This is a genomic window from Providencia sp. PROV255 (assembly GCF_028478065.1).
GTDB classification, from domain to species: Bacteria; Pseudomonadota; Gammaproteobacteria; order Enterobacterales; family Enterobacteriaceae; genus Providencia; species Providencia rettgeri.
Genome location: NZ_JAMPMI010000019.1, coordinates 57,672 through 173,014 on the forward strand (window position 1 = coordinate 57,672; position 115,343 = coordinate 173,014).

General features: G+C 39.8%; 107 protein-coding genes, 1 riboswitch and 1 other annotated feature (2 of these 109 cut by a window edge). Of the genes, 49 read left to right on the top strand and 58 right to left on the bottom strand.

Annotated features, from left to right (window positions below; translation table 11 throughout):
* Together macA and PR725_RS17325 are read right to left on the bottom strand one after the other, a co-directional pair.
* Nucleotides 1-471, bottom strand: partial view of a macrolide transporter subunit MacA gene (macA, locus tag PR725_RS17320; RefSeq protein WP_109911019.1) — the 5' end (the start) only. Its footprint begins 636 nt before the window's first position; 471 of the gene's 1,107 nt are visible here — the first part of the coding sequence; the start codon lies at nucleotides 469-471; the stop codon falls past the left edge of the window.
* 210 nt (nucleotides 472-681) lie between these two features.
* Nucleotides 682-2,346, bottom strand: coding sequence for an ATP-dependent nuclease (locus tag PR725_RS17325; RefSeq protein ID WP_109911018.1), 1,665 nt, complete (start codon nucleotides 2,344-2,346; stop codon nucleotides 682-684).
* Nucleotides 2,347-2,748: 402 nt separating this feature from the next.
* On the opposite strand from PR725_RS17325, the gene PR725_RS17330 reads away from it, so the two are divergent.
* The 7 genes from PR725_RS17330 to PR725_RS17360 all read left to right on the top strand — a co-directional run bounded on the left by PR725_RS17330 (nucleotide 2,749) and on the right by PR725_RS17360 (nucleotide 9,511).
* Nucleotides 2,749-3,648 (top strand): lysine exporter LysO family protein, encoded by a 900-nt coding sequence (locus PR725_RS17330; RefSeq protein WP_117162158.1) that lies wholly within the window; start codon nucleotides 2,749-2,751, stop codon nucleotides 3,646-3,648.
* Between the two features lie 51 nt (nucleotides 3,649-3,699).
* Nucleotides 3,700-5,181: a DUF2867 domain-containing protein gene (locus PR725_RS17335; RefSeq protein ID WP_004909389.1), complete on the top strand. Its 1,482-nt coding sequence runs from the start codon at nucleotides 3,700-3,702 to the stop codon at nucleotides 5,179-5,181.
* Between the two features lie 98 nt (nucleotides 5,182-5,279).
* Nucleotides 5,280-6,008 (top strand): arginine ABC transporter ATP-binding protein ArtP, encoded by a 729-nt coding sequence (gene artP, locus PR725_RS17340; protein WP_004256404.1) that lies wholly within the window; start codon nucleotides 5,280-5,282, stop codon nucleotides 6,006-6,008.
* Nucleotides 6,009-6,026: 18 nt separating this feature from the next.
* Nucleotides 6,027-6,770 carry an arginine ABC transporter substrate-binding protein gene (gene artJ / locus PR725_RS17345; protein ID WP_004256405.1) on the top strand — a complete coding sequence of 248 codons (744 nt, stop codon included), beginning with the start codon at nucleotides 6,027-6,029 and terminating at the stop codon, nucleotides 6,768-6,770.
* Nucleotides 6,771-6,782: 12 nt separating this feature from the next.
* Complete coding sequence (gene artQ / locus PR725_RS17350; RefSeq protein WP_004909379.1) at nucleotides 6,783-7,523, top strand: arginine ABC transporter permease ArtQ; 741 nt, start codon at nucleotides 6,783-6,785, stop codon at nucleotides 7,521-7,523.
* Entirely contained in the window at nucleotides 7,520-8,188 is a 669-nt protein-coding gene (artM, locus tag PR725_RS17355) for an arginine ABC transporter permease ArtM (RefSeq protein ID WP_004909376.1), read from the top strand. Before artQ ends, artM begins: the two co-directional genes overlap by 4 nt.
* A gap of 147 nt (nucleotides 8,189-8,335) precedes the next feature.
* Nucleotides 8,336-9,511 (top strand): hypothetical protein, encoded by a 1,176-nt coding sequence (locus PR725_RS17360; protein ID WP_117162160.1) that lies wholly within the window; start codon nucleotides 8,336-8,338, stop codon nucleotides 9,509-9,511.
* Between the two features lie 66 nt (nucleotides 9,512-9,577).
* Here PR725_RS17360 and rlmC read toward each other — a convergent pair whose 3' ends face one another.
* The 3 genes from rlmC to PR725_RS17375 form a co-directional block, all read right to left on the bottom strand.
* A complete protein-coding gene (gene rlmC / locus PR725_RS17365) occupies nucleotides 9,578-10,711 on the bottom strand; it encodes a 23S rRNA (uracil(747)-C(5))-methyltransferase RlmC (RefSeq protein WP_117162161.1) in 1,134 nt (377 codons plus the stop codon).
* Nucleotides 10,712-10,720: 9 nt separating this feature from the next.
* Nucleotides 10,721-11,236, bottom strand: a complete 516-nt coding sequence (locus PR725_RS17370; protein ID WP_109911013.1) for a YbjN domain-containing protein — start codon at nucleotides 11,234-11,236, stop codon at nucleotides 10,721-10,723.
* 139 nt (nucleotides 11,237-11,375) lie between these two features.
* Entirely contained in the window at nucleotides 11,376-11,702 is a 327-nt protein-coding gene (locus tag PR725_RS17375; RefSeq protein ID WP_109911012.1) for a YbjC family protein, read from the bottom strand.
* A gap of 160 nt (nucleotides 11,703-11,862) precedes the next feature.
* Here PR725_RS17375 and PR725_RS17380 point away from each other — a divergent pair, with 160 nt between their 5' ends.
* Nucleotides 11,863-12,126: a GrxA family glutaredoxin gene (locus PR725_RS17380; RefSeq protein WP_004909359.1), complete on the top strand. Its 264-nt coding sequence runs from the start codon at nucleotides 11,863-11,865 to the stop codon at nucleotides 12,124-12,126.
* Between the two features lie 247 nt (nucleotides 12,127-12,373).
* On the opposite strand, the gene PR725_RS17385 is transcribed toward PR725_RS17380, so the two are convergent.
* The gene (locus PR725_RS17385; protein WP_004909357.1) at nucleotides 12,374-12,802 is read right to left on the bottom strand and encodes a secondary thiamine-phosphate synthase enzyme YjbQ; all 429 of its coding nucleotides are present in this window, start codon (nucleotides 12,800-12,802) and stop codon (nucleotides 12,374-12,376) included.
* Between the two features lie 200 nt (nucleotides 12,803-13,002).
* Between PR725_RS17385 and ybjG the strand changes: the two genes are divergently transcribed.
* The 3 genes from ybjG (at nucleotide 13,003) to PR725_RS17400 (ending at nucleotide 17,223) form a co-directional block, all read left to right on the top strand.
* The gene (ybjG, locus tag PR725_RS17390; RefSeq protein WP_109911010.1) at nucleotides 13,003-13,611 is read left to right on the top strand and encodes an undecaprenyl-diphosphate phosphatase; all 609 of its coding nucleotides are present in this window, start codon (nucleotides 13,003-13,005) and stop codon (nucleotides 13,609-13,611) included.
* 852 nt (nucleotides 13,612-14,463) lie between these two features.
* Entirely contained in the window at nucleotides 14,464-15,780 is a 1,317-nt protein-coding gene (locus tag PR725_RS17395; protein ID WP_004909352.1) for a serine/threonine transporter, read from the top strand.
* A 75-nt stretch (nucleotides 15,781-15,855) separates the two neighbouring features.
* Entirely contained in the window at nucleotides 15,856-17,223 is a 1,368-nt protein-coding gene (locus PR725_RS17400; protein ID WP_109911009.1) for an L-serine ammonia-lyase, read from the top strand.
* A gap of 80 nt (nucleotides 17,224-17,303) precedes the next feature.
* Here PR725_RS17400 and PR725_RS17405 read toward each other — a convergent pair whose 3' ends face one another.
* Nucleotides 17,304-18,509 carry a serine hydrolase gene (locus PR725_RS17405; protein ID WP_109911008.1) on the bottom strand — a complete coding sequence of 402 codons (1,206 nt, stop codon included), beginning with the start codon at nucleotides 18,507-18,509 and terminating at the stop codon, nucleotides 17,304-17,306.
* 217 nt (nucleotides 18,510-18,726) lie between these two features.
* Between PR725_RS17405 and PR725_RS17410 the strand changes: the two genes are divergently transcribed.
* Nucleotides 18,727-19,350, top strand: coding sequence for a glutathione S-transferase family protein (locus PR725_RS17410; RefSeq protein ID WP_109911007.1), 624 nt, complete (start codon nucleotides 18,727-18,729; stop codon nucleotides 19,348-19,350).
* Here the strand turns inward: PR725_RS17410 and PR725_RS17415 are convergent, their stop codons facing one another.
* Entirely contained in the window at nucleotides 19,351-20,178 is an 828-nt protein-coding gene (locus tag PR725_RS17415) for an SDR family oxidoreductase (RefSeq protein ID WP_109911006.1), read from the bottom strand.
* Nucleotides 20,179-20,446: 268 nt separating this feature from the next.
* Nucleotides 20,447-20,574 (top strand) — a sequence feature (His leader region).
* A 53-nt stretch (nucleotides 20,575-20,627) separates the two neighbouring features.
* Between PR725_RS17415 and hisG the strand changes: the two genes are divergently transcribed.
* The 9 genes from hisG to PR725_RS17460 all read left to right on the top strand — a co-directional run bounded on the left by hisG (nucleotide 20,628) and on the right by PR725_RS17460 (nucleotide 28,441).
* Nucleotides 20,628-21,527 (top strand): ATP phosphoribosyltransferase, encoded by a 900-nt coding sequence (gene hisG, locus PR725_RS17420; protein ID WP_109911005.1) that lies wholly within the window; start codon nucleotides 20,628-20,630, stop codon nucleotides 21,525-21,527.
* A gap of 6 nt (nucleotides 21,528-21,533) precedes the next feature.
* Nucleotides 21,534-22,850 (top strand): histidinol dehydrogenase, encoded by a 1,317-nt coding sequence (hisD, locus tag PR725_RS17425; RefSeq protein ID WP_272569910.1) that lies wholly within the window; start codon nucleotides 21,534-21,536, stop codon nucleotides 22,848-22,850.
* 3 nt (nucleotides 22,851-22,853) lie between these two features.
* Nucleotides 22,854-23,924: a histidinol-phosphate transaminase gene (gene hisC, locus PR725_RS17430; RefSeq protein WP_272517288.1), complete on the top strand. Its 1,071-nt coding sequence runs from the start codon at nucleotides 22,854-22,856 to the stop codon at nucleotides 23,922-23,924.
* A gap of 13 nt (nucleotides 23,925-23,937) precedes the next feature.
* On the top strand, nucleotides 23,938-25,005 hold the full coding sequence (hisB, locus tag PR725_RS17435; RefSeq protein WP_004909334.1) for a bifunctional histidinol-phosphatase/imidazoleglycerol-phosphate dehydratase HisB: 1,068 nt from the start codon (nucleotides 23,938-23,940) through the stop codon (nucleotides 25,003-25,005).
* Nucleotides 25,005-25,598, top strand: coding sequence for an imidazole glycerol phosphate synthase subunit HisH (hisH, locus tag PR725_RS17440; protein WP_004909333.1), 594 nt, complete (start codon nucleotides 25,005-25,007; stop codon nucleotides 25,596-25,598). Before hisB ends, hisH begins: the two co-directional genes overlap by 1 nt.
* Before the next feature lie 5 nt (nucleotides 25,599-25,603).
* Nucleotides 25,604-26,341 (top strand): 1-(5-phosphoribosyl)-5-[(5-phosphoribosylamino)methylideneamino]imidazole-4-carboxamide isomerase, encoded by a 738-nt coding sequence (gene hisA / locus PR725_RS17445; protein WP_109911003.1) that lies wholly within the window; start codon nucleotides 25,604-25,606, stop codon nucleotides 26,339-26,341.
* A complete protein-coding gene (gene hisF / locus PR725_RS17450; RefSeq protein ID WP_117162165.1) occupies nucleotides 26,323-27,099 on the top strand; it encodes an imidazole glycerol phosphate synthase subunit HisF in 777 nt (258 codons plus the stop codon). The genes hisA and hisF overlap by 19 nt, the downstream gene beginning before the upstream one ends.
* Entirely contained in the window at nucleotides 27,093-27,704 is a 612-nt protein-coding gene (gene hisIE / locus PR725_RS17455) for a bifunctional phosphoribosyl-AMP cyclohydrolase/phosphoribosyl-ATP diphosphatase HisIE (protein WP_272569911.1), read from the top strand. The genes hisF and hisIE overlap by 7 nt, the downstream gene beginning before the upstream one ends.
* A 260-nt stretch (nucleotides 27,705-27,964) precedes the next feature.
* Nucleotides 27,965-28,441 carry a YbaK/prolyl-tRNA synthetase associated domain-containing protein gene (locus PR725_RS17460; protein ID WP_109911324.1) on the top strand — a complete coding sequence of 159 codons (477 nt, stop codon included), beginning with the start codon at nucleotides 27,965-27,967 and terminating at the stop codon, nucleotides 28,439-28,441.
* A 54-nt stretch (nucleotides 28,442-28,495) separates the two neighbouring features.
* Here PR725_RS17460 and PR725_RS17465 read toward each other — a convergent pair whose 3' ends face one another.
* The gene (locus PR725_RS17465) at nucleotides 28,496-29,137 is read right to left on the bottom strand and encodes a CatB-related O-acetyltransferase (RefSeq protein WP_109911002.1); all 642 of its coding nucleotides are present in this window, start codon (nucleotides 29,135-29,137) and stop codon (nucleotides 28,496-28,498) included.
* Nucleotides 29,138-29,470: 333 nt separating this feature from the next.
* Here PR725_RS17465 and PR725_RS17470 point away from each other — a divergent pair, with 333 nt between their 5' ends.
* A complete protein-coding gene (locus PR725_RS17470) occupies nucleotides 29,471-32,704 on the top strand; it encodes a M66 family metalloprotease (RefSeq protein ID WP_272569912.1) in 3,234 nt (1,077 codons plus the stop codon).
* Between the two features lie 69 nt (nucleotides 32,705-32,773).
* Here PR725_RS17470 and PR725_RS17475 read toward each other — a convergent pair whose 3' ends face one another.
* Together PR725_RS17475 and gndA are read right to left on the bottom strand one after the other, a co-directional pair.
* Nucleotides 32,774-33,970, bottom strand: a complete 1,197-nt coding sequence (locus PR725_RS17475; RefSeq protein ID WP_272569913.1) for a multidrug effflux MFS transporter — start codon at nucleotides 33,968-33,970, stop codon at nucleotides 32,774-32,776.
* Nucleotides 33,971-34,106: 136 nt separating this feature from the next.
* Nucleotides 34,107-35,513: an NADP-dependent phosphogluconate dehydrogenase gene (gndA, locus tag PR725_RS17480; RefSeq protein WP_004909277.1), complete on the bottom strand. Its 1,407-nt coding sequence runs from the start codon at nucleotides 35,511-35,513 to the stop codon at nucleotides 34,107-34,109.
* 242 nt (nucleotides 35,514-35,755) lie between these two features.
* Here gndA and PR725_RS17485 point away from each other — a divergent pair, with 242 nt between their 5' ends.
* Complete coding sequence (locus PR725_RS17485; protein ID WP_004909274.1) at nucleotides 35,756-37,339, top strand: TerC family protein; 1,584 nt, start codon at nucleotides 35,756-35,758, stop codon at nucleotides 37,337-37,339.
* Nucleotides 37,340-37,521: 182 nt separating this feature from the next.
* The gene (locus tag PR725_RS17490; RefSeq protein ID WP_117162167.1) at nucleotides 37,522-37,902 is read left to right on the top strand and encodes a hypothetical protein; all 381 of its coding nucleotides are present in this window, start codon (nucleotides 37,522-37,524) and stop codon (nucleotides 37,900-37,902) included.
* Nucleotides 37,903-38,101: 199 nt separating this feature from the next.
* Here the strand turns inward: PR725_RS17490 and asmA are convergent, their stop codons facing one another.
* The 6 genes from asmA to apbC form a co-directional block, all read right to left on the bottom strand.
* Nucleotides 38,102-39,940, bottom strand: coding sequence for an outer membrane assembly protein AsmA (gene asmA, locus PR725_RS17495; RefSeq protein ID WP_123382134.1), 1,839 nt, complete (start codon nucleotides 39,938-39,940; stop codon nucleotides 38,102-38,104).
* Nucleotides 39,941-40,067: 127 nt separating this feature from the next.
* A complete protein-coding gene (gene dcd, locus PR725_RS17500; RefSeq protein ID WP_004909269.1) occupies nucleotides 40,068-40,649 on the bottom strand; it encodes a dCTP deaminase in 582 nt (193 codons plus the stop codon).
* Between the two features lie 38 nt (nucleotides 40,650-40,687).
* Nucleotides 40,688-41,332: a uridine kinase gene (udk, locus tag PR725_RS17505; protein ID WP_004256495.1), complete on the bottom strand. Its 645-nt coding sequence runs from the start codon at nucleotides 41,330-41,332 to the stop codon at nucleotides 40,688-40,690.
* A gap of 178 nt (nucleotides 41,333-41,510) precedes the next feature.
* Nucleotides 41,511-42,467: a zinc metalloprotease HtpX gene (gene htpX, locus PR725_RS17510; RefSeq protein ID WP_117162169.1), complete on the bottom strand. Its 957-nt coding sequence runs from the start codon at nucleotides 42,465-42,467 to the stop codon at nucleotides 41,511-41,513.
* 86 nt (nucleotides 42,468-42,553) lie between these two features.
* Nucleotides 42,554-43,114, bottom strand: a complete 561-nt coding sequence (locus tag PR725_RS17515; protein WP_004909264.1) for a LemA family protein — start codon at nucleotides 43,112-43,114, stop codon at nucleotides 42,554-42,556.
* A gap of 207 nt (nucleotides 43,115-43,321) precedes the next feature.
* A complete protein-coding gene (apbC, locus tag PR725_RS17520; protein WP_004256506.1) occupies nucleotides 43,322-44,434 on the bottom strand; it encodes an iron-sulfur cluster carrier protein ApbC in 1,113 nt (370 codons plus the stop codon).
* 262 nt (nucleotides 44,435-44,696) lie between these two features.
* On the opposite strand from apbC, the gene metG reads away from it, so the two are divergent.
* The 4 genes from metG to cdd all read left to right on the top strand — a co-directional run bounded on the left by metG (nucleotide 44,697) and on the right by cdd (nucleotide 49,122).
* Complete coding sequence (gene metG, locus PR725_RS17525; protein WP_004909260.1) at nucleotides 44,697-46,724, top strand: methionine--tRNA ligase; 2,028 nt, start codon at nucleotides 44,697-44,699, stop codon at nucleotides 46,722-46,724.
* A gap of 143 nt (nucleotides 46,725-46,867) precedes the next feature.
* On the top strand, nucleotides 46,868-47,335 hold the full coding sequence (locus PR725_RS17530; protein WP_164529067.1) for a CidA/LrgA family protein: 468 nt from the start codon (nucleotides 46,868-46,870) through the stop codon (nucleotides 47,333-47,335).
* Entirely contained in the window at nucleotides 47,335-48,030 is a 696-nt protein-coding gene (locus PR725_RS17535; RefSeq protein ID WP_164529068.1) for a CidB/LrgB family autolysis modulator, read from the top strand. Before PR725_RS17530 ends, PR725_RS17535 begins: the two co-directional genes overlap by 1 nt.
* 204 nt (nucleotides 48,031-48,234) lie before the next feature.
* Nucleotides 48,235-49,122 (top strand): cytidine deaminase, encoded by an 888-nt coding sequence (cdd, locus tag PR725_RS17540; RefSeq protein ID WP_110731803.1) that lies wholly within the window; start codon nucleotides 48,235-48,237, stop codon nucleotides 49,120-49,122.
* 157 nt (nucleotides 49,123-49,279) lie between these two features.
* Here cdd and PR725_RS17545 read toward each other — a convergent pair whose 3' ends face one another.
* The 5 genes from PR725_RS17545 to PR725_RS17565 all read right to left on the bottom strand — a co-directional run bounded on the left by PR725_RS17545 (nucleotide 49,280) and on the right by PR725_RS17565 (nucleotide 53,513).
* A complete protein-coding gene (locus PR725_RS17545; protein WP_109910993.1) occupies nucleotides 49,280-49,927 on the bottom strand; it encodes a hypothetical protein in 648 nt (215 codons plus the stop codon).
* Nucleotides 49,914-50,582: a hypothetical protein gene (locus tag PR725_RS17550; protein WP_109910992.1), complete on the bottom strand. Its 669-nt coding sequence runs from the start codon at nucleotides 50,580-50,582 to the stop codon at nucleotides 49,914-49,916. The genes PR725_RS17545 and PR725_RS17550 overlap by 14 nt, the downstream gene beginning before the upstream one ends.
* A 155-nt stretch (nucleotides 50,583-50,737) precedes the next feature.
* On the bottom strand, nucleotides 50,738-52,123 hold the full coding sequence (locus PR725_RS17555) for a serine protease (protein ID WP_109910991.1): 1,386 nt from the start codon (nucleotides 52,121-52,123) through the stop codon (nucleotides 50,738-50,740).
* An 8-nt stretch (nucleotides 52,124-52,131) separates the two neighbouring features.
* Nucleotides 52,132-52,830 (bottom strand): hypothetical protein, encoded by a 699-nt coding sequence (locus PR725_RS17560; protein WP_109910990.1) that lies wholly within the window; start codon nucleotides 52,828-52,830, stop codon nucleotides 52,132-52,134.
* A gap of 59 nt (nucleotides 52,831-52,889) precedes the next feature.
* On the bottom strand, nucleotides 52,890-53,513 hold the full coding sequence (locus PR725_RS17565; RefSeq protein ID WP_004909242.1) for a hypothetical protein: 624 nt from the start codon (nucleotides 53,511-53,513) through the stop codon (nucleotides 52,890-52,892).
* 425 nt (nucleotides 53,514-53,938) lie between these two features.
* Here PR725_RS17565 and PR725_RS17570 point away from each other — a divergent pair, with 425 nt between their 5' ends.
* Together PR725_RS17570 and PR725_RS17575 are read left to right on the top strand one after the other, a co-directional pair.
* The gene (locus tag PR725_RS17570) at nucleotides 53,939-55,636 is read left to right on the top strand and encodes an NAD-dependent malic enzyme (RefSeq protein ID WP_109910989.1); all 1,698 of its coding nucleotides are present in this window, start codon (nucleotides 53,939-53,941) and stop codon (nucleotides 55,634-55,636) included.
* Nucleotides 55,637-55,918: 282 nt separating this feature from the next.
* Nucleotides 55,919-56,800: a rhomboid family intramembrane serine protease gene (locus tag PR725_RS17575; RefSeq protein ID WP_110731802.1), complete on the top strand. Its 882-nt coding sequence runs from the start codon at nucleotides 55,919-55,921 to the stop codon at nucleotides 56,798-56,800.
* 64 nt (nucleotides 56,801-56,864) lie between these two features.
* Here PR725_RS17575 and PR725_RS17580 read toward each other — a convergent pair whose 3' ends face one another.
* From PR725_RS17580 to PR725_RS17600, 5 genes are all read right to left on the bottom strand, one after another.
* Nucleotides 56,865-57,647: a sulfite exporter TauE/SafE family protein gene (locus tag PR725_RS17580; RefSeq protein WP_004909234.1), complete on the bottom strand. Its 783-nt coding sequence runs from the start codon at nucleotides 57,645-57,647 to the stop codon at nucleotides 56,865-56,867.
* Nucleotides 57,647-58,492, bottom strand: a complete 846-nt coding sequence (locus PR725_RS17585) for a MurR/RpiR family transcriptional regulator (protein ID WP_004909230.1) — start codon at nucleotides 58,490-58,492, stop codon at nucleotides 57,647-57,649. The genes PR725_RS17580 and PR725_RS17585 overlap by 1 nt, the downstream gene beginning before the upstream one ends.
* A gap of 15 nt (nucleotides 58,493-58,507) precedes the next feature.
* Complete coding sequence (locus PR725_RS17590) at nucleotides 58,508-59,869, bottom strand: PTS transporter subunit EIIC (protein ID WP_210850517.1); 1,362 nt, start codon at nucleotides 59,867-59,869, stop codon at nucleotides 58,508-58,510.
* 56 nt (nucleotides 59,870-59,925) lie between these two features.
* A complete protein-coding gene (gene murQ / locus PR725_RS17595) occupies nucleotides 59,926-60,846 on the bottom strand; it encodes an N-acetylmuramic acid 6-phosphate etherase (protein WP_109910987.1) in 921 nt (306 codons plus the stop codon).
* Nucleotides 60,847-61,014: 168 nt separating this feature from the next.
* Complete coding sequence (locus PR725_RS17600) at nucleotides 61,015-61,710, bottom strand: sugar-binding protein (RefSeq protein WP_210850518.1); 696 nt, start codon at nucleotides 61,708-61,710, stop codon at nucleotides 61,015-61,017.
* 368 nt (nucleotides 61,711-62,078) lie between these two features.
* Between PR725_RS17600 and sanA the strand changes: the two genes are divergently transcribed.
* Nucleotides 62,079-62,783 carry an outer membrane permeability protein SanA gene (gene sanA / locus PR725_RS17605; RefSeq protein ID WP_109910985.1) on the top strand — a complete coding sequence of 235 codons (705 nt, stop codon included), beginning with the start codon at nucleotides 62,079-62,081 and terminating at the stop codon, nucleotides 62,781-62,783.
* A gap of 20 nt (nucleotides 62,784-62,803) precedes the next feature.
* Here sanA and yeiB read toward each other — a convergent pair whose 3' ends face one another.
* Both yeiB and folE read right to left on the bottom strand, forming a co-directional pair.
* Nucleotides 62,804-63,949, bottom strand: a complete 1,146-nt coding sequence (yeiB, locus tag PR725_RS17610) for a DUF418 domain-containing protein YeiB (RefSeq protein WP_210850519.1) — start codon at nucleotides 63,947-63,949, stop codon at nucleotides 62,804-62,806.
* Between the two features lie 3 nt (nucleotides 63,950-63,952).
* Nucleotides 63,953-64,612, bottom strand: coding sequence for a GTP cyclohydrolase I FolE (gene folE / locus PR725_RS17615; RefSeq protein ID WP_004256561.1), 660 nt, complete (start codon nucleotides 64,610-64,612; stop codon nucleotides 63,953-63,955).
* Between the two features lie 447 nt (nucleotides 64,613-65,059).
* On the opposite strand from folE, the gene moeA reads away from it, so the two are divergent.
* The 3 genes from moeA (at nucleotide 65,060) to PR725_RS17630 (ending at nucleotide 67,604) form a co-directional block, all read left to right on the top strand.
* A complete protein-coding gene (gene moeA, locus PR725_RS17620) occupies nucleotides 65,060-66,301 on the top strand; it encodes a molybdopterin molybdotransferase MoeA (RefSeq protein ID WP_110731801.1) in 1,242 nt (413 codons plus the stop codon).
* A gap of 5 nt (nucleotides 66,302-66,306) precedes the next feature.
* Nucleotides 66,307-67,059: a molybdopterin-synthase adenylyltransferase MoeB gene (gene moeB, locus PR725_RS17625; protein ID WP_181937022.1), complete on the top strand. Its 753-nt coding sequence runs from the start codon at nucleotides 66,307-66,309 to the stop codon at nucleotides 67,057-67,059.
* Nucleotides 67,060-67,268: 209 nt separating this feature from the next.
* Nucleotides 67,269-67,604 carry a zinc ribbon domain-containing protein YjdM gene (locus tag PR725_RS17630; RefSeq protein WP_004909208.1) on the top strand — a complete coding sequence of 112 codons (336 nt, stop codon included), beginning with the start codon at nucleotides 67,269-67,271 and terminating at the stop codon, nucleotides 67,602-67,604.
* Nucleotides 67,605-67,673: 69 nt separating this feature from the next.
* Here PR725_RS17630 and PR725_RS17635 read toward each other — a convergent pair whose 3' ends face one another.
* From PR725_RS17635 to PR725_RS17645, 3 genes are all read right to left on the bottom strand, one after another.
* Nucleotides 67,674-69,272, bottom strand: a complete 1,599-nt coding sequence (locus PR725_RS17635) for an ABC-F family ATPase (RefSeq protein ID WP_115167701.1) — start codon at nucleotides 69,270-69,272, stop codon at nucleotides 67,674-67,676.
* A 235-nt stretch (nucleotides 69,273-69,507) separates the two neighbouring features.
* Nucleotides 69,508-69,966 carry a GNAT family N-acetyltransferase gene (locus PR725_RS17640; RefSeq protein WP_004909204.1) on the bottom strand — a complete coding sequence of 153 codons (459 nt, stop codon included), beginning with the start codon at nucleotides 69,964-69,966 and terminating at the stop codon, nucleotides 69,508-69,510.
* Between the two features lie 30 nt (nucleotides 69,967-69,996).
* Nucleotides 69,997-70,572 (bottom strand): TIGR00730 family Rossman fold protein, encoded by a 576-nt coding sequence (locus tag PR725_RS17645; protein WP_109910982.1) that lies wholly within the window; start codon nucleotides 70,570-70,572, stop codon nucleotides 69,997-69,999.
* A 319-nt stretch (nucleotides 70,573-70,891) separates the two neighbouring features.
* On the opposite strand from PR725_RS17645, the gene rhtA reads away from it, so the two are divergent.
* Nucleotides 70,892-71,779: a threonine/homoserine exporter RhtA gene (gene rhtA / locus PR725_RS17650; protein ID WP_109910981.1), complete on the top strand. Its 888-nt coding sequence runs from the start codon at nucleotides 70,892-70,894 to the stop codon at nucleotides 71,777-71,779.
* Nucleotides 71,780-72,104: 325 nt separating this feature from the next.
* Complete coding sequence (gene dps / locus PR725_RS17655) at nucleotides 72,105-72,608, top strand: DNA starvation/stationary phase protection protein Dps (protein ID WP_004909197.1); 504 nt, start codon at nucleotides 72,105-72,107, stop codon at nucleotides 72,606-72,608.
* 136 nt (nucleotides 72,609-72,744) lie between these two features.
* Here the strand turns inward: dps and dinG are convergent, their stop codons facing one another.
* Nucleotides 72,745-74,856, bottom strand: a complete 2,112-nt coding sequence (dinG, locus tag PR725_RS17660) for an ATP-dependent DNA helicase DinG (protein WP_004909193.1) — start codon at nucleotides 74,854-74,856, stop codon at nucleotides 72,745-72,747.
* 257 nt (nucleotides 74,857-75,113) lie between these two features.
* Here dinG and PR725_RS17665 point away from each other — a divergent pair, with 257 nt between their 5' ends.
* Nucleotides 75,114-75,275 carry a hypothetical protein gene (locus tag PR725_RS17665; RefSeq protein WP_004256593.1) on the top strand — a complete coding sequence of 54 codons (162 nt, stop codon included), beginning with the start codon at nucleotides 75,114-75,116 and terminating at the stop codon, nucleotides 75,273-75,275.
* 38 nt (nucleotides 75,276-75,313) lie between these two features.
* On the top strand, nucleotides 75,314-76,153 hold the full coding sequence (sseA, locus tag PR725_RS17670; protein ID WP_004909190.1) for a 3-mercaptopyruvate sulfurtransferase: 840 nt from the start codon (nucleotides 75,314-75,316) through the stop codon (nucleotides 76,151-76,153).
* Nucleotides 76,154-76,233: 80 nt separating this feature from the next.
* On the opposite strand, the gene PR725_RS17675 is transcribed toward sseA, so the two are convergent.
* From PR725_RS17675 to rhlE, 3 genes are all read right to left on the bottom strand, one after another.
* On the bottom strand, nucleotides 76,234-76,482 hold the full coding sequence (locus PR725_RS17675) for a GlsB/YeaQ/YmgE family stress response membrane protein (RefSeq protein ID WP_004256598.1): 249 nt from the start codon (nucleotides 76,480-76,482) through the stop codon (nucleotides 76,234-76,236).
* Nucleotides 76,483-76,641: 159 nt separating this feature from the next.
* Nucleotides 76,642-77,583: a tRNA dihydrouridine(16) synthase DusC gene (dusC, locus tag PR725_RS17680; RefSeq protein WP_109910980.1), complete on the bottom strand. Its 942-nt coding sequence runs from the start codon at nucleotides 77,581-77,583 to the stop codon at nucleotides 76,642-76,644.
* Nucleotides 77,584-77,751: 168 nt separating this feature from the next.
* Nucleotides 77,752-79,089 carry an ATP-dependent RNA helicase RhlE gene (rhlE, locus tag PR725_RS17685; protein WP_109910979.1) on the bottom strand — a complete coding sequence of 446 codons (1,338 nt, stop codon included), beginning with the start codon at nucleotides 79,087-79,089 and terminating at the stop codon, nucleotides 77,752-77,754.
* Nucleotides 79,090-79,374: 285 nt separating this feature from the next.
* Between rhlE and cecR the strand changes: the two genes are divergently transcribed.
* The 5 genes from cecR to PR725_RS17710 all read left to right on the top strand — a co-directional run bounded on the left by cecR (nucleotide 79,375) and on the right by PR725_RS17710 (nucleotide 85,223).
* Nucleotides 79,375-80,073, top strand: coding sequence for a transcriptional regulator CecR (gene cecR, locus PR725_RS17690; RefSeq protein WP_109910978.1), 699 nt, complete (start codon nucleotides 79,375-79,377; stop codon nucleotides 80,071-80,073).
* Between the two features lie 153 nt (nucleotides 80,074-80,226).
* Nucleotides 80,227-81,222 carry a secretion protein HlyD gene (hlyD, locus tag PR725_RS17695; RefSeq protein WP_004909179.1) on the top strand — a complete coding sequence of 332 codons (996 nt, stop codon included), beginning with the start codon at nucleotides 80,227-80,229 and terminating at the stop codon, nucleotides 81,220-81,222.
* A 9-nt stretch (nucleotides 81,223-81,231) separates the two neighbouring features.
* A complete protein-coding gene (locus tag PR725_RS17700) occupies nucleotides 81,232-82,971 on the top strand; it encodes an ATP-binding cassette domain-containing protein (RefSeq protein WP_272569916.1) in 1,740 nt (579 codons plus the stop codon).
* Entirely contained in the window at nucleotides 82,968-84,107 is a 1,140-nt protein-coding gene (locus PR725_RS17705) for an ABC transporter permease (RefSeq protein WP_110731799.1), read from the top strand. The genes PR725_RS17700 and PR725_RS17705 overlap by 4 nt, the downstream gene beginning before the upstream one ends.
* 9 nt (nucleotides 84,108-84,116) lie before the next feature.
* Entirely contained in the window at nucleotides 84,117-85,223 is a 1,107-nt protein-coding gene (locus PR725_RS17710) for an ABC transporter permease (RefSeq protein ID WP_109910976.1), read from the top strand.
* 212 nt (nucleotides 85,224-85,435) lie between these two features.
* On the opposite strand, the gene PR725_RS17715 is transcribed toward PR725_RS17710, so the two are convergent.
* The 8 genes from PR725_RS17715 to PR725_RS17750 all read right to left on the bottom strand — a co-directional run bounded on the left by PR725_RS17715 (nucleotide 85,436) and on the right by PR725_RS17750 (nucleotide 93,261).
* A complete protein-coding gene (locus tag PR725_RS17715; RefSeq protein WP_109910975.1) occupies nucleotides 85,436-86,143 on the bottom strand; it encodes a Bax inhibitor-1/YccA family protein in 708 nt (235 codons plus the stop codon).
* Nucleotides 86,144-86,276: 133 nt separating this feature from the next.
* Nucleotides 86,277-86,729, bottom strand: a complete 453-nt coding sequence (gene moaE, locus PR725_RS17720; RefSeq protein ID WP_004909169.1) for a molybdopterin synthase catalytic subunit MoaE — start codon at nucleotides 86,727-86,729, stop codon at nucleotides 86,277-86,279.
* Nucleotide 86,730: 1 nt separating this feature from the next.
* The gene (moaD, locus tag PR725_RS17725; RefSeq protein ID WP_004909166.1) at nucleotides 86,731-86,976 is read right to left on the bottom strand and encodes a molybdopterin synthase sulfur carrier subunit; all 246 of its coding nucleotides are present in this window, start codon (nucleotides 86,974-86,976) and stop codon (nucleotides 86,731-86,733) included.
* On the bottom strand, nucleotides 86,976-87,452 hold the full coding sequence (gene moaC / locus PR725_RS17730; RefSeq protein ID WP_109910974.1) for a cyclic pyranopterin monophosphate synthase MoaC: 477 nt from the start codon (nucleotides 87,450-87,452) through the stop codon (nucleotides 86,976-86,978). Before moaC ends, moaD begins: the two co-directional genes overlap by 1 nt.
* 24 nt (nucleotides 87,453-87,476) lie before the next feature.
* Nucleotides 87,477-88,457, bottom strand: a complete 981-nt coding sequence (gene moaA / locus PR725_RS17735; RefSeq protein WP_109910973.1) for a GTP 3',8-cyclase MoaA — start codon at nucleotides 88,455-88,457, stop codon at nucleotides 87,477-87,479.
* Nucleotides 88,447-88,586: riboswitch (molybdenum cofactor riboswitch) on the bottom strand. It overlaps the preceding gene by 11 nt.
* Before the next feature lie 432 nt (nucleotides 88,587-89,018).
* Nucleotides 89,019-91,685, bottom strand: a complete 2,667-nt coding sequence (locus PR725_RS17740; RefSeq protein WP_272569917.1) for a TonB-dependent hemoglobin/transferrin/lactoferrin family receptor — start codon at nucleotides 91,683-91,685, stop codon at nucleotides 89,019-89,021.
* Nucleotides 91,686-91,819: 134 nt separating this feature from the next.
* Nucleotides 91,820-92,761: a FecR family protein gene (locus PR725_RS17745; protein ID WP_272569918.1), complete on the bottom strand. Its 942-nt coding sequence runs from the start codon at nucleotides 92,759-92,761 to the stop codon at nucleotides 91,820-91,822.
* A gap of 2 nt (nucleotides 92,762-92,763) precedes the next feature.
* A complete protein-coding gene (locus tag PR725_RS17750; protein ID WP_272569919.1) occupies nucleotides 92,764-93,261 on the bottom strand; it encodes an RNA polymerase sigma factor in 498 nt (165 codons plus the stop codon).
* 291 nt (nucleotides 93,262-93,552) lie between these two features.
* Here PR725_RS17750 and PR725_RS17755 point away from each other — a divergent pair, with 291 nt between their 5' ends.
* On the top strand, nucleotides 93,553-94,461 hold the full coding sequence (locus PR725_RS17755) for a gluconeogenesis factor YvcK family protein (RefSeq protein WP_004909155.1): 909 nt from the start codon (nucleotides 93,553-93,555) through the stop codon (nucleotides 94,459-94,461).
* A 213-nt stretch (nucleotides 94,462-94,674) separates the two neighbouring features.
* Here PR725_RS17755 and uvrB read toward each other — a convergent pair whose 3' ends face one another.
* The 5 genes from uvrB to bioB form a co-directional block, all read right to left on the bottom strand.
* Nucleotides 94,675-96,693, bottom strand: a complete 2,019-nt coding sequence (uvrB, locus tag PR725_RS17760; RefSeq protein ID WP_211888872.1) for an excinuclease ABC subunit UvrB — start codon at nucleotides 96,691-96,693, stop codon at nucleotides 94,675-94,677.
* A 627-nt stretch (nucleotides 96,694-97,320) separates the two neighbouring features.
* Nucleotides 97,321-97,998, bottom strand: coding sequence for a dethiobiotin synthase (bioD, locus tag PR725_RS17765; RefSeq protein WP_109910969.1), 678 nt, complete (start codon nucleotides 97,996-97,998; stop codon nucleotides 97,321-97,323).
* On the bottom strand, nucleotides 97,991-98,776 hold the full coding sequence (gene bioC, locus PR725_RS17770) for a malonyl-ACP O-methyltransferase BioC (protein WP_109910968.1): 786 nt from the start codon (nucleotides 98,774-98,776) through the stop codon (nucleotides 97,991-97,993). The genes bioD and bioC overlap by 8 nt, the downstream gene beginning before the upstream one ends.
* Nucleotides 98,754-99,911, bottom strand: a complete 1,158-nt coding sequence (bioF, locus tag PR725_RS17775; protein ID WP_117162176.1) for an 8-amino-7-oxononanoate synthase — start codon at nucleotides 99,909-99,911, stop codon at nucleotides 98,754-98,756. The genes bioC and bioF overlap by 23 nt, the downstream gene beginning before the upstream one ends.
* Nucleotides 99,911-100,948, bottom strand: a complete 1,038-nt coding sequence (bioB, locus tag PR725_RS17780; protein WP_117162177.1) for a biotin synthase BioB — start codon at nucleotides 100,946-100,948, stop codon at nucleotides 99,911-99,913. Before bioB ends, bioF begins: the two co-directional genes overlap by 1 nt.
* Before the next feature lie 93 nt (nucleotides 100,949-101,041).
* On the opposite strand from bioB, the gene bioA reads away from it, so the two are divergent.
* Nucleotides 101,042-102,310: an adenosylmethionine--8-amino-7-oxononanoate transaminase gene (gene bioA, locus PR725_RS17785; RefSeq protein ID WP_196719762.1), complete on the top strand. Its 1,269-nt coding sequence runs from the start codon at nucleotides 101,042-101,044 to the stop codon at nucleotides 102,308-102,310.
* Nucleotides 102,311-102,515: 205 nt separating this feature from the next.
* Here the strand turns inward: bioA and pgl are convergent, their stop codons facing one another.
* From pgl to PR725_RS17810, 5 genes are all read right to left on the bottom strand, one after another.
* Nucleotides 102,516-103,496 carry a 6-phosphogluconolactonase gene (gene pgl, locus PR725_RS17790; RefSeq protein WP_123382144.1) on the bottom strand — a complete coding sequence of 327 codons (981 nt, stop codon included), beginning with the start codon at nucleotides 103,494-103,496 and terminating at the stop codon, nucleotides 102,516-102,518.
* A gap of 116 nt (nucleotides 103,497-103,612) precedes the next feature.
* Nucleotides 103,613-104,407, bottom strand: a complete 795-nt coding sequence (locus tag PR725_RS17795) for an inositol monophosphatase family protein (RefSeq protein ID WP_109910963.1) — start codon at nucleotides 104,405-104,407, stop codon at nucleotides 103,613-103,615.
* A 31-nt stretch (nucleotides 104,408-104,438) separates the two neighbouring features.
* On the bottom strand, nucleotides 104,439-104,867 hold the full coding sequence (locus PR725_RS17800; RefSeq protein WP_004909135.1) for an NUDIX hydrolase: 429 nt from the start codon (nucleotides 104,865-104,867) through the stop codon (nucleotides 104,439-104,441).
* Entirely contained in the window at nucleotides 104,864-106,066 is a 1,203-nt protein-coding gene (locus tag PR725_RS17805; RefSeq protein ID WP_109910962.1) for a DegT/DnrJ/EryC1/StrS family aminotransferase, read from the bottom strand. Before PR725_RS17805 ends, PR725_RS17800 begins: the two co-directional genes overlap by 4 nt.
* A gap of 14 nt (nucleotides 106,067-106,080) precedes the next feature.
* Nucleotides 106,081-107,049, bottom strand: coding sequence for a Gfo/Idh/MocA family protein (locus PR725_RS17810; RefSeq protein ID WP_272569921.1), 969 nt, complete (start codon nucleotides 107,047-107,049; stop codon nucleotides 106,081-106,083).
* A gap of 754 nt (nucleotides 107,050-107,803) precedes the next feature.
* Between PR725_RS17810 and PR725_RS17815 the strand changes: the two genes are divergently transcribed.
* A complete protein-coding gene (locus PR725_RS17815) occupies nucleotides 107,804-108,622 on the top strand; it encodes a pyridoxal phosphatase (protein ID WP_109910960.1) in 819 nt (272 codons plus the stop codon).
* An 84-nt stretch (nucleotides 108,623-108,706) separates the two neighbouring features.
* Here PR725_RS17815 and modC read toward each other — a convergent pair whose 3' ends face one another.
* Genes modC through modA form a run of 3 tightly spaced genes read right to left on the bottom strand, consistent with a single transcriptional unit; the run spans nucleotide 108,707 to nucleotide 111,267 of the window.
* A complete protein-coding gene (gene modC, locus PR725_RS17820) occupies nucleotides 108,707-109,774 on the bottom strand; it encodes a molybdenum ABC transporter ATP-binding protein ModC (RefSeq protein WP_117162182.1) in 1,068 nt (355 codons plus the stop codon).
* Between the two features lies 1 nt (nucleotide 109,775).
* A complete protein-coding gene (gene modB / locus PR725_RS17825; protein WP_117162183.1) occupies nucleotides 109,776-110,465 on the bottom strand; it encodes a molybdate ABC transporter permease subunit in 690 nt (229 codons plus the stop codon).
* Nucleotides 110,466-110,490: 25 nt separating this feature from the next.
* Complete coding sequence (gene modA, locus PR725_RS17830; protein ID WP_109910958.1) at nucleotides 110,491-111,267, bottom strand: molybdate ABC transporter substrate-binding protein; 777 nt, start codon at nucleotides 111,265-111,267, stop codon at nucleotides 110,491-110,493.
* A gap of 277 nt (nucleotides 111,268-111,544) precedes the next feature.
* Here modA and PR725_RS17835 point away from each other — a divergent pair, with 277 nt between their 5' ends.
* Nucleotides 111,545-112,594, top strand: a complete 1,050-nt coding sequence (locus tag PR725_RS17835) for an ElaD/SseL family deubiquitinase (RefSeq protein ID WP_117162184.1) — start codon at nucleotides 111,545-111,547, stop codon at nucleotides 112,592-112,594.
* An 85-nt stretch (nucleotides 112,595-112,679) separates the two neighbouring features.
* On the opposite strand, the gene PR725_RS17840 is transcribed toward PR725_RS17835, so the two are convergent.
* Complete coding sequence (locus PR725_RS17840; protein WP_004909125.1) at nucleotides 112,680-112,832, bottom strand: AcrZ family multidrug efflux pump-associated protein; 153 nt, start codon at nucleotides 112,830-112,832, stop codon at nucleotides 112,680-112,682.
* A gap of 218 nt (nucleotides 112,833-113,050) precedes the next feature.
* Between PR725_RS17840 and modE the strand changes: the two genes are divergently transcribed.
* Together modE and modF are read left to right on the top strand one after the other, a co-directional pair.
* Nucleotides 113,051-113,839, top strand: a complete 789-nt coding sequence (modE, locus tag PR725_RS17845; RefSeq protein ID WP_004909124.1) for a molybdenum-dependent transcriptional regulator — start codon at nucleotides 113,051-113,053, stop codon at nucleotides 113,837-113,839.
* Between the two features lie 139 nt (nucleotides 113,840-113,978).
* Nucleotides 113,979-115,343 carry the 5' portion of a molybdate ABC transporter ATP-binding protein ModF gene (modF, locus tag PR725_RS17850; protein ID WP_109910956.1) on the top strand. 105 nt of this gene lie beyond the right edge of the window, so 1,365 of the gene's 1,470 nt are visible here — the first part of the coding sequence; the start codon lies at nucleotides 113,979-113,981; its stop codon lies beyond the right edge, outside the window.

A 115,343-nucleotide genomic window follows, 5' to 3' on the forward strand; every position in this document is an offset into this window, starting at 1 on the left:
CGCTTTTTTTACTTCCACATCGGTTTTAGCTTTATCAAGTTCTTGTTGAGAAACTGCTTGCTGTTTTGCTAGGCTTAAATGACGCTGATAAGTCACTTGGGCAAGACGCAGCTCGGCTTGAGCTAATGATAAATTGGCTTCGAGCTCACGTGTTGTTGCCTCAGACTCAATAACATCATTTTGAGCTTTTTTCGGGTCAATAACCGCTAATAAGTCACCTTTTTTAACATAATCACCCTCTTTGACATACAGCGTTTGCAGCTGCCCACTCACCTGAGCGCCCACATCGACTTTACGTACGGCATCAAGTTTCCCCGTTGCCAGTACTTGTTTATCTAAATTGCCTCGAGTGACATCTACGGTTTGAAAAACCTCGGCTTCCTCACGATTAAAAAGAAACCCAGCGGTGATTAGGGCAACAATAATGATTGCCAAATAAATCGGCCACTTTTTCTTAGGCTTTGCCTTCATGTTTACTTGCTTCCTATGAACAAAAAGAGGGCTTTGCCCTCTAAGATCGCTGACAACGTGTAAAAAGGAGGTTCCAATTAGTTGTCAGCTAAAAACTAATGATCAAATTATATATCACTTAAGTTATCAATTGATTCAACATGTGATAAACCTGAAAGAACCATTTCTTAATAATCAATCAACAACAAGTAATATTTCTCGATATCACGATTAATTTGCTTTCCCCCTTGCCAACCATGCCACGCGAGAAAACATACTTTTCAATTGCAGCGGAATGCTGTCTGGCCCTAATTCTGCGGCTCTATTTACAGTAGCTAGCGCTAAATCTGGTTTCGATGTACGAGAAATCGCCTTAATAATTACACGTCTGGTTGAAACCTTCGCATTATCTGGAATATCCGCAATTTCATGATAAAGGCTTCTAAACCCTTCACGATATAGGAAATGTTCCATATCTGGTGCGGGGAGCATCGTTAACCTATCTCTATCTGAAGAGTTAATTTTGTTGGCATAATGAGTCGCTGTTGCTGCATACTTGCGCCCCGCCTCATCACCATCGGTTAAAACATGCCATTCAATACCCATTTTATTGGCAAACTTCAGCAATGGTTTCAAACCACTTTGTGCAAATGCAATAACTTTTATTCCTTCAGTTTCAAAGTAATAGTTACACTGGCGCGAAAATTCATTCATCAACCAAATTTCCGTTTCCCCTTCCACTAATAACCAGCAGCGAGCAAACAGCGCTGATGGACGATTAAAGCGAATATGGAAAGAAATTTTACGTAATTCTTCAGCACTTAAATCATTTTCACTCAATCGATAAGCTGAAACTTTATTGGTATTGCGCACCAAACGACACAAATCTTCCAGAGGTGCTAATGAAAGCAACTCCCCTGAGTTCGTCGTGGTAATCCGCTGTAGAGAAAATAGGCTAAATAACCCCCATGCGATGGAGAGCATAATCGGGTGTAAGCGCGTTTCTGGATCTTCAACGATAATCAATGGCCGTGCATGTTTATCTAACTGAATATTACCTTTTGATTGTAATAACGAAGAAAACATTCCTAAGATAATTAATCGAATATTGCGTTGGTTTGGTTTTGCGATTAAACGGCTAATATTATCAAGTGCTTTCCACCCGCGCTTGCGCGGTTCTATATTGACAATTGAGTTATCCAGTTTTATAAGATGTGCGCTCTGCCCTGAAAAATAATGACTGAGCAGCTGTTGCATTGCATCAATACCATCACCAAGGTCCTCATCACTTAAACATTCAGGATTATTAACCAATGCATGAGTTAATTCTTTAATGCGGACGTTGAACAAATCACGTAAATCTTTTTGGCCTGTAACAATAGTTTCAGTGTTAAGTGTATGCAAAAAGCGGGCATCTCGCAGGCGAATAACCGGATACAATCTAATAATTTCTTTAATGTATTTACCTACATTATCCAAAGAAAGTTTATTACCACCTGAGTTCAAAAAGTTTTTATCTACAACAATCGTGTCATCATCTCTCAGCTCTGCACTAACACGATAGAAAATATGTTTAAGGCCATCTCCGTTATCGACCCAAACAGAGTTAAGATTATGAAAACGATATGATTGATGACGTCCTTTTCGGCGTTCACAAAATTTTAGAACAATCTGTAATGAGCGGTAACGCGATTCATCGTTCCCTGCTGGGTGATGAAAGTCATGAAGGCTGAATTGGTAATCTGTATGCTCAGGGGAAAGAAGAAGGTCAAGTGCGTCCAGTAAACTTGATTTTCCCCAAGAATTCTCACCGACTAAAACCGTACTATTATTCAGTTCTAAAGAAAGCCGGTTAATTCCTCTAAATCCGTATATTTCCACACGTTCCAGGTACATATTACTCTCCTTGGAAGATTTTTAATTCACCCTCAATATTATTAGTTTTCATTACATACCGGGTGATTCCGTCAATGAAACAGACTAAAAGACACTATTTAGAGCTTACCGATTAAGCGCCTTTATTACTATAAATATGTAAGCAAAATAAAAATACTTATAACAAAACAGCGAACTGTGTTGAGCATCTAATTACAGTGTTATAAAATAGTAAAACTTTCATTTTTAGTGTTTTTGACCTATTTTTCTTTCTTTAGCCAATAAAAAAATTTTATAACAATAAGTTCTTTTAGCACAGGGCGCTAAATCAGGTTTATGCTTCGATAACCTAAATAAAAAAGATAAGCATAACCCTTTGTTTACATTAACCTAGTCGATGGGATAACCTCTAAGGAAACGGCCATGTATTCAGGACTCTTAATTATTCTTCTACCGTTAACACTCGGTTATCTTATTCCAATTAAAAATAAACGTATTCTCCATCGAGTTCATCAATCCCTGAATTCAATGGTATATGTTATTTTATTTTTAATGGGAATTACCCTCGCACTGCTTGAAAACTTAAGCGTTCACTTATTTTCTATTTTAATTTATGCAGTTACCTTTTTTGGTTGCATATTTTCATTGAATGTAATCTCATTGTTATTGCTCGATAGATTTGATCCATGGAGAATTCCGCAACATAAACAAGAAAAGCCACCTTCACGAATCAAAATGGTTCTCGAATCCTTACAGTTATGCGGCGTGCTACTGCTCGGATTTGCCGTTGGCTTGACGCATTTTGACTTTCTACACTATGCCGATAGAGGTAGCCAAGTGGCGTTAATGCTATTGCTATTACTTGTCGGTATCCAGCTACGCAATAGTGGCATGAGCATCAAGCAAATTTTAATCAACCGCCGTGGTACCACCATCGCGTTTGTCATGGCAATCAGTGCGTTAGCTGGTGGCGCGTTAGCTGCATTTTTACTCGATCTTCCGGTGAAAATGGGGCTAGCGCTGGCTTCTGGCTTTGGCTGGTACTCATTAACAGGCATCGTACTTACCGATGCATATGGCCCAGTCATGGGAAGTGCGGCTTTTTTCAATGACTTAGCAAGGGAACTTGCTGCCATCATGCTCATTCCTATTATTATCAACCGTTACCGCTCAACGGCTCTTGGCATTTGCGGTTCAACATCAATGGATTTTACATTACCTGTTTTACAACGCAGCGGTGGAGTTTCAATTGTCCCTGCCGCCATAGTTCACGGCTTCGTACTTAGTCTAATTACGCCAATTCTTATGGCCTTCTTTACATAGGTAAAATTTCAGTCACAATAGCCGTTAATTTGCGTGAAACAGGAAATTAACATGACAGATAAACAACGTGTTTTAGTGTTGGGCGCTAGTGGCTATATTGGTCAGAATTTGATCCCTAAACTCATTGAGCAAGGATATGACGTAACAGCAGGTGCTCGCCGTGTTGATTGGATGCTATCTCAAGGCTGGCAAGATACCCAATGCATTTATGTGGATCTTCACGACCCCGAAACATTAAAAGGTGTCATGGAAGGCATCGATATTGTTTATTTCCTCGTTCATAGCATGGCTGACCAAGCCAATTTAGTCGAACGTGAGCGCGCAGCCGCTCGCAATGTGCAACAAGCCCTTGAAGGCTCAAGCGTTAAACATGTTATCTATCTCAGCGCATTACAACACGGGCATACCTATTCACCACACCTAATAGCACGGCGTTTAACCGGTGATATTTTACGTGAAAGCCAAGTCCCGGTTACTGAAATTCGTTCATCAATTATCGTTGGCTCTGGTTCTGCCGCATTCGAAATTATGCGCGATATGGTCTACAACTTAGCGATTTTAACGCCACCACGCTGGGTTCGCTCTAAGTCGTCACCTATCGCTCTGTCGAATATTTTGTATTATTTAACGCAACTGGCAAAAATACCAACAACCGAAAACCGAATTTTCGATGCGGGTGGCCCTGAGTTTATTAGCTACCAAGAACTATTTAAACGCTTTATTAAAGTCAGTGGTAAACGGCGTTTACTTATTCCCATTCCGATCCCCATCAGTATGATCTCTGTGCATTTCATCAGTTTGATCACCTCTGTGCCACCGTCAATTGCTAAGGAGCTAATCCAAGGCTTGCAGCACGACCTCCCGGCAGATGATAAAGCGTTACGAGAACTGATCCCACAAACCTTAATTTCTTTTGATGATGCTGTTAGAACCACTTTAGCTGAAGAAGCCGATGCCGTTGATAACGCAGATTGGGGTTATGACCCAGAAGTCAGAAAACGTTGGCGTCCTGGTTATGGCTATTACCCAAAACAAGCGGGAGCAACCCTTGGAACAACGGCCAGTTCAGAATCGCTCTGGTATACAGTGCAACAGATTGGCGGAAAAAACGGCTACTTCTATGCCAATGGTCTGTGGAAAACCCGCGCCATCATGGATGATATGATGTTGAATAAAGTGAAATATGGCCGCCCCGATCGTGAACAGCTCCAACTCGGTGATGAGATTGACGGCTGGCGCGTGATTAATCTTGAGCCTAATAAACAACTTAGCTTGTTATTTGGTATGAAAGCGCCAGGACTTGGCCGCCTAACTTTTACTATTCATGATAGCGGAAACCGCCGTTCAATCGATGTTCGGGCATGGTGGCACCCTGCTGGCTTTTGCGGTCTACTCTATTGGTTTGCCATGATGCCTGCACATTTATTTATTTTTAAAGGCATGGCAAAACGCATCAGTGAGCTAGCTTATGAGCGGGATAAACAACTCGCTAAACAACAGCAAGCAGAGCAACTGACCGTTAAATCAGAATAAATTTAGCGTAAAAACCAAATTTTTATGCAGAAATTATTGCATAAATATGCTCGCAGGATTAATATCGCAGGTAGTGAAATAAGATATTATTGGTACACATGAGCATTCAATTAAAAAACATCAACTGTTTCTATGGTTCCCATCAGGCACTCTTTGATATCAATCTAGAGTGTTCTGCTGGTGAGACTATGGTATTACTCGGGCCAAGCGGAGCAGGTAAAAGCTCGTTGTTGCGTGTCCTCAATTTATTAGAAATGCCACGTTCAGGCCACTTAAATATTGTGGGTCAGCAATTTGACTTTTCTTCTGCTCCAGATGCGAAAGCGATTCGTGAGCTGCGTCAAAATGTGGGAATGGTATTTCAACAATATAACCTATGGCCTCATTTGAGCGTTATGGACAACTTAATTGAAGCACCGTGTCGCGTGTTAAAATTGTCCAAGCAAGAAGCGCAAGCAAAAGCCTCTAAGTTATTAGAGCGCTTACGGTTGTCTCAATTTGCTGATCGCTACCCCTTACATTTATCGGGTGGCCAGCAACAGCGTGTTGCGATTGCTAGAGCATTGATGATGGAACCAAAAGTTTTATTATTTGATGAACCAACCGCTGCACTTGACCCAGAAATTACTGCGCAAGTTGTTGATATTATTCGAGAACTATCTGCAACTGGAATTACGCAAGTCATAGTTACTCACGAAGTGGAAATTGCTCGCAAAACCGCTAGCCGTGTAGTGTATATGGAAAATGGCCATATAGTAGAACAAGGGGATGCAAGCCATTTCACTGCACCTCAAACAGAAGCATTTGCAAATTATCTGTCACATTAATAGATATAGGATTAAGCAATGAAAAAAATTATATTAGCTGCACTACTGGGCGCTGTAACCCTATCTGCAACTGCTGCGGAAAAAGAAACCATCCGTTTTGCAACAGAAGCGACTTACGCACCTTTTGAAATGTTCGATAAGAATAACCAAATCGTTGGCTTTGACGTTGATTTAGCCAATGCCATGTGTGAAAAAATGAATGCAACTTGCACATTTACTCACCAATCTTTCGACAGCTTAATCCCTAGCTTAAAATTCCGTCGCTTTGAAGCATTAATGGCAGGTATCGATATTACCCCTGAGCGCCAACAGCAAGTGGATTTCACTGAGACTTACTACCCTAACTCAGCAGAGTTTATTGCTGTGAAAGAAAAAATCAGCTCAGTAGACCAATTAAAAGATAAAAAAATTGGTGTTCAAAACGGAACCACTCACCAAAAATATATCATGGAACAACATAAAGGTATGACAACCGTTCCTTATGATAACTACCAATCTGCTATTTTAGACCTGCAAAATGGCCGTATCGATGCCGTCTTCGGTGATACCGCAGTTGCTGACGAGTGGTTAAAAGCTAAAGGTAACGAAAACTTAGCCGCTGTAGGTGAAAAAGTGACTGATCCACAATATTTCGGTATTGGTTTAGGCATTGCAGTGCGTAAAGGAAATAAAGAGCTGTTGGATAAAATGAATAAAGCCTTAGCTGAAGTTAAAGCAGACGGCACTTATGATGCTATCCACAAAAAATGGTTTCAACAGTAATTGATATAATTAATGAGCAACTTTCTATTTTTAACAAGTGCCGCCGGTATCACCGTCGGCCTTGCTGTTTCTGCACTGGTTTTGGGGCTGATCCTCGCCATGTTATTTACTGCGTGGGAGTCCGTCCGTTTTAAACCTATTGCCTTTTTAGGGACTTGCTGGGTTACTTTGATCCGCGGTCTGCCTGAATTATTGGTCGTGTTGTTTGTTTATTTCGGTACATTACAACTGATCAATTTGTTTGGTGATGGGTTCGATATAAACCTCGGTTTTTGGCAAACCACTATCCAAATTGACCCCAGCATTTTCTTTGCTGATAGCGGTGAATTTGATTACACCCCATTTGTCTGTGGTGTCATTGCCCTCGCCTTGTTGTATGCATCTTATGCATCACAAACATTAAGAGGGGCTTTAAAAGCAGTACCTTATGGTCAGTGGGAAGCTGGTTTTGCATTAGGTTTAAACAAACGCACTATTTTCTTTCGGTTCATTATGCCGCAAATGTGGCGCCATGCGCTTCCTGGCTTAGGTAACCAATGGCTTGTATTATTAAAAGATACTGCGTTAGTTTCACTCATCAGTGTTAATGATTTAATGCTACAAACAAAAACAATCGTCAATAGAACTCACGAACCTTTCACATGGTACGCCATTGTAGGGTTGATTTACCTTGCCATTACGTTAGTCAGCCAAGTTATTTTAAAACGTATTGAATTGCGTACGACTCGCTTTGAGCGAGGTGAATCAAAATGATGGATTTAATTTTAGATATTCTTCCCGGGCTACCAACCAGCTTATCACTGACATTTAGTGCTCTTATTGTAGCTTTTATCTTAGCGATATTATTTACTTTAATTCTTTCACTTAAAACCCCCGTGGTTTCTCAAGCAGTTAAAGTCTATATCACGCTTTTCACTGGTACGCCTTTATTGGTGCAGTTCTTCTTAATTTATAATGGTCCAAGCCAGTTTAAATCACTGCAGAATTACCCAATGCTATGGGAGTTTATCTCAACCCCTTGGGTATGCGCCATGATAGCATTGGCACTAAATAGTGCAGCGTATTCTACTTTGTTATTCCACGGTGCAGTTAAAGCTATTCCGTCAGGCCAATGGCAATCGTGCCAAGCCCTCGGGATGAGCAAAATGCAAACCATGCGTATTATTTTGCCTTATGCCTTTAAGCGTTCGTTATCGTCTTATTCCAATGAAGTTGTCCTGATTTTCAAAAGTACTTCACTTGCCAGTACGATTACAATGCTAGATGTTATGGGTTACAGCCAACTGATCTTTGGTCAAAGCTGGAATGTGATGGCGTTTGTTGCTGCGGGAATTATTTATTTAGTGGTCAATGCAATTTTGACCGTTCTAATGCGTTTAATTGAACGCAAAGCGCTGGAATTTGAGCACAGAGGCTAGTCCTTCTTTCTCGCCGACAAGTAAAAAAAGCTTGGTATTATGCCAAGCTTTTTTTTAATAAGATTCATTGATTTTTGAAAGAGTATTAAAGTTACAAATGCCATAATTCAGGTTATTACATAAATAAAATCAATAATTGAGGTAACTATGCCTGATATTAAATTTGACATTCCTTTTAATCAAAATAAGTTAATTACCTATTTTAAAAATGACAAAAAAAACATAATAAGTAACAAACTATCTCTTGTAAAGAATACATCACATATAACTAATGGCCTTTGTTATGGATTGTCCTCTGCTTATCTTTGTAATGAAAACAAGAATCAAGGTGATAAATTAATAAAAACCATAGCTTCACAATTAAAAAAATGCAATCAAGATAAAGCATCAAACAAATTTAAGTTACTTAGTACAAAAACAGAGGAATACAATTATAATACATCGACATTGAACACTCATTTAGCTAATATTTTAAACATTCAAATAAATTGCTCACGCGCATATAATTTCAATTACATCTCATACAATTTAGATTCAATTATTGGTGATACAGTATCCCCAAAGCTCTCTCTAGATAAAAAGATAAGCTACCTAAATACTAAGGAAGAAACTAAACCCTTAATAATTGGCAACGGAAAAAACAACAACTTATATAACATACTGTTTTTTCTTAATGAAAGAAAAGATGTAATTAATGATAAAATATTATTTTCAAAAGAGAGTCATGAAGTTTTAAAACTAGTGAATTTATACTACAATCTGTTAAAAACAGAAAATATTGAATTCTATCCTAAATCAGATTTAAATATAGATATCCTTCATAAAATAAAAAATGACATAGAATTAAGTGAAACTGAAATAATAGATTTTTTAAAAAGCTCATTTAAATTTTTAGCTAAAAATGAAATGTATAAAAACACGTCTAAAAAATTAAACTTTGGTTTAGTAAACTGTAAAGAACGAAAAATCAATGACGATGAAAATTTAATTTTCGATAATGACCTTTCATCCATTCAGGAACTTAAGGACAGAATAAAAAGCATAATAAACAATGAACATGTTTTTTATTCATTAATTATTTATGATAATCACTGCATGGCTATTTCGATTAAACGCAACTCAAAAAACTCCGATTATATCTATAAATTCTTTGATTCTAATAAAGGGATAAAAAAATATAAAACTCAAGAATCTTTTTTTGATGATATTGAAGAGTTACTCTCCAATCATAGTTCAGATAAAACTCTAATCAAAACACTGGATTTTCCAGTTGAAATAATCTCAATGGAATCACTTAATAATTCAAGTTATAATATTTTATAAAATAACTAGAATAAATTTTGAAAATAGAGCATAAAAATATCGAACTATAAGCTGTTCAAATAGGCTTTACTGTTCGATTCGCTTTAACAACGTCAGCACTTCAAAGTGTGCTGTATGAGGAAATAAGTCGAATAACTGGACTTTACAGACTTGATAGCCAGCCAACAGTTGTAAATCTTGCGCCATGGTTTGTGCGTTGCAGCTAGAGTATAGAATATATTCAGGCTGCATATGCGTAAGGTAATCGCATAATTCCTTACCGATCCCTCGACGTGGCGGATTAACTAAAATAAGCTGAGGGATATCCTGATTCGCCGTGGCAAAACGCGTTGAATCAAGGGCTTTAAACTCAACATGCTTTAATCCAAGTTCATCCGCGGATTGCTGTGCGCTGGCAATCGCTGGCGCACTAATTTCTATCCCTGTTAAGCGAGTGTCTTTTTCAGCACAGTGCAACCCAAAGCCGCCCACCCCACAAAACAGATCCCACAAGCTATCGATATCTAACGCTTTAACCCATTCCCTCGCGGTTTGGTATAATTTTGCAGCCACTATAGGATTCGTTTGGAAAAAACCTTGTGGCCGAATAAATAAAGGGACTTGATTAAACTCTTCACGAAGTGTGCGCTGCTCCGTTAAGAAAATCTCATCCTCACCTTCAAGTATTGCCATATGCACGGGTTGAATATTGGCGGTGATCACCGCAAGCAGTGGCAACTGTTCTTGTAGCCATGGCAGTGCCTTTTTTAACTGCTCAATTTTTTTCTCTGAGCGCAACACAAACCGCAGCATAAATTTCCCAGTATGATGACTTTGAGTCAATAATAGGTATTTTAACTCACCACGTTTGCGTTCAATGTTATAAGGCGTCAGCCCTGCCCTTGCAATAAAAGGAATAATGGCACTAAACACATCAGAAAAGGCATCTGGATACAACGGGCAGTCCGTTAAATCTACACCTTGCCCATCTCGCCCAACAATACCTAAAATTGGCTTCTCAACACTACCACTAACGACCATTTTAGCTTTATTGCGAAAAGCCGTTTGCGGCCCTGTAACTGGAGGCTGAAATAGGGAGGTATCAATAGCAGGTAAAAGAGCCTGTAGTTGGCTCTGCTTTTCAATAATTTGCTGTTCAGGAGTTAGTGTCAGCCATTGGCATGAATGGCATTGCCCAGTGGCATACTTTTCACAATGCATAACAAAGACTTAGTGGAGTATTATCGAGGGTTTGTCGTCAAGAGAATGCTCTGAGTCTTCATCAGAATTGTCATCGTCTTCACCGAAATCATCTTGATTCGCATAGAGCAAGTTATTGCTAAAGATTTCAAATACAATGGCAGAAATTTGTTCCTCTGCTTGCTGTAAAAAATGGCCGAATTGACGATACGTCATCCCTGCTGCTAATGAAAATGATTGGCTAACAATCAATTTAGGCAAGTTTTCATTATTTATTTCCAGGAAAACTTTTGCCGTTAATGAGCTGGCATTAATTTGGCTGATATTCGCCACTAACGTCACAATCGCTGTCGGTTTGAGCTCAGCTAATGCAGACAACACCAAAACATTATTTAAAATATCGAGCTTCGCATCAAAAATACCATCAATATTTTGCATATGGGGTAAATGTAATGCAGAGCAGGAATCACACTCGAAATAAGAGGTTTTGAGTTGGTCTAGCCATTCACGTAACTTAGTGATGTCAGGGTAACAAATAGAATCCATGGGCAGTAACCTTCTTCAACTCAAAATAGTCGTGCAATATCGATTTGTTAGGGTTTCGGCACATCTTCCCCCTAACGAAAAAACGAATAATTCTCACATATTGTAGGCCGAAACACCAGTAAAACCGCGTTTAATCTATTTATTCATCAGGTTTATTATCTGTAGAGTCCGACTTTTTAGAGGCTTTCTTTTCTGGTTGTTTATTATCTATCCCCAAAAAACTCAGGCCATGAATTGCCCGCCAGACAATATTGATCATTGCAGGCACCAAACAACCAATACCGACCATAATAATGCTGACGATCGCTCCTGACTGCATTAAAGGCTCCGGCAGAGTGATATAGTCATTTAATGCCAACAACACAATTATAAGCAGAATGATCCCGACACCTTCTAACACGATAATGGGCTTTGGCATATCCGCCAATGAACGCATCGTCCCTTTAGACTGAGGTTTATTACTCATTCTTCTTCTCCTCTCATTATTGTGTCTCTTCCTCAAACTGAGGATTATATGCCATACCTATAGGTATAACAGGAAAATTCGACTTTTATTTCATAATTTATGTAGGCATAGTATTGAGCATTGTAATTAGAATCTGAGTTCAAGATAAAAAGGAGATACTATGTATACTGTTATTTTTGGTCGTCCTGGCTGCCCATACTGCGTTCGTGCAAAAGAACTCGCTGAAAAACTGAAAAATGAACGTGAAGATTTTGACTACCGCTATGTTGATATTCAAGCAGAAGGTATTTCTAAAGAAGATTTATCTAAAACTGTCGGCAAACCTGTTGAAACCGTTCCACAAATTTTCATTGATGAGCAACACATTGGTGGGTACACAGATTTTGAAGCTTACGCAAAAGAAAATTTAAATCTTTACAAATAGTTAGCCATACCTGTTTTTCATCTCAACAAGCAAAGTTGTTCACTTATTTATCGGTGCTGACACTTTGCTTGTTCTTTTTGTGCTACTTAAGCCAAATTTAATAAAAATATTGCACTTTTTTTCATCTAAGTGAGAACTTTCTTTTTTAGACGGAGTCTTAATTAATGCCACTGCTTTTCTTTGATGTCCCCATATTGAGGAGCCCGATAGCCAAGTTTTTGTTTTCCTGCTATCGGGTTTTTTGTTTTTAACGGCTGAGTTCACCCTGTAATGTAATGATTAACCTACGTTTTCCACCATAATTTCGGTGCTCACATAAATAAATCCCCTGCCACGTCCCCAAGTTTAAACGCCCTTTAGTAATCGGAATAGTCAAACTTGCACCCAATAAACTGCTTTTTAGGTGAGCTGGCATATCATCACTTCCTTCATAATCATGTTTATAATAAGGCTCATTTTCAGGAACGGCCTGATTAAAAAAACTTTCGAAGTCTTCTCTGACAGTGTAATCCGCATTTTCATTTATCGTTAAAGATGCCGATGTATGTTGAATAAAAATATTGGCTAAACCAACATTGATTAAGCTAAGTTCGGGAAGTTGCTTGAAAATTTCTTCTGTCACTAAATGAAATCCTCTTGCTTTTGCGCTAAGTTGTATCTCTTTTTGCCACCACATCACTTTTTCTTCCTTTTACTTTTCTATGTCTGTTACTGCACTAAATAATTATTGAGTAATAGTTAAACCGCAAGTAAATTTGTCGCACAAAGCTTTCAATAATAAGACAAAGGGACTTTACCTGCGAGGTAAGACACTTTAACCTCCTCTCTTTATGTATCTACCCTGTCTTACTCACTATTTGCCCGAGGTACTGAACTGTGCTGGAACAACTGAATCTTGATCTTTTCAATTTGATCAATGCCACACCCGAGACCGCAAGTGGAACCATTGCTGTAGCTAACGTGATTGCTAAGCGCTTAATCCTCTTATTTCCACTTTTTACGGTTGCCTGTTGGTTTTGGGGCGCCCAGCCAAATATGACTCGCCAACGTGCCTTTGCCTGTAAAGCCGCTATTGCTATCGTCATTGGTTTAACTATCTCATGGTTAATTGGTTATTTTGCTCCACATGACCGCCCATTTGTCATGGGGATTGGCACCAATTTTTCTGAGCATAAAGCCACACCTTCCTTCCCGAGTAATCATGGCACAATTGTGTTTACATTCGCTTTCGCATTTCTTTTCTGGCTAAGAACTTGGGTAGGGCTTGTAATGATGATCCCTGCCATTGTTATTGCCTGGTCACGAATTTACCTCGGTGTTCATTGGCCTTTAGATATGGCTGGTGCTTTCATACTTGCAATGGTGGCATGCGGCTTAGCTCAAATTCTCTGGTCTCTTGGTGCGAATAAAATTCAATTACCTATCACGCAACTATATAGCTTTATTTTTGCTCCTCTTATTCGTAAAGGCTGGTTTCAGCCATAACAACGTATATTCAAATACTGGCATTAATTAATGCCAGTATTCTTCGCATTATAAAAATTGCGCTAAATCAAAGTTTCTGTTTATTTTCACTTTCATCATTAAAACTTTTTTTGAAGTTATCAATAAAATTATTAAAACAATTAATTAACAAATATTTCGTTACCTTTTTCAATTATTTTTTTCGTTGCGAAAAAAGTGACAAATATAGGTCTGAGAAAAACGTAAAATAATTAATGTATAGTTCTATTCTCTCCAGTTTTTAAACTAATTAATCACGCAATAAACCAATCAGCAAATAAAAAATATCCCGTTGTTTTTCATATAAATACAAAAATACACAGCCTAAAAAATCGTACTACCATTACAGTACAGTTCAATATTCACATTGATATAGATGATATTTTAGCCAGCTATATTTCGATCATTAATATAATAATATTTTTCTAACAGAATATTATTCTGCTCATATTTCAGCAAAGCAAAACTTATTTACTCAGTATTTAATTGCTAACAAAAATAAACTTAACACAAATTTATTTAACAATTTTATAAAATATGATTATTTTGCGCAATTTTGGGGGATATTTCTCTTTTGAGATAATGATCACGGCATTTTATTCTGGTAAAATATAAATTCACACACTCAAAATCCACTATTAAAATTAAATGATAAAAATACAAAACTGATTGAAAATCAATTTACCGTAAATTTTAGTTTTATTTCCAATCAGATTGTTACGCAAAAGAAAACAATTGTTATTGAGTAATTGTTCGTACCTAAAGATTAAAAGTTCGTAACGCAATTGCCGTTACGCTAAATGATTTTTTTGACTTATATTTTCGGAGACTATTATGGATGCAACAAAAGTTGGTTCCATCGACAAAACAGCCTCGCAAACAGTAACGAGTAATGCTTGGCGCAAAACTGACACAGTATGGATGCTGGGTTTATATGGTACAGCTATCGGTGCTGGGGTGCTGTTTTTGCCAATCAACGCAGGTATGAGTGGTTTATTACCTGTTTTACTGATGCTGGTATTAGCCTTCCCAATGACATTTTTTGCTCACCGTGGGTTAACACGCTTCGTTCTCTCTGGTTCAAAACCTGACGGTGATATTACTGAAGTCGTCGAGGAACACTTTGGTCGCACAGCAGGTAACTGGATCACCCTACTCTACTTCTTTGCTATTTACCCTATTCTTCTTGTTTATGGTGTTTCCATCACCAATAACGTCAATAAATTCTTAACCGAATTATTGGGCGTTGGGGCACCACCACGCTGGTTACTTGCCTTAATTCTTGTCGGCGGAGTCATGGCGATTGTGGCATTTGGTGAAAAATACATCGTCAAAGTCATGAGTATGTTAGTGTTTCCATTTATCGCCGTACTGGTTGCATTCTCACTGTATATGATCCCACATTGGTCTGGTGATGTACTAAATACCTTAACTTGGGAAGGTATCACTGAGGCAACAAAAAATACGGGTGGGCAAAGTATTTGGGTCACCATTTGGCTGACAATCCCTGTGATGGTATTCGCATTTAACCACTCACCAATTATTTCTGCTTTCTCTGTGGCAAAACGTGAAGAATACGGTGATGCCGCTGAACAAAAATGCTCACGGATCCTTGCCTCCGCGCACATTTTGATGGTGCTGACCGTTATGTTCTTCGTGATCAGCTGTGTATTTACCTTATCTTCAGCGGATCTCGCACAAGCTAAAGCACAAAATATTAGTATCCTTGACTACTTGTCTGGCTATTTTGACCAGCCATTCATCAAATATGCTGCTGCAATCATTGCATTTATCGCAATTATTAAATCTTTCCTCGGCCACTATTTAGGTGCTCGTGAAGGTTTCAATGGCTTAGTTGAACGTGCTTACCGTGCAAAAGGTAAAACCATTGATGTTCGCAAGTTAAACCGCGGTACTGCAATTTTCATGTTAGTCACCACTTGGCTAGTGGCAACATTAAACCCGGGTGTATTGGATATTATTGAAAGCCTCGGTGGCCCAGTTATCGCTATCTTACTGTTCTTAATGCCAATGTATGCAATTAGCAAAGTACCTGCGATGCGTAAATACTCAGGTAAAATCAGTAATGTATTTATCGTAATTATGGGTCTGGTCGCTATCTCTGCGGCAACATATAAGTTATTCTTCTAATTGAAGCCACTAGGTAGCGACCAGTAATGGAAGCTACCTAATTTCAATGACTTTCTACAAAAGGAAGCACTGAATATGATTAGTGTATTTGATATCTTCAAAATTGGTATCGGCCCTTCAAGCTCCCATACTGTCGGCCCAATGAAAGCAGGCAAACAGTTTGTTGACGACCTTATCCAGCAAGAATTACTCACTCGCACGACACGAATTTCAGTAGACGTCTATGGCTCACTCTCTTTGACGGGTAAAGGCCATGCAACGGATATGGCGATTATTATGGGCCTTGCAGGTAACTTACCAGACACCATTGATATTGACGCTATTCCTGCTTTTATGCGTAATGTAGAGCAAACTGAAAGGCTCTCCCTTGCACACGGGCAACATGAAGTTGATTTCCCTACTGAAGGTGGCATGAATTTTCATACTACCAACCTACCACTCCATGAAAATGGAATGAGTATTACGGCATTCAGTGGTGATGATGTTATTTACAGCAAAAATTACTATTCTATCGGTGGCGGTTTTATCGTCGATGAAGAGCACTTTGGCCAGTCTGATGAAAATGCAGTGCAAGTCCCTTACCCATTTAAATATGCGGCCGACCTGCAAAAACATTGTAAAGACACAGGTTTATCACTTTCCGCACTCGTGATGCAGAATGAATTAGCATTACGTAGTAAAGAAGAAATCCAACAATATCTCTCGTCCGTATGGGATGTCATGAAATCCGGTATTGAACGGGGAGTGACAACCGAAGGTTTACTACCCGGACCATTACGTGTACCACGCCGAGCAGCCGCATTACGCCGTCAACTCGTGACAACGGATAACACCAATATGGACCCAATGGCCGTCATAGATTGGATCAATATGTATGCGCTTGCCGTTAACGAAGAAAATGCAGCGGGTGGTCGTGTTGTCACGGCACCAACTAATGGTGCATGTGGCATCATTCCTGCGGTATTAGCTTATTATGATAAATTTATTCGCCCTGTGAATGAAAATTCCTATACCCGTTACTTTTTAGTTTCTGGCGTGATTGGCGCATTATATAAAATGAATGCGTCAATTTCCGGTGCCGAAGTGGGTTGCCAAGGAGAAGTGGGTGTTGCTTGTTCGATGGCCGCCGCGGGACTCGCCGAATTAATGGGCGGTAGCCCTGAGCAAGTGTGTATCGCAGCAGAAATTGCCATGGAGCATAACTTAGGTCTCACCTGTGACCCTGTTGGAGGGCAAGTTCAAGTACCTTGTATTGAACGTAACGCCATCGCTTCCGTTAAAGCCGTGAATGCGGCACGCATGGCACTACGTCGCGTCAGTGACCCACGTGTTTGCCTCGATAAAGTCATTGAAACCATGTATGAAACTGGTAAAGATATTAACGCTAAGTATCGTGAAACGTCTCAAGGCGGCTTAGCGATTAAATTGGCTCACTGCGAATAGTATTGTTTATCTATCATCTCTATAAAAATGCCTGTATTAACAGGCATTTTTTTGTTCACATCATTTTCACTCAATCATTATTAACCGAAAATGGCACTCCACCAGCCACTAATGGTTTTCATGATATAATCCCAAATACGCCCAAAGAACCCCGCTTCTTCAACCGCATTTTTTGCGACTAAAGGGTGCTGTTCGACAACTTCATCATTAAGAATAAAGTTAATCGTTCCCACTGTTTGGTTCTTAGCAAGAGGCGCTTCAAGTGAATCGTTGGTGAGTTGAATATCCACTTTTAAGTTTTGCAATTGCCCTTTAGGAATAGTAATAGAAACATCATCGGCAACACCTAAATCAACTTCTGAAGTATCACCAAACCAGACACGCTGCTTTTTCAGTGTGGCATCAGCTTTAATTGGCGTGACAGTTTCAAAGAAACGGAAACCCCATGTCAGTAATTTTTCGCTTTCAGAAAAACGCACTCGGTCACTTGGTGCCCCCAACACAACTGAAATTAAACGCATATCACCTTCTGTTGCAGAGGCGACTAGATTATGACCTGCACCACTCGTGTGCCCAGTTTTTACACCATCCACCTTTAAATTTTGGTTCCATAACAAACGATTACGGTTTGGTTGACGAATTTTATTAAAGGTAAATTCCTTTTCCTTGTGCAGTGCGTATTCATCCGGTACATCACGGATCATCGCTTGGGTTAACAATGCCATATCCCGTGCCGTGCTGTATTGCCCTTCAGAATCGAGACCATGAACCGTTTTAAAGTGAGTATTTTTCAAACCAATCTTTTGCACGTATTGATTCATTAAGCTCACAAATGAGTCTTGGCTACCAGCAACATAATCAGCAAGCGCGATACTGGCATCGTTTCCTGACTGGATCACAATCCCTTTATTTAAATCTAATACAGAAACGCGGTCTTTTGGCTTCAAAAACATCAAAGAAGAGCCTTTCAAAACAGGATTACCCGTCGCCCATGCATCTTCCCCTACCGTGACCATGTCTTGTGGGGTAATTTTCCCTGCATTTACTGCCTGACCAATTACATAGCTGGTCATAATTTTGGTTAAACTTGCGGGGTCTAAGCGTTCATCTGGATTCCCAGAAGCTAAAATTTTACCGCTATTATAATCCATCAGAACAAATGCTTTTGCATCGACTTGAGGAGCAACCGGTGTCTGCGCCGCATAAGCACTGGTACTTACGACAACCAAAAGACTCAACCCAATACCTGCTCGGCGGGTTTTTAAAGACAATATTTTCTTACTCATCGGTTATTCCTTCACTTAATTCTACACATTTAAAATACGGTCATTGACTCAGCGTCACTAAACGAGAACCCATCGCCGTGACAAAATTCGATAACTGGACCTAATATAAGACTTTAATTTCACAGAGGCCACCGCTAACAAATAAACATTTGCCTAAGAGTGAATTTAATCTATCTTAACCATGGCCGATACCAAAAAATCAATTTAGGAGACTGCAATGTTAACTGTTTGGGGACGCGTCAACTCTTCCAATGTCAAAAAAGTACTTTGGTGCTTAGAAGAATTAAATATCGCTTACAATCAAAAAGATGTGGGTGGCCCATTTGGTGGACTAGATACACCTGAATATATAAAAATGAATCCAAACAGCACTATTCCAACTCTACAGGATGATGACTTTGCGCTGTGGGAATCAAATACGATTTTACGTTACCTTACGGAAAAATTTGATCATTCTCACTTATTACTCGCACAAGACTTACAAGAGAGAGCTGCCGCCGATAAATGGATGGATTGGAGTGGTGCTAATTTATTCGGCCACATTAAGCAAATGATGAACAAAATTGTTCGTGTTCCTGAAGCGGATAGAGACCCGGAACAAGCTAAAATTATATATGGCAATATTAATCGATTACTCACAATTGCTGATAATACATTAGCCAACCAAGCCTATTTCAGTGGTGATAAATTTGGTATCGCAGACATTGCTATCGCGCCACTATTTTACCCTTGGCATGAAATTGTGACTGAACGCCCTGAATTTAACAATTTGGAACGCTGGTATCAGCAGCTGACCACGCGTCCTGCGTTCCAAAAAATTGTCATGATCCCAATTAAGTAATCACAAGGTCATACTCATCAAACTTGGGTTTGGGTACTGGTATTCAAACTCAAGTTCTTGGCAAATTTTATTACCGTTAATGACTTTCCCCTCTAATGCATTCTCCTCTTCAATAAATTGTGGTGGAACTAAACCAATAGATTGAGCGGCATGAGTATAAAATTCAGCTCGTGTCGGGTGAATTGGCGCACAAAGGTTATAAATATGCCCTCCCTGTGGCTGCTGGAGCAATAATAAAATGGCGTCAATTACATCGTCTTGATGCACCATATTGACAGGCTGATTTGCCCCCTTCACTCCGGTTTTACCTGCTAAAAAACGCCCTGCATGTCGTTTTTCCCCGACTAATCCAGCTAATCGCAGAATATCTACCGATATGTTCGGTAATTGATGCAACCACTGTTCTGTCGCCACTAAAGCTTTAGCTGAATCCGTCACTCCATCCAATGGGCTATCTTCGGTCATTTCACCATTTTGCTCCCCATAAACCGCAGTAGATGACGTGAAAATAACTTTGGGTACCTGAAATGCTATTGCGCTATTCACCAGTGTTTCAATCGCTGCCATATAGTATTCGGTATTAATTTTAGAAGGGGGAAGCAAGATGACGATAGCATCGCTTTGCATCATCAATTGCGCTAAATCATCGTTATCACATTCAAGTTCAGGGGTTAATTTCAATGCATAACACTCAATTCCTACCGCTTGAGCGGCTTCAATACCATCTGGTGTTGTTTTAGTTCCAACCACATGAATGCCTTGGGACAATAAAGCTTGGGCAAGGGGCAACCCTACCCACCCTAATCCAATAATGGTGATTTTCTTCATTCGATAACTCCTCAATCGACCAACTGACTGAAATTAATCACAGAGTAGCTGAAAACCATAAAACTTCCGAACACAATTTCTGAGAGATTAATCACTATAAAAGCGCATCAACTAATTATTATTGGTTATTTTTTAAAAAAAGGTTGCATTCATAGGGGGAAATCGGATAGGTTGAATACCAATGAGTATTTAGTTAACACAATGAATGTTTAGTCATTCACATAAATAACAGAACGGAAGACATTATGAATCGTATTTCACGCAACCATCATCATCACCATCATCCTGACTAGTCTTTCGGGCGATGTGTGCTGGAAGACGTTCAACGAATCTTCCGGTGGCTGAAATGCAAATTGAGAGAACCCTCGGAAGATAATCTTCCGAGGGTTTTTTTATTCTTGAACAAAGAGTTACTAAACAAAAAATTTTAAAGGGATAAGGGTAAAGTCATGTTGGATAAATCACGTTTACGTATTGCAATTCAAAAATCAGGTCGTCTGAGTGAAGAATCAAGAGAACTACTGGCTCGCTGCGGCATCAAAATCAACTTACAACAACAACGTTTGATTGCTTATGCAGAAAATATGCCTATTGATTTACTTCGTGTTCGTGATGACGATATTCCAGGACTGGTCATGGATGGCGTTGTTGATTTAGGGATCATTGGTGAAAACGTTCTTGAAGAAGAGTTATTAAACCGCCGCGCACAAGGCGAAAACCCACAATACAAAACACTGCGCCGCCTCGATTTTGGTGGCTGTCGCTTGTCATTAGCGGCACCATTGGACTTTAACTACACGGGTGCAGAATGCCTGAATGGTTCACGTGTTGCGACTTCTTATCCACACTTGTTAAAACGCTATTTCGACCAAAAAGGCATTCAGTTTAAATCTTGTCTGTTAAATGGTTCGGTTGAAGTTGCCCCACGTGCTGGGCTTGCGGATGCGATTTGTGACCTTGTTTCTACTGGTGCCACATTAGAAGCAAACGGCCTAAAAGAAGTGGAAGTCATTTACCGTTCGAAAGCATGTTTAATTCAACGTGACGGTGAAATGTCAGCTGATAAACAACAGCTTATCGACCGTATGATGACCCGTATCCAAGGTGTTATCCAAGCGCGCGAATCTAAATACATCATGTTACACGCGCCAAGTGAAACACTAGAAGAAATCATTGCCTTATTACCAGGTGCTGAACGCCCAACTATTTTACCATTAGCCGGTGACAACAACCGCGTTGCCATGCACATGGTCAGCTCAGAAACCTTGTTCTGGGAAACCATGGAAAAACTCAAGGCATTAGGGGCAAGCTCAATCCTTGTATTACCAATTGAAAAAATGATGGAGTAAGCCGCCATGAAAATGGGATTTAACCAACCTGTTCGCTGGTCGGCTTGTAATCAAGAGCAACAAAGTGCTTTACTGATGCGCCCCGCAATTGCGGCCTCTGGCAGCATTAGTACTGCGGTGAGCCAAATTATTGAGCAAGTCCGTAACGAGGGCGACACCGCCCTCCAAGCACTAAGCCGTCGTTTCGATAAAACTGAAATCGACACAGTGCGAGTACCTGCAAATGCCGTTGACGCGGCAGAGGCTCGTCTTGGCGATGAAATCAAAACAGCAATGAAAACCGCCATTGGCAACATTCGTCGTTTTCACGAAGCCCAAAAACCTACTCCGATTACAGTGGAAACACAGGCAGGCGTAGTATGTCAACAGGTCACACGCCCAATAGATGCAGTCGGTTTATATATTCCGGGGGGTTCTGCTCCCTTGTTATCAACAGTCATGATGTTAGGAACTCCGGCGAATATCGCAGGCTGTCGCAAAATCATTTTGTGTTCTCCCCCACCTATTGCCGATGAAATTTTGTATGCAGCGAAACTGTGCGGCATCAGCGATATTTTCCAAGTAGGTGGCGCGCAAGCGATTGCAGCAATGGCATTTGGCACCCAAAGCATTCCTACGGTTGATAAAATATTTGGCCCCGGTAATGCCTATGTCACTGAGGCAAAACGCCAAGTGAGTCAAAGCCATGATGGAGCCGCCATTGATATGCCTGCGGGGCCTTCTGAAGTGTTAGTGATTGCGGATAGCGGAGCAAATCCAGCGTTCACCGCATCTGATTTACTATCACAAGCGGAACATGGCCCTGATTCACAAGTCATTTTATTAACTGACGATGAAAACTTTGCCCAGCGTGTGATTGAAGAAACAGAAACACAATTAGCGCAACTTTCTCGTGCCGAAATTGCCAGAGAAGCACTAAGTGCCAGCCGTGTCATTATTGCTGATTCGATCGCTCAATGCGTTGAAATTAGCAATCGCTATGGACCTGAGCACTTGATTTTACAAACACGCAATGCCGATGACCTAGTCGATTCTATCACTAGCGCAGGCTCCGTGTTTGTCGGAGACTGGTCACCCGAATCTGCAGGAGACTACGCTTCAGGCACCAATCACGTATTACCGACTTACGGCTATACTGCAACCTATTCAAGCCTTGGCCTCGCTGACTTTATGAAGCGAATGACGGTGCAAAAACTGTCGCAGCAAGGCTTATTAGGCTTAGCCAACACCATCGAAACTTTAGCGCAAGCAGAGCAACTCACCGCTCACAAAAATGCCGTTACCTTACGCGTTAACGAACTAAAAAAACAAAATCAGGAGTAAGTCATGAGCCAACCATTTAATGCCGCCAGTCTTGCACGTGAAAATGTTAAAACCATGACCCCTTATATGTCGGCGCGCCGCTTAGGGGGGAATGGAGATGTTTGGCTTAATGCCAATGAATACCCAATTGCACCTGATTACCAATTCAGTGAACGCAACCTTAACCGTTACCCAGAATGCCAACCGGTTGCCGTGATCAATAACTATGCGGCTTATGCGCAAATCACACCAGAACAAGTACTGGTTTGCCGTGGGGCCGATGAGTCTATCGAATTATTGATCCGCGCATTTTGTGAGCCGGGTAAAGATGCGGTGATGTTCTGCCCACCAACCTATGGCATGTACAGCGTCAGTGCAGAAACCTTTGGCGTTGAACAAAAGAAAATCATGGCGCTGCCTGACTGGGCATTAAACGTTAAAGCGATCCGTGAAAATTTATCTAATACCAAACTGATTTATATTTGTAGCCCAAATAACCCAACGGGCAATATCATCGATAATAAAGATTTACGTGAAGTGCTAGATATGGCGGCAGGCCGCGCATTAGTTGTTGTCGATGAAGCTTATATTGAGTTCTGCCCGCAATACAGTGTGGCAAGCTGGCTAGCACAATACCCCAATTTGGTGATTTTAAGAACCTTATCTAAAGCCTTTGCATTAGCCGGTTTACGCTGTGGCTTTACCTTAGCTTCTCCTGAAGTGATTGAGGTGCTATTAAAGGTTATCGCCCCTTATCCTTTATCAACCCCTGTTGCGATGATTGCCGCTCAAGCCCTTGAACCACAAGGTATTGAAACAATGAAAAGCCGTGTAATAACGGTAACCGAAAACCGTATTGCACTCAGTGAAGCTCTGCGCGACTTGTCTGTGGTTGAACATGTTTATCCGAGTGAAACTAACTATATTTTGGTGCGTTTCACCGATGGCAGTAAAGTCTTTAAAGCCCTGTGGGATCAAGGCATTATTTTACGTGACCAAAGCAAACAGCCGGGTCTCATTAATTGCCTGCGTATTACTGTCGGGACAGAAATTGAAAATACCCGTGTTATTGAAGCTATTGCCGCACTTTGCTAATTAGGAATGACTCATGAGCCAGAAAATTTTATTTATCGACCGTGATGGAACATTAATTACCGAGCCGCCAACTGACTTCCAAGTTGATAGCTTAAGTAAACTCGCCTTTGAAAAAGCAGTCATTCCTAGCTTACTTGCCCTGCAAAAAGCCAATTATCGCTTAGTGATGATAACCAATCAAGACGGCTTAGGAACAGATAGCTTTCCGACCGCTGACTTTGAACCACCACACAACCTAATGATGCAAGTTTTTGAATCACAAGGCATAAAATTTGATGACGTGCTGATTTGCCCACATAAGCCTGAAGATAACTGCGCTTGCCGTAAACCTAAACTTCAGTTGGTTGAGCGCTATTTAGATAGCAACGTGCTAGACAGTGAAAATAGCTATGTGATTGGTGACCGCGAAACGGACATTCAACTCGCTAAAAATATGGGAATTAAAGGGTTACGTTATAACCCAATGGAACTAGACTGGGAAGCTATCACCACGCAGTTAACCAAACGCGACCGCCATGCGCTAGTCAAACGCGTGACAAAAGAAACTAATATCCAAGTCGAAGTGTGGCTAGACCAAGAAGGCGGCAGCAAAATTAGCACGGGTGTGGGCTTCTTTGACCACATGTTAGACCAAATCGCGACTCACGGCGGTTTCCGGTTAAACATTGAAGTCAATGGCGACTTATTTATTGATGACCACCACACTGTCGAAGACACGGGCCTTGCTTTAGGTGAAGCACTGAAAATCGCGCTTGGTGATAAACGCGGTATCGCACGTTTTGGTTTCGTTCTGCCAATGGACGAATGCCAAGCACGCTGTGCACTGGATATTTCAGGTCGCCCACACCTTGAATATAAAGCAGAATTCAAATACCAACGTGTCGGTGACTTAAGCACTGAAATGATTGAGCACTTCTTTAGCTCACTTTCCTATGCTATGGGTTGTACATTACACCTGAAAACCAAAGGGAAAAACGATCACCACAAAGCGGAAAGTTTATTTAAGGTCTTTGGCCGTACCTTGCGCCAAGCAATACGCGTTGAAGGGGATACGTTACCTAGCTCAAAAGGGGTTCTTTGATGAACGTTGTCATCCTTGATACTGGCTGTGCAAATTTAGCCTCCGTGGCTTATGCGGTGAAACGCCTAGGTTATGACCCTGTGGTGAGCCGGGATACCAATACCATTTTACAAGCCGACAAAGTCTTTTTACCGGGTGTCGGTACGGCTAGCGCGGCCATGGAAAAGCTCACTGAACGTGAATTAGTGCCGTTAATTAGAGCACTGACTCAACCCGTGTTAGGCATCTGTTTAGGTATGCAATTACTCGGTTCTTTCAGTGAAGAAGGTCAATCAACGGTGCCACTACTGGGGTTAATTGATAGCCCTGTACAAAAAATGGATGCCAATGGGCTTCCAGTTCCACATAGCGGCTGGAACCAAGTCAAAGCCCTAGCAGGGAACCCTTTGTTTAGGGATATCCCTGATAACGCCTATTTCTATTTTGTACACAGTTATTCGATGCCAATTTCCAGTAATACCATCGCACAAACTCAGTATGGCAACCCGTTTAGTAGCGCGGTGAATCGCGATAACTTCTACGGTGTCCAATTTCACCCAGAACGTTCTGGCACCGCAGGTTCACGCTTGATTCAAAACTTTTTGGAGATGTAATTACCATGATCATTCCCGCATTAGATTTAATCGATGGCACCGTAGTGCGATTGCACCAAGGGGATTACGCCAAGCAAACTGATTATGGCAATGACCCGCTCCCACGTTTGCAACAATATGAAAAAGAAGGGGCAAAGCTCCTACACTTAGTGGATTTAACGGGCGCCAAAGATCCACAAAAACGCCAGATTCCACTGCTCAAAAAATTATTGGCTGGCGTGAATGTTCCAGTACAAGTTGGTGGGGGTATTCGTACCGAAGAAGATATTAAGGCCTTACTGGAAGCCGGAGCGGCTCGTGTTGTCATTGGCTCAACTGCGGTGACCAAACCTGAATTGGTTAAAACATGGTTTGAAACCTATGGTGGGGAAGCCATTGTACTTGCGTTAGATGTACGCATTAATGACAAAGGCGTAAAAGAAATCGCCATTAGCGGCTGGCAAGAAAATTCAAATTTAACATTAGAACAAGCCATTGAAATATATCGTCCTTATGGCTTAAAACATGTCCTTTGCACCGATATTTCCAAAGATGGCACCTTAGCGGGTTCTAATGTGAATTTATACCAAGAAGTAAGCCAAAAATTCCCCGACATTGCCTTCCAAGCATCAGGGGGCATTGGCAATTTAGATGATATTGCGGCTATCCCGCCATCTGGTGCGGCTGGCGTGATTGTGGGTCGCGCATTATTAGAAGGTAAATTCACCGTTGCGGAGGCAATCAAATGTTGGCAAAACGCATAATTCCTTGCTTAGACGTCCGTGATGGGCAAGTGGTTAAAGGTGTCCAATTTCGTAATCACGAAATTATCGGTGATATTGTTCCATTAGCACAGCGTTATGCCCAAGAAGGTGCAGACGAACTGGTATTTTATGATATTACCGCCTCTTCTGATGGTCGAGTGGTAGATAAAAGCTGGGTTGCCAAAGTCGCTGAAGTGATTGATATTCCTTTTTGTGTTGCAGGTGGAATTAAAAGTGTCGATGATGCTGCACAAATTCTGTCTTTTGGCGCTGACAAAATTTCCATTAACTCCCCAGCATTATCCGACCCTACATTAATCAGCAGCTTAGCGGAGCGTTTTGGCGTACAATGCATCGTTGTGGGTATTGATACTTGGTTCGATGAAAGTACGGGTGAATATCTCGTTTACCAATTTACCGGTGATGAAAAACGTACCACACAAACTACGTGGAAAACCCTTGATTGGGTAAAAGAAGTTCAACAACGTGGCGCGGGTGAAATTGTGTTAAATATGATGAACCAAGATGGTGTTCGTCAAGGGTATGACCTACAGCAACTAAAAAAAGTTCGCGAAGTATGCCAAGTGCCATTGATTGCCTCAGGTGGTGCAGGCGAAAAAGTACATTTCCTTGATGCCTTCACTGACGCAGGCGTTGATGGTGCTTTAGCCGCTTCTGTATTTCATAAACAAATTATTAATATCGGTGACTTAAAACAATACCTAGCCGAAAATGGAGTTCAAATTAGAGTATGTTAACCACAGAACAATCTAGCCAGCTAGCATGGCAAAAAGTCGATAACCTAATGCCTGTTATCGTGCAACACGCTGTTTCAGGTGATGTGCTAATGCTTGGGTATATGAACCCAGAAGCATTACAAGTCACTTTAGATAGCCGTAAAGTCACCTTTTTCTCTCGCACAAAACAACGTTTGTGGATGAAAGGCGAAACCTCTAATAATTTTTTAAATTTAGTGGATATTTACCCAGATTGTGACAGTGATACGCTGCTAGCTCTCGCACTGCCAGATGGCCCAACTTGCCATAGCGGTACACAAAGCTGCTTCGCACCAGCACAAAGCGACTGGGGCTTTTTATTTGAGTTAGAAACGTTACTAAAAGAACGCAAAACTGCCTCTCCTGAAAGCTCCTATACCGCACGTTTATACGCTAGCGGGACTAAACGCATTGCGCAAAAAGTCGGTGAAGAAGGTGTTGAAACTGCATTGGCAGCCACCGTGAATGACCGCGCAGAATTGACCAATGAAGCCGCTGATTTGATGTACCACTTATTAGTCTTACTACAAGACCAAGAGCTGGATTTAAGCACAATAATCAAACGGTTAAAAGAGCGTCATCAGTAAACAACAGGCTGCCAGTCTCACTGGCAGCTTTATCATAGATGCAAGATGTGTTCAATTTGCTCGTGACTGAATAAATACCCAAGAATATTAGTAATAACAGACACAAAATACATCTGATACTTATTTTTTAATATTTCACCTATTTTAACGCTTTAGCAGCCTTCGGCCCCAAGGTTGTATCTACTTCCAAACTTGTTATCATTCCCTGTTATTGATGTGGTTTTAAAGGGAAAAAAACAGTGTCTGAAAATTCTATTTTTATGCAACTCACACAATTACTTGATAAAAATAATGCCAAATATCGTGTGATGGAACATTCCACTGCGGGGAAATCAGAAGAAGTGGCAAAAATACGTGGCACGCAACTTGGGCAAGGGGCAAAAGGATTAGTATGCCATGTCAAAGGAAATGGTATACGCCAACACGTACTGGCAATTTTACCTGCCGATAAACAAGCTGATTTGAGTAAAATTGCCACAGCAATTGGCGGGACTCGTGCATCTTTAGCAAGCCCAAAAGAAGTCGATGAGCTCACTCAATGCGTATTTGGGGCTATTCCCCCCTTTAGCTTTCATCCCAATTTAAAATTAATTGCTGACCCGCTACTTTTTGAACGTTTTGAGGAACTCGCCTTTAATGCTGGTACATTAGAACGCTCTATTATTTTAAATACAGAAGATTATCAAAGAATAGCAGCGCCTAGTTTAGTTGAATTTATTCGCACAGAAGAAAATTAGTTATATGTAAAAAGGGAGATTCCACAGAATCCCCCTTAACCTTAATAAGAAAAGCTAGCTAATCAATCGCTGGTCATATTTCTGGCTGGCATTTTTTAATGCCACAAAATCGGAACCACAAATAAACCGCTTTAATGCGGTAAATTTTTCCTCCGGCCAATCATAGATTTTCAATGCTAATAGTTCAGTAATGACATCGTGTGAGAAGCGGTAGTTAATCGGCTTCGCTGGGTTCCCCCCAACGATAGAATAAGGCTCAACATCTTTGATCACTACACTATTAGCAGCAATTACAGCTCCTTCACCTATTTTAACTCCGGGCATGATAAAGGCACGCATGCCAACCCAGGCTCCGTCGCCAATCACTGTGTCGCCTTTTCCTACATAAGCTTCTTCAATATATTCAAGAAAAGGATATAAGCAAAACCAATCCATTCGGTGAGTATGGTTCCCTCCCATTAATATCACCGCTTCGCTACCAATACAGACATAATCACCGATATAAAGTTGATCAACATCCCATGCTAGCTGCCAGTCTCGGCTTTGTTCGTCACCTTGTAAATAGCGCACAACTGACTGCTCAAACCCGTTATCCCAACAGTCGCTGTAATAACTATGCTGACCTTTAATATGGATATTGGGATTTTGTACGACCTCATGAAGTAGTTCGTATTTTGACCAATGTTTTTGATTCATGGCACTAAACCTTTTAATTCGTTTATATTTACCATAGAACGCATTCTATGGTGATGCATTCGCGTTCAAAATACACCACCTTTAGCCACTCGAGGTTGTTTTAATAATGGATTCAACATGTTATTCATCCTAACAAACCTGTTATTATTTAAATTACTTGTGCAAATAATATCATAGAAAATAATTTCCATATAATTAATTATCAAATAATAGAAAACAACCGAATAGTATTTAAGACTAACTTTAAAATAAAAAAGCACACAATTAATATATTTTATTATAAATTAAATAAAAATAATTTCAGCATACTGTTAAATAGAAGAAAGATACAAAATGATAGTAAAAAAACCAATAATTCAAAATATTATTAATCAAAACACTTATAATTCATTAACTTCCCATTATTCAACAAACTTAGTCAATAACATTTATGAAATATTTCATATATTAAATAATGAAAATAACGAATCAAACTTGGAAATGATTCTCCATGCAGATAAAACAAGTAATCCACTTATTAACTTAGATAGAAACGACGAAAAAAGCAGTAATGGAATAAAACCGGACAAGGCTATTTACTTTAATAAAAATAAGTTTATTAACCCTTTAACACATAAAGAAATTAGTGACACGAGTGGTGAATTAAAGGGAAGCGTTTATTTCGCTCAAAACTCAATCATTCCTGCTGTGAATCGAATTGAAGGAGATATACAACCTAAATTGGTATCCGGTCGAAAAACTTTAGTCATGTTTAAACCTCAATCATCAATTCAACAAAATGAAAACATTAAATTAAATATTTATGATGAAAATAATAAATTGGTAACTAGTGAAAACCTAAGCCCTCCTACCAAATTACCTAAGATTGTAGACAACAGTACCATAGAGACAAATTTATTGCCTCACCATTTCAAACCACCTAAAAGATTTGATATTTTCATTGAAAATGAAAATAATTTAAATGTTATAGTTTCCAACCAAAAAGCTTTACATTATTTAATTTTAAAAAATAAAATAATACACTTAACATTTAATCATAAATATATGAAGGAAACATTCACACTAAATAATGATGTGAGATATAAAGGAAAAACTATAGTTTTAGAAAATATTCATAAAAAAAATATTAATATTAGCTATGGAAATGAAACAGTCACATTACCAAAAGGTCTCACGATTCAATTTATTTGTGACAATAATGGACGTTGGCTCACTGAAGAAAATGTCAATCTAATCGAATACTGGAAATCACCTGATATTTCAGCACGTAATTTTCCTCCATTTTTCGATTCTGAAATTGAAGGTCTGCCAGATATCGATGTTAGCGAAATTGATGCAAACTTTATGAATGATATCTTGAATGAACATTCAACAATAAAAATAACCAAGGTTGATTATGATACGACTAATAGTTTAATGTTAAAAAGTAATATTAATCATGTATATAAACAAATCCTATTTACCTCAACATCCGATGAGACGACTCTTATTCATACTAAATATAAATGTGTTGAATTAAAAAAAGGAGACTTATATTTATTCAAGTGCAACACTAATGGGGACTGGGAAAATATACCTATCACCAGAGAGATCCCACCGCTAGACTATTCACAACCAGAAAACTATGATTTAACTTTAGATAATAACAAGTCGATTAATGAATCATCTGAAAATAAAAAAAACTTATTGGAATTATTAAAAAACAATGAATCAATAAAAATTGCTACAAGTGACGGGAACTGGGCTCGTGACTTTACACTTATGGCAGATAATGACCTTCATAATAAAAAAATCCTTTTCAGCTCTAGTGCCTATTATGATAGCCATATTCATTATGGAAATAAAAGTTTAAAACTAGGAACGGGTGAAAGTGTTCTTTTTATTTATGATTTACATAAAAAATGGTTCCCTATTTATCTTAATAACGAACCTTATATCGCAAAGAATGACGATTCAACGAGTAATTTGGAATACATTGAAAATACATGGTCAACGACAATTTCTGAAGAGTATATTCACCCTGATATAAAGCTAGAGTTTGTTTTGAAAGAGCAAAAAGGAACACTATCAAATATTGATATTGGCGCCCCAAATGAATTACTGGTCAATACATTAGATATTGGCCTACTTACCCCCCCAAGGGATGTACTTCTTTTCCAAGAAAAACCCGAGCTTAATCGGCAATATTACCAAACTATTCCCGTTAAAAATTTTATTGTTTCTCGCTATGAGCCAATTCACCTTACAAAAGTAGTGATGCCTAATGGTCAAGTTTTCACCGATAAAGCAACAGGAAAAGGAGGCGCGTATAGCGGCAATATGAGGGAGTCGATAACCAAACGTTTTTATGCCGATGGCATTAATCTAGCAAATTATGGTGTAAACAGTTCAGCTTCTGATGCTGAGTCATTTAATCCTACGAGCCAAATAACTGCCTATAATTCTGTTGGGGTATATGAGAATGGGAGGGTTATTCATGGCTGGTCAGGCGGCGGTGGAAAAGCAACGTTAAATAGAACCGATAGTAATGAGCTTAGTCATGAATTTGGCCATAACTTTGGCCTAAGTGATTACTATGGGGGCACAGAAGGAGGAACACATGCAACTGCCGATAAAAAGAATTCAACATGGCTATGGGATCCTTATAATAACTATTTTATTCCAAATACCTATCAAGATGGTTCATTAAACCATGACGCAATGAGTGGTGGGGAAGCTTACAATCCCAAATACAATGCCTATACCGCATACACACCAAATTCCCTTGTTGCTATCCAAAAAAAATTAGAAAGCAATTATACTTTTAGCTCAGAATCATCGACGGGATATAAAAAGTGGGATCCGAATATAAAAAAATTGGTTGACGCTAAATTAGATCTTTCCAATTTCAATATCATTAATTTTTCCCCAAAAAATGGTTCTGATATTACAACTGATCGCATAAATGAACTGTTAAAAAAAAGTAACTTAGTCTATCTTTGCCAAGGAAATGGCTATTATGCACCGAATATTAGTCTCCCAGCAGCATCCGAGCATAATAAAAATAGCATTATCAAGATAAAGTCATATGCACAATGGAATAGCAAAATACATGTCAATAATAAGGTGGAGACAATCACCAAAAATGATTTATTTTGCTATCGTTCAGATGGGGTCAGTTGGAAACGAATTTCGGAACCAGAATCTGCTATTCATAAAAAAGCCAGAAAACAGGGTGTAGAGGTTGTCACTTTAATGGGCTTCTATGATCCTGAAGGAACCATTGATAGCTATATTTATCCCCCTTCATTTGGTTCTTATGGCATGGTTTATCAAAATGATGCGCGAGTTAATACTGATTCCCCCTACCTAGAGGTGATTTTTAACGACGGGAACAAAAAACAATATCAGCTTAATAACTTCCGTGGCAATAAAGATATGATGAATAAATTCCATATTAATATTGAACACGGTTTAATCCCAATTGAGACTAAGCTGTATATTAATAATAAAATGGTTCATTCAAGACCTATTGAAATTAAAGAGAATCGGTTTCTCACTACGATTAATGGCACTATTGTTGAATAAATAATCCAATCCTGTCACTGGTTATATCCAACAACCAGTGACATCTTGATGTATCAATAAAAATAGTTTTTAACCCGCCTTAGTCAGTGAATGGCTAGCAAATGATAAACTCGTTTTTCTTGCTATTAGCCCAAACAGACAACCGACTAACATCACTATTGCTAAGGATAATTTTGGGGCAATGGGCAAACCGATTGCACAAAGCCCAAGAGCTGCCCCTCCGGCCATTTGTACAAAACCAACTAACGCAGAAGCGGTTCCTGCTTCCTGACCAAAAGGTTCTAAAGCATAACTAGTTGCCGTTCCCATCATAAAGGCCAGCCCTGTACAAGCACAGGCGACAGGTAACATATAGACTAACCAATGGCTTTGTATTTCTACCGGCAATACGACAAAACCTAGCAATAATCCTAAGCAACCAAGTGCCATCATTAAACTACCCACTAATAAACAGGTTGGTCGCCCTATTTTATGAATAAAGTAATTAGCGATATAACTGGCAAACATGATCCAAAAACCATTAATACCAAATACAATAGAAAACGCTAGCGGAGATAACTGCGCATCCCCCATCAGTACAGTTGGTGCAAGTGACACATAAGTTAATGCCATACCCATCGTGCCTGCGTTCACTAAGGCAAAAATAATAAATTGATAATTTCCTAAAATTCGCCAATAGGTTTTCAGCGGAATAATCTTTGCTTTAGGTAAATTAGCTGGCCGTGTTTCCGGTAAAAAAGCAACAGTTAGCACTAATATAACCAACGCATACAAAGCAAGAAACCAGAACGGTGCCCGCCAGCCCCATGCCTCTGCCAGCAAACCTCCGAGTAGTGGAGCTAATGCTGGAACAATATTTAATGTCCCATTTAAGAAACCAAAAGCGCGAGCGGCTTCCGTACCATTCATTCGGTCACGTACACAACTAAATGCCACTACCGAAGTACAACAAACCGCAACACCTTGCAATAAACGTGATGCAATAAATACCGTAGGTGCTGTTGCTACAATAGCAACACCTGCACCAATGATGTACAACAGCATACCCGCAATCGCGACAGGTTTTCGCCCATATCTATCGACTAATGGGCCCGAAATCAATTGCCCTAACCCCAGAACAAGAATGAACAATGCTATCGTTGACTGGATCACCGACTCACTGCTACCTAACTCCTTCGCAATATCAGGTATTGTTGGTAAATATAAATCAATCCCTAATGGACCAAGTAAGACTAATAAAAGTAATAAGATAAGAAAATTACGCATAAACCATGCCTAGACTCGATAAAATGTAATTTAGAAAATACTCATAATTATAAATTCAACATTTTACGGTGCTTAAAAGTCAAAAAAGGCGCTAAACTTAGCGCCTTTCATGTCATCAACAATCAATGATGACGGATTATTCCATCCATTCAGTATGGAAAACGCCGTCTTTATCAGTACGCTTATAAGTGTGAGCACCGAAGTAGTCGCGCTGCGCTTGGATTAAGTTTGCAGGCAATACCGCTGAACGGTAGCTATCATAATAAGAAATAGCAGCTGAGAATGTTGGTGTTGGGATACCATTTTGTACACCATAGCACACCACATCACGCAGTGCTTGCTGGTATTCGTCAGCAATTTGTTTAAAGTATGGCGCTAACAACAAGTTGGCAATTTTTGCATCTTGGTTATACGCATCAGTGATTTTTTGTAGGAACTGCGCACGAATGATACAGCCTGCACGGAATATTTTTGCGATTTCACCGTAGTTTAAATCCCAATTATATTCTTCTGATGCCGCTTTCAGCTGTTGGAAGCCTTGTGCATAAGACACAATTTTACCTAAATACAGTGCGCGGCGAACTTTTTCAATAAACTCTTTTTTATCGCCTTCAACCGCTTTCAGTACTGGACCTGTTAATACTTTAGAAGCTGCAACACGCTGATCTTTTAAGAAAGAAATATAACGTGCAAATACAGATTCAGTAATTAACGTCAGAGGGATACCTAAATCCAGCGCACTCTGGCTAGTCCATTTACCGGTACCTTTATTAGCCGCTTCATCAAGAATCACGTCAACCAGATATTTACCATCTTCATCTTTTTTCTTGAAGATATCTGCTGTGATTTCAATTAAATAGCTACTCAGTTCACCTTTGTTCCACTCAGCAAAGATGCCAGCTAATTCTTCGTTGCTCAGGTTCAATGAACCTTTTAATAATGAATAGGCTTCTGCGATTAATTGCATATCACCGTATTCAATACCGTTGTGAACCATTTTAACATAGTGGCCCGCACCATCTGCACCAATATAGGTCACACAAGGTTCACCTTCTGCTTGTGCTGCAATTTCTTTTAAGATTGGTGCAACTAACTCATAAGCTTCTTTCTGACCACCAGGCATAATTGAAGGACCTTTTAATGCGCCTTCTTCACCACCTGAAACACCAGTACCGATGAAATTAAAACCTTGCTCAGATAATTCACGATTACGACGGATAGTGTCAGTAAATAAGGTATTACCACCGTCAATTAAGATATCCCCTTTGTCCAGATGAGGAGTCAGCGAGGCAATTGTTTTGTCCGTTGCTTCACCCGCTTTTACCATCAACAAGATGCGGCGAGGTTTTTCCAGAGAGTCAACAAACTCTTCAATTGTATAGTTGGGAACTAATTTTTTCCCTGGATTTTCGGCAATCACTTCATCTGTTTTATCTTTAGAACGATTAAAGATAGACACTGAGTAACCACGGCTTTCAATGTTGAGCGCAAGGTTACGCCCCATGACTGCCATTCCGACAACACCAATCTGCTGCTTTGACATGAACAACTCCTGTCTGATTAGGACCAAGTCAGCCTCGACCGTGCTGACATTCTGTTAACGGGATCACATATTAACCTAGGATTGTGTTGCATGGTAGTTATTGATGCAATCGATGACGTATACAAGGCCATTTTTGTCAATAATTGTCCAACTAACGTTATTTTTTATTGATATTTCGTTCAACAAACCGCATTATTCACTCGTCGGTATAAGCCGTCATATCAGAAGGTAAAACAAACTGTATGGAATGGATCGCAGATCCTTCGATTTGGGCGGGCCTCGCTACCCTTATCGTTCTAGAAATCGTTCTTGGTATTGATAACCTCGTCTTCATCGCCATTCTGGCCGATAAGCTCCCGCCAAAGCTGCGTGATAGAGCCCGTGTAACTGGACTTTTATTAGCCCTGATTATGCGTGTTGTGCTTCTATTTAGCCTGTCATGGCTCATTACCCTCACGAAACCGATATTAACTCTCTTTGATCACGCCTTTAGTGCTCGAGACCTAATTATGTTGGTGGGTGGTTTATTCCTCTTGTTTAAAGCCACAATGGAGCTAAACGAGCGGTTGGAGGGGAAAGACGAACACACCAATACCCAAAGAAAGACATCTAATTTCTGGGCTGTTGTTGCACAAATTATTGTTCTTGATGCTGTATTCTCACTAGACTCCGTGATCACCGCTGTCGGTATGGTTGACCATATCGGTGTAATGATTGCAGCTGTGACCATTGCAATGGCATTAATGATTTGGGCAAGTAAACCGTTAACGAGCTTTGTTAACCAGCACCCAACCATTGTCATACTGTGTTTGAGCTTCTTACTGATGATTGGTTTCAGCTTAGTTGCCGAAGGGTTTGGCTATGCCATACCGAAAGGTTACTTATACGCTGCAATTGGCTTCTCTATCATGATTGAAGTCCTAAACCAATTTGCCCAATTTAATCGACGTAAATTCCTTAAAGGCTCACGTCCACTACGTGAACGTACAGCAGAGGCGGTATTACGCATTCTTAGCGGTAATAACGAACGTGGAGAATTAGACCCACATACTTCTGATCTTATCGCTGATAATCAATCCGTTTTTGACCCACAAGAGCGTTTAATGATTGCTCGAGTGCTCGGTATGGCACAACGTAACGTAGAAAGCATTATGACTTCACGCCATGATGTGGATTATCTCGACATTAATAAATCATCTTCAGATTTACTGCAATTAATGGAGAAAAACCCACACTCGCGTTTAGTGGTCATTGATGAAACTATCAGCGATGAACCTGTTGGGGTAGTACATGTAATGGATTTGGTTAAACAGCAATTAAAAGGCCAACCATTAAACTTACGTGCATTGATTACCCAACCATTGATATTCCCAGAAGGGTTGTCTCTGTTAAAAGCGTTAGAGCAGTTTCGTAAGGCGCATACTCACTTTGCCTTTGTTGTGGATGAGTTTGGTTCTATCGAAGGTATCGTGACATTGACTGATGTAATGGAAACGATCGCAGGTAACTTGCCGGTTGGTGATGAAGAAAATGACTCACGCCACGACATTCAAAAACTGGATGATGGTACTTGGATTGCCAACGGCTTTATGCCACTTGAAGACCTGATCATGTTTATCCCTATGGAATTAGACGATAAACGTGAGTATGAAACGATTGCGGGTCTTTTAATGGAACACTTACAACGTGTTCCTGAAGTGGGTGAACAAGTGACAATTAACGGTTGTATATTCCAACCTCTTGAGGTTAACAGCCACCGAGTCAATAAAGTGTTAATCACTCCACCAGCCCCTGAGGGGGATGGCTATGAGTTTGAAGATGACTAATTAGCACGTGCTTTTTGACTAAATACCAGCCTATATGGCTGGTATTTTTTTGCCTAAAACCTATAGATACCAACCTTTAGACGATTAAGCGCAAAATAGTGGCGTTTTTTAAAAGAAAAATACATTCAAAGCTTGAATAATTCAGCGTATTAAATACAACTAATTTAAACGAAGGTCACATTGTGAAAATAAAAACTAGCCAATCAAATAGCAGTACGATCCAAGTGCCTAGTACAAGTACAAAAAAAAAATCAGAAAATATAGCAGTTACAGCAATAAGCATTAATAATAACGTTAAATGTTGCCCTGTACTGATTAAAGAGAACAGTAATAATTTAATCACTAATCAAAGTGATAAATTACAAAAAACACCAGAAAAAACAAATAATTTCAATAAAATAAGTAAATTGAGCACCCAAATCACCAAATTAATTATAACTATACATGATATTAACACTGAGCAATTTAATCCGAATGACTCTTCATTTTTTCAAAATTTATCGGATAAAATGATTCAACTAAATAATGATCTTTCTGATTACAAAAATAAAATAAGTTCATAAAAAGAGAAAACACCCATTTAAGGGCGCTTCAGACTGCTGACAAACCTATTATGTTTGGCAGCAAATCTAATAGATTTTGAAAATAAATTAGGAAAATCAATAAATTGATTTTCGGCTGATAACACAAGGCGGGAAAAACCACGCTTTTATCCCGCTTTGTCAACAACCTCAAACGCCCATTTAAGGGCGTTTTGTTATCTTAAAGGGCATTCAATAAATCATTGAGTCCTTTATTTTCTTCTTTCTTCAAGAAGTTACCAAGCGCTTCTTTAGCTTGTGTACGTAACTCATTACGCAGTAATTTTTCGACATCTAATTGGTATTTCAAATTATGCCAATTACCATAAATTCGCAGTGGAATGGTCATGGCTTGCAATTGTTGAACTAAACGTGAATCCCCACCCCAGCCATTGGCAATATTAACCCCTAAATTGACATCAATGGTTTCATTAGGGATATTCATACGGCCTTGCCCACTGATGTTAACTAAGGATGACATCGCATTCATAGAGGAAATGTTCAACGTACCTTTATTTAATTTACCTGCCACAGTGAAAGAATCAACCTCAGTGACGTTCCCCGTATTCACGGGCGCATTAATTTTACTGGTTACTCTGGAAACCGATTGCTGAATTAATAACGGAATATTCAATCCCTGTAATTTGGCATTTCTTAACTCAAAATTAACAGGCCCTTGCCACTGGTTTTTCACTGCATTGTCATCATAACCCACACCCGATAACGCCGCATTTAACGAAATTATTCCACTTAATTTTTGTGGCATATTGAAGGCTTTTAATAATGGAGTTAAATCGATATTTTTTAAATCTGGTTTTGCTGAAACATAAGCGGGAGTTGAACTGTAATTAAATGTCACCGGTATTGAAAAATCACCACCAAATGCCTTACCTTGTAATTTTGAAACAGTTAAACGAGGTGTTTGGTTTTGTGCCTCAAAAACTACATCACTAACCGTCATTCCACGATAGATTAACTGCTTAATGGCTAAATTGATATCGGCGGAAAATGCCTGCAAGCCTGATAAATCATACTGTTGAGGATTTGCACCAGAAATAACAGGCTTAACACCAACACGGTTATTATTCGTCTCTGATTCTACACTGGTACTGGCAGGCGCTGTTCCTAATAGATTATCTAAATCTAATTTCTCGGCGACTAAATTAACCCTAATTTCTGGGGTATTCGTTAATTGGATACTGCCATTACCTGATAGGCCACTTTCGTTAGCTGTTATTAACAAATTGCTTAAACTCGCACTTTCCACTTTCCCTTTGGTATATAGGAAATCACTTGTTATTTGCCCTTCAATTCCACTTTCAGGTAAATCAACACCACTCAATTTATAGTCAAACTGAGTTAATTTGCCACTAATCCTTTGATTAATATCTGATAAATCGATATCTGCGCGTAGATTAAATACAAACTCTTGTTGGTTTTTATTTAGATTTCCACTGAATTTAACTGCGACCTGTTTTTTATCACTTTTCTTCAGTGATAAATCAATGTTGCGCAGATTAAATTCATCTTTAGCAGTTTGCCAAATAACTAAGCTATTAGAAATATTAATTTTTTCTATATCTAATAACCAATCACTTTTCTCTTGTGCAGAGGTTGATGTTGGCACACCACCAGGCGCTACAGGGGCGTTACGGTGAGTTTGGATTTCGCTATCGGGTGTCTTGCGGATAACAGCACCATCAATAACAATTTGCTCAACAGAGAGTTTATGGGAAATGAGAGGCCATAATTCAACATCTAAGCGCATATTATCTGCACTTAGTATGGGTTTAGCCGCATTCGGCGCAGTAAGAGAAACAGGCCCAGTAATAATGCTTAAGGTTGGCCACACATGCCAACGCATATCACCGTTGAATTCAAGTTGATAACCACTTTTTTTCTCTACTTGTTCAACAATATAATGACGGAAATCATTCGGGTTCACTAACATTACGAGTGTTGTTAACCCAGCAACAATTACCACAAGTAAAATAATCAGTGTCGTCAAAAAACGTTTCATCCTTCCCTCTCTTAAATTCCGCTTGCGCTCGCCACAAAAATGAACTCACACCTATCCCTGAAAATGGGCGGAAATTACCGGTTTAATCTCCATTAAACACAACAATTTCCGCAAAGTTCACCGGTTATCAGTCTTCACTGATACGGCTACCAACAGCACCTTGTTGGTTTTTATATTTAGCATCTTGTCGGCTATTATAAGGGCGATCGGCACTGCCAGATAACGGCTCAAAGCTTAATGCACCAATCACCATGCCGGGACGTAATGCTAACGGTAATTTACCTGAATTATAAAATTCTAACACGATTTGCCCATGCCAACCGGGATCAATTCGATGTGCGGTTACGTGTACCATCAAACCTAGTCTCGCTAATGAAGAGCGCCCGTCTAACCAACCTACAAGGTTATCAGGGAGCGTAACAGACTCAAGCGTCACTGCAAGTGCTAATTCTCCTGGGTGCAGGAAAAATGGCTCATCCTCATCAAGAACAATTTCATCGCTCATGACGCGATCTAATGCGGCATTAACCTCATCTTTAGGGCCACTAAGGTCAATAAATGCAGCAGTGTGTCCTCGAAAAACGCGGAATTGATTTCCCAAACGAACATCTGCAGTTGCACCATTGATTCGTTCAACTGGTGGGCGTGGGCTAATAACTAATTTACCATCATCCATCCATTGAATAATATCGCGGTCACAAAGACGCATGGTTGTTTCCCCCTTCATTATTTTAATTTCTGCGCGGTTTAATCTTGACAGAATTCGCCAATTTTCGCTTTCAAGATATCAATCGCTACACGGTTTTTCCCACCGCGAGGAACAATGATATCGGCATATTGCTTTGATGGCTCAATAAATTGCAAAAACATTGGGCGAACCGTTTTATTATATTGGTCAATAACGGAATCAAGCGTTCTGCCCCTTTCATTTACATCACGTTTAATACGGCGCATCAAGCAAATATCAAGTGGTGTATCAACAAAAATAGAAAAATCCATTTCACCACGTAAGCGTTTATCTGTTAATAACAAAATACCTTCAATGATAATGACTTTTTTAGGTTTGAACGTGATGGTTTTTTGTTTACGTGTATGAGCGACATAGTCGTATTGCGGAATTTCTACTGCTTGGCCACTTTTCAGTGATTTGAGATGTTCATAAAGCAAGCTGTGGTCCATCGAGTTAGGATGGTCATAATTTACTTTAAGGCGTTCTTCCATTGGGACATCGGCTTGGTCTTTGTAATAACAATCTTCTGGAATAACACCGATATTATGATCACCGACCTGTTCTCTTAACTCACGGTATAACGTGCTTGCAATTAAGCTTTTGCCAGATGCAGAGGCTCCCGATATACCTACAATGGTACAGTGATGCGCTATGTCAGTCATAAAATGATAACCTGGTTAAATATTTAGAAATGAGATACACAACAGAAAAATGTTATGTTGGCGGAATTATAGGGGGTAATGGCGTGTTGTTCCAGCATACCTCAACAAAGTTCGCTAAAAAAACACCCATTAGATAGGAAATGCCGTAAATCGGAGCGTACAAAATGTCATTTATACACTAAAACTGTTTTTTTCCTTCTAATACCGCAATGCGATTTTCAATCGAGGGGTGAGTTGAAAACACAGAATCGCCCTTATTAAAAATATAAGCGGCCTTACGGTAAGCTTGCCCTGTGGTACTGTTATCATATTCATGGGTTTCATGATTACCGGAGATTTTTTTCAACGCACTAATCATGGCTTGGTTATCTGCAGTCAAATCCACTGCCGCGGCGTCAGCCATATATTCACGAGTGCGAGATAAATAAAAATAGAGTATTTGGGTTATCCACGGCAAAACAAAATTTAGAACTAATAGGATCATTTGCGCTTTATTAGCGGCATTATTGCGGCTGCGCCCTGCTGTTCGGATAAAAATCTGACTAAATAAATTCGTTACCGTTAAAATCACGTTTGCCAAAATCCCCACATACAGGGTTAATTTTGAATCACCATGAATAATGTGCCCAACTTCATGAGCGAGAACGGCTTGAACTTCTTGCCGATTAAGCGTTTGCAACAAACCTCTGGTTACCCCCACAAGCGCATTACGGTTATTCCACCCTGCCGCAAAAGCATTCGGCTCATCCGTTTCTAAAATATATAAACGGGGAATATAACCTAAACTAGCACTTAAACTTAATTCTTCAATAATATTAAAAAGTTGTTTTTCTTGGGGGCTACTCGCATTTTCTTGGGTTATTTCTCTGGCATTCATCCCAGCTAACATCATTTTATGGCCTCTAAAATGAATATAAATCAACCCAAGAAAGGTTAAGCCTAAAACAATAAAAGTGGCGATAGGTAATTCATGAAGTGTCACAAACATCATCGCATTATCGACTAAGTCCAATTGCTCATTTGGGTGTGTTGCAATATCCGCCAATAAGCCAATAATTAGCATTAAAAAAATATAGCTCATCACCACTAAGCGTGTGCGAATATTATTTTTACGAATGACGTTTCTAAAATCCATAATGTGACCTGTTATCTACCACTCATATAATATCGGAACACCATAAGGCATTCCGATGATTGATAACTTCAAAGGTTAAGCGGTTTTTAATCAAAATTAATACGACGTGATTCCTCAGTCTTGATGGTTTCTTCATCAAGACGCCAATATTCCTTGGAAATTTTTAAGCTAGGAATAATGCCAACAATTAGTGCCGCAGGCATAGACGCAATATACGCATTATAAGTTTCTAATGAGCGGTTATAACCACGTTTAGCAAATGACAATTTATTTTCTGAAGAAACGATTTCTTCTTGTAAATTTGCCATAATTGCATCGGATTTTAGCTCAGGATAAGCTTCAACTGCGACATTAATCGCCCCACTGGTCACCATTTTTGATAATGCATCTTCGGCTTCGCGGGCTTTATCCCCTGTCGCATTTTGTGCTTGTGTCCGTAGTTCAGTAATTTTACTGAACACCTCGGTTTCATGACTTAAATATTTTTTAACTGTTGCCAATAAGCTATCAAATACTTTTCCACGACGGTCTAATTGAACTGAAATTTCTGTTTCACTCGAAATAACAGCTTCTCGCAACGCAACGATACGGTTATAAAAATAAATAACGATCAGCACCACGACAACAATAAAAATTAAAAATTTCATAGTCACCTTTTCGGATTACCCGTAGAAAGAAAACTGATTAAATAACAGATGCGGCTATTCTACGCGAACATGACTCAATAAAGAAATATTCCGCGAACAATTCAGAAAAATAGAAGGCTAAAACAAATGCGTTTAGTAGAGGAAAGTGTCGACAATAAATAAGGCTATTTAGTCATAAACTAAATAGCCTTTTTATTCTATGGCCGATTAAACTGCACGGAAAGAAATTTCTGTTGGGATTTTATCCCCTTCCCAATACATCAAAGCAGAAATTCCTGAAGCAATTTCGCGGTAGATATCGGCAAATTCGCCTTCTGGATCACGCATAACAGTAGGCTGGCCACGGTCAAGGTCTTCACGTAAAGAAATATGCAGAGGAACCTGTCCCAATAATTTAGTATGGTATTTTTCTGCTAATTTCTCAGCACCACCGGTACCAAAAATCGGCTCTACATGCCCACAATTGCTGCAAATATGTGCGCTCATGTTTTCAACCACACCCAGTACTGGGACATTGACTTTCTTAAACATCACAATACCTTTCATGGCATCAACCAAGGCGATATCTTGTGGTGTTGTCACTACCACTGCCCCAGTGACAGGGATATTTTGAGAAAGTGTTAATTGGATATCTCCCGTTCCCGGTGGCATATCGATAACTAAGTAATCCAAATCCGGCCATAGCGTGTCTTGCAGCATCTGCATTAATGCTTTGCTTGCCATTGGGCCACGCCAAACCATGGCGTTGTCATCCGTCACTAAGTAACCGATTGAGTTTGTTGCCAAGCCATACGCCATAATCGGGGCCATATGCTGACCATCTGGAGAGGTTGGGCGCTCTAATGTTGTGCCTAACATATTTGGAATTGATGGGCCGTAAATGTCCGCATCAAGGATCCCCACTTTCGCCCCTTCTTGTGCCAGAGCGAGCGCTAAGTTCACAGAAGTGCTTGATTTACCAACGCCACCTTTACCCGAACTGACGGCTAAGATATTACGAACACCATTAATACCCGGCAAATCATTTGCACGTTTTAATGTCGTGATGTCATGACGCAGTTTCCATTCAACAGCATGAGCGCCTGTTTGTTGCTTCAATTCAGCGGTCTTTTCGCTAATTAAAGTTTGAAACGGCCCTTTCCAAACGAATGGCATAACTAATTCGACATGCAGCACGTTGTCCAACATTGCGCAATGATGTAACGCTTTGATAGAAATCAAATTACGTTGCAGTGTTGGGTGTGTAAATGAAGCCAAAACTTTGGAGACTTGTTCAGTCAGCAGTTCTGGTTTGTTCTGCTCGGGGGATTTATCGTTCATCCCGGCTCCTTTATTTATATTTTTGAACTAGGTACATCCTGAATAATAAGCTACATAAAATTAAACAGATATACTTTGACTGAGATTAATCATAACAGAGAACACAAAAAATAGTGATTACCCCGCATAGTAAAAACCACAAAGAGGTAAAAATTTCTTTTTCTAACAAATTGCCAATTAATATTTTATACCCCTAGCAGCGATGGTTTTGATCGGTTAACATCAAAGACCCTTTTCAAATAATGGAAGTAAGAAAGTTACTATGTCTCAAGTCGCGAATAAATTACTGGTAACCTGTGCGTTACCCTATGCTAACGGTTCAATCCATCTTGGTCATATCCTGGAACATATTCAGGCTGATATTTGGGTCCGTTATCAGCGAATGCGCGGCAAAGAGGTTCACTTTATCTGTGCCGATGACGCGCACGGAACTCCAATCATGCTTAAAGCTCAACAACTTGGCGTAACGCCAGAAGAGATGATTGCGGCAGTGAACCAAGAGCATCAGAACGATTTTGCTGGTTTCGCCATTAGTTATGACAACTATCACTCCACACACAGTGAAGAAAACAAAGTCTTATCAGAGCTAATTTACGGGAAACTGAAAAATAACGGTTTTATTAAAAACCGCACTATCTCACAGCTTTTCGACCCAGAAAAAGGCATGTTCTTACCAGATCGCTTCGTTAAAGGCACTTGTCCAAAATGTAAAGCCGAAGACCAATATGGTGATAACTGTGAAGTCTGTAGCGCAACCTATAGCCCAACAGAGCTGATTAACCCACGTTCAGTGATTTCTGGCGCTACACCTGTCATGCGTGATTCAGAACACTTTTTCTTTGATCTTCCTGCATTTAGCGACATGCTTCAAGCGTGGACTCGCTCTGGCGCATTACAAGAACAAGTCGCCAACAAAATGCAAGAATGGTTCGAATCCGGCCTACAACAATGGGATATTACCCGTGATGCACCTTATTTCGGTTTTGAAATTCCTGATGCGCCGGGTAAATATTTCTATGTTTGGTTAGATGCGCCTATCGGTTACATGGGCTCCTTTAAAAACCTGTGTGACAAACGCGGCGATCTTGATTTTGACGAGTTTTGGAATAAAGATTCAAAAACCGATCTTTACCACTTCATTGGTAAAGATATCGTCTATTTCCACAGCCTGTTCTGGCCTGCCATGTTAGAAGGTAGCCAGTATCGTAAACCAACAAACCTGTTTGTTCATGGTTATGTCACGGTTAATGGGGCAAAAATGTCGAAGTCGCGCGGTACATTTATTACTGCCCGCTCTTACTTAGATCACCTAGATGCCGACTGCTTGCGCTATTACTATGCAGCAAAACTGTCTTCGCGTATTGATGACATCGATTTTAATTTGGAAGATTTCGTCCAGCGCGTCAACAGCGACATCGTCAATAAAGTGGTTAACTTGGCATCACGTAATGCGGGCTTTATTGCTAAACGCTTTGGCGGTCAATTATCAGCAAACCTTGCTGAGCCAGAGTTATACCAACAATTTGTTGATGCCGCTAAAGTTATCGGTGAGGATTATAACAACCGTGAATATAACAAAGCGATCCGTGAAATCATGGCATTAGCCGATATCGCAAACCGCTATGTTGATGAAAAAGCCCCTTGGGTTGTGGCAAAACAAGAAGGTAAAGATCAAGAGCTGCAAGATATTTGCTCGATGGGCATCAATTTGTTCCGCGTTCTGATGACTTACCTGAAACCTGTTTTACCAGGGCTCACTAAGCGTGCTGAAGCTTTCTTAAATAGTGAATTATCATGGGATGCGATTAACACCCCATTATTGAACCACAGCGTCGCACCATTTAAGGCATTGTTTAACCGCATTGAAATGGCAAAAGTGGATGCAATGGTCGAAGCCTCAAAAGAGAGTATCAAACCCGTTCAGCAACTTACGGGGCCGCTAGCCGATGACCCAATTCAAGATACCATCACCTTTGATGACTTTGCGAAAATTGACCTGCGAATTGCATTAATCAAGCAAGCTGATTTTGTTGAAGGCTCAGACAAGCTACTGAAATTACAATTAGATATTGGCGGTGAAACTCGCCAAGTATTTTCTGGTATTCGCTCCGCTTACCCAGACCCTAAAGCTTTAGAAGGCCGTTTAACCGTGATGGTTGCCAACCTCGCACCCCGTAAAATGCGTTTTGGTATTTCTGAAGGTATGGTAATGGCTGCTGGCCCTGGCGGTAAAGATATCTTCTTACTCAGCCCAGACAGTGGTGCACAACCCGGTATGCAAGTTAAATAACCCATACTTGCTCTAGTCTGTTATTCATTAAAAGTGGGAAGCTAAATACTTCCCACTTTTTTATTGGCTTTTTATTGTGATCGGTAGCACAATAATAAAGTTAATTGTATGATGAATAGATATTACATTACAGGACCAGCCTCATGTCATTTAAACAGGTACTGATAACGGGATGGCAATATTTGCGAGCTTTCGCAATACTCTACCTTTGCCTGATTATTGGAAACCTTATCTCAACACGACTTCCATTCTCCATCCCTGGCAGCATTGTCGGCATGTTAATTTTATTCATACTGCTTGCGTTACAAATTATTCCCGCGAAGTGGGCACAACCCGGTTGCAGCATTTTGTTGAAAAATATGACCATCCTGTTTGTTCCTATTGGTGTTGGCATAATGAATTACTATGAATTACTCAGCCAACAAATGGTTCCTATCATCGTTTCCTGTGTGGTTAGTACCTTAATCGTTATGGTCGTTGTCGCCATCAGTTCCAACTATATTCATAAGGAACGCCCTGTCGTTGGGGCTCAACCTGATGACGTTCCTTTACCCCCCGAAGACCCAATTTCTTCGGTCATTAATAATGATAAAACTAAGGGGAATGAATAATGTTAGAACATATTTGGTGGTCATTGCCGCTGACCATTGTGGTGTTTTATTTGGCTCGTAAGCTGTCGACCACATTTAAGTTACCGATTTTAAACCCACTATTAATTACTATTGCGGTATTGATTGCACTACTAGTGATCACGAATACCTCTTATGAGCACTATTTTGCAGGTAGCAAAATACTCAATGATTTACTACAGCCTGCAGTCGTCGCGCTCGCTTTTCCACTTTACGAACAAATGCACCAAATTCGAGCCCAGTGGAAATCTTTATTAAGCATTTGTTTTGCAGGTAGTTTAGTGGCCATGTTTAGCGGTGCCGCCATCGCGTTATGGTTGGGGGCAACCCCTGATATCGCGGGTTCTATTTTGCCTAAATCGGTTACTACCCCTATCGCGATGGCTGTTGCTAATTCGGTTGGTGGGATCCCTGCGATTAGTGCCGCCTGCGTGTTATTTGTTGGGATCTTAGGCGCCATGTTTGGCCATAGCTTATTTGATGTGCTGCGTGTACGAACCCACGCATCAAGGGGACTCGCGATGGGAACCGCTTCCCACGCCCTAGGCACTGCCCGCTGTGCCGAAGTGAATTACATTGAAGGTGCTTACAGTTCCCTTGCATTGATGACCTGTGGGGTTATCACCTCACTTATAGCCCCGTTTATCTTTCCTGTTATTTTACATCTTTTTAGCTAAGCTTAATTCACTAAGCCAATATCCAAGCAAATGAGTAAGAGGAATTTATTAGCCTCTTACTCACTAACACACGGAGAAAACATGAGATATATCTCTCAATTAAAGAATTTGTTTCATATGTTTCATTTAAAATGGTGACTTAAGTCACATATTGTTGAGCGCATTATTGAATAGAATAAAAATAATTAATTAGGGAGGTAACACATGCATTCACGATTTAAGGCCGCTTGGGCCGAACTTCCAGAAAAGTTACAGTCGGTACTTAGACCAATCATTGATAATTCTGATTTCCGAGGTATGTTAACAGCGGAACAAGTCAAACAGATTAAAGCTGAAGCAGGTGTAAGCGACGCTGAATTAGCCTTTGCGTTGTTGCCTTTCGCTGCGGCTTATGCAATTACTCCAATCTCCCATTTTCACGTTGGTGCAATCGCTTGCGGCGCAAGTGGTAATTTATATTTCGGCGCCAATATGGAATTTAGCCATGTTTCAATGGGGCAAGTGATCCATGCAGAACAGTGTGCAGTGACACACTCTTGGATGAAAGGTGAAACGCAGATTACCTCAATTACCGTGAATTACACACCTTGTGGGCACTGCCGCCAATTTATGAATGAATTGCGTGAAGGCGGTAAAATTATGGTGAATTTACCGGGCCGCACACCCGCAGTACTACACCACTATTTACCCGACTCATTTGGGCCGTCTGACCTCAATATTACTACTTTACTACTCGACCCTGTTGACCATGGCTATAAAAACCAAAGCCGTGACCGGTTATTAAGTGCAGCAATTGAGGCTGCAAACCAATCCCATGCACCTTATAGCCGATCCCATTCAGGAATTGCGTTACAATTAAAAGATGGCTCACTGTTTACCGGACGCTACGCAGAAAATGCCGCATTCAACCCAAGTTTACCACCACTGCAAGCCGCTTTAATTATGATTAACCTTGCAGGTAAAGATATTCACGCCATCGACCAAGCTAAGTTTGTTGAAAAACAAGATGCGATTATCAAACATTGGTGTGTGACCGAAAATACATTACAGGCACTAGGTTGCCAAAATATTGAATTAGCTTATTTGGATTAATTTGATATTGATTTAAAAGTAACGGTTATTGCTGGGAGCTTGAATAAATAGCAATAACCGTATAGTTGTTATTAGAACTTTAATCTTGTTCACAAAACTATTTACCTGCAAAGTGGCCATCCATAATAGGACTCACTAGTTTTGATTAATATATGCCCTAGTAAGTAAATTCATTAAACAATTTTTCTGTTTCATTTATCGTGTCTTCTAATGTAATAACTAAAGGGATCTTTCGCATTTTTTCTAGCCAAGCTTGGCTTTGTTGCTGTTTTATCGATACAGATTGCGCGGCTTCTTCTTTCATGTCTAGCCAAATGCTAGCAAATAACGCTGATTCACCATTAAGTGATTTATTAGAAAAGCTATTTAATAGTTTCCCTATAATTTTATTCTTTTTATCTATAGATAATACTTCAAATACATCTTTAAACAACCAACCTTCATAAGGAATCCCTGAATTTAACATCGCTTCTTTTTTTATTTTAATAAATTCTTGATGTGTAATATCACCAATTGGGATGTTATCACTTTCTTTGCGATTTTTCATAATTCGTCCATATGCTAATTTGACTTCTTTTTGATACCGACTCCGTTTTTCACTGGTGAATGACTCACCCCGTGCCTTCATATGATTATTTAAAAACTCTTTTTCTAGATAAATAAAAATACTGAAATATTTATCACTTGAATCATTTACCTTTTGAGGGTTATATTTTTCATTAAAAGAGTAACCTTTATTTATGAGAATTAAACATGATAAAATTATAAAAATTAATTTAGAAATAATAAATTTAGAAACCATCATTAGAACTCCTTTTATTCTTATTAAAATTCATTGAATTATTAATCATTTCTTCAAACATAAAGTCTAATTCTTTTTCTATATTTTTAACTAAAGTAATCCGCCTCATTTTCTCCAGCCATCTTTTGCTTTTAATTTGCTTGTCTGATGGTGGTTTGGAAGCTTCTCTTACCATTGCATACCAAAGCATCATGAATAATTTAGCTTCCTTCGCAGGATCGTTGTTATTCATCACAAAAACGAACTGTTGCCATAGTGCCTCTCGGTTTCTCTCATTAATAATATCTAAAACATCTGCTAAAATCCAAGCATGATAAGACATTCCCATTTCATTTAAATTCTCACGATAAAAATCCATTGCCTGTTCATGGCTTAATTTTTTAATAAATGCTTCTTTTGGATACTTTAAAAATTCTAACATTGGGTTATTATCTTTTCCCCCCTTGAAAATAACTAATTTTTTTCTATCAAATATTAAATCCTTAGATTCAGAAAAGTATAACATCTGTAGCATAAAGAAAAGACGTGGCGTTTTAACACCTTTTTTTTCACAAAAATTAGTTGTATTTTTTTTATTATATTTTACATTATTTCCTTGAGGATTTTGGCAAGCACCGAGAAGAAAAACTGAAAGCACAACTATTAATTTATAATTCATATACATCCTTGTGATTCATAAAGTTAGAAACCAATAATCTTAAAAATAAATTATGTAAAAAACACATTGCCCACATAAAAAGAAACATCAGTAATCACCATTCGTTTACTAATAACTAAAATAATTTATTTTATTATAAGTAGACTTTTTAAATATTAATTAAAACTAAAAGATCCTCCAGAAGAATAACCACTATAACTAAATTCAGGTATACTTGGCATTGAGGGTATTGAGTATTTATCTTCAAATGAGTCCATTGAATTGTTCATTGATGACATATTGTCTCTTAACTGGCCAATCATATTTTCAAAATGATGGTTATTTCTTATGGTATCTGTAGGGAAGTCTTTAAATCCTGGCGTTCCCGGAAGAACAACACTCGGGCGTTCTAGATAATAATTTGTTGGTGTTTCATTATCCTTAAACCTATCAAGTAGGTTTGTTGTACGAGGTGCTAATTGTCTATTCGGTTCGGATTTTGGATAAGTGCTTTCCAATATCGATTTATCTACCATATTGTGTGGATACTTAATTGGAGGTGTTGACTTGTTGTTTATTGATGGCATATTTCCCCTTAAATCATCAATCATACGATCATAATGAGCAACATCTGGTTGATAATTAACTGATGGTGAATCAAATAAGCCTGTTTCTGGTAATATATAGTCAGGTCTTTCTAAATAATATTCAGACAATAGATTTTTATGTGTAAATTCCGTTTGGCCACGCCAATCTGTTTGTACTTGAAATGATTCTAAATGTTGTGAAGGATAATCCCAAAATGAAAAACGCTCTGTTCCTCTATCAATTAAAGGGTTTCCTGTATTATAAATAATTGTATTTATTCTATCCATATTATCTTCTTCTATATGAGATATAATATTTTGATAAGATTTCTTGGCTGTAACCACCACGCCATCTACTACATTATCAATATCCAGAACTCGTTTAGTCCAACTATGTATTTTAGGCTGCATATGCGCTGGAGCTTCATATAATGCTCTAAACATTATATCTTTAGTATTTATACTTAATAATATTTCACTTTCTATATCACCTACAGAATTTAAAGCTCTCTGCCAATAACTCTCTCTTTGTTCTCTAGGTAACACAAAAAATACAGGTTCTAAAGTCCATGCATCAGAAGGAAGATTATAATAAGAAAATACACTACTATGAAATAATTTAGCCTCTATGTGATTTATATCACCATAGATTACATCCTTTCCATCTTCAAATCTATTTTTTAGGGTTTGAACATAAGCTATTGCCATATCATAGCGAATACGCTCAATTATAAACTCATCTTGCACTCCAATATGCTCTAAAATAGCTTCATCTAAATAATTAAGCGCAAAAGCACCTGAAAGAGAATCACCTTTAACCACACTATTAGCTAATTTAGCATATCGGTCTCCTTTACTTTCCAAATATTCATACATCAACTTTGGTTCTTTGGTTACGTATAAAATTTTAATTGCATTAGAAACATCACTACGAGTTAACTTTAAATCACCCTTTCTAATTTCTTGAGTTCTCATATTATCTCCTAATTTTTAACATGGTCGAGTAAAAAAATGCGTATTTTTTCCCTCATTATATTGCTATTAGATAATTCTTTAGCATCAAAATAAAATTTAACCTTAGTTCCTATTTCTGGAATCAAAAAATATTGAAAACACTTATGATACTTCTCATCAATTGGTAACCATTCACACTCAATTAAAAAAATTACTTCATTATTAATTTCCTTCCAATAATATCCTTTTTTATTAAAATACATATCATCTTTATGACCAATACTTCTTCGTATTGTTACAGTCACTTCAGTAAAATAAAGATCCAACTCTTCATCATAATATAACTCCCCCTTTCTTTTGAGGTACCCCATATCTAAATACACGTGTTTTCTATAACTCAAATATTTTTCAGGGTTTCCTTTTAATGGTTCAGCATAAACTTCTATAATTTTAACATCATTACTTACCTCATTAGATGGTTTCAAATCAGACCAAGACATTCGCATTGGCAGCACTCTAAAATTAGCCTCACACCCTTTTTTATTTTCAATAAACCTTGGGTCAAAATAGCTATACCCTTCATATTCAGCAAATGGAAAAACATACTCGCCAGGAACTTCTATAATATTCTTATTAAACTGCCCACAGACAAAGCCGGGGCGGTTCTCGCCATTTACAATGCAGGAAAATAATAATAACGGTAGAATTAAACAAAAATATAATTTCATAATAATTGACACCTTAATACTTATATAACATTTAGTTTTCAAACTTATTTAAATGAAAACTATGATTTAGCAGAAGCTAATGTTTTACTCATACGTTCATACCATTTATTAATAATTATTTTCTGTTTTTTAGTGGCCTTCTTTTCCTTTTCTAACATCACTTTCATCAAGCTGTATATTACCGATAATTCATGGCCACGGTCTCCGGAAGCTGCCATAATTTTTTGCCAATAAAATTCTTTTTCTTTTTCATCTAATACAGAAAATACCACACCTAAAACCCAAGCTTCTTCGGGTATTTTATTACGTAACATGACCAGATAGTGTATTTCATCTGCTTCTTTATAAGTCATATCATGAGAGACTTTTTCACCTGTACTCTGTTTCTTCGCTTTTCGCTTCAATACTTGAAGCATTTCTAATGCATGGTCATAATTTATTTTGTCTATCAATGTGTTATTAATTGTTTTGTTTTTTTCTTTCATCACCAAATAAAAATAATCTGTTATAACTCGACCAAAAATTGATGAGCCATATTTGTTTTCATAGAAATAGCTGTCAATATTCCTTAGTGTTTCGATTGGGTTATAGTCTGCTCTTGAATGATTCATTCCTCCTAGAAATGCCATAATAAGTAATATATAAATACGCTTATTTCTTAACACCCCATTAATTAAATTCATAAAACTCCTTAGTGAAAAATGAAATATAAAATAAAATTCAACTTATATAAATTTAAAACTTGCAGCAATATATGATATTTAAAAATATAATTTAACTTTCAGTGAATCCGTTTTTTCTCTCTGTAACTGACTAAAAATAAGAAAAAACATGAAAAAATTGAACCCGCAGAAAAGCTAAACTAACGTTTGAAAACGTAAAAATAACGATGAGACATTCATTATTTGCCTAAGCGTGATCTACCTACCGTAATGCGTATGCCGTTATCGGCTTTCATTCCCTTTCGCGCATAAACTCCTTATCATATGCACAATATTTTTCAGTAAATTTTTTAACGCTTTTTTATCATTATTTACTGTACATATTTGCTGTTTAGCTTAGGATCTACCCTGACTTTGTTGATTAATCGTCCGAAGAGTGATATTTCATGGAACATGAGTACGAAACAAAACGCCCTCTCTATATACCCTACGCTGGCCCAATTTTGCTTGAATTCCCTTTGCTGAATAAAGGAAGCGCCTTCACCGAAGAAGAGCGTGCAAATTTTAACTTGCATGGTTTACTTCCTGAACAAGTTGAAACCATCGAAGAACAAGTTGAACGAGCCTATCGCCAATTAATTGATTTTAAATCAGATATTGATAAACACATTTATCTGCGAAATATTCAAGACACCAACGAAACCTTATTTTATCGCCTTATAGATGCTCACCTCACTGAAGTAATGCCTATTATCTATACCCCAACCGTGGGTGAAGCTTGTGAGCATTTCTCTGACATTTATCGTCGTGCACGTGGTTTATTTATTTCTTATCCAAATCGTGAATACATCGACGACATGCTACAAAACGCCACCAAACAAAATGTGAAAGTGATTGTTGTTACTGATGGCGAACGTATTTTAGGCCTTGGTGACCAAGGTATCGGTGGTATGGGCATCCCAATTGGGAAACTCTCTCTCTATACCGCGTGCGGGGGTATCAGCCCTGCTTATACCTTACCTATTGTTATTGACGTAGGAACCAACAACCCACAGCGTCTGAATGACCCTCTGTATATGGGATGGCGTCACCCACGTATTACGGGTGATGAATACAACGAGTTCCTTGATGAATTTGTTCAGGCAGTTAAACGCCGCTGGCCAAATGTATTATTACAATTTGAAGATTTCGCTCAGAAAAATGCGATGCCTTTATTAACCCGTTACCGTGATGAGCTATGCTGTTTCAATGATGATATTCAAGGCACCGCATCGGTTGCATTAGGTAGCTTAATTGCCGCCAGCCATGCCGCAGGCAGTAAGTTAAGTGACCAACGCGTGACTTTCTTAGGTGCAGGCTCAGCGGGTTGCGGTATCGCAGAACAAATTATCGCTCAAATGAAATCTGAAGGGTTAAGCGACGAAGAAGCGCGTTCGCGCATTTATATGGTTGATCGTTTTGGTTTATTAACCGATAAACTGCCTAATTTACTCGATTTCCAAGCCAAATTAACCCAAAGCAGTGGAAATTTAACCGACTGGGATGTTAACAGTGACTCAATTTCACTGTTAGATGTCGTACGCAATGCCAAACCAACCATATTGATTGGTGTGTCTGGCCAAGCTGGGTTATTCACAGAAGAAATCATTAAAGAGATGCATAAGCACTGTGAACGCCCTATTGTGATGCCGTTATCTAACCCAACATCACGTGTTGAAGCTCGCCCTGAAGACATTATCAATTGGACTGATGGCAAGGCCTTAGTCGCAACAGGAAGTCCATTTAACCCAGTGTCTTACAAAGACCAAGTGTTCCCAATTGCACAATGTAACAACTCCTATATCTTCCCGGGTATTGGTCTTGGTGTGATTGCCTCTGGTGCTAAACGTGTCACTGATGGCATGTTAATGGCTGCCAGCCGTGCTCTCGCCAGCTGTTCGCCACTAGCCAAAAATGGCGAAGGTGCGCTATTGCCTTTACTGTCTGATATCCAAGATGTTTCACGCATTATTGCTAAACAAGTGGCAAAAGAAGCACAAGTTCAAGGTGTGGCAACGGTCACTTCGGATAGCGCGCTTGATGAAGCTATTGAACGCAATTTCTGGAAGCCTGAGTACCGTACCTATAAACGAACTTCGTTTTAATTTGTCATAATGACGTTGAAAGGAGCTCTTAGAGCTCCTGAGGTTATTGACAAAGCGGGATAAAAGCGTGGTTTTTCCCGCTTTGTGTTATCAGCCGAAAATCAATAAATTGATTTTCCTAATTTATTTTCAAAACCTATCAGACTTGCTGCTCTTTAGAGCTCTTTTTTTGTTTTTTATGACCCCTACAAAATGATATCTGCATTCTCAGATAATGATAAATTGCGCTAAACAAATCACTTATTTAAGATAACGGCCATGACTGATTAATAGGACATTTACATGACTGGCGACCTCAATACTGCTATTCCACAGAAACCTAAGTTTTCCCTATGGGCAATAGCCCTAACGCTTTTTATTGCAGTGCTGAATATTGTTGTTTATTTTTACCAGCTCAATTATGCCGCCCCACTCGATTCCCAAGAAAATAACTTATTGTTATTTGGTGCCAATGTTTACCAACTTTCATTAACTGGGGATTGGTGGCGTTATCCAGTCAGTATGGTATTGCACTCAGGTGGTATGCACCTTGCTTTAAATACATTGGCCTTGTTTGTTATTGGGATTGAATGCGAACGCACCTATGGAAAATTTAGGATGCTCGCGATATACCTATTTTCAGGTATTGGTGCCGCATTTTTTAGTGCTTATTGGCAATATAGCGAAGCCATTAAGGAAGCAGCAAGCCGAGCATCAATGAATGCATGGAACAGTTTATATTTACCTGATAACACAGTGTATATTACTGTTGGCATTGGTGCATCTGGTGCCATTATGGGGTTAGCTGCGGCTTCTGTCATTGATTTATTAAAAAGAATTAATCACCCCAACCTTTCTCTTGAAGAACGCAACCAATTAAAACGCCCGCTATATAATATTATTGGGATGATTGCGTTAACTCTTATCAATGGTTTGCAGTCAGGTATTGACAACGCAGCTCATATTGGTGGCGCAATACTCGGTGCGGTTATCAGTGGCGCTTTTGTACTAGCTCCCCATGCAACAGCTCGAGCAAAACTGCTGTCTAGTGGCTTAATTGTACTTATAGCCGCCGCCTTACTCACTATTACACTCAGCCAGTTTTCTTCCTTACAAGACGAAGACCTAAACTATGAGCGCCAATTTATTTACCAAGAAATGACAAAAGAGCTTAATCAGCGATAAACGCACCGTTTTTAGTGAAGAGTCAGTCCTATTATTAACAACATCAATAATAGGACTCATGACCCTAGAAGGTGAATAAATTCATTGTCATCATTACTGCACTACAGGTAATTAATAACAATGTAATGTATTGAAAGGTGCGTTCAGATAAACGGATCAGTAAATATTTAGCCAGTGGCATCACAATCAATGCCCCTGCACACAATATCAGCGCCAATTTTAAATCCGTATAGCCATCTTGCGCATAAGCTAAAGCAGAGGAACCGGATAACACGGTTGTTACAAAAATCGATGTGCCAATTGCTTGCTTAATATTTAGTTGCATATAGCGCAATAACATAGGGAGAACAACCACCCCACCACCAACACCCGTTGCACCAAGTACAACACCCGCCAAGATAGCTGGCACAGCCATGGATTTTAGCTGGTCCCCTTTCGCCGTTTCTTGTTTGATGATCGAAACAAAAAACATTCGCTGAATAAATAAATAGAGCGAAAAAATAATGGCAGCAGCCACTAAGAGATTAATCCCCCACTCAACTTGTTTTTCATACCCCGGTAACCCCCCCAGCCATGTCACAAACAAGCTAGAGAGAAAGGTGCTCGGTAACATAATCGCTAACACAATCATTGCCCCTTTAAAGGGAATATTGCCTAGTCGAAAATGCATATAAGAAGAAGAAACCTTCATTAACATCGAAAGAAAATTGGCAGTGGCTACTGCCGCTAATGCATTTAGCCCAAAAAAATAGGTCAGTATCGGTAATACAATCACACCACCACCGACACCCGTTGTGCTAATAATCAGCCCAATCAGTGCACCTATCGCTAACTCCGTTACAATCATTAACTCTTGCCTTGTATCAGTGCTCGTCGCCCTTTTTGTAATGCTTCATTTGCATCACTATCTGCTAACGTGAGGTATTTAAAAAATAATGTATCGAAAGTAATCATCTGTAACACTTGGGGGGTGATGATGCCTAATTGGGAGTGTTGCTCATCATAAAAATAAGGCAAGGCGAAGTCCGCTAACTTCATCGCTTCATCTTGGCCAAAACGCGTCAGTGCGACTGTCGGGCATCCGGTTTCTTTTGCAGAACGAAGCATGCTATTGATTTCTTGAGTATTTCCGCGTGCCGTTACCGCAATAGCAAGGTCTTCTGGCCCCAAATTTGCCGAGTAACTTAGCTGAACATGCAAATCATAACTAAACAGTGCATGTTTATTAATGCGAATTAATTTATGGAAAATATCACTGGCAACAATAGCTGAAGACCCGACACCAAACAGCACAATACGTTTGGCCTGGTACATTTTTTGCGCAATCGTATCCACAACTGGTGGTTCAAGCAGATCCAGTGATTTTTCAATAGCCGAAATAAACATGTGCCCCGTTTTAGCGATAATCTGAGAAGTATCATCGTGGCGACTCAGATTACCGTATAGGCTTTCGGCTTTGTGTTGTTTCTCATCCGACAAATAATCGACTTTAAATTCAGGATAGCCACGGTACCCCATTTGACGTGAAAAGCGGATAACAGATGCACTACTTACCCCAGCCGCCTGCGCCAACTCCGCTGCATTCATCGCGATAAGACTTTCGCGGTTATCCAGCAAAAAGGTGGCAATACGTTGTTCTGTGCCTTTACCGCGTGTCTGCAAGCTTTCCAGTTTTACCGTCAGTGTCGACATGGCTTTTCCTTCTAATTATTTTTCTGGATCAGTGAAGCCTATTATCATACTGGCAATGAACCCGACAATCCATGCACCTGCAACAGCAATTAAGAAATCCAATATTTGGCCATCACCCACTAATGGAATTAATGATAACCCTGCTGTTCCAAAAGGAATGATGATCCCGACATGGAAGAACGCCATTAATGCCCCGCCCGCAGCTCCGCCAATGCAACCTGCAATGAATGGTTTACCTAATGGTAATGACACACCAAATAAAAGTGGTTCACCGACACCAAAAATACCCACAGGTAACGCACCGACTAAGGTTTTCTTCAAGCGTTGGTTTTTGGTTTTTAAATAAACCCAGAAACACGAACCCACTTGCCCCATTCCCCCCATAGCTAAAATTGGGAACAAGTAATTCAGACCAAAAGTTTGTAAAATTTCAGCGTGAATTGGGATCAAACCTTGATGTAAACCCGTTAGTAATAAGAATAAGAAACTACCGCCTAAAATACCGCCCGTCGCCACGGCACCACCGCCACTATTTAATAAAGCGACAGAAACACCTTGCGCTAAAATTTGATTTAAGTAATGCCCTGCAGGTTGGAACACTACAATTGCCACCATCGCTGAGACTAAAATGGTCACAAATGGCGTCACGATGAGGTCTAAGCTTTCTTTAATGATACTTCTAAACCACACTTCAAATTTAGAAGAGAAAACGACCACCATAAGCACTGCAAAAATTCCCCCACTACCCGGGACTAACTTCGAGCCAAATAAGGTGATATCCGCTAAACCTGGCATTGAAAGTAATCCAGCCATGACCGCACCAATTGAGGTAGATGCACCAAGCTCTTTCGCAGTATTCACCCCAATCATAATTGAAAGATAAACAAAGACTGCACTACCAATCAATTTTAATAACTTAAATAATTCAGGGAATTGTTCAACAACGCCTGGTGCCACTAAACGCACAATATTGATCAGCCCCATAATCAAACCACAACCAATCAGTGCAGGAATGGTTGGAACAAAAATGGCGGCCAACGTATTTAGCATACGTCGTATGGAAAATGCTTTTTTCTCTGCTGGTGCTGCACTTTCCGTTGTTACAGAGGTACTACCTTGCATGCGTTTGTTCATCACCGAAAAGACTTTCGCTGCGGTTCCCATTCCAACAATCACTTGTTGTTGCTCACCATTGAAAATAACGCCTTTTACACCCTCAATTTGTTTCAAAGCTTCAGCATCGAATTTACTGTTATCTTTTAAAACTAAACGGATACGCGTCATACAGTGAGTTAATGTTGCCACGTTCTCAAAGCCGCCCGCATATTTTTCTATTTCTCTGGCGAGTACTTCCAGATGTTCTATCTTATTAGCCATATGATTCCCCTGATGTTGACTGAGCCAGTAAACCCGCTCTTCATCACGCTATCCCATTACTTAACAGTGATTGCTAACATGCTGTCCAAGGTGGTGTTTGGATGCTGTTGAACGATATCCGTTGCTTGCTGTGCATTAATCTGTAGCTCATGCATTAAAATTGCGCGTCGTGGATGATAATCCACTTGTGCCAATAACCCTGCCGCGGTGTGTTCATCAATACCGCAGACTTCACTAACAATCCGTTCTGCGCGGCGCAGTAATTTGATATTACTGGCAACGACATCAACCATTAAATTAGTATGAATACGACCTAATCGCCCCATTACACAGGTACTTAGCATGCCTAAAATCATTTTTTGTGCAGTACCGCTTTTCATGCGAGTTGAACCCGATAACACTTCAGGACCAACATCGGGTGCAATAGCTAATTTAGCGACATCACTGACTAATCCCCAGCCTCGCGTGGTAATAGCCACCGTTAACGCACCGATTTCATTGGCGTATTCAATACCTGCTAAAGTAAATGGTGTACGTCCACTGGCAGCAATCCCCACCACGACATCTTTTGCGCAAAGCTGGCGCTTTTTTAGCTCATCAATCGCTGATTCCGCTGAATCCTCAATATTTTCAACCGCTTTTAACATTGCATCTTGGCCACCCGCAATAATCGACTGTACCATTTCAGGCGAAGTACCAAATGTTGGTGGGCATTCTGCACTGTCCAATACAGCTAGCCTGCCACTGGTACCCGCCCCAATGTAAAACAAGCGTCCACCTTGCTTTAAGCACTCAGCAACAGCATCAACCACTTGGGCAATCGCAGGTAGAACGGCCTGAATAGCACCTGCAACCGTACTATCTGCTTGGTTAATAACGTTCACCATAGAGAGTGTATCCAAACGTGAAAACTGTTGCGTTTCCTGATTGAATTCATTGTGTAGACAGTCACTCAGAGTATTTTCGGCTAGAGACATTCAAACGCCCTCATGAAATTTAATTTCATTAAAAAATACATTAAATGAATTTTTATTTCAATTTAAATCACTGCGATTTCATCCAACTTAATTGCAGGTTATGATCTTTCTCACAATATTACGTTTGTATTGAAAAGCTACCGGTGACGAAAGCCACCGGCGATAGCGCTATTTTACGAACTTGCAGGTTCCGAAGGCTGATGGGATGTGAAAATCAGGTTTAACGGAATCAGGTTTGATCCAGCTAATCCATTTACGCACTTGCTTTGGCTCACCTGCACTAAACTCTCCGCGCAAAATGGCACACATTAGTGTCTGTTTGTCCGCATCTTGCCATAAATCGAGTTTAGTAAATTCATCTAAATCAATTTTTCCTGTTAATACATAACCATTTGGCGTTATTTCACCCACCGTTTGTAATGTTTCCCAGTTCCAACTTGGGTCAACTTCACGATAATAATTAGCTTTTGCATCGAAAGTACGCCCTTTCGGGTCCATTTCCGCCGTGTAATACGGTTTTAATTCAGGACTAGTCGCGAAAAAGAGTTCAACTCGGTCAGAATCTAACACCGCCTGGTCTTTATCTGAGTTATCACCTAGCTGAATATCTTTATCATCTGCAATAAATCGGAAATATAATGTGTCATCACTCCACAGGGCACGAAAATCTGTTTTAGGAGCCGCTTCCTTTTCCCATGGGTAAGTAAAATCGGTTAATACTTCTGCTTTTTCCCAGACTTCCGCACTTTTTGTCGCATCATTGAGTGATTTCAACTGATCGGTATGATTGATTTGGTATTCTTTCGCCGCCACACTTGCTGTAACAAGTACAGCACTTGTGGCTAATAATGTCGTTAGTTTCATACTTTCCTCACCTTCCTGATTAAAAATCTGTTATTCACAAAAAACCATTAAAGAAACAATATTTCACAATCAATTCAAAATATAGAATTAAAATTTCATAATATATAGCTTCATTCTATAAAAACTATCATGATGTGAAGCTGCTCACTCTTTGATGAGAATGTGATTTATCTTTTTCATCCAATGTCTGATTAATTTTGATTCAATTAATAGGCTTAATATTAGTTAACCCCGATTGTAATGTAGACATTGACATGATTTTACGTTACGCGACTTGCGTCACTAATTTAAGTCAAGTAGCCTAGAGATACTGGCCTATTGAGGCTAACAATTTCTAAATTATGACTCTTTATTATCAAGGCTAGGACATGAGGAAACGTCTGTTTTTTGGTCTTATTATTCTTGCAGGGATCGCATTTACGACCATATTGTTGCTTGATCGCTGGATAAGCTGGGATACCGCCCCCTATATCTATGAAGATGTAGAAAAATTGCCTGCGCGCGATGTCGGGATGGTACTTGGCACATCCAAATATTATTCCTCTGGCGTTAATAACCTCTACTATACCTATCGTATTAAAGGCGCAGCTGAGGCATACCACAGTGGAAAAGTTAAGTATTTACTTCTTAGTGGTGATAATGGCGCACATAATTACAATGAGCCAATCAACATGCGTAAAGATTTAATAAAAGAAGGGGTTCCAGCCTCTAAAATTGTGCTCGATTTTGCAGGTTTTAGGACATTAGACTCGGTGGTACGTACTAAAAAAGTGTTTGATACCGATAACTTTACCATTATTACCCAGCGTTTTCATTGTGAACGAGCGGTTTTTATCGCCAAACATAAAGGTATTGATGCGCAGTGTTTAGCGGTTCCGACACCATCTGGAATGTATAAAGTAAGAGTACGTGAAGTATTTGCACGGCTAGGTGCTCTGGCGGATTTATATATTTTAAAACGCGAACCTAAATTTTTAGGTGAGCAAGAATCCATCCCTGCTCCCATTAAAATGCCTGCAGGAATTAAAGGCTATCCGGCTGTTTCACCGGATGAAGTCAATAAATTGAATTAGACCTATAAGTAGATGAACCTTCATCTACTTATTAACTTTCCCGTCAATTTGCGCCAACACCATTCAAGAGGCCCCTGGCTAAAAAACATTAACCAATAATAAGAAAACAATAAATTTGCTCCCCAAATAACGGGAACCAAAACAAGTAATTCAACCCGTGTAAATTGCCCAAAATAGCCTAAGTGGTAAAACAGTGTGGTACAAATTAGCGTTTGCAAAATATAATTACTCAACGCCATACGACCCACATATTGCAGCCCATGGATTATTTTGTTGTTTACCACTATCCCCCAAAAGCCATACACCAGAGCTATATATCCTAAAGATTGAAATGGAATAACTAGCTCATTAATAATATAACCAATGATTGATGTTGAAAAATAGCTCCAATTGAATTGGCTTTGTATGTATAGCGAAACTATTTGAATCAATAACGATGGCAAGATAAATATGCAGGCTATTTTGCGATAATGTTGAGCGGTGAATTGCCCTCGTAACCAACCATTTTTCATTAACAACGCGCCAATAATCATCAACGCAGATAATTGCCAGCCATATTGGATAACCAGCATTTCAACCATCTTGAGCATCTCTGATGCTCGATAATACACACCATCCATTCCCCCAGAGGTATGTATAGTATATTCAAATGTTAATTGCTTATCCGAGGTTTGCCAAAAACCTGAGGGATCTACACCACTTCCCAACACGAGCAAGATAAGTAACCCAATCAAATATAGTGATAGTGCTATTTTCAATAAAAAACCATCATCATATTGATTAAGCAAATAGGTTACCAACAAGCCCGTTAATGCATAGGCCAAAAGAATATCACCGTCCCAAAAGCCAACCCCATGAATCACCCCGAACAGAGCTAAAACAAATAAACGGCACTGGTTCCAACGAAGAGAACGAGGCTGCAACAACACGAGAGTTGCCCCAAAGAGGATGGAAAAAATAGCGAGAACTTTACCTTGAAAAAGGACATTGAAAACACCCCAGAGGTAAGCCTCTGACTCGGGTGTTGTATTGGTGTAATAAGGGTTTAAATACGCCGCTTGTGGTAAAGCAAAAGCAAAGATATTCATTAAAAGAATACCTAAAATCGCTATACCACGGACGGCGTCAAGCGCGTCAATACGACTTGACGGTGTCGTTGTTGTCATAAATTATAAATGACGAACTGCACGTAAAAATTCTTGCCGTGTGTTTTGGCTTGATTTAAACAACCCGCCTAATGACGTTGTTGTTGTTGCACTTGTCGCGTCACGAATACCACGTGCTTTCACGCAATAATGCACTGCATCTATGCAAACAGCCACATTCGTAGTTCCCAGTAATGTTTGCAAAGCAACCAAAATTTGCTGTGTTAAACGCTCTTGCACTTGTGGGCGTTGTGAAAAAAATTGCACAATCCGGTTAATTTTCGATAAACCAATAACTTTATCTTTTGGAATATAGGCAACCGTTGCTTTTCCATCGATCGTAACAAAGTGGTGTTCACAGGTGCTTGTAAGCGTAATATCACGCACGGTGACCATTTCATCCACTTTCATTTTATTTTCAATCAGAGTGATTTTTGGAAAGTTCGCGTAATCTAGCCCTGAAAAAATTTCATCAACATACATTTTTGCGATGCGACGAGGGGTATCAGCTAAACTGTCATCGGTTAAATCCAAATTCAGCAGCGTCATGATCTCTGTCATGTGCCCTTCAATCAGTTTCTTGCGTTCGTCGCCTGATTTTGGCTGGATACGCAAAGGCGTTTCTAAGCCTCTTGCCTCCAGTGCGGCATGAACTAATTCGGCCTCTTTACTCAGAGATGACATGTGATCCTCCACAAATGGTATAACTATTTTTATAAAATGCAGGTGTGCGGTACTCTAAAACAGCAGGTACAGATAATCCAGTACAACATGGATAATTACCGTGAAATATTTGCATTTATTCATGCAATTCATTCACCCTGTCAATCTATTCTTTAAAAGGTTTTACACCTTATATACGGTGATTAATAGCACATTTTTTATTGATACATTAATTTTAAAAGATAAATATAAAGTGCCTAGAATATTTAACATGATTATAGCAGCAACAGTTTTGTTATTTTGTGCATAATTTTCTCTGTGCTAATACCAGCTGATTGACTAAATCTCACTAAAAGCTATCTGTAATCAATTTCTATTCATTCACCCACTAATGGATTTCTGCCATAATATGCATTACGAACACATTTTAAGCCTCAAGGCAGATAACAATAATGAGGGTCATTATTTATGGATCAGTGTCATACTAACGATTTGATTTCTCTAGATGTTGCATTGGAAAAATTACTATCTCAAACAAAAACCGTCACAGATACCGAAATCATTCCACTGACCTCCTCTGCACAGCGCATCATTGCGACAGACCTGATTTCCCCTATCAATGTCCCACCATTTGATAATTCTGCTATGGATGGCTATGGCTTACGTTTTGCCGATTGGGATGGGAAAACACCAATGCCAGTGGCAGGTAAATCATTTGCCGGCAACCCAATGGAAGGCGAATTAAAAGCAGGTTGCTGCGTGCGTATTATGACGGGCGCCCCAATCCCACAAGGTGTGGATACGGTTGTGATGCAAGAGTCTACAGAGCAAACGGACGAAGGCATTGTATTTACCCAACCTATTAAACAAGGTAGTAACGTTCGTAAAGCAGGGGAAGATATTGCCCAAGGCAGTGCAGTGTTCCCAGCAGGAACGTTACTCACAACAGCCCAACTGCCGTTAATTGCTTCACTGGGGATTGCAGATGTCACCGTATATCGTCGCCTTAAAGTTGCCGTTTTTTCAACGGGCGATGAGCTACAAGCCGTTGGCCTTCCTTTAGCAGATGGGCAAATTTATGATACTAACCGTTTCACCGTTCGCCTGATGCTTGAAAAACTTAACTGCGAAGTACTTGATCTAGGTGTGATACCGGACTCGCCAGAAAAACTCAAACAAACCTTTATCGAAGCTAACCAACACGCTGATTTGGTCATCAGTAGTGGCGGCGTTTCCGTGGGTGAAGCTGACTATACCAAACAAATTTTGGATGAATTAGGCACGATTGGTTTTTGGAAGTTAGCCATTAAACCAGGAAAACCCTTTGCATTTGGTAAGTTAAGTGACGCTTGGTTTTGTGGGCTACCGGGGAACCCTGTTTCTGCCGCACTCACCTTCTACCAATTGGTTCAACCACTGATTGCACGCCTTTCAGGACACAGCCAATGGCGTGCCCCGCTACGCTTCAAAGTTCCGGTTACCACCGCGTTGAAGAAAAGCCCTGGTCGTTTAGATTTTCAACGAGGAATTCTAAGCGCTAATGAACAAGGACAATTGCAAGTCGCCACGACGGGTCACCAAGGCTCACACGTGTTTAGTTCATTTAGTTTAGCTAACTGCTTTATTGTCCTTGAAAGAGAACGTGGCCGTGTTGAAGCGGGTGAAATGGTTGAAGTCGAAATGTTTAACTATTTATTAAAAAGTGAATAATAACAGTGCAAGAGCTTAGCGATCCGGAAATGTTGCGGTACAACCGCCAAATTATCCTCCGTGGGTTTGATTTCGATGGGCAGGAAAAACTTAAAGCTGGCAAAGTGCTGGTTATTGGCCTTGGTGGTTTAGGCTGCGCTGCAACTCAATACCTTGCCGCAGCAGGTGTTGGTCACCTGACATTGGTGGATTTCGACACCGTGTCATTATCTAACTTACAACGGCAAGTGTTGCATCGTGATGCGACCATTGATATGCCAAAAGTTGATTCTGCAAAAACACAGCTTGCAGCCATTAACCCACATATCCAAATTGATACCGTCAATGCACAGCTAGATGATGCACAACTTGATGAATTAATCACACATCATGATGTGATCTTAGATTGCACTGATAACGTCGCCATTCGTGAACAGCTCAACCGGTTGTGTTTACCGCATAAAAAACCATTGGTTTCAGGTGCAGCTATCCGCATGGAAGGACAATTATCTGTTTTCACTTATGAAGAAAGTACTCCTTGCTATCACTGTTTAAGCCGTTTATTTGGTGACAATAACTTAACTTGCGTTGAAGCTGGGGTCATGTCCCCTTTAGTCGGGACCATTGGTACGCTAGAGGCGATGGAAGCAATTAAATTATTAGCTAATTATGGGAAGGTTAATTCAGGAAAAGTATTGCTATTTGATGCAATGACAATGGATTTCCGCCAATTTAGACTTAGCAAAGACCCGCATTGTGAAGTCTGTGCTAAAGGCTAACGGCTAAATTTTCGAGCAAGTTGACTTTTTTCATCATTCAGGCGAGGCTTTTCTCGCCTTTTTCCTATTTCAATCACACTAAAATTAAGAATAATCCGAAAAAATAATTTAATTGTCCTTTCACCTTATACTATCCCTCTTTTGTGGTGCTTGATGGTTTAAATATCACCACTGTTTATTCTTTTGATAAAGTTACTGAGAGTATGAATATGCAATTCCCTCCTTGCCCGAAATGCCAGTCTGAATACACCTATACTGATAACGATATGTATATCTGCCCTGAGTGCGCGCATGAATGGAATGATGCCGAGCCTGTAGCTGATATTGATGAATTAATTGTAAAAGATGCCAATGGCAACCTGCTAGCTGATGGCGATACCATCACCGTGATTAAAGATCTCAAAGTCAAAGGCAGCTCTTCAATGCTAAAAATCGGTACCCGCGTTAAAGGTATCCGTTTGGTCGAGGGCGACCACAATATCGACTGTAAGATTGATGGTTTCGGTCAAATGAAATTGAAATCTGAGTTTGTGAAGAAAAACTAAGTTTACTTCGCCCATTAAAAAGCCCTCAATCAAAACTGAGGGCTTTTTGTTTCTAATCCAAAACGATATTTAAAGCACTACACCTTGGCTTGTCAGGTATTCATCATAACTACCTTTGAAATCAATTACTTTATCTTCTTTGATTTCTAAAATACGGCTCGCTAACGAGCTAACAAACTCACGGTCATGGGAAACGAAAATTAACGTTCCTTTGTATAATTCGAGGGCTAAGTTTAATGACTCGATGGATTCCATATCCAAGTGGTTGGTTGGTTCATCCATAATCAAAATATTTGGCTGTTGCATCATTAACTTGCCAAATAACATACGCCCTTGTTCACCACCGGATAACACTTTAACTTTCTTTTTAATGTCATCTTGAGAAAACAGTAAACGGCCTAAAATACTGCGCACCGCTTGCTCGTCATCCCCTTCATTTTTCCACTGACTCATCCAGTCAAACACGGTTAAATCTGTTTCAAAATCTTCTGCGTGGTCTTGGGCATAGTAACCAATGTTACTGTTTTCTGACCATTTAACCATTCCGCTAGTTGCAGGCTGCTCGCCCACCAACGTTTTTAAGAATGTCGTTTTACCGATACCATTAGCACCAATAACCGCCATTTTTTCGCCAACTTCCAGTAATAAATTGATGTTTTTGAATAATGGCCCTTGATCATAACCATTGGTCACTGCTTCTAATTCAAGTGCATTTCGGAACAATTTTTTCTCTTGTTCAAAACGAATGAATGGGTTTTGACGGCTAGACGCTTTCACCTCATCCAATTGAATTTTATCAATTTGACGTGCACGAGAAGTCGCTTGTTTCGACTTAGAGGCATTCGCGCTAAAGCGGCTAACGAAAGACTGTAACTCAGCAATTTGCGCTTTTTTCTTCGCGTTATCCGATAATAGGCGCTCACGCGCTTGGGTTGCCGCAATCATATATTCATCATAGTTACCTGTGAATAAACGCAATTCACCGTAATCTAGGTCAGCCATGTGCGTACATACGGTATTCAAAAAGTGCCTATCATGGGAAATAATGATCATCGTGCAGTTACGATCGTTCAGCACTTGCTCTAACCAACGAATAGTATCGATATCCAAGTTATTCGTCGGCTCATCGAGTAATAAGATGTCTGGGTCAGAAAATAGGGCTTGTGCCAACAGCACACGCAGTTTCCAGCCTGGTGCAACTTCACTCATTGGCCCATAGTGTTGTTCGACAGGAATACCTACACCCAACAATAATTCACCGGCACGAGCTTCCGCGCTATAACCGTCCATTTCACCATAAGCGACCTCTAGATCAGCCACGCGGTAGCCGTCTTCTTCGCTCATTTCAGGTAAGGCGTAGATTCTATCGCGCTCTTGTTTGACGTCCCACAGCTCGCTATGACCCATAATCACGGTATCAAGTACGGTAAATTCTTCAAATGCGAACTGATCTTGGCGAAGTTTACCAATACGCTCATTTGGATCAGTCGTGCTCACATTTCCAGCTGTAGGGGTTAAATCTCCCCCTAAGATCTTCATAAATGTGGATTTACCCGCACCATTTGCGCCGATCAAACCATAACGGTTGCCTGTGCCAAATTTAACTGAAATGTTTTCAAACAGTGGCTTACTGCCAAACTGCATAGTGATATTGTTCGTTGTTAACACTGCTATGCCTTAAATTAAACGGTGTAAAATAGCCTGCGATGATTAGAGGCCCATGACTACGGCGTGCAAAATAACCCAAAATAATCATTTGAGCAGTAAAATGCATTCCATGCATGGTCATTAGAGTACGGCAGGTATAAATAGCGGCGCATTATGCCATATTACGCCGCTTAGATCTTGTGCTGTTTTCAGCAAATTGATTAACACGAAAGGAAAGACCGATTATATTGCCAAACTATAGTGTGATCCCCATAGTACGACTGATTTCAGTAAGCCCTTCTCGTTCATAAAACTTAATCGCTTTATGATTTTGCGCTAATACTGACAGCTCCAAGTGGCTCAGTTGTCGACTTTTCGCCCACGCTTTCATCGCAGTTAGTAATTTTTGCCCTGCTTTTTCACCACGGAAATTAGGATCAACCACTAGGTCAAAAATATAACCAAAATTTCGAGGAACAATGCAGCTATAAGGGTCAGCGATTTGCTGTTGTGCAATACAAAACCCTTTAATCTCACCGTTGAATTCAGCAACTAACACATAAAATTTATCGTCAATAATTGCATTTTCAATAAATTCCTTAGCCTGTTCAGCGGGTTGTAAGCGCTCAGGGTCAAGTAATGCCATCTCCGAAAACAAAATTTGGTAAAGTGAAAGAATAGAGTCCACATCATTTTTGATAGCTTCCCTTATCATGCATTCCTCTCTGTTATTTCAGTATTGATGCTAGTCGTAGGTTTTAATTGATGGGGCAATATAAGATTCAAAACTTTCTAATAATTCAGCAGGTGAATCATTCACAATCGCCATATGACGATATTTTTCATGCAGGAAACCTTCATCTGCCATTTTATTTGTCATATCAATCAATGGCTGCCAATAATTATTAATATTAAACAAGGCACACGGCTTAGCATGTAAACCAATTTGGCTCCAAGTAAATACTTCTGCGTACTCTTCAAGTGTGCCATAACCGCCAGGTAAAGCGACAAAGGCATCAGCAAGTTCGATCATTTTACTTTTACGCTGATGCATCGTTTCAACTTTATATAGCTCGGTTAAATTTTTATGAGAAATTTCGCGTTCTTCTAGCAATGATGGGATAACTCCAATCGCTTTTCCCCCTAATGACAAAACGGTATCAGCAATTGTCCCCATAATTCCCACACTAGCACCGCCATAAACTAATGTAATATCACGCTTAACCATTTCTTTAGCAAATTCAATGGCTTTTTGCTGATAGACCTCATTATTTCCCATACTGGAACCACAATACACTGCAATACTTTTAATCTTTCCCATCTGTTCCTCATTTTCCATTTTTATTGTGACTTTTTAGAGAATTGAATTATACGAGCCTAATGCAGAAGCTCAAGCTTCGCCCTCTGTCATAATAAAATGAGACTAATTCATGTTTATAGCACTACAATTCACCTAAACCAACATATTGACAGCCAATAGAGCACATTTCCCCCCTTATGAGCGATAGCTAAACCACAAAGAAATATAAAGCCGTGCCGTTTTATGAGATAATCTTTAAGAAATTATTTTTCATCACTAAATACTTATTTTCTAAATATTTATTATCAATTAAGTTACGTTTTCCGAGGTTTACTTATTTATGTCTGCCGACACTAAAAAGAGCGCATTTCCGCTATTACCTATAGGGTTATTACTGCTTGCAATGACCTCTATTCAAAGCGGGGCTTCTTTAGCTAAAACTTTATTTCCCGTTATCGGCGCTCCCGGTGTTACTGGTTTACGTTTATTGCTTGCTACGATTATATTATTTGTTATTTTTAAGCCTTGGCGTTTAAAATTCAGAAGAAATTCACTGGTTCCATTGTTAACTTATGGCTTGTCCTTAGGAACCATGAATTATTTATTTTACCTTTCTCTTGAGCGTATTCCATTAGGGATAGCCGTTGCATTAGAGTTTACAGGGCCATTAGCCGTTGCGATGTTTTCTTCTCGTCGCCCTATTGATTTTCTGTGGATAGCGCTGGTTATTGTTGGGTTGTTATTTTTACTTCCTATTGGCGATGATATCGATTCCATTGACCCACTTGGCGCCATTTATGCACTTGGTGCAGGGGTTTGTTGGGGTATTTATATTATTTTCGGACAACGCGCAGGGGCTGGCTACGGTGCAGCAACCGTCGCAATCGGTTCATTTATTTCTGCCTTGATCTTCTTCCCTATTGGCTTAATGCAAACTGGAGTCGAGGTGATGTTTGACCCATCAATCTTACCTCTTGCGCTAGCCGTCGCGATTTTATCAACCGCATTCCCTTATACATTAGAAATGATCGCGCTAACTCGCTTGCCTGCTCGAACTTTTGGTACATTAATGAGCCTTGAACCTTGTATGGGCGCATTTTTGGGGATCGTTTTTCTACATGAACACTTAACGATGACTCAATGGTTGGCATTGTTATGTATTGTCTGTGCTTCTATTGGTTCAACCTCAACAGCGGTACCAAAGTCAAAAATAGAAAAAGTGTCCTAGCTACAAAATCTAATGGCAAACGAAGTCGTTAAGGTTAATAAATTCGATATGCTGATATTTATTAACCTTTTTTCATGTAAAGATTTATTCATCAATTTGAAATAATCATTTTTTATTTTTATTTTATTATTTAATTGGTGCTATAGCACTTATTGCTAAAAACTATCAGCATTCAAGATCCACAATAAATTAACAGTTAATAAAACCTATCGAATAGGCCTATTAAACTAATCGTTTATTACATTATGACAAAGTCGGTTTATTATTTTATATTTATTGACAGATGAGGTTACTAAACAAATTCATATTTAAGAGAGGATGAATCATGAGTACAGCTAAATTATTTAAAGCATCTTCAAATGAACTTTTATATACACGCAATGATATGGAAGACAGCGTAAAATTGGAAACCATTGGAATACTTAATGTTATGGTAGTCCATTTTACCGATCTCTCTCTAATGACTAAACAAGCCCACTGGAATATGCGTGGTCGCAATTTTATCGCCGTACATGAAATGTTAGATGGTTTTAGAACCACGCTAGTTGAACACTTAGATGAATTCGCTGAACGCGCAGTTCAATTGGGAGGCGTTGCTATTGGTACAACCCAAGAAGTTAGCCGCTTCACTTCGTTAGAGGCTTACCCAATTAATATTCACAGTGTACAAGATCATTTGAAAGCATTAGCAGACCGTTATGCGGTCGTCGCGAATGATATTCGAAAAGCAATTGATGAAGTGGAAGACGAAGATACCGCAGATATGTTTACCGCGGCTTCCCGCGATATGGATAAATTCCTCTGGTTTTTAGAAGCTAATATTGAGTAATGTCGTAAATAGAGTCAATTCAAATTGACCAATGGCCACTGCAAAGTGGCCATTTTATTTACTAACAATTAGCTATATAAATCAAACTATTATTGAAATTTAAATACCTTAAAAAAATACATTAACTTAATGATAATTATTTACTGTTTTTAGATATTTCAGGCTGTTCTATCGGAAATACAGGTAATGCATTTAATAATCTTTTGCCATAATTTTTAGTTAATAACCGTTTATCATAAATAATAATTTCACCATAACATTCATGACTACGAATTAACCTACCTGCTTGCTGTATCAAATTAAATGAAGCACTCGGTAAACTTTGAACTTCAAACGGGTATCGCTTCAACGACTTCAACCAATCACCTTCAGTGATAATCACAGGGTTTGTTACTGGTGGAAATGCAATTTTATGAATATGGACCTGCGTTAAATATTCCCCTTTTAGGTCTAACCCCTCAGCAAACGATTGTAAGCCAATTAAAGCACTAGATTGCCCTTGATTAATTCTTTCACAATGTGTTTCGACTAACCGATAACGTGGTTGATCTCCTTGAACCAAAAGCTGCAAACGCAAATCTTTTACGTGCTCAAGAAAACCTTCCATTGCTCTTTGACTACTAAATAAAACCAACACGCCACGGTGAGTATTTTTAATAAATTGTTCACGAAAAAACACCGCCATTTCCGCTAAGTGTTCCGCTTCATTGTTTATCGTTGGCTCATATTCCATTTTAGGAATAATAATTTTTCCCTGCTCAACATGGTTAAAAGGAGAGGACAATGTCACAAAGCGATCATCACTTTTTTCAGACAGCCCAGTAAGTTCCATAAAACGTGAATAACTGTTCAACGACCTCAGCGTTGCTGATGTAATCACAATATGAGGAATATTTCGCCATAACAAATGTTGTAATTGCTCACTCACCCGGATCCCAGCACAATGCATAAAGAAACGAGATTGGTTTTTCTCATAACGCCGACTTAACCATTTTGACACAGGGGCACCTGAACTTTGCTCTAATGCCGCCAGCCGCCAGAGCTTCGACATATTTTCAAAGTATCCCATAGCCCTACTAGTTACAATAATCGACCGATGTAAGCGAACAATATCTTGCTTCGCAGTTTGTTCCGTCAAATCATTTAAGATAGCTTCCGCTAACCCCTGTAGGGCATCTGTCTGCTTAAATAGCACCTGACAGCTTAATTGCATTGCTTCAGGCAATACACCTAGCGGAAATAAATACTCAGTTTCTTTTGACGTTTCTGGCAATAAGGCATTTGCTAGTAATGAAAAATCACGAAATGTTTCACGCAATTTTTCTGCATGTTGCTGTAATCGTTCAGGGTTAGCTAACTTTGGTGGTTTTGCTGGGCGAAATTGCCCCATATATTGCCCAACATGCTGAATAAAGCTATCAAGCTGTGCCGTTAATTGAACTAGCGTAATTTCGCCTTCAACTTCAAGGGCATCCCTTGCAACGTCTGGAACATGGTGACCTTCATCAAGCACTAATAATAAATTTTTCGGGTCAGGTAATACCGACTCACTCTCCATAGCTGCCATTACCAACGCGTGGTTAGCAACCACTACATCTGCATCTTCGATTTCTCGCCTAGCAATAAAAAATGGGCACCGCTGATAAAATTGGCAATTACGGCCTAAACAGTTCATTTTATCTGTGCTGACTTTACGCCATAAGCTATCGCTAAATGCCCGTTTGTGATGATCCCTTAGCCCATCCCATGCAAAGCTTTGAAAATCATGCCGCAGCTGCTGACAAATTGCCCGTTCTTCACTATTCGCAATTTCCGTTTTGTCTTCCACCAATAACATTAAATCTATTTGCTCACCTTCTGCTGCACAAATAGCTTCTAAATTACGGGGGCAAACATAACGAGCACGCCCAAATGCACCTGTATATTTTAGATCAGGAATAATTTTGCTTAATAACGGTAAATCCTTACTATAAATTTGGTCTTGTAATGCCACATTCGCCGTACTAACCACTAAGGTTTTTCCTTCTTCCCTACCAACCGCTATCCCCGGTATTAAATAAGATAGAGTTTTCCCTACTCCAGTAGGCGCTTCTATGACCAAATGGCGGCCGTCATCATCCGCTAAATTTTTCGCGACTTGCGCTATCATCTGCCGCTGCGGGGCTCTTGAAACAAACCCATCAATTTGTACGGACAACCCTTTATACCACTGAGTTATTTGTTCTTTAGTTTTATTCGACAGGGACATAAATTATGCAGGTGACCAAAGTTAAAATGAAAGATAACGAAACTGACAACAATATGAAATATGAAAAAAACTCTTTTGCCAACCGCTTCGCAAAACTACTGTATTAATACCCATTATACATAAAAATTGGGAAGCTTTTTGCAAAACGCCCATTATGCGACAGAAAAAATAGCTTTTAACTTGTTTGCAACACTCATCCGGTTATACTTTGAGTTCTTACACTATTTGGATTTTTATCACTAGGCAGGCTATAGAAAATGAAAAAGGTTGTTATCGCACTTTGCGCATTATGTGCTTTTGGTTCTGTAGGCGGTATTGTGTTAGCTGGTATGAACATTTATACCCGTTCAACAACACCACTTGAACAAGGTCAACCGCAATCCCCTTCAGCACTGCCAGCACCTAATCAAATTCAGTAATTTTTAAATAATTTAGCAACCCAGGATGGAGATAGCTTATGTACAACGATTATTTCGTAACCCCACAATGGTTAAATTCACATCTATTTGATAATAACATCATTGTGCTCGATGCTTCCTCTCCACCACCAACCGCACCTTATGACTGCCGCCAACAATATTTAGAAGAACATATTCCTAACGCTCAGTTCTTTCATCAAGATGAAATTGCAGACAAAAGCTGTGATTTACCTCATATGCTGCCAAGTGCTGAAGTTTTTAGCCAAGCAGTTAGTGCCATGGGTATTGGCAATGACACCCAAGTTATTATTTATTCTCAGAATAACTTATTTTCATCCCCAAGAGCATGGTGGACTTTCACCACGATGGGCTGCAAAAACGTTAAAATTTTAGCCGGTGGCATCGATGCTTGGAAAGCTGCTGGGTTTGATGTTCAGTCAGGGGAAGTCACTCCGCCAGCTGCGAAGCAATTCCATGCCACACGTAAAGACAGTAACGCACTGAATCAAGAACAAGTACTTGAGATTGTAAATCAAGGCAAAATTCAAATTATTGATGCTCGCGCAGAGCCACGCTTTCTTGCCCAAGCGCCAGAACCGCGTCCGGGTTTACGTATGGGGCATATTCCAGGGAGCAAAAACGTCCCATGGGATCTTCTTGTGGAAAATGGTACATTCAAATCACCAGAGCAACTTAAAGCTATCTTTGCTAAGCAAGGTGTAGATATCCATGCGCCTTCTGTGACGACCTGTGGTTCAGGAATGACCGCTGCAGTGGTATTAATGGCATTAACCTTATTAGGTAACCAAAACCTGCGTTTGTATGATGGTTCATGGGCCCAATGGGGGCAAGATAACGGCCTGCCAATCGAGTCGTAACCCTCTTCTTCCATAAAAATATAAGCCACTCGATATTTAAGTGGCTTATAGAATGAGCATTTACCAAGTAGAAGAAATGGCTATTTGGCAAATATCCCGGCTAAGAACAGTACGACAATCGCACCGATGACCGCGACAACAAAACTCCCAAAGTTGAAGCCATCAACTTTTCCTTTACCAAAGAAAGTACTGATGTAACCACCCACAACAGCACCAACAATCCCCAGCACGGTGGTCATAATGAACCCCATGTGATAAGTACCTGGCATCAGCCACTTAGCTAAAACACCAGCAATTAAACCAAAAATAATCCAAGCAATTACACCCATCTTACGCCTCCCAGACTCGGTAATTTCACTATAATGTTAAAATGTTCCCATATAATAGTAGAGCTTTAAATAAATTAAATCACTCTCCTACCAATTAAGTAAAGACCCTATAAGTTAATTTCGCAACTATAAATTCTTGCTAATTAACATTATTCATAATTAATTGTTCACTATTTCAGTTATCACTTGTGCAATCTGTTGGGCATTTTTTAATGATCTAACTTGAGAAAATAGTTCATCTGCCTGATGATATTCTTTGCGTAAATAGCCTAGCCATTGTTTAATTCGGGCTGCATGGTAATGGCCTGTATCTCCTTGTTTTTCAAGTTCCGTATACTTTAATAGCAACTTGCCAACTTGCTCCCAAGGCATTTTAGACTCATTAAATTTGACCACCCGGCTAAGGTTTGGCGTATTGAGTGCTCCACGGCCAATCATTACGGCATCACATCCTGTGATTTCAAGGCAGCGCTGTGCGCTTGTATAATCCCAAATCTCACCATTAGCAATCACTGGAATCGACAATTTACGACGGATTTCGCCAATGGCAGACCAATTAATGTTCTCTGCTTTATAACCGTCTTCTTTGGTTCTACCGTGAACAGTAAGTTCTGTTGCTCCTGCTTGTTGAACTGCATCTGCAATCTCATAAGCAAATTCAGAACTATCCCACCCCAAACGAACCTTAACCGAAACAGGTAACTCTTTTGGAACTGCTTCTCGCATTGCTTTAGCGGCTCGATAGATTAAATCGGGTTGCTTTAATAAAGTCGCACCACCACCATGACCATTGACTGTTTTTGATGGGCAACCACAATTTAAGTCGACTCCCCAAGATCCTAATTCAGCCGCTCGGTTTGCATTTTCTGCCAACCACTGAGGGTGCTGCCCTAATAGCTGCACACGAACTAATGTCCCTGAAGGGGTGCGGCTTCCATACTTTAGTTCAGGGCATAAACGGTAGAATGTTTTTGCCGGTAAAAGGGTATCAACCACGCGAACAAACTCGGTTATGCACAGGTCATAGTCATTAACTTCACTTAATAAACAACGAACTAGAGGATCTAAAACTCCTTCCATAGGAGCTAACAAAACGCGCATAAATGGCTCACAAAAAACGTAATAATACCTGCTTATCATACCGTTTATTTAATAGATGAGCAGAAAAACTTCTAAGGTGGGAGATACCAAAAACTAGCTTAACGTGACTTTGCAAGTAGCTCTTTTTAATGCTATTAACATTAAAAAGAGCCGCAAGCTTATGGAAGGTTAGCTGTCACTTCGCCCTTGTTTAACTTTTTTCTGTGCGTTTTTCCATGGGGAACCCGCCCCCTTCCCTGAACTCGGCTTTGATGATGGTGCATTGCTACGACGTGGTGCTTTACTTTGATTCCTATCACCTGAACCGCCTGAACGACGTTCATTGCGTTGTGGTGTTTTTTGAATTGGCTCAGCCTTTATGGAAGGGTCGGGCTCATAACCTTCAATCGCCATCAATGGAATCGATTTTTTCAATAATTTTTCGATATCCTTGAGTAATTTAGCCTCATCGATACACACTAAGGAAACTGCCATCCCAGTTGCTTCTGCGCGGCCTGTTCGACCGATACGGTGAACATAGTCTTCGGCAACATTAGGAAGCTCAAAATTCACCACATAAGGAAGCTGTTCAATATCGAGACCACGGGCTGCGATATCCGTTGCCACTAACACACGAATATCTCCAGATTTAAAGTCAGCTAGTGCACGAGTACGAGCCCCTTGGCTTTTGTTGCCATGGATAGCAGCAGCTTTGACACCATCTTTATTTAAATGCTCAGCCAGACGGTTTGCACCATGCTTTGTACGTGTAAAAACAAGGACTTGTTGCCAGTTTTCACGGCCAATCATAAACGAAAGTAATTCCGCTTTTCGTTTTTTATCAACCAAATGCACATATTGAGTCACTTGCTCAGAAGCTGAGTTTCGCGGAGCAACCTCAATAGTCACAGGGTTATTGAGTAATTTATTTGCCAGTTGTTTGATTTCATCTGAAAACGTTGCTGAGAATAATAAGTTTTGGCGCTTTTTGGGTAACTTATTAATCACCCTACGAATATCATGAATGAACCCCATATCTAACATACGGTCAGCTTCATCCAGTACAAAAACTTCGACTTGAGAAAGGTCTACCGCATTCTGGTGTTCTAAATCTAATAAACGCCCCGGAGTCGCAATTAAGATATCAACCCCACCACGCAACTTCATCATTTGTGGGTTAATACTCACCCCACCAAAGACCACAAAAGAACGAATACGTAAATGACGGCTATATTCTTTTACATTTTCAGCAACTTGCGCTGCAAGCTCCCTTGTTGGCGTCAAAATTAACGCACGAATAGGCTTGCGATCCTTTCCTGCACGAGGAGTTGTAATAAGCTTTTGTAAAATTGGTAATGTAAAACCTGCTGTTTTACCCGTACCAGTTTGAGCGCTAGCTAAAAGGTCGTTTCCTGCAAGCACAGCTGGGATAGCCTGTTGTTGAATAGGCGTAGGGCTTTCATAACCTAATTCATTAATGGCAAGCAAAATTTCCTCGTTTAACGCGAGGTCTGAAAAAGTAGTCAAATTAAATTACTCCGGGCTTCACCGCTTCAAATTGAATGTGGCAGTTATGGGGGAAGTGAGTCAGAAGAAAAAGCGCAAACTGCCGTGCGACACTGTGTAAAATTCTAACATTATTTGCAGATGATAAATATATTAATTTAGTTTGCTTAATAAATTAATATAAAATCTCATTCGTATAGTATATATACTTATATGGTACTATGAGATGTCGTTTTTTACTTTTTATTAACATGAAAAGCCATTAAGAGCTAATTAGGTGTTATTTAATTCTGAATTTTTAAAGGAATGGTTATGAATACAAGTTCATCGTCAACGTTGCGAGGAGAAAATGCGAAAATGCAATTGCTTCTCACTGCTGCTGATGTATATGGAGAACAAGGGCTTGATGGCGCTACTACACGCAAAATCGCACAGGCATCAGGGCAAAATATTGCCGCAATTTCTTATTATTTTGGATCAAAAGAAGGGCTTTACTTAGCTGTTGCTCAGCTTATTGCAAAAACAATCAGGGATGATTTCCATGATGTTTTTCAAGCAATTGACAACTTTCTAAATCAACCTTTGTCAGTACAGGTAACTGATGATGCGCTTGATTTACTACAAAAAACAGTCATTGCTTATAATCATTTTCAGTTGGAAAAGAAAAATTTAAGCTTTTCTCGCATATTAGCACGTGAACAACTCAACCCCACCGAAGCCTATACGATAATTCATGAACAGGCTTTAGGCCCAATACATTCGCGCCTAAACCGTTTGATAGCGATTTATATTGGTGCTGACCCCAATCATTTAACAACGTTAATTCATACACACGCAATCCTTGGCGAAACCCTTTCATTTCGTATTGCTCGAGAAACGTTATTACGCCAAACTGGTTGGAAACATATTAATGAAAATGAATTTAAAATTATTAATCAAGTTCTTATTGAACATACAAATATATTATTAGCAGGCTTACGCCATCGCAAACAATATGAAAAGTGATATGATAAAAATATTAAAGTGATTCATTCACATTGATAATAACTAGAGGCTGATGATTTTATTGCAACTTGAGCCACATTTTCCCATTAAAAACAGCGGCCTCTAACAACATAATTTGTTTTCATATCATGGATTCTTTAAGTAAGGTTAGCTATGAGCAATAAAAACCGTTCTGTTGTTGTTTTCATTATTCTCATATTAATCAGTGCTGCAATTGGCGGTTATTACTACTATCAATCACAGCAAGACAAAATATTAACACTCTACGGCAATGTAGATGTTCGGACAGTGAATCTTGGTTTCCGAGTATCAGGTAAGCTCAAATCCCTAAACGTTGATGAAGGCGCAAAAATTATTGCAGGCGAGCAACTTGGTCAACTGGATGATCGCCCCTACATTAACGCCTTAAATAAAGCCAAAGGGGTACGTGATAGCGCCAAAGCTCAACTTGCTTTGAAAGAAAGTGGTTACCGAACTCAAGAGATTGCACAGGTTGAAGCTGAAGTAGCGCAAAAACAAGCCGCTTGGCAGTATGCCGATAACTTTTATAAACGTCAGCAAGGGCTTGCTGCGTCTCGCGTTATTTCAGCTAATGACTTAGACAACGCGAAGAACAATCGAAACCAAGCATTTGCCGCCCTTCAAGCAGCACAAGATAAGCTGAATCAATACCAAAGTGGCTTTCGCCAAGAGGAGATAGCGGCTGCGCGAGGCGAATGGCTACAAGCCGAGGCAGCTGTCGCTCAAGCTGAACTTGACTTACAAGATACCGTTTTAACTGCGCCTTCCCCTGGAACTGTTTTAACCCGAGCAATAGAGCCAGGCACGATCATCGGTGCAGGTAATACCGTTTTTAGCGTCACTTTAACAAATCCAGTTTGGGTTCGAGCCTATGTGAGTGAACCGCACCTTGGTGATGCCATCCCCGGTAAAGAAGTCTTACTGTATACGGATAGCCGCCCAAACCAGCCTTACCATGGCACCATCGGTTTTGTTTCCCCTACTGCCGAATTTACCCCTAAAAGCGTACAAACACCCGATTTAAGAACCGACTTAGTCTATCGACTACGTATCGTCGTCAATGATGCTGATGATGCTTTACGTCAAGGAATGCCAGTGACTATTCAATTTGCTGATAATAAACAGTAAGAGTTTGCTATGAGTGATGATTACAGTATCCGCCTATCCAATGTCGAGAAAACATTTGTTGGCTTGGATACTCCAGCCGTTGAAAGTTTAACAATCGAGATTCATGGGGGTTCTGTAACAGGCCTTGTCGGCCCTGATGGTGCAGGAAAGACAACCTTAATGCGTATGATTGCAGGACTATTAAAACCAGATGCAGGGAAAATTAGCGTGATGGGGCTCGACCCTATCGACGACAGCATTGCTATGCGAGCCAGCCTAGGCTATATGCCCCAAAAATTTGGTTTATATGAAGACCTGACCGTACAAGAAAATTTAAATTTGTATGCAGATTTGCGTGGGGTACTCGGCGAAGAGCGGCAAAAAACCTACCAACAACTGCTTTCTTTCACCAGCCTAGCTCCTTTTACCGATAGGCTAGCCGGTAAGTTATCGGGAGGAATGAAGCAAAAACTCGGATTAGCCTGTACATTATTAGGAAAACCCAAAGTTCTTTTACTCGACGAACCCGGTGTTGGTGTTGATCCCATCGCTCGACGCGAATTATGGCAAATGGTTCATACACTTGCCGATGATGGAATGCTAATTCTTTGGAGTACCTCCTATTTAGATGAAGCTCAGCAATGTAAAAATGTGCTGCTGTTAAATAAAGGCAAACAGCTTTATGCAGGAAAACCCGAATTATTGACTCAAAAAATGGTGGGACGTTCGTTTTTACTTGATGTACCTGCCTCACAAAAACGCACGGTATTGCAAAATGCACTCGTATTACCTGAAACCACCGATGGCGTGATCCAAGGCCGCTATATTCGCTTAATTTTGAAACCTAATGCGTCACAAGCGAATTTATTAACTGCATTAAATATGGCAGATGGAAAACTCATTGAGGCGCAGCCGCGTTTTGAAGATGCGTTTATTGACTTATTAGGTGGGGGTCCATCTCATCGTTCAGAATTAGCCGCTATCGTACCGCAAATTCCGCCTAATCCTGAAGAAACCGTCATAGAAGCGCGTAACTTAACCAAAAAATTTGGCCAATTTGCGGCAACTGATACCGTAAATTTCCAAGTTAAACGTGGAGAAATTTTTGGTTTATTGGGGCCAAATGGCGCAGGGAAATCGACGACTTTTAAAATGATGTGTGCGTTAATGAAGCCAACAGATGGGCAAGCACTCGTTCTTGGAATGGATTTAAAAACAAGTTCAAACAAAGTCAGACAGCACCTTGGTTATATGGCACAAAAGTTCTCGCTGTACGGCAACCTAAAAGTAGGGCAAAACCTGAAATTCTTTTCAGGTGTTTATGGTTTGCATCATCAACAGCAAGCAAAAAAAATCCAAGAAATGGTTGAGGCTTTTAACTTCAAACCGATTATCAATCAGGTTACTGAATCCCTCCCTTTGGGTTATAAACAACGTTTAGCCCTCGCCTGCTCATTGATGCATGAGCCTGATATCTTATTTTTAGATGAGCCGACCTCAGGAGTTGACCCACTAACTCGTAGGGAATTTTGGTTACATATCAATGGGATGGTTGATAAAGGCGTTACCGTTATGGTTACGACCCACTTTATGGATGAGGCAGAGTATTGTGACCGTATCGGGTTGGTTTACCATGGAAAAATTATTGCAGCAGGAACCCCTGATGAACTGAAACAGCAAATCGCCAGTACTGAAAACCCTGATCCTTCCATGGAAGATGCATTTATTGAGCTTATCATGAATTATGATAAGCAACAGGAGGCTCAATGACTCACACCGCTTCCCATTTTTCATGGCGTAGGCTTAAAGCGCTATGCTGGAAAGAAAGTAAACAAATTGTGCGGGATCCTAGCAGCGCTCTTATAGCTGTACTTATCCCATTGATGTTATTATTTATTTTTGGTTACGGTATCAATTTAGACTCAAGTAAATTACGTGTCGGTATTTTACTTGAGCAACAAAGTTCGCAAGCACGTGAATTGGTTGATACCTTCACGGGCTCACCATTTATTGATGCCACCATTAGTAATAACCGCCATTTATTAATCGATAAAATGCAAGCAGGAGAAATTCGCGGCATTATCGTCATCCCAGTGAATTTCGCAGCCGAATTGTTGAAAAAACAAGGCAATGCTGCAATTCAAGTCATTACTGATGGTAGCGAACCAAATACCGCTAACTTTGTACAAGCTTATACTCAAGGCGTGTGGCAAACGTGGCTAATTCAACAAGGGGAAAATAAAGGCTACCCAACAGAACCCTTAATTGAGCTCAATATGCGCTATTGGTTTAATGAAGCTGCAATTAGTCAGCATTTTATTATTCCAGGGGCAATTAGTATCATTATTACCGTAGTTGGTGCCATTTTGACCTCTTTAGTTATTGCAAGAGAATGGGAACGTGGCACGATGGAAGCATTACTTTCAACTCAGATTACTAAAACTGAATTATTGCTTTCAAAATTATTGCCTTACCAAGTTCTCGGTACTTTTGTGATGGTGTTATGCATGTTTGTCACCACATTTATCTTAGGGGTACCCTATCGCGGTTCTCTATTGGTCTTATTTGTCATTACCAGTCTTTATTTGGCAACCGCACTGGGAATGGGGTTATTGATTTCAACAATTACTCGTAACCAATTTAATGCAGCGATGGTCGCTCTGAATGCCGCCTTCTTACCTGCCATTATGTTATCTGGGTTTATTTTTGAAATTGATAGCATGCCAGCCATTATTCAGGCTGTGACTTATTTTATCCCTGCTCGGTATTTTGTCAGTAGCTTACAAACACTCTTTCTTGCCGGTGATATTTATATCGTTTTATTGATAGATTTCCTGCTATTAATCGCTTCTGCAATACTATTTATTGGACTAACGGCGCTAAAAACTCGCCGTCGTTTGGATTGAGGTGAGGTTATGTTTTATCGTCTATACACCTTAATTATGAAAGAACTTCAATCATTACTTCAAGAGCCGCAAACACGGGTTATCCTCATTTTACCCGTAATATTTCAGATGATTTTATTTCCTCTGGCCGCCACACTTGAGGTGACTAACACAACTATTGCTATCTTTGACCAAGACAATGGTGAGCATTCTATCGAGCTGACGCAACGTCTCGCTAAAGCCAGTGCGTTTTCTCAAGTTTTATTATTGAAGAATGAACACGATATTCGTGAAACGCTTGATAACCGCAAGGCGCTGCTGGTTGTCCGTTTTGGGCAAAATTTTAGTGCTGATATTGCAAGTCACCATAATGCTAATATGCTGTTACTCCTTGATGGACGTAATTCAAATAGTGCGCAAATTGCAGCAAACTATGTTGCACAAATTGTCACTCAATACCAACATGAGCTAACTCAATCACAACCCGTACCAAACAACAGTAAATTAATCGTTCGTAATTGGTACAACCCAAATTTAGATTATAAATGGTTTATTGTACCTTCATTGGTAGCTTTAATAACGACGATTGGGGTATTGATTGTGACATCTCTTTCTATCGCGAGGGAAAGAGAACAAGGCACCCTTGACCAATTACTCGTTTCTCCCCTGACCACTTGGCAAATATTTATTGGTAAGGCGGTGCCTGCATTGATCGTTGCGACTGCACAGGCGAGCTTAGTCCTAGTTATTGGGATCTTTTGCTATCAAATTCCTTTTGCTGGCTCCCTGCTCCTGTTTTATGCCACCATGTTATTTTACGGATTGTCATTGGTGGGATTTGGTTTACTTATTTCAGCACTGTGTTCAACTCAGCAACAAGCGTTCATTGGGGTATTTGTATTTATGATGCCAGCGGTGTTGTTATCAGGTTATATTTCCCCAGTCGAGAACATGCCAGTTTGGCTGCAACAAATTACTTGGATTAACCCAATTCGCCACTTTACTGAAATCACTAAGCAGATATACCTAAAAAATGCTGATTTTTCAGTTATCTTCCATAGTTTATGGCCATTATTTATCATTGCGATAATCACCAGTTCAGTGGCTTATTATTTATTTAGGAAGAAAATAGCGTGATCATAAAGAAACAACATTACGCTTTGAAAGTACAACTAAAAGTGCTGGAACTACCATTAACATCTTGAATTACAAATGAGCTAATAATATTCAAATCATATTTTACGATAGTATTTAGATCAAAAAACCCTTGTTACCAAAGTAACAAGGGTTTTCAATTTTAACGACTGCTATCCCCTCATTTCACTGAGTAATGAGGAATGCCAACCAAATTAGCGACGGTCGCCAAAGATACGCAGTAACATTAAGAACAGGTTAATGAAGTCTAAATACAGAGATAATGCACCCATGATAGAGTATTTACGCATTGTTTCTCTGTCGTTTTCATCAATTTGTGAACCCATTTCTTTCAGTTTTTGTGTGTCATACGCGGTTAAAGCAGCAAACAGTAAAACACCACCGTATGTGATCACCCAATACATCATGGTGCTTTGCAGCCAGATGTTAACCAAAGAAGCAACAACAATACCAATCAGCGCCATAAACAGGAAGTTACCCATACCTGTTAAGCTACGTTTAGTGGTATAGCCGTAGAAGCTTAATGCACCAAACATTACCGCGGTAATGACAAATGTGCCCGCAACAGACTCACCTGTATACGCAGCAAGAATAACTGAAATCGTTAAGCCTGTGAGCAATGAATAGAGCATAAACATGCCCGTTGCTGCCATGCCACTAATTTTTTGCAGTAGGAATGAAATTCCCATCACTAAACCGAGCTCAGCAATAATCATTCCAAAAAAGAGAATTTTATTGGTTGCAATGGTGTAGTACAAACCGCTGCTAACTGAATACCATGCAACAAAAGCTGTCAGCAGTAGACCGACTGTCATCCAGCCGTATACTTGCGACATAAATGCCTGAACGCCAGTATTGGCACCCTGGACAAGAGAATCATTACGTTGATCAAACTGACCCATGATGGTTACCCTTTCGCTAAAAGAAAAATCGACCCAGTAAAAATACTGTAATCGGAGAAATTAACCAAAGTCTAACACATTCTTTTGACAATACCATTCAGCAAATTCGTATTTTTCAGAGGAAAAAGTGCGATTACCAGCGGTTTGCAGACGCCTCGTCGGTTTCTTTCGCTTCCACCCATCGCTCATTTTCAGGTAATGTTTCTTTTTTCCAAAATGGTGCTTTAGTTTTTAAGTAATCCATAATAAATTCAGCAGCTTGAAATGCTGCATTTCGATGGGCACTCGTCACCCCAACAAAAACAATTTCTTCGCCAGGTTGTAAGGTACCAATACGGTGGATCACACTGACTCGCTGCAATGGCCAACGTTCTTTTGCTTCTACAACTATATTTGTTAACGCTTTTTCTGTCATTCCCGGGTAGTGTTCGAGTGTTAATGCCGCAACACTGTCACCTAAATTATGGTTACGCACTTTCCCCGTAAAAGTCACGACTGCACCATCACTATCGCATTGAGCAAGCCATTGATATTGCTCGCCAACACTAAAATTTTCTGTTTGTACTGCAATATGGGTGTTTTCCATATCACCCCCCAGTGACTGGTGGGAAAAAGGCCACTTCGTCCCCTTCTGAGAGTGGGTGGTCTAGTGAAACAAATGATTGATTAACAGCGGCAAGTAATTTGCCATCTTCAAGTGCCAACGCCCAGCGATCGCCTTTTTGTGAAAGCGCTTGACGTAAATCTTCAACTTTTTGGTAAGTGTCAGTGAGTTCTAAGCGTTCTGTTCCGACTAGCTCACGTACTTGAGCAAAAAATAATACTGTGATCATTATTCCACCTTAAAATGTCCAGACTTACCGCCTGTTTTTTCTAATAAACGAACAGGGCCAATCACCATATCTTTTTGCACTGCTTTACACATGTCATAAATCGTCAAAGCAGCAACGGATGCAGCAGTTAATGCTTCCATTTCAACCCCTGTTTTCCCTGTTAATCGGCAACAAGTTTCAATACGAACTCGGTTATGCTCAGGTTCCGCTTTGAGTATCACTTCAACTTTGGTTAACAGCAGTGGGTGGCATAATGGGATAAGCTGCCAGGTATTTTTTGCCGCTTGAATACCCGCAATACGCGCCGTGGCAAACACATCGCCTTTATGATGGCTACCGTCAACAATCATCGTTAGAGTTGCTGGATTCATAGTGACATAAGCTTCTGCGCGAGCTTCACGAACAGTTTCAGCTTTGGCTGAAACATCAACCATATGCGCCTCGCCCGACGCATTGAGGTGAGTCAGTTGGGACATATCTTCTCCTGAAATAAAAAAGAGTTAACCGCCGATTACAGATAAATTAGGTGTAATTCCGCTATCACCCATATGCAGAAAATGGGTTTCTCGTTTATGGTGTAAGCCTCGCTGAATGCGGGCTTTTAACGCTTCGTTTTGGTCATCTGCACCCAATAAATCACGCAGCGGAATGCCATTTTCACCAAATAAACATAAATGTAGGTTTCCTAGTGAGGAAACACGTAAGCGGTTACAGCTTTGGCAAAAATCTTTTTCGTACGGCATGATAAGCCCGATTTCGCCTTGGTAATCTGGGTGACTAAAGACTTGAGCAGGGCCGTCGCTTCGGGAACGTGGAAGCATATACCAGCCTTCTTCAATTAAACGCTCGCGAATAGTTTCACCCGAAATATGAAAACGTTGGAAAATATCGCTGCCGTCGCCGGTTTCCATTAACTCAATAAAGCGTAATTGAATAGGACGATGTTTGATCCAGTTTAGGAATGACTTCAAAGCGATATCGTTGACATTTTTCATTAATACCGCGTTCACTTTGACTTTTTCAAAGCCAGCTTCAAAAGCAGCATCAATACCTTTCATCACCTGAAAGAATTTGTCTTGTCCCGTGATGGCCGCAAATTGACGTGGATCGAGGCTATCAACACTCACATTGATCGCGTTCAGTCCAGCATCTTTCCACTCTTTTACGTCTCTGGCCATACGATAACCATTAGTGGTCACGGCGATTTTTTTGATCGATTCATTTTCATTGATGGCAGCAATAATATCACTGAAATCTTTGCGCATGGTCGGCTCACCGCCAGTAATACGCACTTTTTCTGTGCCTAATTCTGCGAATGCCGTACTGATACGACGAATTTCATCCAGTGTTAAGAATTCATGACGACCGCTTGGCTTATAGCCATCGGGTAGGCAGTATGTGCAACGAAAGTTGCAAACATCTGTTATAGAAAGTCGGAGATAGTAAAATTTCCGGTCAAATTGATCGACAAGTTGCTGCATAATCACACCTTTCCAAGTACGGGAGATGCAGACATTTCTATCTTGCACCCTGGTGGCTCTAGGCCACGGCCAGTGCATCATATTCAGTCGTTCAAACTTAGACGCAAAGGCTAGGAGTTTTATTTGGAACCGAGTCACTGATTTTAAACTGTAAAATGCGTCACTCTGTTCACTTAATTTATGTAAGGATTCTAGCCGATAGAAATTGAAAAAGCGAATTGCAATTCGATATATATCATTATATACAACGACTTACAAAAAATATTATAGAATCACCGAAGCTATTATTATCACTGATAATTTTCCATTTTAGATGGCTTTAAAAAACATAATTTCATACTAATTGATTAACATCTCTAATTATTTAATTAAACATTTATTGATATAGATCTAAAATGGGGAGCAAGCTCCCCATCTAATTGTTTACGTTATCAATATCAACACTCAACGCTTATCAAAACCGATATTTCAAATTGAATAATTGGCATATCAATTAAAAATAAATAGTAAGGTGCAAAATTTATTAACCAATAACACGACAGCGTAAAGTATGACGTATATTTAGAAACGGTATTCTATCCCGCCCGACACCGTTCGCCCTCTACCTAACGTATTGGCCAAGCTTTCCCCATAACTAACCACGTACGCCCGATTGGTCAAGTTTTCGACATTTCCTCGAATAGTTAAATTATCGGTTAAAGCATAACTTGCATATAAATCAATCAATGTATATTTAGGCCAGTCAGCTAAGTAAGGGGAATTTGATTGTACTGAGTAGTCTTGAAAACCTGGCGTGAAGCGAACGACTACACCACCATCGAGTTTTCTATCAAACGCTCGCCCACCTAATGTAAAGGAACCACGATCACCGGGTAAGTTCGCTGCACTGCTGAAAATGGCGCTGCTGTCACAATCCACATGGTTATTTGATGCCTCATTTGGCTCAACATACCAGTTACCTGGGCCAACGTCTTCGCCATACTTCAATACACCACCTAGCCATGCAGGATGTGAACAAAATTTATTTTTGCCAATCATATGGGTAAAGGTCAGGTCTGCATACACAAAACCTGCGTCGTAATTTAGTTGATATTCAACCCCTCTAAAACGGGTCGCAACCAAGTTGTTGCTATAAGCAGCATTTCCAATATTAGGGCTAACCATCCCTGGTTTCTTACGGTCAATCGCTAAGTTAATGTAGTTATCTACACGTGTATCAAAATAGGCAACTTTTGCCACAAATCGGTCTTCTTCGATAAACAATTGCGGATAATTGATGTTCATCCCCACTTCCCAAGCATTTGAACGCTCAGGTTTTAAATACGGATTGGGAAATTGAGTCGAACTACTGTGAGCACTTCCTGTGGTTAACGTTTCTGTAATCGCTGGCGGGCGCCATGACCGCCCATAACTGGTAAACAATTCCATCCATTCAACATTAGGACGTACCGCTAAACGAATATGGGGTGAAAATGCCCCTTCTGAGTTATCAACATCCCAATTTTCCGTCGTCATAACAACCTTGCAATCACGTAACCTTCTTCCTGTACATGGATTGTCTCTGGTATAAGGAAGTACTGCATAACTCATACTCGTTTGGCCTTTGAGAGAATAATAGTCATAACGCATTCCCCCTTCTAATGTTAACCAATCATCGTATTCATAAGTCAAATTAGTGAAAAGTGAGCTCAATGAACGTTTTCCGTCCGGTGTCACTCCACTCGCCGCTTCACGTGTCGAACTACTACTCGCTTTGTCTTGGAAAGTTTCCAAACCATAATGCGCTTTTAATACATTGTTATGGTTAAATTCAATTTCTGAATGATTTTCAAGCTGTATCCCTACCGTTTTGACTCGAGTGTCCATCTGGTAGCCATTATTATAAATTTGGCTAGTGGAATAGGTGTCTGTATTGTCTTTGGTATCAACAAAATACACTTTTCCTTTTAGCTCGGTGCTCCATGGTTTATCGCTAAATTGAGTGTAATCAAGGGAATAATTCTTGGCTGTTACATCACTGAAACCGCTACTTTTCCACCCTAGCTTATAAGGCCACGAGCTACCTAAATTCGTTAGCGTTCCTGCATTTGGCGTTGCCACTTTGGTTTCTAAGTAATTAAATTGTAAACGCTGTTCGTCACTTATATTCCAACCGGCTTTTGCCAAATAAGAGGTCATTCGGTAATTACTGTCATTAATACGAGTGTGTTTTAATTGGTGCGCAAGTTCATCATAATGCCCTGCCCCATTATTGACTCGAATATTACCGATATTACCGTGAGTTCCTGGTTTATAATCCCCAAGACGTCGTTCACTGGCCGCAAATAACAAATCCGCGTTTTCATTCCCTAATGCCAGCACACTACTGCCAATAAAATGAGTATTATTTGACCCCATACTCGCATGTAATTTTCCACCAAAAGTTTTATCTTTTGATAAAAAATCAGACGCATTGACTGTATTGAAGGTCGCCACACCACCTAAGGTTCCACCGCTTCCCATTCCACTTGTATTGCCCTTTTGTATTTCCACCCCAGAAAGCAGTTCTGAGTCGATATACATAGAACCATTGCGCTGCCCATGTCCGCTTTTTTGAAAGTTTTGCCGCATACCATCGATATTCATATTCACACGACCATAATCCTGTATCCCACGGATATTCACAGATAAAGAAGGGTCTTGTTGGCTAACACTCGAATAGACACCTGTCGTTAGCTCTAACACATCAGCTATGTGCTTTGGTGGGCGGTCATCAATTTGTTTTTTACTAATTACACTGACAGATGATGGACTGTTATATACCCAATCCCCTTGTTGGATCTGGCTTGCTGTGACGGTAATGTTATCTAGCTTAATCACCGAATCACCGGTAATAGGCGCGATACGCTCTATTGTTATTCGGTTATTTTGTAATTGATATTGCACAGGGTTTGAACCAATTAATCGACGTAATCCCTCCTGTAGCGTAAAGCTTCCTTTCAAGCCTTGACTTTGTAAGTCATTAATTTCTCGGCTCTGAATGATTATTTCTACCTTTGCTTGCCGAGCGAATTGCAGCAAAGCATTTTCAAGTGAGCCTGCAGCAACAGAAAATGTTATTTCCTGCTGTGCGGATGCTACCGCTGAGTTAGCCTGTGCTAGATTGAAAAATGAAAATGCAGGTAACGTAAATAATGCAAGGTGAACACAGATTGTTGCTTTTTTATAGTGGTGCTTTTTTTGAGTCATTTCCCATCCCTAAAATGATAATGGTAATAGAAATCATAATCACTTAGATTAAGACGCGGGAATTAGGAAAACCCGTAAATAAATTTTAAAAAAATAATTTATTATTATTCGATATCTATATTAATTATTAATAATCAATATATTAAAGTGAAAAATGGGATTTCATAAACGGATAAGCCATATGATGACACCAAATGCGTTACCCCACTATCAAGTGTGTTAATTTGTAATACACCACTAATGTGCCCTACTCGCTCCTCAGTCAATAAAATAATTTGCTTGTCACGGTATCGATTTATTTCAGCAATAACCTCCGGAAAGGTTTGCTGCTGAAAAATAATTTGTCCTTCTCGCCATACCGTAGAATGTGAGTTGACCATTGAAGTCATAGGCGTTATATCTGATTGATATTGAGTGAAATTTCCTGCTGGAATGACCATTTCTTGCCCTGAGAATAGTGACACCTTTACACTGTGTTGATAAACACTGACTGCCACTTTGCTATTTTCATTATCAACTGAAAATTCAGTGCCAAGTGCCTGAGTTATCCCATTTTTCGCCATAACCTGAAAAGGCCTTGGTTCCGTATCCGTTTTTGGTGCAACAGTAAAATAAGCACGCCCTCGTAATAAATTAACTTGCCGATACTGCGGGCTAAACGCTAATTGCAATTGCGCACCACTGTCGAGGTCAACACGGCTACCATCAGGTAAGGTAATATGCTGTATTTCACCGGTTTTCGCATAGTAATCCACTGGCTGTGTATATTGAAAATACCAAATTGACATGGATAACACACTCACTAGCACAACCGCCGCTATTGATAAACCAATATAGCGAGGCCGCCTCTTTTTATTCATTCCCTGTTGGTTATCTACTGTTTGTTGTCGCGGTTTATTGGCTGTTAATGCCCATAATTGCCGTGCACGATAGTATGTAGACTTATGTAACTCTGACGCATTGAGCCAAGACTGGAAATCTTCATTTTCTTGCGACGTCAGCTCTCGTTGCGTGGTTTTAACAACCCACATTGCGGCTTTGTTTTCAATTTCAGATGGACTATCAGATGGCTTCATGACTAGTCTCTCCATTTATGAATTAGCATTGCCAATGCATTGGCTAAATGTTTTTCGACTGTGCTTAATGAAATATTTAAGCGCTGCGCTACTTCCGTTTGAGCTAATCCTTCTTCTCGATGCAAGCGAAATATCTCCTGAGTCCTGGGCGGCAAAGATTGAATAATTTTCTGAATTTGTGCAAGTTGTTGATCATGAATAACCGTGGCTTCAATACCTTTTACCCGCGATGGGATCTCTTGCCATTGTTGGTCACTGATCGCCATTAATTGTTGTTTTTTCTGTAGCCGGAAGTGGTCAACAATCAGGTTTTTCGCAATTCGATACAAATACGCATCAAAATCTTGAATAGTTGATGTTTTCATTAACTCTGCCATTCGAGCAAAGCTTTCCTGTGTGATATCCATACTTAAATTATGGTCTTTAAGGTACATATTCAGATAACGGCATAACGACGATGAATGGCGAGCAAACAGGCGCTGTAATTCTGAATCAGACATATTGATCCATAAAATAAATAATGAAAATGAGAATTATTTACATGATATAGATAATAATTTAAAATGAAAACTCCCTAGCGCATTTTTCCTTCTAAGACTCACATCAATACAGAATCGTCTCTTTTATTGTTTTTTGTCACAGTACTTAAGCTAAGAATGATGTTTTATGATAGATTAACGCCCAATTTATTTTAGTCGCCATAAAACGGGCTTAGCGTAAAAAACGCATTTCGTAACTCGCTGGTTTACTTGCTTTTATAAGTACTGAAAATTAACTGATATAGGAACACTATGCCGAATTGCAGTCTGGCGGATCTCAGGCATGTTGTCGCTCTAGGTGGCGGGCATGGACTTGGTCGCGTGATGTCTTCACTTTCTTCTTTAGGTTCTCGTTTAACGGGTATTGTTACCACAACCGATAATGGGGGCTCAACAGGCCGTATTCGTCGCTCTGAAGGCGGGATCGCTTGGGGAGATATGCGTAACTGTTTAAATCAGCTAATTACTGAACCATCCATTGCTTCTGCGATGTTTGAATACCGTTTCAGCGGTAATGGTGAACTTTCAGGCCATAATTTAGGTAATTTAATGTTAAAATCATTAGACCACCTAAGTGTTCGTCCGTTAGAAGCCATAAATCTTATCCGTAATATGCTAAAAGTTGATGCGCAGTTGATCCCGATGTCGGAATCCCCTGTTGATTTAATGGCTATCGATGAAATGGGCAATGAAGTATACGGTGAGGTGAATGTTGATGCCTTACATGAAATCCCGCAAGAATTACGCTTATACCCGACAGTAAAGGCAACGAAAGAAGCCTTACAGGCTATCCACCAAGCAGACTTAATTATTATCGGCCCCGGCAGCTTTTTTACCAGTTTAATGCCATTATTGCTTTTGGATGAAATTGCAGCTGCACTGCGCGAATGTAAAGCCCCGATGATTTATATTGGTAACTTAGCGAAAGAAATTAGCTCCCCAGCAGCAAACCTGTCTTTGCCTGACAAGCTAAAAATGATGGAGCATTATATTGGTTGCCAAAAAATTGATGCGTTAATCCTTGGCCCTCGCACACAAACAAGCAATATCAGCCCTGAACGCAAAATAATTCAACGGGTACTCGAAGCTGACGATATTCCCTATCGCCATGATAGAAAGCTGTTACTGCAAGCCATCGAAGAAACCATCAACTTGTTATAACCCCCTAACCGCCATTCCGCTGCTAAATACCCGCAGCGGAAAACCTTCCCTAAAATTAGCCCTTTGTTTCCCGTATTTCCACAAAATCTATTTTCAAAATACTTTGCGTTATGGGTAGGCGGCAAGTGAAGGCAGCTCGGGGAGCATACATAAATATGTGACCCGAGTGACTAAACGTAGCCAACACCCCCACAACGTGAGGTATGAGGAAAATTACGAATTAGCGATAAACTGAGAGCGTATCTCCTGCAATTCGTCTCGGACTCGCGCAGCCGCTTCAAATTCAAGATCTTGAGCATGCTTATACATTTGCGCTTCAAGTTGCGAAATCCGTTGCTCCAACTCTTTTGTCGACATCGATTGGATATCAACCGAATTATTATTTTTACCATTGTCTTTCGTACGGTTTTTTCCTTTACCACCCACTTTGTGGCCAATTTGCAGGATATCACCGATTTTCTTATTCAAACCTTGTGGTACGATTCCATGTTCTTCGTTGAACGCCATTTGTTTAGCACGGCGACGCTCTGTTTCTGCAATCGCTTTTTGCATGGAGTTGGTGATCCTGTCTCCATAAAGGATTGCCTTACCATTTAAGTTACGAGCCGCACGCCCTATGGTTTGAATAAGCGAACGCTCTGAGCGCAAGAAACCTTCTTTGTCAGCGTCCAAAATAGCCACCAGAGAGACCTCTGGCATATCCAAGCCTTCTCTTAATAAGTTGATCCCAACCAGTACATCAAACTCACCAAGTCGCAGGTCGCGAATAATTTCCACACGCTCGACTGTATCGATATCTGAGTGAAGATAACGCACTCGCTCACCGTGCTCTTCGAGATATTCCGTTAAATCCTCTGCCATACGTTTTGTTAAAGTAGTGACTAATACACGTTCATTTTTCTGTACACGGATACGGATTTCAGACAGTAAATCATCCACTTGGGTAGTAACTGGGCGGACTTCTATAATCGGGTCAAGTAGGCCAGTAGGCCTAACAACTTGCTCAATCACTTCATTGCCTGATTTATCAAGCTCGTAGTTACCCGGCGTTGCCGACACATAAATAGTTTGAGGAGCTGAGGCTTCAAATTCTTCAAAGCGCATTGGCCGGTTATCTAATGCAGAAGGAAGACGAAACCCATATTCAACTAAGGTTTCTTTTCTTGAGCGATCCCCTTTATACATCGCGCCTATTTGCGGGATAGTAACGTGAGATTCATCCACCACCAGCAAGCCATCTGCGGGTAAGTAATCAAATAGTGTCGGCGGTGGCTCACCAGGAGCACGACCCGATAAGTAGCGTGAATAGTTTTCAATACCTGAACAATAACCGAGCTCATTCATCATCTCTAAGTCGAATTGCGTTCGTTGAGTAATACGTTGCTCTTCCAGTAATTTATTGTTTTCTAGTAATACTTTTCGTCTATCCGCCAATTCAACCTTAATTTGTTCCATTGCCTCAAGAATGCGTTCTCTCGGTGTGACATAGTGCGTTTTTGGATAAACGGTGAAACGAGGAACACGATGTTGTATTTGCCCTGTCAATGGGTCAAATAATGACAACCGTTCAACTTCGTCATCAAATAGCTCAACACGTAAGGCATACTCGTCTGATTCCGCAGGAAAAATGTCGATAACCTCACCACGGACGCGGAAAGTCCCCCGCGTAAAAGCTTGGTCATTCCGCGTATATTGCAAGTCCGCTAAACGCCTTAAAATTGAGCGTTGGTCGATGATCATGCCATCCGTTAGGTGCAACATCATTTTTAAGTAGCTGTCAGGGTCACCCAAACCGTAAATAGCCGACACAGAAGCCACCACAATCACATCGCGACGTTCGAGTAAGGCCTTGGTCGCAGATAACCGCATTTGCTCAATGTGTTCGTTTACAGACGCATCTTTTTCAATGAAAGTATCGGAGCTTGGGACGTAAGCTTCAGGCTGATAATAGTCATAGTAAGAAACGAAATATTCCACAGCGTTGTCTGGGAAGAAGGCTTTCATTTCGCTATAAAGCTGTGCCGCTAAGGTTTTATTATGCGCCATTAACATGGTAGGCCGGTTCTCTTGCGCAATAACGTTGGCAATAGTGAACGTCTTACCAGACCCCGTTACCCCTAATAGGGTTTGATGAGCAAGTCCATCTTGTAGCCCTTCCCTTAACTTATGGATGGCTTCGGGTTGGTCCCCTCCCGGCTGAAAATCAGAATACAGCTTAAAATCCTTACTCATATTAACGCCCCTTAACTAGTTTCTCCCATTATGATACTGGATAAAAAACCAGCTTCAAGTATTGAAGCTAAATTTTCTGTTATTCTCCGTTCTAATATGTTTATAAAAATGTTATCCCCAAAAAAGTGCTTGACCTTTTTGAAACTTTATATTTTATGCTATTGCATTTTTATGCCGTATCTCAAATGCAAATTGAAGACTTGATTTTATTTAACCATTTGTATTTATTAAAAATTAATTTAAAGTCCAGAATCACATCAAATAAAGTCAAAGCCGCTTGTCGCCTAGCGTAGAACTTGTTTTATAACGTTAATACACAAGGTTATCCACAGAAATGGTGGATAACTCTTGAAGCCCTTTAGGCTCATGGATTCACAAGATCCCTAAGATTTGTTCAATGGAGGCTAAATGACAAAAAGATGGCAGTTTAATGAAAAAATTTTTACGTAGTAACTGCGATGAAAAACAGATTTTATCTTTTTTATTAAGATCTGAGTGGTATTTTTACTGAAATACTTGACAGTATTTCAGTTGAGAACGTTAAAAAAGATCGGATCTCTATTTAACAATTGATCAGCCCCAAGCACTTGACTTACTTGGGGTAAAATATTTATAAATTTTATATAATCAAAGAGTTAATAAAGAAAGATCTAAATAGCTGCCTAATTCACCGTTAAGAGTGTCTTGATGTGGGATCACACCTAAACAAGGTGCCTTAATCATTCGATTAAGTGTCAGCAAATATTGTGCTTGGAAACGACCAGCAGGTTCAACTTCATTGGCGACCCAGCCAGCCACAGGCAAACCTGAAGCCTCGATAGATTCCATGGTTAACAATGCATGGTTTATACAACCTAACTTAACACCAACCACTAAAATAACGGGTAACTGCTGTTCAATCACCCAATCTGCATACGTTTTTTCTACGGATAACGGGGTATACCAGCCACCAGCACCTTCCACTAATAACCAATCAGCTTGAGATTTCAAATAAGCCAACCCTTGATTGATTATTGAAAATTCAATAGGTTGATTTAATTCTTCACTGATAATATGTGGCGAAGTGGGTGCTTCAAACACAATCGGGTTAATCACCTGATAGGGTAATTTTACTCGGCTATTGGCTTGTAATAATAACGCATCGCTATTACGCAACCCGTCTACCGTGAGTTCACTTCCAGATGCAACGGGCTTAAAGCCCACCGTGTTCAAACCTTGATAACCTGCGGCTTGCAGTAAAGCACAACTTACAACGGTTTTCCCTACTTCTGTATCCGTTCCTGTTACAAAATACACTTTAGTCACGGTAAATCACTCCAAACACCGTATGATAAGTTAAAGGTAGGCCTTGCTCTGTCATTGGATAGAGCAAAGCAAGTTGCTGCAAATGCTGGCGAGTCACTAGCCCAGCTTTACGCCCAGTGGTCAAATGTGTCGCGCCAATCCCTTTCAATGAATGGAGCAACGCTATTAACTCAGGAAAATAGAGTGTATCCTTCTGAAAAATAAGTTTATGTCTCCATGACTGACAACTATTTCGTATCTGTTGAACACTGAGAAAGGAATTCACATGCGAATAGCCATCAAGTGAATGCCAAGCTGAAGATAATTCTGTGAGAGAATGCTCTGCAAGCGTAGTGAACACCGCAACTCCACCCGGTTTTGTCACCCGATACAATTCGCTTAATGCTTTACTCAGATCTTGGCACCATTGAACCGATAAATTTGAAAAAACCACATCAAAGGTTTGTGAATCTAATGGAATGGATTCTATATCAGCACATAAATAGTGATCGGCCACGGCTTTCGTTTGTGCCATTTCAAGCATTCCCACAGAAAGGTCTAATGCAGTGACGCGATGCCCTTGGTTTTTCAATTTATAGCTAAAATAGCCCGTACCGCACCCTGCATCTAAAATATGCAATGGCGCCGTTGATTGTGAGTGATTTAAGGCTGAAGTCAGATGATCAAGGAGTTGTGTTCCTGTTGATCGTTGATAACTTGCCACTGCATCATAACTTTTAGCTGCACGGCCAAATGCCGCTGCAATTTTATGCTTTTCACGACTGAGCGATAAAGTCATGTAAAGCCTCCAATAATTGATCGATATCTTGACGTTGGTGTGCAGCACTTAACGTGATCCGTAGCCTAGCACTCCCGGGCGGAACCGTTGGCGGCCTAATCGCTTGCACCCAAATATTTTTGTTGCGTAAAAAATTGGCTAACTGTTGGCTAGCTTGGTTTTCGCCAACAATTAATGGCTGAATAGCCGTCGTTGAATCAGTCAGTTGCATGCCATGAAAATCAGCATTATGTCTAAAATATTCAATATGTTGCTTAAGGTCTTCTCGTGCCTGATCTGCGAACTGAATTTGCTCAACGGCCGCTAGAAGAGCAACTGCCTGAGCCGGAGGCATCGAAGTGCTATAAATTAAATGGCGTGCAGATTGGATGAAAAATTCAGCCGTTGGCTCATCACACAGCACCGCTGCGCCACTTAAACCAAATGCTTTACCAAATGTTACGACTAAAATTTCAGGTTTAACCCCACTCGCAAAGCAGCTACCACGACCTTGTTCTCCGATAACGCCAATACCATGTGCATCATCAACCATCAACCAAGCATGCTGATTTCTTGCTATTTCCTGTAATTGTTGAAGGGGAGCACTATCACCATCCATACTAAAAACGCCTTCCGTCACAACAAGCGTTTTTCCCGAAATAGGCTTGTGGATTAAGTTTTCGAGTGATAATGGATTATTATGCTGAAAGCGCCTTAATTGAGCCCCCGAATGAATCGAGGCTTCCATGATCGATGCATGGCTGAGCTTATCCGCTAAGATACGATCTTTTTCCGTCATTAATGCGGTGATCACCGCATGGTTCGCAGCAAATCCAGAAATAAACAATAAGGCTTTTGGGTAGCCTAGCCAACCAGCGAGCGCTTGCTCTAATTTATTATGCGCTTTGGTGAACCCTGTGATATGTCCCGATCCCCCACTCCCCACGCCATATTCATCGGCACCACGTTGCCAAGCGGCAACCACTTGGGGATGGTGAGATAACCCCAAATAGTCATTGGATGAAAAGTTGAGATATTCTTTTCCGGAAAAATAAAGAGACCTACCATTCGCATGATCAATGCACTGACGTTGACGCCAGATAGACGCCTGCTTACGCTGCGCTATCTGGTTTTGTATAAATGATTGCCAAGTCATTATACTGCAGCGTTATAAAATTGAGCGTTATCAGCAGTTAACAACGTTTCGGCTAACTTAGCAGCTTGATGGTTATCCCCTTCGTCGGTTTCAATACGCTCAGGGTTAATATTCAGTTTTCTAAATAGCGCCAAGTCTTTGTTTTCGTCAGGGTTTGGCGTCGTTAATAATTTACACCCGTAGAATACGGAGTTTGCACCGGCCATAAAACATAATGCTTGGGTTTGCTCATTCATGTATTCACGGCCTGCAGACAGCCTAACGTATGACGTTGGCATCATGATGCGTGCAACGGCAATAGTACGAATAAAATCAAATGCATCGACATCTTCGTTATCTGCCATTGGGGTGCCTTCAACTTTCATCAACATGTTGATCGGCACACTTTCTGGCGGTTTCGGTAAATTGGCTAATTGGACTAATAAGGCCGCTCGGTCACTAACTTTTTCACCTAAGCCTAAAATCCCACCCGAGCAGACTTTGATCCCTGCATCTCGTACATTTTCGAGTGTATTTAAGCGGTCTTGATAACTGCGAGTCGTAATAATATTGCCGTAGTATTCTGGAGAGGTATCAAGGTTATGGTTATAATAATCTAATCCTGCTTCTGCTAAGCGTTGAGCTTGGGAATTATCAATCATCCCTAAAGTCATACAAGTTTCCATTCCTAATGACTTCACTTCCTTTACCATCATTTCAAGGTAAGGCATATCGCGTTCTTTCGGGTTACGCCATGCCGCGCCCATACAAAAACGAGTTGAACCTGCTTGTTTTGCTTTTTTCGCCGATTCCAGAACTTGCTGAACTTCCATTAATTTTTCAGTTTCTAGCCCTGTTTTATAGCGGGCGCTTTGCGCGCAATACTTACAATCTTCAGGGCAAGCTCCAGTTTTAATTGATAACAAAGTGCTGACTTGCACTTGCTGGGGGTCGAAATGTTGGCGATGAATTTGCTGTGCCTGAAATAATAGTTCAAAAAAAGGCATTGAAAACAGTTCATTAGCTTGTTTTATTGTCCACTGTTTTAATTGGCTCACGGAAACGCTCCAGTTGAAAAAGTTGTTGCCAGTTTAAATATTGTGATTATCATGTCAACTAAAATGAGATAAAAAAGTTGACGATGATAGCAAATGGATAACGTAGATATTCAATTTGATGCCAAACATATTTGGCACCCTTATACCTCGATGAGCCAGCCAATTCCGGCTTATCCGATTGTTGAAGCCCATGGAGCTGAGCTAATCATGGCCGATGGGAAAAAATTAATTGATGGGATGTCTTCATGGTGGGCAGCCATTCATGGTTATAATCATCCTGTATTAAACCAAGCGGTCACAACGCAATTAGCGAAAATGTCCCATGTGATGTTTGGCGGAATTACGCACCCACCCGCAGTGAACCTATGCAAACAGTTGGTAGCAATCACGCCAGAGCCGCTAGAATGCGTCTTTCTTGCCGATTCAGGGTCAGTGGCGGTTGAAGTTGCTCTGAAAATGGCATTGCAATATTGGCAAGCCAAAGGGGAAAAGCGTCAACGGATCCTCACATTACGTCATGGATATCATGGTGATACCTTCGGTGCGATGGCCGTTTGTGACCCTGATAATTCAATGCATGGCCTGTATAAGGGGTATTTACCTCCGCATATTTTTGTGGAAGCCCCACAATGCGGTTTTTACGATGAATGGGATAGTGCAGATTTGCACCCTCTTGAGGTACAACTTGCCGAAAATAGCCATGAAATTGCAGCGATCATCCTTGAACCGATTGTTCAAGGCGCTGGTGGAATGCGCATCTATCACCCTGAATATTTAAAGGGAGTTCGCCATTTATGCGATCAATATGGTCTATTATTAATTGCCGATGAAATCGCTACGGGGTTTGGTCGTACGGGCAAATTGTTTGCTTGCCATCATGCAAATATATCACCGGATATTATGTGTTTAGGAAAGGCATTAACCGGTGGTTATATGACCCTTTCGGCAACGATCACAACCCGCCACGTTGCAGAAACTATTAGCAATGGGGAAGCGGGTTGTTTTATGCATGGGCCGACCTTTATGGGCAACCCACTTGCCTGTGCCGTTGCAGATGCTAGCCTGACTTTGCTGCTCAATAGCCCTTGGCAAACAACAATTACCACTATTGAACAACAACTTAAGACTGAGCTAACACCATTAGCATCCCATCCTAGCGTAGCAGATGTGAGAGTTCTAGGTGCAATTGGCGTGATTGAAATGAAGAAACCTGTAAACACAGCGGCTTTGCAAAAAGTATTTGTGGAAAATGGTGTTTGGGTTCGCCCATTCGGCAAACTGATTTATGTAATGCCACCGTACATCATCACCCCAGAGCAACTGAGCAACGTGACGAATACGATGGCAAAAGTGTTGGGGTAACTCAATAAATTCAATCTTAATCTAAGTCGATTTTTTAACTAGATTTTTAACTAGATTTTTAAGTAGATTTTTAACTAGAGAATCTTCTAAATAATTCGAGTTATAGCAAGGCGGCAATCGAGGATATCTTGGGGAGCATACACCAGTATGTGACCCAAGTAGCCGAGTGAAGCCAACACCGCTATAGCTCGAAGTATGACGAAGATTAAAGGATAGTGACCCACATAGGTCCTTTCCCTACCCCATAGCGTGCTAATAAACGCAATTTTCCCGTAATCGGGTCAATTTCAGAAACTGAAACGTGGTCTGATTTTTGCCCGCTGGAAATTAAAAAACGACCTGTCGCATCAATATTAAAGCCCCTTGGGTGCGTCTCTGTTGGGTAACGTGCTTCTAATGTTAGCTCGCAACCGTCATCAGAAACCAGATAGTGGCTGAGGTAGCTTTCAGAACGTTCACTAACATATAAATGGCGGCCATCTGGCGTAATATGGATATCGGCAGCCCAGCGCTGGCTTTCGTTACCTAATGGGTAATTTGCCAAAGTTTGCATGTTACGATAGCGAGTGAATTTACGATATACGCCTACCGTTGAATCTAACTCATTCACACAATAAATGACCTTTTCAGTCGGATGGAAGGCCAGATGACGAGGGCCAGATTTTTCAGCCGTAGTAATTTGGTCTGCAGTTGCTTCGGTTAAATAACCATTTTCATGTAAATCGAATAAACGGATATGGTCTTCACCTAAGCAAGGCACCCAAAGCTGTTGATTATCAACATCAACATGAGACGAATGTGGATTTTGCAATCCTTCAATCACTTGAACGACTTGGTTTGGTACACCTTCATCATTGATAGTCAGAACTGATAGATTATGTTGATGATATGAAGGAACAAATAAATATTTGCCCGTGTTATCCAATGATAAGTGAACTGGCGTTCCCGGAACGGATGTTTCTGCTTTTAAACGCAGTGTCCCTTTGCCTTCAATTTCATAGGTTACGACACGAAAATTCGGGCGCACACCAATATAAAGGTATTTTTTATCATGGCTTAATACCATAGGTTGCACTTGGCCTGGTGTTTTTACTGTTTGTAAAAGAGTAAGTTCCCCAACCTCATTCATCAACCATACGTGAATTTGCTGACTCTCGGGGCTCGCAATATAAACAACCTGATTCATCCTGACTCCTTAATTCATGATAAAAATACAAAACCGTATCTATAGTCCACTACATTGGCTTCACTATACCCTATATTATGCAAATCACAGTGAGTAAATAGCGCCAAAGTTCAGCGTCATGAATTTAAAGCTACAATTAATTCATCCAATAACTCAGAGGAGGATGCTGACACCAAACTTCCCCCATTGATCACGTTTGTTTTATTACCATTAATGTTTGCATAATAAACTCCAGCTTCAGTAAGGCAAGGTAAAATAGCCGCGATATCCCATGGTTTCATTAACGTATCAATAGCACAATCGATCCTTCCTGCTGCTACCATTAAATGCTGATAACAATCATTTATAAAAACCATATCTTGAGCAGAATTAACGACATTTGATAGATTGTAAGCTTTGTTACCTTCTCTGTTATCAAAATTGGTACTGTGTATACCTGATATCGAAACAACAGCTTCGCCTAATTTTTTCGTTTTTTTTATCTGAGTGCATATCCGTTTTGGTGCAAGATCACCTTTTTTAGACCAACACCCGTTCCCTAACGATGCATAATATATAGAATCAATAGCGGAAAATGATATAACTCCGACAAGGGGAATGCCACTTTCAACATAAGCAATTAACGTACTAAATAATGGAACGCCATACAAAAATGCTCGTGTTCCATCAATAGGATCTATTATCCATCCGGTAGAAAATTCACCTTCAATATTTGTTCCGAACTCCTCCCCTAAAATAGGAATATGTGGAGTTCTCGCCTGAAGTACTTCTCTTATCACATTTTCTACTTTAAGATCTGTAGCGGTAACAATGGTGTTATCTATTTTTCTGGTAAATGTACCAGCTTCGTAAAAACCTTTTAGTAAATATTTACTAGCAGTATTCGCGGCTTCTAAAGCAATATTTAACACTGTAGAACTCCTTAACTAGCTTTTTGGTAACTCATTGCAACCCTAACGTTCTCAACATAAAACGATCAAGATTTCCCTTGAATGATTCAACAGTAGACCATGCAAAATCTGAGTGCTCAGAGCTTAAACAAACATGACCAGAGCATGAAACATTAAAGTTTAATTGGATACAACGTTGGCCCATTGCTTGGTACTCAACCGCACCGGAAAACCCAGAAATTTCAATAATTATCATTCCGGTTTCTTCTGCGATTTCACGACTAAGCGCTGTCTGCATATCTTCATCACACTCCATGCCACCAGAAGGAATTTCCCATACATTTGGCATGAACTCGCCTTCTGAACGCTTCAAAAAAAGAATTTTTGAATCATGTCCAGCTTTGATTAAACCGCCTACAACAACACGATCATAGTTTTTAAGTTTGGACATGACTGAATGAGGGATATATTTTTCTATCATCTTCGATACTTCTCTGCAACAGATGAAATGATTGATAAATAATTATCAATAAAATTGAAACGCTCTTCTCCGTACCAAATATCCAACTTAAACATACTATTGTGAAATTTTATAGCATTTCCGAAATAAGCTTTATTAATTCGAATTTTCTCACCATAGTCACGAGAGATTTTATTTGGTGAGTGAAAGAGAGAATATTCATTGATAGGGCACGTTGAGCCAGGTATATCAGCCTCAAGTGCACCAGCTTGGTTTAATATATCTACGAATTCATGCAGACCAATTGAAAATTTAGACTGATCAAACATAACTGGCATGGCATACCAAGCTGGGTTCGCTTTTTTAGGAATGCGAACTATCTTTAAACCATCGATCTGCTCAATTCCAGTTTTCAATAAATGAGCAGTTTCCCTTTTTTCTTGCATCATCTGCTCAAAGTTTAGCATCTGAGGCATAACAACCGAAGCACCAAGTGGGTGCATTCGTAAATTAAGGCCAGTCCCTGTAATAGCAAAATCTCTTAAACTATCAGTGTTCACTTCCTTTTTTGCACGCTTATTAAAATGCCCGACTAACACAGCTCGTTCGTAGAATTCACGATGCTTAGTGGCAAAGAAGCCACCTTCGCCTGAAGTTAGTATTTTCTTACCCTGAAAACTCCAAGCAGAACCATCAGAAAAACTCCCAATCATTTTGCCATCCCAAGTTGCTCCATGTGCATGAGAACTATCTTCTAATAAAAGAATTTCGTGTCGTTCGCATATATCTATCAGTTCATCCATATCACACGGTATCCCCCACATATGTGTAATAATCACCGCTTTTGTTTTATCGCTAATCAGGGCTTCTACGGATTTTGGATCTACATTGCCATTATCCCCACAGTCTGCAAATTTTAGCTCAGCGCCTAGCTGGTGGAGTGGAGAGCATGTAGCAAAGAATGTATAGCTAGGGACTATTACTTCATCCCCTCGGCCTATACCAGCACCATAAAACATGGAAAATAATGCTGTAGTACCAGAATTAACAGCAATTGCATTTTCTACATCAAAAATTTCTTTAAATGTACTTTCTAGGCGCTCGTAAATTCCACCATTATCATAAATTGAGATATCTTCAAAAAGTTGCCTATTAACACTATCTTTAATTTCATCTGTAATAATTGGATGACTAAACTTACAGTATTTTGATTTCATCATACTTCCATTCCTTTTTATTTTATCGCTTTATAACCACTTTCTTTGAAAGCAATTTCTAAAATATCGGTCACGGCAAGTGAACTGACTAAGTTACTATTGAAACTGTCTTGAGAATCACTGAAAAAAAGCTCTCGATACATACGAACAAATGGTGACTCAAGTGCATTAATAAAATTAAATTCATTTATTATTTTTTGTTTCTTTGACTTAACCTGAACTATATTTTCATTTCCATAAATAATACAATTATTACTTATTAACGTTACATCTTCATGTTTCTTATATCCTACGCATGATATATATATAAAAATAATTGTATCTCTGCATTGTAACTCTACAAAAGCAACATCATCAACATCATATTCACCAGAAGAAGTATTTATTAACCTAGAGTAATTAACATTAATTTCATTTCCATCAAATAAATAGTTTACTAAATTTACAATGTGATAGCCCATATCCAACCAAACACCACCACCAGAACTCGCATGACTGCTTCTCCAGTCACTATTTGGATTTTTACTAGGAATAGTGTATCTTATTTCTATTTGGGAGACTTTTTCTTCTGTTGAGATTAAATATTCTTTCAGTTTTTCATAAGCTAACGTATATCTCTTTTGACAAACAGTAAAAAATCTCATATCATTTTTAATTATTAAATTCTTTAATTTTTTCGCCTGCATGACATTTAAAGCAAATGGCTTCTCTTTTATTATTGTTATATTATTTTTACAGCAATAAAAAATTACATTTTCATATAACTCATGAGGAAGAGCAATAATAATTGTATCTGGCTCAATTTCATCGAACATTTTACGATAACATAAATAAGTAGGAGGACTGTAATTTAATAATAATTTTGTTTTATAAATATTACTTATCGATATATCACACAGCGCACTAATACTCACCCCCAAATTACATAATGCAGGTATGTGTTCCTTTCTTACAATATTCCCACATCCAATTATCGCCAACCTCATATAATTAAATCCCCATATTAATGGCCCAACTATTTCGCATGAAATTTATTTTCAATTTAAAACGACATGCATATTAGTTAATATTTTACAAAGAAAACAATCTAAGAAAATTACTTTTTATATTATGCTTGTTTATTTTTAACAAATAACGAAGTATATTATTTCAACTTGATTTTTTAATGTAACATCAAAGTTTTATTGGCTACCACAATAAACCCTTTATTCTTACTAGCAAGATGCTAAATACTATCTAAATAACCTTCGCCACAAATCACTTCAATGTAGTATGAGTCCATGCTAACAACTTTTTGAGCGTTCGAAATTTCAATTCTGCAATTTACTAAAAAAACGCCTCATTATCTTAAAATTTTAAAATCATAGTCGATATTGAGCTTTTCACATCAAAAGTATCTACCTAAACAATATGGAATATCTGTCTCTGACAGACAACCTCAACAACAGCTAGATTTAACAATGCCAATTAATATTATCTACAATTTATCGCAGCTATTAGTTTAATTTCGCTTTAACTGTAAAAAATGACACCAACACCACTATATATATCGTGCCAAGAACAAATAATAGTGATACTAAAACGGTTCAGTTCGTTACTATTATCCGCTATGATGATAAAACAACCTTAGCTTACTAACATGAATATGATAGTTTATAGCTGTGCTCAATATATCCTCATCTCCTATACTGATGCTGCCAATCATCGTATAGATAACTCTAAAATCACGTGGAGCCGTTTATGTCATACCGCGTTATTGCGCTCGATCTTGATGGAACACTACTTGATCACCAAAAGAAAATTCTACCGGAATCTCTAGCTGTCTTACAGGAAGCCCGTCGCCAAGGCGTTAAGGTCATCATTGTGACAGGTCGTCATCATGTCGCTATTCATCCGTTTTACCAAACCTTAGACCTTGATACACCAGCGATCTGCTGTAACGGAACTTATCTATACGATTATTTAGGCAAAAAAGTCCTAAAATCTAATCCGATGACCCTCGATTCAGTCACGCAAATGATCGATAAACTGCGTGGTACTGATATTCAACATTTAATGTATGTTGATAATGCGATGCTCTATAACGCGCAAACAGAAGGCATTAAACGTACATTAAATTGGGCTGAATCCTTACCTGTTGCACAGCGTCCAACCATTGAATTTGTTGAAGATTACGCTGATGTGATGCATAACTATGATTCTATTTGGAAATTTGCTGTTAGCTCACCAAATACAGATCAACTTCATCAAGTCGTTAGTGAAATTGAAAATGACTTTGGTTTAGATTGTGAATGGTCTTGGATGGATCAGGTGGATGTCGGCCGTAAAGGTAATAGTAAAGGCCAACGCTTAAAGGAATGGGTTGAATCCCAAGGGATGACAATGAATGATGTTGTCGCTTTTGGTGATAATTTCAATGATTTAAGTATGCTGACAACCGCAGGTTTAGGTGTCGCGATGGGTAATGCGGTTGATGAAATCAAGCAACAAGCTAAGCTCGTGACTCGAGTTAATACTGAACCGGGTATTGCTGAAGTTATCCGTAAGTACGTTCTGTAACGTCCAATTATTTTATTAATTCAAGGAAAGCTCAGCTTTCCTTTTCTTATTTTCTATTGTCACAACGCCAAGAACGACGAGTGATTATAGATGACGAGATAGCGATACAGCCTTCACTTGCGCATACACTTTTCTACCTTTACGAATAGACAGCTCATCCCTTGCCCAGCGGGTAATACGTGCCCATAAATAATGTTCTTCGCCTAAATTTAGCTTCACATCCACTTGTTCGCCATCTTCAATCCATTCAACCACTTCTGCGGCCAAAATATTTCGAATACTGCTCACTTGTGGTTTTTCAAGCACCAAAGATACATCCGATGCATCAATACGTATCCGAACGTTAGTGCCTTGTGGTGCGTTAACACGTGGGATCCACAGTTTTTGACTCCCCACAATCACCGCTGTCATTTCATAATCAGGGTGTTGACTATGTACAGTTGCACTGACCACACTGCTTAACGTTTCTTGCTGTAGCCAAGGACGCAAAGCACTGCTTGCCCAAACATCTTCCAAGGCGCCAAAGGCTTTAACTTTACCTTGTGCCATCACGATGACTTTATCTGCTAAACGCAAAATTTCATCCAAACTATGGCTGACATATAAAATCGGAATTTTAACGTCTTGAGAAAGCTTTTCTAAATACGGCAGCAATTCCCGTTTTCGGGGCAAATCCAAAGAGGCTAACGGCTCATCCATCAGGAGAATTTCAGGGGCTGTAAGCAATGCACGACCTATGGCAACTCGTTGTTTTTCACCACCAGAAAGGGTTATCGGGTAGCGATTGAGTAATTTTTCAATACCAAGCAGCCCGACAATATCGTCGAAGCGGGCTTTCATTTCAGGCGCCATGCCATAACGCAAATTGCTTTTCACCCGATAATGAGGAAACAACCGTGCATCTTGAAATACATAACCGATATGGCGTTGTTCGGGCGGTAAGCAAATCCCTTTTTCTACATCCACCAATGTACGACGATTGAGTACAACACGCCCTTTACTGGGTTTAGTTAGCCCACCTATCACATTGATAAGCGAGGTTTTTCCTGCGCCAGAAAGCCCAAAAACCGCGGTAATACTTTCCGTTGGCAATTGCGTTTTAACTTCTAACTGTAAGTCGCCTAATTTTTGTGAAAAATCGAGTTCTAACATATTAGGCCACTCCCAAACGCTTTTTACCCCAGCGGGTTAGCCACTCTGAGATCAATAATGAAATCAAGGCTAAAATAATCGCAATGACACATAAGCGCGCAGCGTCTACTTCTGCCCCCGGCGTTTCAATTAAGGTGTACATCGCTAATGGGATGGTTTGTGTTTCACCTGGTATATTCGAAACAAAAGTAATTGTGGCGCCAAATTCACCAAGCGAACGTGCAAAGGCTAACACTGTTCCGACAATAATGCCGGGAAGAGAGAGCGGAATGGTTATCGTGAAAAATACACGTAATGGTGTCGCACCTAATGTCCTCGCTGCTAGCTCCAATTTTTGGTCAACCGCTTCAAGCGCTAAACGAATTGCACGCACCATTAGTGGAAATGCAACCACGGCAGACGCAAGCGCAGCGCCCCGCCAACTAAAGGTAAAACTAAAGCCAAACCAGTTATATAACCATTCACCGATAAAACCGCGTTTACCCATACTGATCAACAGTAAGTACCCCACTACCACTGGCGGCAATACCAGTGGTAGGTGGATAATACTATCAAGCAGTGTTTTTCCAGGAAAATTACAGCGAACCAATACCCACGCAATTAAAATACCTAATGGTAAACTGAAAATTACAGCTACACTGGATACTTTTAGACTTAGGTAAATCGCTTCCCATTCATAAGAACTTAACATCTGCAAAAAAATGCTCTCTTAACGTTTATTTAGTTCGAGGTTCAAAACCGTAACGTTTGAATACTTCTGAAGCCGCAGGGGTTTTCAAGTATTCATAGTAATCACGCGTTGCTTGGTTATCTTGATCTTTAACAATTGCCATTGGGTATTCAACAGGTTTATGTGTATCTGCTGGGAACACACCGACCACTTTGACTTTTTGGCTAGCGACAGCATCAGAACCATAAACAATCCCTAAAGGGGCTTCTTGGCGTTCAACTAATGCCATACCACTACGCACATTATTCGTACGCGCTAATAGTGGATTAACCGTTTCCCATGCGCCTAAATTGCTTAACGCTTCTTTGGCATAAATACCAACAGGGACATGGTCAGGATCACCAACGGCTAAACGGCCACCATCTAGCAATTTTTTCCAATCCGTTTGTTTATTGATTTCGACTTTATCAATTTTTGCATCTTTCGGTGCGATTAACACCAATTCATTACCTAATAATGTATAGCGTGTATCTTCGACCATCAACTTTTTATCAATAGCGTAATCCATCCACTGTTGGTCAGCAGAAATGAATAAATTAGCGGGAGCACCTTGCTCAATTTGACGAGCTAGAGTCGAAGAAGATGCATAAGAAGCAACAACTTCAACTTGGGTGTCTTTCTTATATTGTTCTGAGATTTCATTTAATGCATTAGTCAGTGATGCAGCGGCAAAAACCGTAATTTTATCAGCTGCAAAACTGTGGCTAGCCATCGTTAATGTCAATGTTGCGCCCGCGAGAAGTGATACCAAACCTTTTTTCATTTTTATCTACCCTAGTATTAATCGACACGTTATATATAACAGGACACAGCGATAACTTAAAGTCAAACTCGCGATAAAAGTGTGCTGGCGCAAGAAATGATGCAATTTTGTTGCATGTTTTCCCTAAAGGATAAATTAGCTGATGAAAAAACACACAAGTACCCAAATCGTTTTTCTATAGAAAACTTTCTATTGCCCTTATAACTTTATCGGCACAAGTTGTGCACATTTCAGTATTCCATTCCACTTTTACAAATGACATAGCAAAGGTAATTATATGGTGGCCTTTCCGACAAAGCTTAGTACGCACTTTATGGCAGAATTAACAGTCGAACAGTTTAATGGACTGTTTGATAAAGAAATAGCATCTGAAACCTTAGCTTCTTTAGCAAAATCGGCTAGTAATGGGAACTTAGAGAGTATCGATTTATTACACAATATCGCTCTACGGCAAGACAGTGAGGGAAGAAAAGCAGAAAATATTCTGTTTGATTTATTTAGCGGAAAGCTGCCTGCAAAGAAAGGTATAGATAAAGAAATACAAGAAACTAGCAAAAAATTATATCAATTACACCTTAATACAAAAACCAAAAAACACCTAAAAGACTCGAAACTAACGACCCCTTCTAAGCTGCTTTATATTGTCGGATCTGCAATAGAAAAAGTTATTGATAGACTTGGTTTAACAAAACTATTGATGAAAAATGAACCTACGGAATCCACTCTTTGGGATAATAACAGGATGACAACAAGTGATGAGATTGATGCAAGCAATAAAAATAACCCAACTTTGCCATCAAATATGACGGTCAATGACTCAATAGGCCTCACCCAAAGCGGGTACAATTTATTAGCAGAAATAATTGAACAAAAAGTCTTGAATAGCAACACATTAAACCAACTCGAATTATTCCCTATCAATGTTAATGATAACCATTGGATCTTATTTGTGCTCTATCAGGCAGATCCAATACATCAATCAGCGAATAATAAAAGAAAATGCATTCTATTTAATTCATACGATAACGTGAGTACCGATATTCGAAAAGAAATAACAGTGGCAGCCAAAAAGGGCGGTGTTACTGAAGAAGATATCACTTACATAGAAGGAAACATCCAACAGAACGTACCTAATGGCTGTGGATTATTTGTTATTGCAGCAATAAAGCAATTAACTGAAAATATTCAGCAAGATCCTGATAAAACGCTCAAACAATTCCACCAAGATTTCTTAAATAAAACAATTTATGAACAAGAGCAATTTAATCTTCATGAACGTCGGCAATTATTTTCTACTTACTACGATAACGAATACCGACCATCATGAAATTCCTCTCCAATATGAAAAACCCCCTGACTGCATTTACAGTCAGGGGGCCTATAATCAGCCACATAAGAAATTTTGTTAAAAATTACTTGTTTTCAGTGTTGTGATGATGAGGTACATGTGCTTTAGACAGTAAGTTAAAGAATGCACCCAAGCCATAGATCAAACCCATGATCAAAAACATAACGACTGGAACCATCATCAGGGCAAAACCCAAACTTTTAATTAGTTCAAACATAGGAAAAAACCTCTTCAGTGATACTGTGCCCACCAGCCTACAAGATACGCCGACGAGGGAAAACTTGACTCTCAGTACATTGAGTATAAATCAAATCAGAATAATAACGCACAATTACGTTATAATGGAGACTATTTTAGACAAAATATTATACTAACGACATACTAAACGTGCTTTTTACGTCTGTCATCACCAGCCACGCCGGAAGGGAGAAATTTATGCAGGCCGAAATTTTACTCACACTGAAACTACAGGGCAGTTTATTTGCTGATCCTCGCCGTATCGCGCTACTAAAACAAATTAAAGCGACAGGGTCAATCAGCCAAGGCGCTAAACTCGCAGGGATCAGCTATAAAAGTGCTTGGGATGCCATCAATGAAATGAATCAACTCACTGATGATATCCTTGTTGATAGAGCAACAGGTGGCAAAGGCGGTGGCGGCACAACACTCACCCATTATGGTGAAAGATTACTTCAACTTTATGATTTACTGGCGCAAATTCAACAAAAAGCCTTTGATGTACTCAAAGAAGATAATCTCCCTTTAGACAGCTTATTAGCGGCTATTTCACGGTTTTCATTGCAAACCAGTGCCCGTAACCAATTTTTTGGTACTTTAATTTCCCGTGACCATATGCAAGTTCAACAACATGTACAAATTCGCTTAGCCGATAACAGCACTGTGATTAATGCCGCACTAACAGAGCAAAGTGCTAACCGTTTAGGGTTAACCGAAGGTAAAGAAGTTCTCGCATTGATTAAAGCACCTTGGGTAAAAATAACTAAACAACCTAACCCAACAGGCTTTGATAACTACCTTGCAGGGAAAATTACCACTTTGGAGAGAGGTGATGAGAACAGCGAAGTGATAGTGACACTCACAGGCGGTGAAACTTTATGTTCAACCATGCCAAACAGTGAAATTGATAGCCAATCTTTGAAAATTAATAATAGCGTTACTGCACTATTCAATGCTGACCAAGTGATTATTGCCACCCTGTGTTAATTTGTCCTGCTTACTTACTATAAAAGTAAGTAAGCATTCACCTTTTTTTTCCTGCCATGCCGTTCAGTTGTTGACTTTATCTTCAATCCTGATTATTTGTGATAGATGACAAGGTAAATAATCATGATAAGGAAGCTTGATGAGCACAATAACAATACAACATGGCAACTTTAAGCTCAGCGAAATCCAGACTTTAGACATTCAACAACTTAACATCGAAAAAGGGGAAAGTTGGGCTTTTATTGGTGCTAATGGCAGCGGTAAATCTTCACTCGCTCGAGTGCTTTCCAATGAGCTCCCTCCACTTTCGGGTGTCGTAAAAAATACATTCACCTCTCCAGTTCGTTTATCATTTGAACAATTACAAAAAATCATCAATGAAGAATGGCAGCGCAACAATACGGATATGCTCAGTGATGATGAAGATGACACAGGGTATACCGCTGCTGAAATCATTCAATTTAACCATAAAGACAATGAATTTTGTCTCGAACTGGCCGCTCGCTTTGGTATCAGTGACTTACTTTCGCGTCGCTTTAAATACCTTTCCACCGGTGAAACTCGTAAGGTTTTATTATGCCAAACATTAATGGGCAACCCTGACTTGCTAATCCTTGATGAGCCATTTGATGGCTTAGATGTTTACTCAAGAAATCATCTTAGTGAACTACTCTCTAGTTTGTCTGAAAAAGGCCTCACCTTGGTGTTAGTGCTAAATCGCTTTGATGAACTCCCTGAATTTATTGAAAATATGGGTGTTGTCGCAGACTGTAAGCTAACGATGGCGGGAAATAGAGAGTCAGTACTCGCTAACACGCTAATCACACAATTACAGCACAGCGAGAAAATTAAACATCTTTTCATCCCTGAAACCGAAGACCCAACCGCAGACGAAAAACTGGATGATACAACGCCTCGTATTATTTTGAGAAATGGGACCGTTAGCTACAATGACAAACCGATACTGCACGGTTTAAATTGGCAGGTAAATCCAAACGAACACTGGCAAATTATCGGCGAAAATGGAGCAGGAAAATCAACGTTACTGAGCTTGATTACAGGAGATCACCCTCAAGGGTACAGTAATGACTTAACCTTATTTGGCCTCCGTCGTGGGTCAGGAGAAACCATATGGGATATTAAGCGCCATATTGGGTATGTCAGCAATAGCATTCACCAAGAATACCGAGTCGCAACCAGTGTACTCAATGTCATTATTTCCGGTTTTCATGATTCTATTGGCTTGTACCAAGCACCTTCTGACCGTCAAATACAATTAGCGCATGAATGGTTAGCTTTGTTAGGTTTTTCAACACAAACAGCTCAGCAACCTTTCCATAGTCTTTCGTGGGGGCAGCAGCGCTTAGTTTTGATTGCCCGAGCGCTAGTTAAACACCCTGCCATGCTGATTTTAGATGAGCCATTACAAGGCTTAGATGGTCTTAACCGATTATTAGTACTGCGGTTTATTGATGTAATGCTAAGCCAAGGTAACACACAACTC

Excerpts from the sequence above, each read along its gene's own strand:
- PR725_RS17325 (WP_109911018.1), bottom strand. The coding sequence starts at position 2,346 with ATGTACCTGGAACGTGTGGAAATATACGGATTTAGAGGAATTAACCGG.
- PR725_RS17330 (WP_117162158.1), top strand. The coding sequence starts at position 2,749 with ATGTATTCAGGACTCTTAATTATTCTTCTACCGTTAACACTCGGTTAT.
- PR725_RS17335 (WP_004909389.1), top strand. The coding sequence starts at position 3,700 with ATGACAGATAAACAACGTGTTTTAGTGTTGGGCGCTAGTGGCTATATT.
- artP (WP_004256404.1), top strand. The coding sequence starts at position 5,280 with ATGAGCATTCAATTAAAAAACATCAACTGTTTCTATGGTTCCCATCAG.
- artJ (WP_004256405.1), top strand. The coding sequence starts at position 6,027 with ATGAAAAAAATTATATTAGCTGCACTACTGGGCGCTGTAACCCTATCT.
- artQ (WP_004909379.1), top strand. The coding sequence starts at position 6,783 with ATGAGCAACTTTCTATTTTTAACAAGTGCCGCCGGTATCACCGTCGGC.
- artM (WP_004909376.1), top strand. The coding sequence starts at position 7,520 with ATGATGGATTTAATTTTAGATATTCTTCCCGGGCTACCAACCAGCTTA.
- PR725_RS17360 (WP_117162160.1), top strand. The coding sequence starts at position 8,336 with ATGCCTGATATTAAATTTGACATTCCTTTTAATCAAAATAAGTTAATT.
- rlmC (WP_117162161.1), bottom strand. The coding sequence starts at position 10,711 with ATGCATTGTGAAAAGTATGCCACTGGGCAATGCCATTCATGCCAATGG.
- PR725_RS17370 (WP_109911013.1), bottom strand. The coding sequence starts at position 11,236 with ATGGATTCTATTTGTTACCCTGACATCACTAAGTTACGTGAATGGCTA.
- PR725_RS17375 (WP_109911012.1), bottom strand. The coding sequence starts at position 11,702 with ATGAGTAATAAACCTCAGTCTAAAGGGACGATGCGTTCATTGGCGGAT.
- PR725_RS17380 (WP_004909359.1), top strand. The coding sequence starts at position 11,863 with ATGTATACTGTTATTTTTGGTCGTCCTGGCTGCCCATACTGCGTTCGT.
- PR725_RS17385 (WP_004909357.1), bottom strand. The coding sequence starts at position 12,802 with ATGTGGTGGCAAAAAGAGATACAACTTAGCGCAAAAGCAAGAGGATTT.
- PR725_RS17395 (WP_004909352.1), top strand. The coding sequence starts at position 14,464 with ATGGATGCAACAAAAGTTGGTTCCATCGACAAAACAGCCTCGCAAACA.
- PR725_RS17400 (WP_109911009.1), top strand. The coding sequence starts at position 15,856 with ATGATTAGTGTATTTGATATCTTCAAAATTGGTATCGGCCCTTCAAGC.
- PR725_RS17405 (WP_109911008.1), bottom strand. The coding sequence starts at position 18,509 with ATGAGTAAGAAAATATTGTCTTTAAAAACCCGCCGAGCAGGTATTGGG.
- PR725_RS17410 (WP_109911007.1), top strand. The coding sequence starts at position 18,727 with ATGTTAACTGTTTGGGGACGCGTCAACTCTTCCAATGTCAAAAAAGTA.
- PR725_RS17415 (WP_109911006.1), bottom strand. The coding sequence starts at position 20,178 with ATGAAGAAAATCACCATTATTGGATTAGGGTGGGTAGGGTTGCCCCTT.
- hisG (WP_109911005.1), top strand. The coding sequence starts at position 20,628 with ATGTTGGATAAATCACGTTTACGTATTGCAATTCAAAAATCAGGTCGT.
- hisD (WP_272569910.1), top strand. The coding sequence starts at position 21,534 with ATGAAAATGGGATTTAACCAACCTGTTCGCTGGTCGGCTTGTAATCAA.
- hisC (WP_272517288.1), top strand. The coding sequence starts at position 22,854 with ATGAGCCAACCATTTAATGCCGCCAGTCTTGCACGTGAAAATGTTAAA.
- hisB (WP_004909334.1), top strand. The coding sequence starts at position 23,938 with ATGAGCCAGAAAATTTTATTTATCGACCGTGATGGAACATTAATTACC.
- hisH (WP_004909333.1), top strand. The coding sequence starts at position 25,005 with ATGAACGTTGTCATCCTTGATACTGGCTGTGCAAATTTAGCCTCCGTG.
- hisA (WP_109911003.1), top strand. The coding sequence starts at position 25,604 with ATGATCATTCCCGCATTAGATTTAATCGATGGCACCGTAGTGCGATTG.
- hisF (WP_117162165.1), top strand. The coding sequence starts at position 26,323 with ATGTTGGCAAAACGCATAATTCCTTGCTTAGACGTCCGTGATGGGCAA.
- hisIE (WP_272569911.1), top strand. The coding sequence starts at position 27,093 with ATGTTAACCACAGAACAATCTAGCCAGCTAGCATGGCAAAAAGTCGAT.
- PR725_RS17460 (WP_109911324.1), top strand. The coding sequence starts at position 27,965 with ATGCAACTCACACAATTACTTGATAAAAATAATGCCAAATATCGTGTG.
- PR725_RS17465 (WP_109911002.1), bottom strand. The coding sequence starts at position 29,137 with ATGAATCAAAAACATTGGTCAAAATACGAACTACTTCATGAGGTCGTA.
- PR725_RS17470 (WP_272569912.1), top strand. The coding sequence starts at position 29,471 with ATGATAGTAAAAAAACCAATAATTCAAAATATTATTAATCAAAACACT.
- PR725_RS17475 (WP_272569913.1), bottom strand. The coding sequence starts at position 33,970 with ATGCGTAATTTTCTTATCTTATTACTTTTATTAGTCTTACTTGGTCCA.
- gndA (WP_004909277.1), bottom strand. The coding sequence starts at position 35,513 with ATGTCAAAGCAGCAGATTGGTGTTGTCGGAATGGCAGTCATGGGGCGT.
- PR725_RS17485 (WP_004909274.1), top strand. The coding sequence starts at position 35,756 with ATGGAATGGATCGCAGATCCTTCGATTTGGGCGGGCCTCGCTACCCTT.
- asmA (WP_123382134.1), bottom strand. The coding sequence starts at position 39,940 with ATGAAACGTTTTTTGACGACACTGATTATTTTACTTGTGGTAATTGTT.
- dcd (WP_004909269.1), bottom strand. The coding sequence starts at position 40,649 with ATGCGTCTTTGTGACCGCGATATTATTCAATGGATGGATGATGGTAAA.
- udk (WP_004256495.1), bottom strand. The coding sequence starts at position 41,332 with ATGACTGACATAGCGCATCACTGTACCATTGTAGGTATATCGGGAGCC.
- htpX (WP_117162169.1), bottom strand. The coding sequence starts at position 42,467 with ATGGATTTTAGAAACGTCATTCGTAAAAATAATATTCGCACACGCTTA.
- PR725_RS17515 (WP_004909264.1), bottom strand. The coding sequence starts at position 43,114 with ATGAAATTTTTAATTTTTATTGTTGTCGTGGTGCTGATCGTTATTTAT.
- apbC (WP_004256506.1), bottom strand. The coding sequence starts at position 44,434 with ATGAACGATAAATCCCCCGAGCAGAACAAACCAGAACTGCTGACTGAA.
- metG (WP_004909260.1), top strand. The coding sequence starts at position 44,697 with ATGTCTCAAGTCGCGAATAAATTACTGGTAACCTGTGCGTTACCCTAT.
- PR725_RS17530 (WP_164529067.1), top strand. The coding sequence starts at position 46,868 with ATGTCATTTAAACAGGTACTGATAACGGGATGGCAATATTTGCGAGCT.
- PR725_RS17535 (WP_164529068.1), top strand. The coding sequence starts at position 47,335 with ATGTTAGAACATATTTGGTGGTCATTGCCGCTGACCATTGTGGTGTTT.
- cdd (WP_110731803.1), top strand. The coding sequence starts at position 48,235 with ATGCATTCACGATTTAAGGCCGCTTGGGCCGAACTTCCAGAAAAGTTA.
- PR725_RS17545 (WP_109910993.1), bottom strand. The coding sequence starts at position 49,927 with ATGATGGTTTCTAAATTTATTATTTCTAAATTAATTTTTATAATTTTA.
- PR725_RS17550 (WP_109910992.1), bottom strand. The coding sequence starts at position 50,582 with ATGAATTATAAATTAATAGTTGTGCTTTCAGTTTTTCTTCTCGGTGCT.
- PR725_RS17555 (WP_109910991.1), bottom strand. The coding sequence starts at position 52,123 with ATGAGAACTCAAGAAATTAGAAAGGGTGATTTAAAGTTAACTCGTAGT.
- PR725_RS17560 (WP_109910990.1), bottom strand. The coding sequence starts at position 52,830 with ATGAAATTATATTTTTGTTTAATTCTACCGTTATTATTATTTTCCTGC.
- PR725_RS17565 (WP_004909242.1), bottom strand. The coding sequence starts at position 53,513 with ATGAATTTAATTAATGGGGTGTTAAGAAATAAGCGTATTTATATATTA.
- PR725_RS17570 (WP_109910989.1), top strand. The coding sequence starts at position 53,939 with ATGGAACATGAGTACGAAACAAAACGCCCTCTCTATATACCCTACGCT.
- PR725_RS17575 (WP_110731802.1), top strand. The coding sequence starts at position 55,919 with ATGACTGGCGACCTCAATACTGCTATTCCACAGAAACCTAAGTTTTCC.
- PR725_RS17580 (WP_004909234.1), bottom strand. The coding sequence starts at position 57,647 with ATGATTGTAACGGAGTTAGCGATAGGTGCACTGATTGGGCTGATTATT.
- PR725_RS17585 (WP_004909230.1), bottom strand. The coding sequence starts at position 58,492 with ATGTCGACACTGACGGTAAAACTGGAAAGCTTGCAGACACGCGGTAAA.
- PR725_RS17590 (WP_210850517.1), bottom strand. The coding sequence starts at position 59,869 with ATGGCTAATAAGATAGAACATCTGGAAGTACTCGCCAGAGAAATAGAA.
- murQ (WP_109910987.1), bottom strand. The coding sequence starts at position 60,846 with ATGTCTCTAGCCGAAAATACTCTGAGTGACTGTCTACACAATGAATTC.
- PR725_RS17600 (WP_210850518.1), bottom strand. The coding sequence starts at position 61,710 with ATGAAACTAACGACATTATTAGCCACAAGTGCTGTACTTGTTACAGCA.
- sanA (WP_109910985.1), top strand. The coding sequence starts at position 62,079 with ATGAGGAAACGTCTGTTTTTTGGTCTTATTATTCTTGCAGGGATCGCA.
- yeiB (WP_210850519.1), bottom strand. The coding sequence starts at position 63,949 with ATGACAACAACGACACCGTCAAGTCGTATTGACGCGCTTGACGCCGTC.
- folE (WP_004256561.1), bottom strand. The coding sequence starts at position 64,612 with ATGTCATCTCTGAGTAAAGAGGCCGAATTAGTTCATGCCGCACTGGAG.
- moeA (WP_110731801.1), top strand. The coding sequence starts at position 65,060 with ATGGATCAGTGTCATACTAACGATTTGATTTCTCTAGATGTTGCATTG.
- PR725_RS17630 (WP_004909208.1), top strand. The coding sequence starts at position 67,269 with ATGCAATTCCCTCCTTGCCCGAAATGCCAGTCTGAATACACCTATACT.
- PR725_RS17640 (WP_004909204.1), bottom strand. The coding sequence starts at position 69,966 with ATGATAAGGGAAGCTATCAAAAATGATGTGGACTCTATTCTTTCACTT.
- PR725_RS17645 (WP_109910982.1), bottom strand. The coding sequence starts at position 70,572 with ATGGGAAAGATTAAAAGTATTGCAGTGTATTGTGGTTCCAGTATGGGA.
- rhtA (WP_109910981.1), top strand. The coding sequence starts at position 70,892 with ATGTCTGCCGACACTAAAAAGAGCGCATTTCCGCTATTACCTATAGGG.
- dps (WP_004909197.1), top strand. The coding sequence starts at position 72,105 with ATGAGTACAGCTAAATTATTTAAAGCATCTTCAAATGAACTTTTATAT.
- dinG (WP_004909193.1), bottom strand. The coding sequence starts at position 74,856 with ATGTCCCTGTCGAATAAAACTAAAGAACAAATAACTCAGTGGTATAAA.
- PR725_RS17665 (WP_004256593.1), top strand. The coding sequence starts at position 75,114 with ATGAAAAAGGTTGTTATCGCACTTTGCGCATTATGTGCTTTTGGTTCT.
- sseA (WP_004909190.1), top strand. The coding sequence starts at position 75,314 with ATGTACAACGATTATTTCGTAACCCCACAATGGTTAAATTCACATCTA.
- PR725_RS17675 (WP_004256598.1), bottom strand. The coding sequence starts at position 76,482 with ATGGGTGTAATTGCTTGGATTATTTTTGGTTTAATTGCTGGTGTTTTA.
- dusC (WP_109910980.1), bottom strand. The coding sequence starts at position 77,583 with ATGCGCGTTTTGTTAGCTCCTATGGAAGGAGTTTTAGATCCTCTAGTT.
- cecR (WP_109910978.1), top strand. The coding sequence starts at position 79,375 with ATGGTTATGAATACAAGTTCATCGTCAACGTTGCGAGGAGAAAATGCG.
- hlyD (WP_004909179.1), top strand. The coding sequence starts at position 80,227 with ATGAGCAATAAAAACCGTTCTGTTGTTGTTTTCATTATTCTCATATTA.
- PR725_RS17700 (WP_272569916.1), top strand. The coding sequence starts at position 81,232 with ATGAGTGATGATTACAGTATCCGCCTATCCAATGTCGAGAAAACATTT.
- PR725_RS17705 (WP_110731799.1), top strand. The coding sequence starts at position 82,968 with ATGACTCACACCGCTTCCCATTTTTCATGGCGTAGGCTTAAAGCGCTA.
- PR725_RS17710 (WP_109910976.1), top strand. The coding sequence starts at position 84,117 with ATGTTTTATCGTCTATACACCTTAATTATGAAAGAACTTCAATCATTA.
- PR725_RS17715 (WP_109910975.1), bottom strand. The coding sequence starts at position 86,143 with ATGGGTCAGTTTGATCAACGTAATGATTCTCTTGTCCAGGGTGCCAAT.
- moaE (WP_004909169.1), bottom strand. The coding sequence starts at position 86,729 with ATGGAAAACACCCATATTGCAGTACAAACAGAAAATTTTAGTGTTGGC.
- moaD (WP_004909166.1), bottom strand. The coding sequence starts at position 86,976 with ATGATCACAGTATTATTTTTTGCTCAAGTACGTGAGCTAGTCGGAACA.
- moaC (WP_109910974.1), bottom strand. The coding sequence starts at position 87,452 with ATGTCCCAACTGACTCACCTCAATGCGTCGGGCGAGGCGCATATGGTT.
- moaA (WP_109910973.1), bottom strand. The coding sequence starts at position 88,457 with ATGCAGCAACTTGTCGATCAATTTGACCGGAAATTTTACTATCTCCGA.
- PR725_RS17740 (WP_272569917.1), bottom strand. The coding sequence starts at position 91,685 with ATGACTCAAAAAAAGCACCACTATAAAAAAGCAACAATCTGTGTTCAC.
- PR725_RS17745 (WP_272569918.1), bottom strand. The coding sequence starts at position 92,761 with ATGAAGCCATCTGATAGTCCATCTGAAATTGAAAACAAAGCCGCAATG.
- PR725_RS17750 (WP_272569919.1), bottom strand. The coding sequence starts at position 93,261 with ATGTCTGATTCAGAATTACAGCGCCTGTTTGCTCGCCATTCATCGTCG.
- PR725_RS17755 (WP_004909155.1), top strand. The coding sequence starts at position 93,553 with ATGCCGAATTGCAGTCTGGCGGATCTCAGGCATGTTGTCGCTCTAGGT.
- uvrB (WP_211888872.1), bottom strand. The coding sequence starts at position 96,693 with ATGAGTAAGGATTTTAAGCTGTATTCTGATTTTCAGCCGGGAGGGGAC.
- bioC (WP_109910968.1), bottom strand. The coding sequence starts at position 98,776 with ATGACTTTATCGCTCAGTCGTGAAAAGCATAAAATTGCAGCGGCATTT.
- bioF (WP_117162176.1), bottom strand. The coding sequence starts at position 99,911 with ATGACTTGGCAATCATTTATACAAAACCAGATAGCGCAGCGTAAGCAG.
- bioA (WP_196719762.1), top strand. The coding sequence starts at position 101,042 with ATGGATAACGTAGATATTCAATTTGATGCCAAACATATTTGGCACCCT.
- pgl (WP_123382144.1), bottom strand. The coding sequence starts at position 103,496 with ATGAATCAGGTTGTTTATATTGCGAGCCCCGAGAGTCAGCAAATTCAC.
- PR725_RS17800 (WP_004909135.1), bottom strand. The coding sequence starts at position 104,867 with ATGATAGAAAAATATATCCCTCATTCAGTCATGTCCAAACTTAAAAAC.
- PR725_RS17805 (WP_109910962.1), bottom strand. The coding sequence starts at position 106,066 with ATGATGAAATCAAAATACTGTAAGTTTAGTCATCCAATTATTACAGAT.
- PR725_RS17810 (WP_272569921.1), bottom strand. The coding sequence starts at position 107,049 with ATGAGGTTGGCGATAATTGGATGTGGGAATATTGTAAGAAAGGAACAC.
- PR725_RS17815 (WP_109910960.1), top strand. The coding sequence starts at position 107,804 with ATGTCATACCGCGTTATTGCGCTCGATCTTGATGGAACACTACTTGAT.
- modC (WP_117162182.1), bottom strand. The coding sequence starts at position 109,774 with ATGTTAGAACTCGATTTTTCACAAAAATTAGGCGACTTACAGTTAGAA.
- modB (WP_117162183.1), bottom strand. The coding sequence starts at position 110,465 with ATGTTAAGTTCTTATGAATGGGAAGCGATTTACCTAAGTCTAAAAGTA.
- modA (WP_109910958.1), bottom strand. The coding sequence starts at position 111,267 with ATGAAAAAAGGTTTGGTATCACTTCTCGCGGGCGCAACATTGACATTA.
- PR725_RS17835 (WP_117162184.1), top strand. The coding sequence starts at position 111,545 with ATGGTGGCCTTTCCGACAAAGCTTAGTACGCACTTTATGGCAGAATTA.
- PR725_RS17840 (WP_004909125.1), bottom strand. The coding sequence starts at position 112,832 with ATGTTTGAACTAATTAAAAGTTTGGGTTTTGCCCTGATGATGGTTCCA.
- modE (WP_004909124.1), top strand. The coding sequence starts at position 113,051 with ATGCAGGCCGAAATTTTACTCACACTGAAACTACAGGGCAGTTTATTT.